We start from the raw sequence: 115,343 nt of genomic DNA on the forward strand, positions 1-115,343 counted from the left end.
CCAATGCTACGTAAAAATCAACAAGTTCAAATAATCCAAACTCAGATTCACTTAACCAACCGTGAGTGGCAGGAGCCCAGCCGTTTTCGGTTTTATTTACATCAAGGGCAATCACGAAATGTTCGGCCCCAAACTTTTCAATCCATGCTTGGACTTGCTCGCGCTTTTCAACGGCCATTGAACCAATCACAACTTGGTTAGCTCCGGCTTCTAGCCAGTCGGCCACATCGTGTTCAGAGCGAATACCGCCGCCAACCTGATAAGGGACGTTTAATGCTTTGGTCGCGGTTTGAATATGTTGCCATTGCTTTTTGCTCGGGTCGCGTGCGCCTTCTAAATCAACAAGGTGCAGCTTACCTGCACCGCTGTTTGCGTACGCTTGTAAGCGTGCGCCTAGTTCGTAAGGGTAAAATTGTGCTGTATCATACTTACCTTGGTATAAGCGCACAATTTGGTTTTGTAATACATCAAGTGCTGGAATAATCACGTTTTGGTCTCTTATTTTTGTGCTGCGCTTACAGCTGCCAATCTAAAAAGTTTTGTAATAATCGGGTGCCGACTTTGGCACTGCGCTCTGGGTGAAATTGCATGCCTGCATAGTTATCTTTTGCAACAATCGCAGAGAAAGTGTTTCCGTATTCACCACTGACAAGCGTGGCATCGTTGACGGTGTGAGCAAAGCTATGCACAAAGTAAACATGATCTTGCGCTGTTAAACCTTTAGTGAGCGCATGCTCTTTTAATACTGTTAGGTCGTTCCAGCCCATATGCGGTGATGTCAATGTACCTACATCAAGTTGCTTAACAATACCCGGGATTTTACCTAGGCAATCAACATTGCCTTCTTCGGTGCTTTCGCAAAGTAATTGCATGCCTAAACAAATGCCCATAAGCGGACGCTGATATTCATCAATGGCTTGTTGCCAGCCACCGTCTTTTAGGCGCTTCATTGCCACAGAAGCATGGCCTACACCGGGTAAAATAGCACGTTCAAAGCCTTTTAGTTGCTCAGGCGAAGTGATCACTTCTGGATTTTGACCGAGTCGCTCAAACGCAAAACGCACCGAGTTGATATTGGCACAACCCGTATTAATTATGGCAATCATAAACACCCCTTTGAGCTGGCAGTTTGTTGCGTGGCATCTTTTGCGATAGCAGCGCGCAGCGCTCTGGCAAAGGCTTTAAATAAGCCTTCTACTTGGTGATGACAGTTACCCTCGCTGACTGACAAAATCAGGCTCATTGCGGCGTTGTCACTTAAACTTTTAAAGAAATGCTCAACCATTTGCACATCTAAGTCGCCGACTTTTTCACGGCTAAAATCGGCATTTAACACAAACGATGCACGGCCCGATAAATCTATTTGCGCCTCGGCTTTACATTCATCCATCGGTAGCGCAAATCCATAACGGCCAATTTGCGTTTTTGTACCCAGCGCTTGTTTAAGTGCAAGCCCTAAGGCAATACCAATGTCTTCAACGAGGTGGTGTTCATCAATGTGTAAGTCGCCCGTGGCTTGAACATTAAGTCCGATATTGGCGTGGGTGCGAATTTGGTCAAGCATGTGATCAAAAAAGCCAAGGCCAGTACTAATGTCGCCATTTTTGGTCTGGTCTAAATTAACCTGCACATCGATTTGCGTTTCTTTGGTGTTGCGGGTTATGCGACCTTCACGGTTTTGTGTTGTTAGCTGAGTGACAATGGCATCCCAACTGCCGGTGTATAAAATGCCTTCGCAGCATAAGTTAGCAGCAAGACCTATATCTGTTTGGCGGTCACCGATGACAAATGAACGGGCTAAATCTACTTTGCCTGAGCGCATAAGTTCAGTCAGCAACCCTGTTTTAGGTTTACGGCAGTTGCAATTGTCTGCATCAAAGTGGGGGCAAATCAGTACTTCGTCAAATTGAATACCTTGGCTGTTGAGGATATTCATCATTTTGTCTTGCGCAATGTCAAAATCAGCCGTTGGGAAGCTATCTGTACCTAGTCCATCTTGGTTCGATACCATAACTAAGCGGTATCCCGCTGCTTGAAGTTGCAGTAGAGCAGGGATCACATTGGGTAAAAATACTAATTTCTCGAGGCTATCTACCTGTTTATCGGTGATTGGCTCTTCGATAATGGTGCCATCGCGGTCAATAAATAAATACGGGTTACTCATTATACTTCCTGTTCTACTGTGTTACTGGCAAGTGATAAACCATCTAGCCAAATTTTTACTTGTTCTAATTCTTGTTCATTACCGATTGAAATGCGCAGCCAATCATTTTCACCATAAAGAGTGAATGCGCGCATCACAAGACCTTGTGCCAATGCAATATTAAATGACTGTCTATCTTTTAGCTTTAAGGTTACAAAGTTACCTTCACCACTAAGTACCTTAACCACGGCCGATGATTGTTCAAGCCAGTCTTTTAGTTTGGCTTTTAAACTATTTAATATAGTAACTTGGCGACGCATTGAGGCGATGTTATCGCTACTGAGTGCATCAGCCGCAATACGTGCAACTACAGTTGATACTGGATAAGGCGCAATTACTTTACGGATCGGTGCCAGTAAATCACTGTTTGCAAGTGTGAAGCCTGTACGCAAACCTGCTAATGCAAACGCTTTAGATAAGGTTCTTAGCACCACAAGATTATTAAATTCATTAATTAAGCTTGCTGCAGTGTGTTCTGGACAAAACTCTATATAAGCTTCATCTACCACGACGATGGCTTTACCCGCAAGTTGTTGGGTAATCTTTCTGATCTTGTCTAGGCTCGTCATGCTGCCTGTTGGATTATTAGGATTACAAATGAAAACTAATTTCGAGTCAGCTATCGCAGCAACAATTTCATCCACCGTGCCTTTTAACAGTAACTCTTGGGTGAGACCGTTAATGCTTACGTTGTGAGTGTCGGCAGTGACTTTGTACATACCATAGGTTGGTAAAAATAGCGCGATACTGTCTTTTGCTGGGCGGCAAAATGTACGCACCAATAGCTCAATGCCTTCATCGGCACCGCGTGTCATCAGCACTTGTTCTGGCTCTAAGTTGGCATAACATGCGTAACGGTTAATAACCTGTGTTGGCTGTGGATCGGGGTAGCGATTTAAATCGGCCAAACTCACAGTAGGCGTGCGAGAGTAGGGACTTTCGTTGGCATTTAGCCACGTTGTTCCAGTCAGTTTCTCGCTCTTTGCTGAGCTATAAGCTGTTAGGGCTGCAATGTTGTCTGGCAACAGTGTGGTAAGTGTTGAGTTATCGCTCATTATTCAGTGCCTCAAGACGAATTGAAACAGCATTAGCGTGAGCATCAAGCCCTTCTGCTGCGGCCAAAGGTAAAATTGCTTTAGATAATTCACGTAACCCATTTTTGCTAATGGTTTGTACTGTGTAAGTTCTAAAAAAGTCCAGTAAGTTTAAGCTCGAATAGGTGGCACTGTAACCATACGTTGGTAGTACGTGGTTAGTACCTGACGCATAATCGCCTGCAGATTCCGGCGTATAGTCGCCCACAAAGACAGAGCCAGCATTTTTAACTAAGCCTAAATAAGGCTGAGCATCAGCAAGTTGTAAAATTAGGTGTTCAGGACCATATTGTGCTGATACTTCAAATGCCTGCTCAATAGAGTCGACTAAAATCAAGCTTGAATTTGCAAGGGCTTGTTCAGCGGTTTCTTTGCGGCTTAATTTTGCAAGCTGCGTTGTTAATGCTTGCTGCGTAAGTTCAATAATGCGCTCACTATTACACAGTAAGATTACTTGTGAATCAGCACCGTGTTCTGCCTGCGATAATAAATCGGCAGCAATAAATTCAGGATTTGCACGTTCATCAGCAATCACCAGTACCTCAGAAGGACCTGCAGGCATATCAATTGCCATGCCCGGAATCGTCTGGGCGACAAGCTGTTTTGCCATTGTCACAAAACTGTTGCCTGGGCCAAATACTTTATTGACCTTCGGTACAGACTCAGTGCCGTAAGCCATCGCTGCAATTGCCCCTGCGCCGCCACTTTCAACAATTGTTTTAATACCGCATAGCTTAGCTGCATAGAGAATTGCAGGGTTAATGCTTTCATCGCCCTTAACAGGTGTTGCAAGCACAACCGTTTTTGCACCGCTTAATTGTGCAAGGACACCTTGCATAATAACCGACGAAGGTAATGGCGCACTGCCACCGGGTACGTATATACCCACTGCTTCAATCGCTTGGTATTTAAGCTCACATAACACCCCTGGTTGAGTTGTTAGTTTAATGTCTTTTGGTAATTGTGCTTGGTGAAAGCGTTTTACATTAGCGTAAGCTGTTTCAATCGCGGCTTTTAATTCGCTCGATAAAAACTGTTCTGCTTGATCAATTTCTTCAACGGGCACTAATAAACGCGGTGTTTCTCGCTTATCAAATTGTTTTGCCATGTTTAAAAGCGCAGCGTCGCCTTGCTCTTTGACTGCCGCTAAGATATCGATGCATATTGATTCGATCTCTTTGCTTGCCGTGACAGCAGGGCGGGTAAGTACCGCTTGCTGTGCGAGTTGGTTTTCCTCATTCCAGCGAAACATGGATACTTACTCCATCATTTTTTCAATTGGCATAACGAGGATCGAGTTTGCACCGAGTGCTTTCAACTCTTCCATCGTTTCCCAGAATAAGGTTTCGCTGCTCACCATGTGCAGTGCCACATAATCATCACTACCGGCTAAAGCAAGTAATGTTGGTTGACCTGTGCCAGGCAGTAAATCACACACTTCATCGAGTTTTGCTTTTGGCGCGTGTAGCATGATGTACTTACTTTCTTTAGCTTGGCGTACACCCCGTAAACGCGGCATTAGGGTGTTGATTAAATCAAGTTTGCTTTGATCTGTCAGGTCTTTGTTTTGGATTAAACAGGCATTTGATTCGAGGATAGTATCGCCTTGCATTAAGCCGTTGGCTTCAAGTGTTGCACCGGTAGACACTAAATCACAGATAGCATCGGCAAGGCCTGCACGCGGAGCCACTTCTACAGAGCCTGTTAGCATAACTGTGCTTGCGTTGATGCCTTCACGTTTTAGATATTGACCTAGAATTTCAGGGTAGGTAGTGGCAATGCGCTTGCCTTCAAACCAGCTCTTCTTTTGCACACCAAGCTCTTGTGGCCAAGCCAGTGCTAAGCGGCAATAGCCGAAATCAAGTTTTGACAGTTTGTTTACTTCAAATGCAGCGCCTTGGCGCTCGCGCTCGGCTTGTACTTCAACAAGTACGTTTTCGCCAACGATACCTAAGTCACACACACCGTCCATAACTAGGCCTGGAATATCGTCATCACGTACACGAAGTACATCAATGGGCATGTTAGTAGAGTGTGCTATTAGGCGTTGTTCACGAAGATTCAATTTAACGCCTAGCTGTTTTAAAAGCTCTTGGCAGTCTTTTGATAGTCGGCCGCCTTTCTGGATGGCGATACGTAAACGGTTGTTATTACTCATTATTCATTTTCCTTTAATTCAAAAACTAAAAACCCCGAGGAAACCTCAGGGCGAAAATAAATAATGTGGTTGATTACTCGCCAGAGGTTCCTTTTAGGAATAACCTCTCAGCGAAAAACCTGACAGGCTATTCCGGTGAATGATGGTGATGGTGGATAGTTGTCAAGTTGAAGCGCATAATCTTTCCTGTGTTGCACTCGTTTGTCTAAACCAGTGCGTTAATCTGTTTAAATAATTTACGTATATAGATAAACATGTTTTTAATATTTTTGGCAAGCACTTTTTTTTGCAATTAAAGAATATGCTATAACGGTCGATAATAAGTGGATGGGTAGGAGGTACAAATGGATATCATGATCCCCTTTTTAGGACGCATCACGCGTTTACAACTTGAGAGTAAAGGTGCATTCCACATTGCGGGCGTAAAAGATGCGAACGTGCAGAGAATTGAACTCGAAAAGCGGCAAAAACGCGAAATTGAACGGCGTAAAAAAGCAGCCGAAAGTGCTAATAAAAGTGCTGATAAAAATGATAAAGATATTATCGAAGAAGGTGAAGACGGCAATAAGCACCTCGATACATGGGCTTAATGCTTAAGAAAATAAAATTATTTTTATCTCGTTTTCTAGCACTTTGTGCTAGGTTTGTAGAGTAAAATTAATTTTCAGATTCAAGGCGATATTATGGATAAGCCAGCAGAACCATTTAGTGAAAAAGCGCGCCTTGAAGAGCTTCGTGCACTCGAAATTTTAGATACCCCAAATGATCCAGCGCTGGATAGAATAACGCGCCTTGTTCAGCAGTTCTTTTCGGTCCCTATTTGTTTAATCAGTCTTGTTGATGAACACCGGCAGTGGTTCAAGTCATGCATTGGGGTCAGCGTAAAACAAACACCGCGTGATATCTCTTTTTGTGCCCATGCGATTTTAGATAATGGTCCATTGGTCGTCTGTGATGCATTGCTAGACCCTAGGTTTGCTGATAATCCCTTGGTGACAGGTGAGCCCAATATCCGTTTTTATGCCGGCAGCCCTATTACATTGCAGTCAGGCAATCGTATTGGCACTTTATGCATAATTGACCATCAGCCTCGGTCGTTCACCCAAGAACAAGCGAATGTGTTAAAAGACTTTACCGCCATTATTGAACGAGAGCTCGCAGTGATGCAATTGGCAACAACTGATGAGTTAACATTATTGTCTAATCGACGAAGTTTCAGCAGTACGGCTGAGCGTTATTTAGATTTATGTATCAGACAAAATTTAAAAGCGAAGTTGGTCTTTATTGATCTCGATAATTTTAAACCGATTAACGATACGTTTGGTCATGCTACTGGCGATGAGGTATTGAAAGGCTTCGCCAATGTTCTAGCATCGTGTTGCAGAAAAGCAGATTTGTTTGCCCGATTGAGTGGCGATGAATTTGTTATTTTGTTTACTGATTTGAGTACCCAAGAATGCGAAGTCATTATGCAGCGATTAGCTGAATCATTTAGTGAATTGTCAGGCCAATTTAATCATAAAATTAACCTTAGTTTTTCGCATGGGATTGCCAATTTTTCAGGGCAAAAACCATGCTCACTGTCACACCTATTGGCGCTAGCAGATAGCCGAATGTACAAAACAAAAGTGATAAAAAAGAACCTATTAATACCAACCGAGTCAAATGTTTAACTTTTATTAGGTTCAACAATTAACTCAATTGGTATAACGCACATGCAGCGATACTATTTCTCAGTTACGTGTTTGGCAGATTGAATACTGCTTTGAATAAGTGGTGAAATAGTTAAGCCTTGCACAATAATAGAAAAAATGACGACGACGTAAGTCACAATGACAATTAAATCATGAAGGTCTGAGCCCGCAATCATTACTTGGTCGCGAGGTATTGCCGCAGCCATTGCCAGTGCTAACCCGCCTCTTAGGCCACCCCATGTTAGAATCTTCACAGAATGTTTGTCGTATTGCCTATACTTCTTGAAGAACATAAATGGCGTCCCCACGCTGATAAAACGCGCAAGTAATACAACAGGTACCATGAGTAAGCCAAGACCAATTTCTTGAATGGTGATAGGCATAGTGACAATTAGCATACCGATAATCAAAAATAGTAACGCATTTAAGAAACTGTCGGTTGCATGCCAAAAGTCTTTTACATAGCGAGTATCTTCAGGACCGGTTCGTTCAGTCGCTTTTGAGCGGGTAATATTACCCAACAAAATACCACTTGTGACCATTGCCAGAGCACCTGATATTTCCCAAATGTTAGCAGCTGCAAAGCCCGCAGTAGGAATGGTGAGTGTTAGTAATAAGCGAATATTAACATCGCGGCTATTAATGATTAAAAAGTGCCCGACTAATGCGATTACTAAACCAAACACAATGCCGCCGATTGCATCGACTAAAAATAACTCTGCTACGTCAGTAAACGTTGCCTCTGTACCATAAAAAGCCACCGAGAAAATAGTGGTAAAGATCACCAAACCAATACCATCATTAAACAAAGACTCACCTTCCACTTGCACAGAAATACCTTCTGGGGCTCGCATTTGTTTAATAATGGCTAACACGGCAATAGGGTCAGTAGGGCTAATTAATGCTCCAAATAACAAACAGTAAATGAAAGGGACAGGCCAGCCCACAAAAGCAAATAAATAATAGCTCAAGTACCCTACAATCACGGTTGAAGTAATGGTTGAAAATAGCACTAATGCGGTTATTTCCCACCGCTGTTTACGCAGCGCTGCTAAATTAATTTCAAGCGCACCCGCAAACAGCAAAAACCCTAGCATGCCCTTTAACAATAACTGATTAAAGTTAATACTTGAAACCACCTGAGTCATTTCGAGGGCTGTGGAATCACCGAGCATTTTAACGGCGAGAATAAGGAGTAAAGAAATAACAACAGAGCCTGTTGTTATAGCAATTGTTGTTTGCATTTTGAGGATGAACTGGTTAGCAAAAGCAATAAAAATAGCTAATGCTGAAAGAAAACAAATGAGGTACCAAGCATTCATTGTTTGACCTTAAATATTTTATAAACAAGACACAGAAAGCAGTCACTTTCTGGGCGCATATGGTACGCCTGTATCATACGTATGTCACAGTGTTTATGCTATTTTCATTAAATTTTAGAGTAAAAATTCAAGGTACTGATTGCATTTGTATAATTGCTGTTAAAATTGTCTCAAAAGAGACAAACCCAACCTGTTGGAAAGTGCAATTATCATAAATTTAGCTAGGTCAATGTGAGTCTTTAAACGACGCAGACTCTTGTGTCGTGTTTATAGCACGAATAGGGTAAGGAATCACAATACCTTCTTGAGCGTAGCGTTTATGTAATGCTTTGATAAAAGCCGATTTCACCCAAAAACGATTAAAGTACTCTTTCACTCTTAGCATCACAGTAAAATTAATACTTGATTGATCAAAGGTGTGAAACACGACAAACGTGTCATAGTCATCAATTCCCCATTCATGGCTTTTTAGAACTTGCCTTGCTACATCAAGTGTTATTTGCTCGACCTTTTCAAGATCGGAACCATAATGTACCCCCACTTCCACTGGCACACTGAGCTCTTTTTCAGGGTAAAAATAATTGATGATTCGCGATTTAGACAACTGACTATTGGGGATCACTATCATGTTATTGGGCAACATTTTCACCCACGTTGATCGCCAGCCTATTTTTTCAACAAACCCTTGGTCACCACTCTCAAGCTCGATAAAGTCGCCGACTCTAATAGGTTTATCGATAACCAGTTGAACCCCAGAGAAAAAATTTTCTAATGTTGGCTGTAAGGCAAGAGCAACGGCGAGGGAAGTGATCCCTAGCGACGCGATAATAGGCGTGATTGAAATACCTAATGTGCCTAATAAAACCAGTAGTCCAACACTGACAATGACACAGCGGATCACTCCTTTAATAATGCTGCGGCTGTTAGACACCACTAACGAGCGCGAACTGTAATAGTCAACTGTACCGAATAAGAAGTGATCTAAAAATAGCACTAAAGCAAAAATTAATATTGATTTCGCAGTCGCTGCGATAGGAAGCGGGTAGTCAGTTAGAAAATCAGTCATGTTTAATAAATGACCAAAAATGATCACAAGCACCATCATTGTGCATAAAGTAAGTGGCGTGGAAATTGAGTCGACGAGCAAAGAGTCAAACACAAAGTCTGTGCGCTGGGTCCACGTTTTTAAACAGTAAATAATTATAAACTTTATTAAAAACAATATAATAGCAGCTGTAAATGTGCCACCAATTACGAGTAGCCATGGCTCGTTTACCCACACATTTAGTGCCAATTCAGAAAACATATTCAACTCTTATGACGTATATGCCATAACAGAAAGCAATTTGTATACCTTTATGGATAGATATTTTTAGTTGTGAGTGATGTCTAGCCCACATTGTATTTAGTCTTGCCCTTGGCAAGTCAGTTACGTAAAATCTGGCCATCACTTTTAATCTATTGGCGAAGTTTATCAAACAACTTTTCAGTGCCACTGGCCCTCTTGCGCTTTCTCTTGATGGATACACACCTCGACAGCCACAAATTGATATGGCTGTTGCGGTTGATGACGCCTTGCAAAAACGTCATCAATTAGTGGTTGAGGCAGGAACGGGGACGGGTAAAACTTATGCTTACTTGGCTCCTGCATTAAAATCAAAAGGTAAGACAATTATTTCTACTGGGTCAAAAGCCCTGCAAGAGCAGTTGTTTCATCGTGATTTGCCAAACTTAGTAAAAGCATTAAGCGCGACAAAAAAAGTGGCCTTATTAAAAGGCCGTGCAAACTATTTATGTACATATCGGTTAAGTCAGCATGTAGCGCACGTGCCAACAGATGACCCGGATGTCATGCATCAATTAGCAATGGTCGCAAAATTTGCCAGCGAAACACGTTCAGGTGATTTAGCCGATTGTATTGGTATTGAAGAAGATGCAAAAGTGCTGCCCTATGTCAGTTCAACGGCCGATAATTGCTTAGGGAAAGAGTGCCCTGACTTTCAAGATTGTTATATACGTAAAGCACGATTAAATGCGATGGAAGCGGATGTTGTGGTGATTAATCACCACTTATTCTTCGCTGATATGGCGGTAAAAGACACCGGTTTTGCTGAATTAATGCCAACAGCCGATGCCTATATTTTTGATGAAGCACACCAATTAAGTGAGATTGCCAGTGATTACTTTGGTGAAAGTGTCAGTACAAAAAAGCTGGTGGATTTAATTAATGATCTGCGGGCAATTTACCGTGCCGATATCCCCGATATGTTGCAGCTGGGTAAAACGCTCAATAAACTAGAAACCAGTGTGGCTGACTTACGCTTGCAGTTTGGTATTGATGGCAGTCGCGGAGATTGGCGAGAAAAGCTGGCCGATAAAGATATCTGCGCGGCACTGCATCGGGTGATAAGCGATCTCGACTTTTTATATCAAGTACTAAAACTATGCTTAGATCGCAGTGAAAAAATAGAGCACCCCTTTGAACGCACGTTGGCCTTTAAAGGGCAGCTTGAACGCGTATTCGATACAGCACAAACAGGTTATAGCTATTGGTACGAAACCACGCGTCGCTATTTAACGGTGAACATTACGCCGCTGAACGTGTCGGCAAAATTTGCACAGATGATGAAAGACACTGGGGCTGGATTTGTTTTTACCTCAGCCACGTTGTCGGTAGATAATGATCTTGGCCACTTTAACGCCAGCCTTGGTTTAAAACCCGCGCAAAGCATGATTGTTGAAAGCCCATTTGACTATGAACAACAGGCCTTGCTGTGTTTACCTCGCTATTTACCTGAGTCGCACGCTAACAACATGCCACATGCCATTATTAAGTTAACGCTTGAGCTTATTAAATCAGCCAAAGGGCGTTGCTTTGTACTGTTTACAAGTTACCGTATGATGCATTTGGTGGCGGAAGGGTTAACCACACAATTAGATTACCCGGTGTACATGCAAGGGCAAATGTCAAAACGGATTATTCTTGAAAAATTCACTCGCCACGGTAATGCTGTTTTACTTGGCACTGCCTCTTTTTGGGAAGGGGTGGATGTTAGAGGCAGTACATTAAGTTGTGTTATTATTGATAAATTACCGTTTGCTGCACCAGACGACCCCCTGCTTCAAGCGCGCATGCAAGATTGCCAACTGCAAGGTAAAGACCCTTTTGCGCATATTCAATTACCTCAAGCGGTAATTGCCCTAAAGCAAGGAGTAGGGCGCCTTATTCGTGATAACAAAGATAAAGGTGTATTGGTTATTTGTGATAATCGATTAGTGACACGCCAATACGGCCAAGTATTTTTAAAAAGTTTGCCACCCATGCGACGTACGCGTGATTTAGCAATGGCAAACGCCTTTTTAGAACAGATCAATTAGAGTAATGTAGATGATTAAACAAAATATTCTTGCCCTCGATGCATCAACAGAAGCCTTATCAATTGTGCTTCATTATCAAGGGCAAACATTTCATCATTTTGAAGAGTGCCCGCAACAGCACAGTCAAAAAATCTTGCCTTTAATTGATGAATTATTAACCAAAGCGCAATGTAAATTAACGCAGTTAGACGTGATTGGTTTTGGTCAAGGCCCCGGCAGTTTTACGGGGGTACGTATCAGCGTAGCCATCGCGCAAGGTTTGGCCTATGCGGCCAAATTACCGCTTGTGGGTGTATCAACGCTGCAAATGATGGCTCAGCAAGCACATGAACAACATCATGTTTCAGATGTGCTCTCAGCAATTGATGCACGTATGGGGGAAATATACTTTGCTCAATATCAAGCAAATGAGCACGGTTTAATGACACTTGTGAATGAAGAACAAGTGATTAAACCAGAACTACTTACCCTGCCAGATAACTCCGCAACGGCGGTAGGTACAGGCTGGAAAACGTACCCAGAACTTGCCAGTGATACGGCAAATATAAGCGTAAGTCCAGACATTTTATTGCCTGATGCTCAGTACATGTTGGCATCGGTTGCCAGTGCGTTTGAAAAAGGTGATACGGTAAGTGCTGCAAATGCTCAACCTAAATATGTGCGAGATACCGTAACGTGGAAAAAGCTTCCCGGGCGTGAATAACGAGAACATGTTGACCTTTCATAATTAAAATGTGTTCACGCTAGAAGGGATTTAATCGCGGTGCGAGGTTTGTAACCTAGTGAGCTAAGTAATAATTAAGCAAAACAGCCGCGTGCTGCTCAGCCTCTCACCTATATTATGTAGGCAACCAAGAGTTAATCGCCACTCGGAAGAACTCGAAGGGCAGCGCGTGTTTGGTATGTATGCTGCGTTATAACCTATTTATGGGGAATAACCACACCCTAAACTTGCAGCGTTGGCATTTATGACACATAATTTAAGCATCTTTAAATTGGGATTAAGACCTTGACGTTACCGATTGGCTCAGGCTTTTTCACTGGCGATATACCGGGTCAGTATAGCCGTAAAAATACCGTAACTGATGCGCCTAAGGCGATATCAGACCAATCGGCTGAGCAAAAATCGTCAACGGAATACGTTAAAACGAGCCCTCAAGGTGTTGCGCTCGCAGCCGAATTTAAAACAGAGTCACAAAACTATCAGCAAACCATTTACGATAAGCCAAATAACCCGAAAATTAGCCGTGCTATTTCGACGTATACCGAGTTTGCTAATTTAGAGCGACGTGCTGAGGTGCAAAGCCTGATAGGTGTAGATGTGTACGCTTAATGTGAAAACGATAAACATAAAAAAGCCTAAACACTTGTTTAGGCTTTTTTCGTTTAAAACGATTACTGTTTAATAAAATCAATCAACTTATCAGCAATGTCTGTGTTGTTTTGCGAACCGTAAAAGTCTTTTGCGCGCTGACCGTAAGCAAAAACTTGTACGTCAATAGCTGTATGACCACCCGTTGTCCAGCCAGTAAAACTAGCGTGGTTAATGATATCTTTTACAGCAAGGAGTAACGCTTTATCACCCATTTTTTTAGCTTGCTCAAGTTTGATACTATTTTCTTCGGTAAATTCAATATTAGTATAACGTTGCCATACTGACTTTAAGTCGTCAGTTTTTTGTAACTCATCAGTAATGGTACCCGCCGTCGCTTTAACACCTTTAACGACTTCTGTTTCCCATTTATATTGACCGTGAGCACCCAGAGTTAAACCACCTGTTGAGTGATCAGCTGTGATGACAAGTAACGTGTCTGGGTTTTTATCAACATACGCTTTTGCCTGTTCGATAGACTTTGCAAAGTCGTCCATTTCACCCATTGCACACGCGATATCGTTCGCATGACCACACCAATCAATTTGACTGCCTTCGATCATGACAAAGAACCCTTTATCATTTTGACCATCAAGTAAATCAAGCGCTTTAGACGTCATTTGTGTTAAACGTGTTGGGTTTTCGTCCAGCGCAAACGGTAAACCGACTTCGGCAAATAAACCCAGCGCAGGTATTTGCTTTATCTCATTAAGGGCTGCAAAGTCATCACTGTACTGATAACCAGCCGATTTAAACTCTTCTACAAGATTGCGATCATCACGTACATAGTATTTCGTACCGCCACCTAACATAAGATCGACGGGTAATTTACCGGCGATTTTATTATCAATATAGTCGTTAGCAATTTCGTCATAGTTACGACGAGATTCATTGTGCGCTGCAAAACTCGCAGGTGTTGCATGATTAATTTGTGACGTTGCCACAAGAGCCGTTGTCATGCCACGCTCTTTAGCTATTTCGAGCATTGTTTTGACTGGCTTTTTGTCAGTATCAACGGCGATAGCACCATTATAACTTTTTCGTCCACTGCTTAACGCTGTTGCGCCGGCTGCACTGTCTGTTACATAAGTATGGTCATCAGGGTAAGTGTGCGCCATACCACGTAAAATAGTATCGAATACAGTGGGGTCGACAACTTTGGTGTTTGGATCATCTTTAAAGTAACGATAAGCGGTGGTATATGCAGGGCCCATTCCATCACCAATCATATAAATGATATTTTTTGGTGCAGATTCAGCCATAACTGAACTTGCTGAGCATAATAATGCTAAAAGACTTAATTTAAATTTCATTGATGTAACCTTATTATTGTGCCCTTATTTATACTGCCGAGATTATTGTATACTAGCCAGACGATAAATAAACGCCTTTAAGTTGAAACGTTTAAAAAATAGGAGCAAGTGTGCAGCCTTTTTCTTATCAAACTGGCGATAAAACCTTGCATGGCCTAACCTTTGGTCATGGTAAAGAGGTTGTGATTGCTTTACACGGATGGCTAGATAACGCAAATAGTTACCTGCCTATGCTACATAATGCGACCTTAAACCACACATGGTATTGCGTTGATTTTCCGGGGCACGGCTTATCAGATTGGCGTAATAAAGATGCACATTACTACTTTATAGATTACATTGATGATATCTATATGTTACTTGCGACACTCAATGTGGATCGTGTTCACTTAGTTGGTCATTCGATGGGAGCGATGGTTGCAGGCGTTTTCGCAAGTTGCTTTCCAGAAAAAGTGGCCTCGGTCAATTTTATAGAAGGGATAGGCTGTGTGACTACACCCAGTTCAGATACAGCGAGTCAACTTCGAAAAGCAATTTTGAACCGGGCACGTGTAAACAGTAAACAGCCACGCGCATTTGAGTCAAAGGCGCACATTATTAGTGCAAGACTCGCCAGTGGTGATTTAGCGTACCCGCACGCTGCGCTCCTCATGGAGCGTAATTGTTATGAAAAGGGTGGTAAGTGGTACTTGAGAACCGATCCTAAGCTTAAAAATCATTCAGGGTTTCGTTTTAATGAGGCACAATGTGAAGCAACAATTAAACTCATTAAAGCCCCATGCCAGCTTATAATGGGCGATAAAGGATTTGAGTTCGTAAAACAAAACTTAGATGCTTATGGTAAATATTACAAGGAGTTAAAAATTCATCAGATACCAGGCGGTCACCATTGCCATATGCAAAGTCCTGCATTAACCTTAGAACACATTCATGCATTTATTAGGCACGATAAAGCAAGTTAATTGTATAATTGCACCAAATATGGGATTATCTGCACCATTAGAGTATTTACTCCATTGTGAAACGGCCTTAGTTAGATTAAGGTTATTAAAAAATATAATTATAAACAGGAGCTAAGAGTGGAAAAAATCTGGCTTAAGCGCTACCCAGAAGGTATGCCTGAAACAATCGACCCTGAGCATTATCACTCGTTACTCGACTTGTTTGAAAAAAGTTTTGCTGACTATAGTGACCTTCCAGCCTTTACTAACATGGGTAAAGTGTTGACCTACAGCGAAATCGACAGTGCAACAAAACGTGTTGCGTCGTACATTCAAAATGATCTTGGTCTAAAAAAAGGCGATAAAGTAGCGGTAATGATGCCTAACTTACTGCAAACGCCGGTAACAATTTTAGGTATTCTTCGCGCTGGTTGTGTAGTGGTTAATGTCAATCCACTTTACACGGTTCGTGAATTAGAGCATCAGTTAAATGACTCTGAGTCATCTGCAATATTTATTCTTGCTAATTTTGCTGACACCCTCGAAAAAGCATTACCAAAAACGAACGTCAAACACATTGTGGTCACACAAGTGGGCGACATGGTTGGCGGCCTCAAAAAGCATATCGTTAACTTTGTTGTTAAATATATCAAAAAAATGGTGCCAAGTTACTCACTCCCAAATGTAATCAAGTTTTCTGATGTGCTTGCGGGTGATGAAGCAACTTATAAAAAGCCAGATGTCGATCTTAACGACTTAGCATTCTTACAATACACAGGTGGAACAACCGGTGTGTCAAAAGGGGCTATGTTATCGCACGGTAATATGGTTGGTAACCTTGAACAAGTATCAGGTTGCTTAGATAATGTTTTAGAGCGCGGTAAAGAAGTGGTTATTACAGCACTGCCGCTTTATCACATCTTTGCACTGACAGCTAACTGTTTAACCTTCATGAAATATGGTGGCTTAAACGTGCTGATCACAAACCCACGTGATATGCCTGGTTTCGTCAAAGAGTTAGCGCAACATAAATTTACAGCCGTGACGGGTGTAAATACGTTGTTTAATGGTTTATTGAATACTCCAGGATTTGCTGAACTTGATTTCTCAAGTTTAAAAATGTCATTAGGCGGTGGTATGGCGGTGCAACGTCCTGTTGCCGAAAAATGGCAAGCTGTCACAAAAACCAAATTGATGGAAGGCTATGGCCTAACTGAGTGTGCGCCACTTGTTACAGTGAGTCCATACGATCTAGACAGCTACAATGGCTCAATTGGTTTACCTGCGCCAAGCACTGATATTAAGCTAATGCTTGAAAACGGTGAAGAAGCAGCAAAAGGTGAACCCGGCGAACTATGGGTTAAAGGCCCACAAGTTATGCTCGGTTATTATAATCGCCCAGATGCCACAGCTGAGTGCTTAAAAGATGGCTGGTTTGCAACAGGTGATATTGCGACATACGATGATGAAGGTTTCTTCTATATTGTGGATCGTAAGAAAGACATGATCATTGTGTCGGGCTTTAATGTATTCCCAAATGAGATTGAAGAAGTGGTTGCAATGCACGAAGGTGTGCTTGAAGTCGCAGCAATCGGTATCCCGCATGAAGTAAGTGGTGAACAAGTTAAAGTTTTTGTCGTGAAAAAAGATCAATCTTTAACTGAAAAAGATATAATAAAACACTGTCGTGATAATTTAACGAACTATAAGGTGCCTAAACTGGTTGAGTTTAGGGATGAATTACCAAAAACAAACGTTGGTAAGATTCTGAGAAGAGCCTTAAAGGACGAAAAATAATAAGAGCCGGCATTAGCCGGCTTTTTTTATGGTAATTGATATTTAAAGGGGTATAAGTGCAATACCAAGTGATCGAAACGCAAAACCAATTAAATGATTTTGTAGAACAAATTACAGGCAAGTCTGTGCTTGCTATTGATACCGAATTTATGCGCCGTCGCACCTTGTACCCAGAGGTCGCACTTATTCAAGTTTTTGATGGTGAGCACTTAGCGCTAATCGATCCATTGGCAGAGTTGTCACTTTATGATTTTTGGCAAGTGCTTAAAAACCCAGATGTTTTAAAGGTATTGCACTCTCCGTCAGAAGATATTGAGGTGTTTCAAAAGTACGCGGGTTTTGTTCCAACCCCCTTGTTTGATACCCAGTTTGCACTGCAAATTTTAGGGCATGGCAACTGCATGGGGTTCGCCCACATGGTCAAAGAATTACTTGATATCGAAATAGATAAAAGCGAATCAAGAACAAACTGGCTACAACGCCCATTAACCAAAAAACAGCTAGATTACGCAGCAGCCGATACTTTTCATTTATTACCTTGTTTCGAAATAATTAAAAAGCAAATTGATGAAGCTGGCTTTTTTGATATCGTCATTAGTGAAAGTGAGTTGGTTGCGCAAAAACGGGCTTATCAAACGCCTTATGATCAGCTTTATAAAGATATTAAAAATGCATGGCAATTACGTCCTCATGACTTAGCTGTATTACGAGAGCTTGCTGCATGGCGCCGTGAAAAAGCTGAGCGAAAAAACCTTGCGCTTAACTTTGTAGTGAAAGAGCACAATATGGTTGAAATTGCCAAACGTAAACCCGCAAGCTTAAACTCTTTACGCCGTGTACCGGGTATTGAGCCGATGGAAGTAAATCGTTCGGGGGTTGAAATATTACAGTGCATCGAGCGAGGAAAAGCGATTGACGTTAGTGAGCATCCGCAGCAATTAAAGCGTCTTATTGATTTTCCAGCTTATAAAAAGGCGGCGAAAGATATTAAGCAAAAGATCACTAAAGTAGCAAAAGAGCAGGGTATTCCAGAAGATGTCTTAGCGTCTAAAAAGCAAATTAACCAATTAATAAGTTGGAACTGGAAGCTCGATAACGAAGAACGAAAAACGTCATCTAAGCCTGACTTATTCAATTCTTGGCGCTATGAATATGTTAAAGATGCTCTTAAAGAATGGGATAACTAAGAGCCCACTTTTTAAACAGAGCCTGACTGTGGTTTGACTATATTTTTCACTAAATAGTCAAACCGCCTGGTGGCTGCTTCTATAAAGTGCATTAAAATTCAATGTCTTAAATAACACCCTCTAAATAGTATGATTTAATAAATATAAGCATGGTGCGTTTTCACAACATGTTTTTATTAAAGTATCTTTCTTTTGCTTAAGCGGTTAGAGCAGTTTTCTGTGTTTACTTTTTTCGTGTAACCAATTTAATAAATTGGAATTATAGCGTTTTAGTCCTTGTGTTTGCCGTGACGTTAACGTGTAGAAGGGGGCAAAAAGAAAGAACCTATCACCAAACATAATGACACAGTGAAAACCACATTTTGAATAGTGACGGAGCAATTTGACCCGACTGGCTTCAATGTGAAAGTTGCCGAACATAGAACTATAAAATACACCGTGATGGCATATTGTTAATTCACTTTTGGAGCTAATAACTAAGACGATAATTATTGCAGATATACAAACGGTTGTTAGCAACGTTAATTGATAAATGAGATACTTTTCAGGTAAATATTCTAAAAGAATCAACAGGGTAAATAGTATAAAAGCGAGTATTAATAACACGCTTTTCTCTGAATTTTTCTTCAGCGTTAGGACTTTCATGCTCTATCCTTGAGATGTTTTTCTTTATATTACGATCCTTGTAATATATGACAACCAGCCTAAAAGAGGGTATTTTGTCCCTTTTTTGATTGTATTGTATTATTTAATATGAAATTCCTTTTTTGAATCAGTATGTAATATAATGCGGTTTAAATTTATTGGGTGAAGAAATTAATGAAAATTTTACCGATTATATGCTGAATAACGCTCGTTATTTTTCTATATAACGCCATTAGCAGGGATTTACATCCCCACTAAAATTTTATCTAAGTTCTTTTTCGATTTTGCCACACTTTGCAGTGGCGTTAATCCCTCAGGGTATTCCTCTTGCTCAAGCACTAACCATTGGGTATTACCATCTGTTTCTAAGGTGTCGATGATTTCTGGCCAATCTATGCTGTTTTCACCAATAATAGGGCTGAGTATGCTGCCATTTTTAGTACGAACTTTTATGTGTGTTGAGAGCGTTCGCTTGGGGTATTTTTTTATGAAATAAAGAGGGTCTTTACCCGCGTAATTAACCCAGCCAATGTCTAGTTGTAATGGCATGCTATTTGGGGTGTTGCTAGCGATGTAATCCCAAAATGTTGCGTTATTAAATGCATTAAACTCTTTATTATGATTGTGAAAACCGATCTTCATATTATAGCGGCTTGCATAATTACTGACTTTAGTCAGCTCTTTAACCAATGATTTAACGCCTTCTGGGTGCCATGCTCGCTCATCCCAAGGGACATACAGTGTTGTTACCCCAAGTGTTTTGTAAAAAAGGAGTGTACTATCAATATTGCTTTCATTGAGTGCATCAAAGCCGACGTGAGCACTACTGGCAAGTAAGCCCAATTCAGTTAGTTTTGCTTTGAGGCCGGCAGGGTTATCACTGTAAGGGCCAAAGTCTGCGGCAAACTCAACGCCATCAAAGCCCATTTCAGAGAGTGATTTTAAAGTATTATGGAAATCTTTTTTAAGGGAGTCCTTAACCGACCATAATTGCACACTGACTGGAATAGTCGCCAATAACTGACTGCTAAATACAAAGCAAATTAAAAATAATAAATAACGAGAGTTAAACATATTTAAATCCTAAAAAAGCAGGGGAGTTAACCCCCTGCATTGCAGTGTGTTATAAAACAACACAAGGGGGGAAGCTAATCGGTATAGGCGTATTCGCTCAAGCCTAGGTCTACTAAAACCTGATCTAAATGCGCTTTTGCCTCGTCAGACGGTCCCGGATAATCGCCTGCAATAGGCACATTTCCTAAGTAGCCAATGTCTTTACAGCCCTCAGGCGTGCAGAAGAAAGCGGCTAACACTAACTCTTTAAAGCGTAAAAATGCTTTACCTATACGTTGAAATTGGGCAGGTGTTTGTTCATTAAAATAAGCAATATCATCTAAAATTGCACGATGCTGTTGCTCACTTAAGGCGGTAAATGGCTTCTTAAAGCGCAGCTTAGATTCGTCGTTTATCCACGCAAGTGAATTTAAAATTTTAATGCGGTCACGTTGTTGTCCTTCATAAGGTGCGCTAACCCATTCATTGATAACCGCCGGTACGTGCAACTCACTTGCCGATGGAATAGTGCCTTCGCGCGGCACAATGTAATCGGATAATAACGCCACTAAGGTTATTTCGTCCGCCGTTAATGTCAATGGCCATGGTGATTGTGGTGGGATTACTAAATTGGGATCTTGCCCATAACCTTTTGCGGTAATAGGTTTAATATCTAAGTCCGGCCAATGCCCCTCAGTTGAGGATGCTGCACCGATTTCAAGTGCTTTTGTACACCCTGCGGTTAGCCCGACCGCTGAGCCTGCGGCTAATAAGCCTAGCCACTTTAAAGAGTCTCGTCGACTCATTCCTGAAACATAGTTATAGGTTTCGTGTTCGTTACGATGATGCATAATTAAAGTACCCCATTATCAATTTGTTGAGCAAGCCAAGTTGAATTACGCATTGCCAGCGTCATGATGGTGAGCGTACAGTTTTTATGTGGGTTTGAGGCAAACACCCCTGCATCCATGACGAACAAGTTATTACAATCCCACGTTTGACCCCATTGATTAGTCACAGAGTCTTTCTTTGAGCTGCCCATGCGTGTGGTACCTACCTCATGGATAATCTCGCCACCTTTTGAAATAGCTTTTTCGGCAGGCGGGAGTTCACCAACCTCTGCGCCCATGTTTTCAAGGATTTGTTTGGCCGTTTTTAAGCCATGCTCAATTTGCTTTAATTCACGATCAGACCACTTAAAGTGGAATTTCGAAACCGGAATACCCCATTTATCTTTAACGTTTTCGTCAATTTCCATGTAAGTATCTTTATTTGGTAACATTTCACCGCGTAGCGCAAATCCTACATAAGAGCCATACGCATCGCGAATTTGTTGTTTTAAGGCGGGGCCGTAGCCTTGTTTATCGCCAGACACACCTGAACCGGGTTGTCTGAAGCCGCCACCAATTTCAAAGTGATAACCACGTGGGAAATCTAACTCATTGTTAGCTTGGGCTTGATGGCCCCACCAAGGAATGAATAAGTGGTTTGCGGTATGACCATCTTCGTTATAACGCGGGCGGCCTTTTAGTGCTGGAATCTGTGCTCCTAGCCATGCACCTGTTGAATCCATTAGGTTACGACCAACCTGACCACTCGAATTAGCAAGACCTTTAGGGTGTGTTTTGTGTTTAGAGTTTAATAAAATACGCGCTGATTCGCAGGCACTGGCCGCAAGAATCACCACATCAGCTTCAAGAGCGTGCTCTGTGACTGTTTTCTTATCAACATAGGTTACACCCGTTACTTTACCTTGATCATTAACAGCCACCGATTTTACCATTGCATCAGTAATCACTTTTAAATTACCCGTTGCTTTTGCCATAGGTAACAGCGATGTTGTTGTTTGGAATGCGGCACCAATTGAGCAACCAGAGCCACATGGTGTTGCATAGAAGCATGCTAAACGGTCGTCTTTTGGACGGGTTAAAACCGCACGATGCATTGGCACAGCTTGAATGCCCAATTTCTTTGCAGAAGCAGCAATTAATAACTCTGGTACGCGGGGTTTTGGTGGTGGCTGCAAAATACCCGGCGATGAATCTGGCATATCTTCATGGCCAGTGTTAGTGCCACACACCCCAACGAGCTCTTCTGTTTTGTCGTACCAAGGTGCTAAGTCGGCATACTCGAAAGGCCAGTCCGCACCGTGACCATCACGGCTTTTACCTTTAAAGTCGTGTTCACTAAAGCGCAGAGAGTAACGACCCCAGTGATTAGTCCTGCCGCCTAACATGCGAGCGCGCCACCAATAAAAGTCGCTGCCTTTTGCACTGGTGTATGGCTCATCGGGTACTTGCCAACCGCCATCGACCGTTGCATCGTAGAAACCAAAGTTTTTATCTTTGTTGCCTGCCCCCATTAATGGAGCCTCGCTATTGCGGCGAAACATTGGGCTTTCGGTTTTTGGGTCATAATGTCGACCTGCTTCTAACAGCAGTACTTTATGACCTAGTTTTGTAAGTGTGTAAGCAGCCATTGCACCACCTGCACCAGAGCCAACAACCAATACCTTATGTTTAAATTCAGACATCTTAAAGCTCCTTAATTTTTATATTTTTAAACCACACTTTATCGCCGTGATCTTGAAGCCCGATATGGCCTTGCTTAGCCGTTGCAAAGTTTTGCCAATTGGCAAACTTACTGCCTTTTACAAGCGTGTTCCATGTTGTACTACCAATAACGATGCTTGTCGTACTAATGCCGTTTTGCCAAACTTGTAGATGGTTGTCTTGCATTTTTATACGCACATGGTTCCAACTATTGGCGGGTTTATGTGCAGCAGCAGGGGCAGCGAATAAATCATAAATTGAGCCAGCTAAATGAGAGTCAATTTTGTTATCTGGGTGCTCTTTGTTATCAATAATTTGAATCTCTGGCGCGTGTGAATAAATCATTTGTCCTGTTTCATCGGCCAGCACAAAAATACCACTGTTGCCCTTGGTTGAAATTTTCCAATCAATGTGCAGTTCAAAGTTTTGATATTGTTTCTTGGTTAGTAGGTCGCCACCTCCTTTTGTTAAGGTCATGGCGCCATCTTCAATAACCCAAGCTGGATTTAAAGAGTCACTTTTAAAATTACGCCACTGTGACATGTCTTTGCCATCAAACAGTAACTGCCATCCGGCGTTTTTTTCTTGTTGTGTTAGCTGATTATCAGTCGCATTAGCGAGTGCACAGCTACTAACTGTGAGCACTAAAGTCAGTGCTTTGAGAGATTTAAACATGGTGTTCCTCGACGATTTACTTGCTTAAGATGCGCACTTTTCAGCGCGTTTGTTGTTATTAATAACTAAATGCAACCCTATGAATGCCACGATTAAAATAATCGGGAATATCAACAGGTTTTGTAATACAGCCTGTCCGGCTAAAATTTCGATTTGTTCCGCGCTGGCACCTGATGCTTTTGCAGACAAACGGGCACTGTCTATCCAACTTCCTATGACTGGATTCCAAATACTCATTGCGAACATGCCCGCGCCTCCCATTAACGACATACCTAGCGCGCCCGATTTCGGAATGTATTCGGCAACACAACCAAGCATGGTAGGCCAAAAGTAAGTTACACCAATGGCGAATAAAATAGCGGCTAGATAAATCATGGTGCCTTGTGCTTGGCTCATCATAAAGACACCTAAGCTTGCACAAAGCGCAGAGCTAAGTAATACACCAGTTGGGTTAAGCTTGTGGACAATAGGGCCTGCAAAAAAACGACCTACCGCCATGAGCCCTGTTATAAGTGCTAAAATGACCATGGGTGATGCCCCCGATGAACCTAAAATACGTTCAATCCATTGCTGAGTACCAAACTCCGTTGTGGCGGTCAGTGTCATGCACGCTATAAGAAATAAATACAGCGGGGTAAATAAATGACGAATGTTGCTGCTGGTCGAGTGGGTACGTGTATCAAAGGTCGGAAATTTTGCTTTAATTAGCATGGCACCATAAATAATGGTCGGGACTAATATTAAAGCGACTTGCCACTGCCAGTTAAGGCCGGCAGCCGACATGAAATTAGACGCTAATGCACCAATTACAATCCCGCCAGGGAACCAAACATGAAAGCGGTTAAGCATGGTGGTGGTGTTTTTAGGGTACATTTCAGCTATTAATGGGTTACAACCTGCTTCAACAGAGCCGTTTGCAAAGCCTATTAGAAAAGTCGATACCAGCAAGCCCCAAAAGCCATCTGCGGTGATGGTTAAGGCAAGGCCAAGTAAGTGACAAATAAATGCCAACGCGACCAGCTTTTTAGCACCAATAGCGTTGTAGATTATACCACCGAGCATGGTCGCAACGGGGAAACCTAAAAACGCCATTGCATTGACCCAACCGAGTTCGGTGTCAGTTAAACCAAAGTCACCACCAAGTTGACCCAAAATACCAGCGCGAATGGCAAAGGTCATCGAGGTCACAATCAGTGCTATACAGCAAAGCCGAAAGACAATGCGATTATAATTATTGTTGTCCATATTGTGTGTCCTGTGTGTTCAATTGTTGTCGGTTTTATAAACCTAAAATTCGATTATTACGCTCAGTGTTTGTTGCGCCACTGGCAAAATCGTCAAAGGCTTTGTCGGTGGGGTTTATTAAATGTGCGTTAATAAACTCAGCGCCTTCTCGTGCCCCATCTTCTGGGTGTTTTAAACAACACTCCCATTCAAGCACTGCCCAGCCATCGAAGCCATATTGGGTTAATTTGCTGAAAATTTGCTTAAAATCGACTTGCCCATCACCTAAAGATCGAAAACGGCCCGGTCGGTCTTGCCAGTTTTGAAAGCCGCCGTATACCCCAGAGCGGCCATTTGCAATAAACTCAGCGTCCTTGACATGAAACGCTTTTATGCGTGAATGATAAATATCGATAAATGCTAAGTAGTCTAATTGTTGCAATACGAAGTGACTCGGATCATATAGAATGTTCACACGAGGGTGATTATTTGTGGCGGCTAAAAAGCGCTCAAATGTTACCCCGTCGTGCAAGTCTTCGCCCGGATGTAATTCATAGCAAACATCAACACCGTGTTCATCAAAACAATCTAAAATTGGTAACCAACGTTTAGCGAGTTCGTTAAAACCTTGTTCAACAAGTCCCTGTGGACGTTGTGGCCACGGGTAAAAGGTATGCCATAAAAAAGACCCCGAGAAAGTCGCATGCGTTGTTAAACCAAGGCGTTTACTCGCTTTTGCGGCAAACATTAGCTGCTCCGTTGCCCATTGTGTGCGTGCCGCTGGGTTGCCTTTTACGTGGTCTGCAGCAAAATTATCAAACATTTCATCGTATGCAGGGTGTACCGCAATCAGCTGACCTTGCAAGTGGGTTGATAGCTCTGAAATTGTAAGGCCTGACTCGGCTGCAATACCAGTGACTTCATCGCAGTATTGCTGGCTTTCGGCGGCTTTTTCTAAATCGAAAATAGCGGGGTTAGAGGTAGGGACTTGAATGGCCTTGTAACCTAAACCACTGGCCCATTTACATAATCCACGAAAGCTATTAAAAGGGGCTTCATTGCCAATAAATTGCGCCAGAAAGATCGCTGGCCCTTTGATTTTTTTCATTATGTATTATCCAATCTGTAAACTGTGCCACTTAGTATCGCGCTCTGACGAGGCTACAACATGCTCAATAAATGCCATACCGCGTACAGCCTCTTTGATACCGGGTACATCAAACTCTTGATTTGTGGCGCTGTCGCCTTGTTTAAATGCGTGAATTTGCTTTGCAAAATTACTGTAAATGTTGGCAAAGGCTTCAAGGTATCCTTCAGGATGACCCGCCGGTGTGCGCAGTGCATTTTGCGTATCAGTGTGAAGTACGCCTACACCCGCTCTTAGCAAGATAGCTGCTTGGTTATGCGCACGCAGCCATAAGCTATTCGGCTCTAGTTGCGACCATTCAAGGCTGGCTTTATCACCATAAATACGCAGGCGTAGGTTGTTTTCGTCACCAATAGCGACTTGGCTTGCGAGTAATACGCCTTTGCTACCGTTGTTAAAACGCAGTAGCACCGTGCCATCATCATCGAGGCTGCGGCCATCAACTACATGGTTCAAATCGGCACACAGTTGGGTTATTTCGAGGCCCGATACATACTCAGCCAAATTTGCTGCATGCACACCAATGTCGCCCATGCAGCAACTTATTCCCGATTTACTCGTATCAAGACGCCAGCTTGCTTGCTTAGAGCTTTCATCTTCACTTTGTGCAAGCCAGCCTTGGGTGTATTCAACAATGACTTTACGAATACAGCCAAGCTCACCCGCTTTAATGCGCTGCTTAGCCTCTTTGACCATCGGGTAGCCGGTGTAGGTGTGTGTTAATCCATACAAAAGCCCCTGTTTGGTAATGATTTCTTGTAATTGCTGTGCTTCGACAAGTGAAAGAGTTGCAGGCTTGTCTGATAAAACATGAAAACCGTGCTCTAGAGCCATTTTTGCCACCGGGAAGTGCAAGTGGTTAGGCGTTACAATTGCCACAAAATCAACGCGCTCTTCAGCAGGTAATTTTGCTTCTTCTGCAAATAGGGTGAGGTAACTGTCGTAGCAACGGCTGCTATCGAGGCCAAGTAATTCGCCAGTTGCTTTACACTTGTTGGTATCCGAGCTGAATGCACCAGCCACAAGCTCTATCATGCCATCTAATCGCGCTGCAATGCGATGAATTGCGCCTATAAAGGCACCTTCGCCACCGCCGATCATAGCCATGCGGATTTTAGCTTTGCTCATCTTAAGCGCTCCTAATCAAAGTAGCGTTTGCTACTGTTAATGTCATGTTATTGATAATAGGTAAGCTTGGGCAATAAGCGATAATAAAAATTCGGTTGACAATGCAACAAAATCGGCGCTTAAAATATAATGGCAATGACATTTTTTAGGGGGGTTTTAGTTATGAATATTCAAGAAATAATAAAAAAAGCGGGAGTCAATCAGCTCATTGCTGCATTTGATCTATTGCCCGATATCCTCTTTTGGGTGAAAGATACGGATAGTAGAATATTACATTGTAATCAGCATTTTATTGAACATCAGGGTTATAAAACTCTAGAGCAAATTTTACTAAAAACAGATTTTGACTTTTCGCCTAAACACTTAGCGTTTCAATATGTGAATGACGATAAGCGAGTGATGGAAGGCTTTATCGTGACAGACCGTCTGGAGTTAAATCAAACCCTGCAAGGTGAGCTTGGCTGGTTTTCAACATCTAAGCACGCACTCAAAGATCACGATGGTAATGTGATTGGCACCTATGGTGTGACGCGCCATTTACAAAAAACATCTAAAGCCCTTTCACACGTGCGAGCAATTGAAGAACCTGTTAAGTATATTCGCGAACATTATCATCGCCAAATTAGTATTGATGAGCTGGCAGAACTCGCACACTTATCGATTAGCGCTCTAGAAAGGCGATTTAAAAAGCACTTAGCAAAGACTCCAAATCAGTTTATAAACGAAGTGCGTCTCGAAAACGCACGTAAATTATTAATTGAAACACGCATGCCAATATCACAAGTAGCGTATCAATGCGGTTTTTCTGAACCAAGCTATTTCAGCAAACAATTTCGGCGTTTGTTTGGTGAAATACCATCACAAATGCGTTCTCAATTAGGCGACTAATATGACTGTTTTGCCAATAAAATAGCGCCTTCTTCAGCACTAGCTTGCGCTAACGTTAACTGAGATTGACTTGACGGGCTTAACCAAGGAGTAATGGCTAAGGCAATACCGCCTACCAAGGTAACACGGTGTATATTTTGAGCTTTAAAGTTAGCGATATAGCGGTCTATAAAAGAGCCTGCCTCGGTGAGTAATTGTTGGCAGAAACTATCGTTAGGATGCGCGAAAACGAGCGGCGCAAACTTGGCGAGCTCCCCAGGGGAGGCCGTTATTAACTGTTGGCTTAAAGCTTGACTCGACTTGCAATCGAGCTCATCTAGCAGAGTATTTATAACACTTGAGCGCTGTGTAACGCCATCGAGTACTTCAAATGCTTTTCGGCATAGCTGTAAGCCTAGCCAGCCCCCACTTGCACCATCGCTTAGCAATAAGCCATATCCGCCTAACTCGGTGATGTGCTGATGACGTTGGAAACCGGCGCAAAAACCCGTCCCAAGAATAATGACCGCACCATCATGATGCTGATGAGCGCCTTTACACGCAATCACTAAATCGGTTGACACAGTAAACTGAGAAAAAGGGTGCTGCCACTGCGCCATTGCTTTGCTTGCTGACTCGATATTAGCCCCTGCAAGACCTGCATGCGCAGAGGTTTTTTTCAGCTCAGTGAGAGGTAAGCCAGCATATTCAAATGCACGTTTAGTGGCATCCAATAGAGATGCTTGGCTTTGCACAGCGCTGGTAGCGACATTGGCTGAGCCGCTAATTGCTTCACTCAATAGATGACCGTCTTGGTTTTCTAAGCGAACTTTACATTTACTGCCACCGCCGTCGATACCTAGATAATACAGGTGCTTTGTAGTCATATTTAATCCTTTTTGAGCAATGAACAAATTGCATCTATGTCGATATCACCAATCGAATTATGCACACATGAGTGAACATGCAGAGACGCCTTCGCTGAATGATGGTTTATTAATTGCCACAGTGTTGGCGCACTATCTAACGTTATACCGCCACCAATTACAATTTCTGGCTTAGCATGCACGAGTAAGGTGTTAAGTTGAGTTTGTCCATCAACTGCATTATGCCCACTTTGCCATGGTGTGCCTGACGTTAAAATGCGATCGACGTTTAATGCAGTGAGTGAGTCAAGGGCTTTTATTGGTGATTCAAGCGTGTCGAAGGCACGGTGAAAAGTAACCGTTAAATTAAAATACTTTGCAGTATTAACCAACGAATGGGTTATGTCTTCATCGACTTGCTGATGTTTAATTGCACCAAATACTACACCATGTGCACCGGATTCTGCTGCGTACTTGATCTGTTCACGCATTATTTTATGACACTGAGAATCGACTTCGAATTGATCATTGTACGGACGTATCATCACTAATAATTCTGCATTATTCTTTAAATTTTTCACTGCACATTCAATGGCTGACACACTCGGAGTTAAACCGCCAAGATGCAAATTACAGCACAGTTCAAAGCGTTTCACGCCTAATTGGCTCGCTGATGAGATATTGTTTGCGAGCTGCTTTAAATGACTTTCGTTTAAGCAGACTTCAAGAATTTTACCATTACTCATTGCTGTTTTTTTGTCTTATATATTTTGGGTCGTTAAATTTGCTAAACATAATGTCATGTAAGTACTAGCTTGTATTTATATTTTGTTATTTAAAATCAATTAGTTGATTTTGTTTTTTTTGTTGGTTTTGTTCATGGAATTACTATAGAAACTATGGGGTTACTATAAAGCAGAATATAAAAAAAAGAATATAAAATATTCCATACGCCGATTTTGTCATATCTGTCACCGAATTTTTATTATCACTTTTTAATCACTCACCCTATTCTGAGTTTGAGTTTTACAAGCTGTTAACTCCCAATAATCAGTTTCAAAACGACAACAATAAAGTGCTTTTGTAAGCAGTTTAGTCTTACAAGCATAAGCAGAACACACAACTGGAGAAAGGCATGGGCACGCAAAGAGCAATAAAAAGAAAAGGGCAAGGACGGCATTTTAAACGCAATGCAATTTTGCTTTCATTACTCGCGGCGGTTAATACAACTTACGCAGCAGAGCAAGCTGAAGAGGATGTTGAAGTAATTGAAGTGCGAGGTATACGATCTTCAACGGCAGAAAATTTAGCAATTAAACGTTTATCAGCTGCCACGGTTGATGCAATTACAGCCGAAGATATTGGTAAGTTTCCTGACAAAAACGTCGCGGACTCATTACAGCGTGTATCGGGCGTGCTGATTGACCGTGATGGCGGGGAAGGCAGTCGAGTGAGTATTCGTGGTACTTCACCTGATTGGACACTCACGCAATTAAACGGTAATTACATTGCATCATCTGGCTCGGGTACGCCCACGCGAAGTTTTAATTACACATTACTGCCTTCGAGTATGATCAAAAGCGTTGAAGTATATAAAAGTGCAGAGGCACGAATCGATGAAGGTGGCATAGGTGGTACTGTCATTTTACACACACGTAAGCCACTCGAAATGGAAGCAAACTCGGGCGCATTAAGCGCTGAATTAACTTATGATGATGTGTCCGAAGATACTAAGCCGCAAGTAAATGTGCTGTATTCATGGAAAAATGATGACGAAAACATAGGTGTATTAGCAGGCTTTACACGTCAAGACCGCACCGTGACAACAATTACTAATAATGCCTCACACTGGCGTTTTCACTCAGATACTGTTGAAGGTGCAGAACGCCCTGCGTTGGTCGACCAGGCAACTGGTGAAGTGTACAACAATGTCTGGGCACCTCGTGCTATGAGTGTGAATAACTCAAATCAAGACCGCACTCGGGATGGTTATCAAGTCGCAGTACAATGGGCTCCAAGTGACAGACTTGATCTAAACTTTAACTATTTTGGTGCCAAGTTAGGCTATGACCAAACAGGGCAAAGCATTACATTTGCGGAGTGGAATGATAACCATAATCCGTATTACGGTATTGTTCTTGATGGCGATACAGTTATCGCGTACGGCAATGGCGACAACGGCTTACTCAATGATAATAACTGGGGTGATGCTGATGTAAACGGGGGGGTGCCTGTTCGTCGTGGTTTGTTGTCGCCACAATTAACTGGGCGTGAGCGTTTTGGCGAGTCAAAATCAAACACCTACGATTTCGAAGGCACTTATTATGGTGATACTTACAGCGTTACAGTTAAGCTTGGACACACAGAAGCTGAAGGCGGAACGTCAAAAGAAACGTACGCAAATATTGATGCGCGCCAAGGCTCTGTAAATAGCTGGTTATGGTCAATTGAGAATGGTAAGCCGCATTATGAGGTATCCACTGATTTGGCAACCGATAAAGAAGCATACCAATACTATGATTGGTTTGATTCATATTCATCAGAAAATGAAGATTCAGAAGATTACCTTCAAAGCGATGTAAAATTTGATCTTGATGGCAGCTTTTTCACTCGTTTCTATGTGGGTGCGAAATACAGAGATCACGAGATTAAAGGGATTCGTAATGACTTTCGTTGGGATGACGGCATAGCTGATAATGGTGGTTACCGTGGCTATTTACCAGGAACAGAGTGGTTTCATAACCCAGATTTTCATCCAGATCCGGCGACGCTTGTAAGTGACCATGTTGTTGATAATAGTGCTGGTGATACAGGTGCATTCAACTTTTTAGCGTTTGATTTTAATGCGCTTGATGATTATCTAAAGCAAAATTTCAGTCAAACAGTGATGCCAAGTCTATCAGGCACCTATGCGCTTGAAGAAAAAATATGGTCTGTTTACTCTCAAGCTGATTTCGAGTGGCAAAACTTCCGAGGTAATGTAGGGGTCCGCTATGTAAACACTAAGCTTAGCACCCTTACATACGACGACGTCATTGGCCAAGATGATGATGATACAGATCCAAATGAGCGCAGTAGTGATGGCAGTGAAGTATTACCTAGCTTTAACTTAGCATGGGATGCAACCGAAGACCTCGTCGTTCGTTTTGCGGCCGCACGTACTATGGCAAGGGTAAGTTATTCTGACTTAAGTCAAGCGGAGTCATACGGACCACCCGTTAACATTAACTCACCAGATTCATGGACTGGTAGAGGTACAGGAACCTCTGTAAATACCGGCCTTGAGCCAATGCTTTCTGATCAATTCGACTTAGGAATTGAGTGGTATTACGGTGATGGTTCGGCGCTTGGTGCTACTTTGTTCTCTAAAGATATCTCTAACTTACCGATTTCGACTGTTGAAATTGTAGAACGTGAACACGATTGCTGTAATGGGCCGATCGAAGTAGAAATGAACACCAAAGTGGGTGGTGGGGATGCGAAATCTGAAGGTTTAGAGCTGTTCTTCCAACACTCGTTTGATAACGGCTTTGGTATTTTAACTAACTATACCTACACAGATACTAGCACTAGCGAAGTATCGACGGATGGGCAAAAAACAGAGGCTGAAATTCCGGGTACAGCTAAGCACCAATACAATGTTTCTGTGTACTTTGAAAATGACGACTTTAGCGTTCGAGCTTCGTATAACTGGAAAGATGATCGTGCAAACGGTATTCACCAGGGCTACAACTTATACACTAAAGACTATGGTCAGTTAGATGTGAATGCATCTTACAACCTGACTGATGCGTTGTCATTTACAGCGTCGGTGGTAAACCTAACAGAAGAAATTGAAGAAGGTTATTGGAAGCAAAGTAATCGATTTACCTATAACCAATATTCAGGTCGCCGTTTTTACCTGGGTGCAAACTATAACTTCTAGCAGAAAGTTGTTTGTTAAACGCCAAAAAGGTACCTTAGTTAAGGTACCTTTTTTGTTGTAAGGACATGCAGTGATAAAATTTATAAAAGCGACAGTTCTAGACAAGCCTTACTTGCTCACCTTACGCTTAAATACCATGGTTGAGCATTTAGAAAAGCAAGGTTTGTTCTTATCTATTGAGCAACATCAAGCACGCGTAGCAGAGCATTTTGAGCACAGTCATTTAGTCTTTGCAGAGGCACAATGTGTAGGTCTTGCTAAGTTTACTAGAGAACAAGATCACATAAACTTACTGCAGTTACAAATAGAGCCAACAGAGCAAGGGAAGGGGTTAGGAACAAAGGTGTTACATGCGCTAAAAAATGAAGCGAATGTAATTAACTTAACCGTTCTTAAAGCAAATCCCGCATATGGGCTTTATCAACGGGCAGGTTTTAAAACCATAGGCGAGGACGACTACGAGTTTCATATGCAGTGGCAGAAATAAAAAAGGGCGCTGTTATCTATAACATGGCGCCCAATTTTGACTATTTCTTTTCTTCGTCAGGTAAAGTGACGTTAAGCTCAAGGACCGCTAAATCATCTTCGTTTTGGTCAAATTGAACCTGAACTGCATCAGTGCTTACGTTCACGTATTTACGAATAACATCAAGGATGTCTTGTTTTAGCTGTGGTAGGTAATCAGGCGTACCACGCTGTGAACGTTCGTGTGCGACAATGATCTGCAATCGCTCTTTTGCAAGTGACGCACTGCTTTTCTTTTCTGAGCGGAAGTAGTCAAGTAAAGACACATTAACCTCCAAAAATCCGTTTGAACAAGCCTTTTTTCTCTACATCTAAAAAGCGAAAATCAACTGTTTCACCTAGCAGGCGATTAATTGCATCTGTGTACGCTTGGCCCGCATCAGATTCAGAATCTAAGATCACAGGTTGACCAGAGTTCGATGCACTTAATACCGCTTGTGATTCAGGAATAACACCTAATAGTTTAATTGCAAGAATTTCTTGTACATCTTCAACTGATAGCATCTCGCCTTTTTCAACACGCTCTGGGTTGTAACGCGTTAATAGTAAGTGTTCTTTTACGCTTTCAAGGCCTTCTTCAGCACGCTTAGACTTGCTGTGTAAGATACCTAAGATACGGTCTGAATCTCGAACCGACGATACCTCTGGGTTGGTAGTAACAATTGCTTCATCAGCAAAGTACATTGCCATCATGGCACCCGCTTCGATACCCGCAGGTGAATCACAGACAATGTAATCAAAATCTTTTTTCAGCTCGTTTAGAACGCGTTCAACACCTTCACGGGTTAGGGCGTCTTTATCACGGGTTTGTGAAGCAGGTAAGATAAAGAGTTTATCAACACGTTTATCTTTAATTAGAGCCTGATTTAGGTTTGACTCGCCATTAATAACGTTTACAAAGTCATAAACAACACGGCGTTCACAACCCATGATAAGGTCTAGATTACGCAAACCAATATCAAAGTCGATAATAACGGTTTTAAAGCCTTTAAGTGCTAAACCTGTGCCAATTGCAGCACTCGATGTGGTTTTACCAACACCACCTTTACCAGAAGTAACGACAATTACTTTTGCCATGAGATTTATCCTTTAACCAAAGCTGAAATTTCTAATGAATCATTTTTTTGTTGGATTTGTACGGCATTACCCCAGTGTTCACCTTGTAGGGAGTCGCTGATCCAATAACTGCCATTAATAGAAACAAGTTCTGCTTCTAATTTTTGGCAAAATATTTGTGCCTCGTTGTAACCTTTTGCCCCCGCAATTGCACGGCCGCGCAATGTGCCATAAATATGCACATTACCATCGCTTATGACTTCAGCGCCGTGGCTTACAGCCCCAATAACAATAAGGTCGCGGTCTTTTGCATACACTTGCTGCCCTGAGCGCACCGTGCCATGAATGACTTGTGCTGGTAGGTGAACGGTTTTTTCAACGATAGACGTATTTGTTTGTTGTTTAGCGGTTGCTCCCTTAACGTCCTGTGAATAGTTCAAGACCGATAAGCCCGCTGCTTTTGCGTTTTCGTTTTGTTCTTGCGTGCCATTACACACACCGACAGGATTAAACGATAAGCTTGTTAACATAGACTTTAAAAACGAGAAATCAAGCGCTTCATCTTGTACGTCGCTTAAGTTGATTACGATAGGCGCACCGGCAAAAAACTTAGGTGCTTGGGCGATTTTCTCATCTAACTGCTTACTTAAAAGAGAGGTATCTGCTGAAAATAAATGTAAAACAGATAATGTAAAGAGGTTCCCTTTTAATTCAAAAATTTGTTCCGACATACACGCTCAATTGAATTTTCTTGGTTAGTCGTATTTACAGATAAACGCAGGCTGAACAAGGCTTATACAGTAAAAATCTAACCTAATTTTTATAACTTATTATTTGACTCATGTTATAGTGTGCGCCTTCGTTAAGCAAGATATTATAGGGTCATAATGCTAACTGCGGTGTATAAAAGTAAGAAAAAAGCGGATACCTACCTTTTTGTAGAGAAAAGAGAGGATTTTAGTCGAGTCCCAGACGCTTTATTAGCGACATTTGGCCAGCCTCATTATGTAATGATGATCAATCTTGCTAGCCGTAAAAAGTTAGGTGTTGCAGATTTAGAGGCGGTTAAGCAAGCGTTAATTGAGCACGGTTTCTACTTACAACTACCTCCGCCGGAAGAAAACCTGCTGACCGAATTTAAAAAAGACAAGGGAGCTGATAGTGATTAAAAAACTTGCCGTTATTTTATTAAGTGCCTCGTTGAGCACACCTGTACTGGCAGAACAAAAAACACAAGCCGATTTTGATTTATATGTTGCCGCATTAAAAAAAGAAGCGCTTGAAAAAGGTTACGACCAAGCACTGCTTGACCAAGCCTTTGCAACGGCTAAATTCAAAGAAAAAGTAATCTCGGCAGATAAAAATCAGCCAGAAGTAAAAGAAACACTAGAAACCTATCTACCAAAACGTGTGCCGCAATGGAAAATTGATCGCGCGCGTAAATTGTATAAAGAAAACCAAGACGTTCTCGAAAAAGTAGCGAAAGAATATGGCGTTCAAGCACGCTTTATTGTTGCACTTTGGGGCCTTGAAAGTAATTTCGGTAAAATTCAAGGTGGACACAGCGTGATTGCATCACTCGTGACACTTGCATTTGATGGCCGCCGCGAAACCATGTACAAAAATCAACTTTGGGCTGCACTTGATATCTTAAAAGAGGGGCATATTACCCTTGATAAGTTCAAAGGCTCATGGGCAGGTGCAATGGGGCAAACGCAGTTTATGCCAACCTCATTTAATTCTTATGCGGTTGATTACAATGGTGATGGTCGCAAGGATATTTGGACAACCGAAGAAGATGCCTTCGCCTCTATTGCAAATTACCTTAAGCAAGCAGGGTGGAACGATGACTTAACGTGGGGTCGCCAAGTTAAATTACCGGAAGACTTTGATAACGCAAATATTCTTAAACGTGGCACTAAAACGCGCAGTCAATGGCTTGAATATTGGAAAGAGTCAGAGCGCAGTCTAGCTGACTGGCAAGCATTAGGTGTTCGTAAAATGGATGGTAGTGACTTACCAAACGTGGACATTACTGCCGCGATGGTGATGCCGGATGACGTGAACGGCCGTATGTATCTAGCCTACGATAACTACAAAGCACTCATGCATTGGAATCGCTCGTATTACTTTGCAACCAGTGTGGGTTACTTATCAGATCGTATCGGTTACCCAGCGATTAAGTAACTTATTGTTATTAACTGTTAGGCTTAGTTTTAACTGAGCCTGACGGTTTATTGCCTCCTTACTAGATTACTCCCTGTGCAATGAAAGAACATTAAGTGCAGTTTTGATTATTCGTTCAAAATCCACTAAAACATGACCTGAAAAGAACGCCCGAAGCAAGTATCACGCCTACAATATTAAACCCGTAGGAACGGCTTCAGCCGTGAATCTCAAATGTTCGGCGTTAAAATGCCTCCTACAAACTCGCTAACTTACTCACTCTTTCCCGGCTTTTTCAAAATCTTATCTTTAAAATCCAGTACTTTACCAATACCAGATCCAAGCTTCATGAGACTTTGTAGTTGCTCTGGACTTAAGCGTTGTAACTCTGCTGACCATTTAGTAACGGTTTCGAGTAGATCGTGGATTTCTTGCATTTGCTGTTGCGCAAAGCGTTCATCGTCGGTGTGGGCTTGTTCGAGTAGGTTATCGCGAAGCAAACTTAGAGTTGGATCAATTTCGCGCTTTTTGCGCTCTTCAAATACACGGTTTGCCATATCCCAAATACTGCCAGCTGGGCCATAGTATTCTTTACGGTCGCCCGGAATATGGTGCACTTTAATTAAGCGCCAAGACTGAAGCTCTTTTATGCCCATGCTTACGTTTCCGCGTGAGATACTTAACGTATCGGCAATTTCGTTGGCGGTCATCGGCTCTTTTGTAATGGTTAATAAACCACACATTTGGCCAATAGTGCGATTAAAGCCCCAACGGCTTCCCATTTCACCACAGTGCATTACAAAGGCTACGTTTTTTTCAGATAGGCTCATAATTTTCATTGTTCAAAAAATTCAGAAATTAAATGCTAGCACGCCATGGGTATAACTAAAAGAAATAGCCACTATTGATTGTATTGCGACTAAAGTTTGAGTTGTCACCAATGCAGGTATATCTAGCTGAATGTATTAATTTATTTTTATAACTCCAGTAAAAATGTATGGCTTGATGTGGATCAATAACAGTGACAATTAATCTGTTTATCGTATACGCTGAAACCCAATAATACCATGGAGGAACGTTATGAAAGCCGCAGTAAATAAAGAGTACAAAGGTAAATTAAGCATTGAAGACATCCCATGTCCAGACATTGGTGTCAACGATGTACTTGTCAAAATTGCCGCGTGTGGTGTGTGCCACACTGATTTACATGCATGTCATGGGGATTGGCCTGTAAAACCTAAAATGCCATTGGTGCCTGGTCACGAAGGGGTCGGGACTATCGAAAAAGTGGGTGACAATATTAAACATTTAGCCGTGGGTGACCGTGTTGGGGTGCCTTGGCTTTACAGTGCCTGTGGCCACTGTGAGTTTTGCTTAGAAGGCAAAGAAACCTTATGTCTTGAGCAGCACAACACAGGCTATTCGGTAGATGGTGGTTACGCCGAGTACTGTGTAGCTCATGGCGATTATGTGGTTAAAATTCCTGAAGGATTAGGTTTTTCAGAAGCAGCACCTTTGTTTTGTGCAGGGGTCACAACCTATAAAGCACTCAAAGTAACAGGTGCTAAAGCCGGTGACTGGGTGGCCATTGTTGGTGTGGGCGGTTTAGGTCATTTAGCCGTGCAATATGCAAAAGCAATGGGCTTTAATGTGATTGCAGTTGATACGGGTGAAAGCAAACTGAATCTTGCCAAAGAACTCGGTGCAGACATTACCATTGATTTTATGAAGCAAGTACCAAGCGAGACTATCTTTGAGCAAGTCGATGGTGCGCATGGAGTAGTGTGCACTGCGGTATCAAAACCAGGTTTTGAGCAAGCTTATAAAAGTGTGCGCCGTGGCGGTAAATGCGTGCTTGTAGGCTTACCCCCAGAAGACATGCCATTGCCTATTTTTGATACGGTACTGAACGGTGTATCGGTAGTTGGCTCAATAGTGGGCACGCGTAAAGATTTACAAGAGTGTCTCGACTTTGCCGCAAAAGGCAAAGTTAAAGCCATTATTGAAGAAAAACGCCTTGAAGATATCAATGAGATTTTTGACGACATGCTAAAAGGCGATATTACGGGTCGTATCGTGATGACGTTTTAATAATGAGTGAGCTGTTATTAAACAAGCGCGACTACGTTGGGTCGCGCTTGTTTAGTTTTACCGGTAACTACTTATAACGTATAGCTAAACGTTAATTTAGCATTGCGCTCTTCACCTGGCATACCGCCTAAGAACATTGCTTTTGAGTAATACGTTTTGTTAAACAAATTGTTTAAGTTTAACTGTAGTTTCCACTCATCTGTTTGGTATTGAATTGCGGCGTCGTAAACTGTGTAGCTAGGTACGTAACCATCTGGAATACCAAACGAGGTTGAATGTGTACTGCGGTCATCAACATATTGAATCCCTGCACTTATCGTTAGTGGCTGAGCTAAATTAAACCACTGAGCATCGTAGCTTAACCAACTACTTGCCGTGACATAAGGTACCCCTTTTTGACGCGAATCAAAGCTTGATGAATTTGGGTTCTGCTTATCACGGGCATCCTGATAGACACCATTGATGTTAAGTTGCCATTGCTCATTTAAATCCGCATTTAAATCAAGCTCAACACCTTTTGTTTGCTCTTCACCATCATAAAAGCTCTTTGGTATAGAAGCATCAGACACGCCGGCTTCATAATCTGGGTTTGCATACTCTAGGTTGGTACGGGCACTGTCAAAAATGACCAATGATGCCAATAGTTGATCATCAAAGGCCTTTACACGCATGCCAATATCGTTACTGATAGACTCGGCATCATCACGGTCAGCTTCGTTACCCGTTACACTACCTAACACGCTATACGCTGTGCGGCCTTTTGAGTGATTTATAAAGAACGAAATGTCGTCGTTTAGTTTATATGTCGCACCTAGGTTGTAGGTCATACCGCTGTCTGAAGTATCTGCTTCTGGTGTTGGCTCTGCGGCGCTTGCACGGTAACGAGGGTCAACGCCAAAATGCTGATAACTTTGTTTAATGCGATTAAACGCGACACCCACACGCGTGGTAAAGGTGTCATGAATATAGGCAACATGCTGAATACCAACTCCCCACGCTTGCACTTCTTTGTTGTAGTCGCTGGTCTTTAGAGGATCGTAATCAGCAAAACTTCCCGCGCCCCAATTTGGCGTTCGAATATCAAAAATATACGGGAGTTGGCCTTGGTAAATAACCTCGCCTTGTTTATTTTTAATGACCTGATCGGCATCATAAATAGAGTATTGTTTAAAACGAATATCACGATCTTCGTAGTTGGCGTTAACGAGTAATTCGTTATCGATACCCGCAAAACTAAAGTCATAACGAAGATCTGCAAAGTATTGCCATGATTTTTCGTCTGCTTGCACTTGGCGATACTCTTGGCGACGCGCAGCAAAGGGATAAAGCACGTCATCAACAACTAACGGGGCGCGAGGGTCGGCATTGATCACACCATTACGATTCCAATACACATAGTTATACGCTCCAGTTTGACGCGCAAAACTTGATTCATAATTTCGGTATTGTAATTGTTGATTTAAAAATAAATTATCAGTAATAAAGTAGTTATGCGTTAACTTAAAGCGCAGTTCTTCGCCTTCGTTATCATTGGCCATCGGCGAAATAATGCCATTATGACCGAAGGTATACGGTGTTAGGCCATCATTTGCTGCGAGTGAATCTGCTAATTGCTGGCGTTGCTGATCTGTTAGTTGCAGCCCTTTTGCCGTTGCATCGTTAACTAAATCAGCAGCGGTGACTTCGCCAGCCGTTTTACCATTTACAGAGTCACTGTTAAAAATACGAATAGGGTGGCCAATCGAGTCAACAGCAATGGCGTCTTTGATATAAGCACCTGAAAGCATTATGTCTTGTTTGTCGCTAAGCACATATTTCAACGCCGCGTAAATTTCGTCACGGTCATCTTTTAAATCGCGATAGCCGTCACTGCGCGCTGTTTTTGCATTCACTCGGTACGCTAAATTATCCGTTAAAGCAGCTGTGCTATCAAAGCCCAACGCATAGCTGTCCCATTGGCCAAGTTCGGCACTAACGGTGTGTTTTTCAGTGAATTGTGGTTTCTTTTCAATAAGGTTGATAACACCACCGGCACTGCCCATTCCATACAAACCTGTGGCAGGGCCTTTAAGTACTTCAACCGATTCTACGTTAGTCATTGAGCGGGTAGGGTTAAAGGTGTTACCAAGGCCAGCACCACCGTACATGCCATCGTAGGTGTAGTTTGCGCCTAAACCACGGATCACTAAGTTATCACCAATGCCATAATTATTACCCGCCTGCGTTACACCGCTGATGTTACGTACCAAATCTTGTAAATTTGTGGCGCCTTGTGAATTTATAAGCGCTTGATCAACCACCACCACGGGGGCTGGTGTTTCCATTAAGGTCATGTTTGATTTTGTCGCAAGACCAGACTCAAGTACCACGCGATTTTGTTTGTCGTAGACGGTAATCCGTTCAACATCGTTTAAATCATTAGCGTTAACTGAAAAAGCGCTGATACAAGCAAGGGTTAAAACAGAGTATTTGTAAGTTGTCATTATAGAAAAGAAGTTAAAAATTTTCGGTAATGATAATGCGAGTGGTTTTCATTTCAAGTGTTATTTATCTAAAATGGGTAAATAGTCAGTTTGGGTACAATCAAGTAACATCTTATAAATGGTTGGTTAACTTTTTGCTGGTAACAACAAGGAGAGGTGCTGGTTTCAATAAAATGAAACCAGCAAATTGGTGATTACTTATAAACAATGCCGTCTTTCATAACAAATTGCACGTTTTCAAGTACGGCAATGTTTTCAAGAGGATTTCCTTTTACGGCAATAATATCGGCTAAAAAGCCGTTTTTAATTTGGCCAAGTTTATCTTCAACTTTCAGTAGCTTAGCACTATTAATGGTTGCTGATTGCAGTGCTTGTAATGGTGTCATACCAAATTCAACCATACGTGAAAACTGCTTCGCGTTATCGCCATGTGGGTAAATTGCAGCGTCGGTGCCGAACACCATGTTCACACCCGCTTTAACGGCGCGACTAAAGCTCTCACGTTGTTTTTTAGATACTTGACGCTCTTTATTTAGGTTTTCTTCATCAACACCGTTTTGCTCGCCAAAGGTCAGCGTGTATTCGGTATTATAAATATCCATTGAGAACCACGTACCGTGTTTTTTTGCAAGCTTAATTGCTTCGTCATCCACAAAGCTTACGTGTTCTACACTATCAACACCCGCTACAATGGCAGCTTTAATACCACTGGTGCCGTGAGCATGGGCAGCTACGGTTAAACCGCGCAAATGAGCTTCATCAACAATTGCATTCATTTCATCTTGCGTATATTGCTGAATACCCACTTTAGTACCTTTAGAGAAAACACCACCTGTGGCACAAAATTTAATGGCATTCGCACCGTATTTAATGTTTTCACGTACCTTAGCACGGGCAGACCAAGGACCATCTGCAACACCTTCTGCGGTGTATTTCATTTCAGGTGGTAAACGGTTGTTATCACAATGGCCGCCAGTAACCCCGAGTGATGGGCCCGCAGCCCAAATACGTGGTCCGACAATATCACCTTCGTTAATACCGTCGCGCACCGCAATAACGCTATACCCTTCTGCGCCTAAATTACGTAATGAAGTAAAACCAGCATACAGTGTTTTTTCGGCAAAATGGGCGGCTTTAATCGCTTTGCGCGGCACAGATTGACCAATTCGTGCACTACGAGGCACTGTAGGGTCGCTGGTCAAATGTACATGCATGTCCATTAAACCAGGCACAAGTGTAAGATCTAATAATTGAATATGCTTATCGCCATCTTTTAAGCTAGGCTGTGTATTCGTCTGTACAGCCGTTATCTGACCGTTTTCTATACTGATTAGTGGTGATTTAATCAATTTTCCTGAATTTACATCGACCATGGCTTTTGCCGATACGTAGGTTGTGGCGTAGGTATTTACAGAGGCTAAGCAGGCAAGACCTAAGCTAATCGCGAGAACTGTTTTTTTCATTTTTATTCAATATTGGTAAGTCGAAGTTTCACTTTACCAATCACGTTAGTGTGTGTAAATAAAGTGCGATAAGTTGCAGCGATACTTGCTAAACAGGGCGCTAAACCCGCATAATTTACGGGTACTTAATTTAACGGCAGGGAAAGAATGAAAAACATAAAATTAGCACTACTTAGTTCAGCAGTGATGCTCGCATTAATGGGTTGTAATGAGTCAACGCCAAAAAGCGAAACAACACCTACAACAGCAGCACAACCATCTGTAAAAACAGAATCAGCCAGCGCACAACTGGATACATTACTGACCAATTATTTTGAAGACGGTTTACAATTCAACCCGATTGGTGGCACTTATATTGGCCGAAACGAGTTTAACGACGATTTTATTGCTCCGATCAATGAAGCCAATCGCAATGAGCAGCTTAACTTCATTAAAGAATATAAAAACAAACTGGCAAATATTGATAAGGCACAATTAACAGGCCAGTCTTTATTAAGCTATGAAATACTCGCTCGAGACTTGGATTTGGCTATTGAAGGGTCACAATTCCCAAGTCACTTAATGCCCATAAATCAAATGGGCGGCGCGCATAACACTTTTGCCGCGTTAGGGTCTGGGCAAAGCGCACAACCTTTTAATACCGTTGAAGACTATAAAGCATTTGAAAAACGTGCAGATGGCTTTATCGCTTGGTTAGAGAGCGTTGAGCAATCAATGCGCCAAGGCATGAAAGACAAGGTGGTACTTCCTAAACCGCTTGCTGAAAAACTATTACCACAATTTCAAACACATATCGTAGAAAAACCAGAAGAGTCATTATTCTGGGGGCCGATTGCTCAGTTACCGGAGTCATTCAGCGACGAACAAAAAGCAGAGCTGACAAGCGCATACACCGCGATGATCAGTGAGCGTTTAGTGCCTGCGTATCAAAAAATGGCTGACTTTTTAGCCAACGAATACATACCAAATGCCCGCGAAAGCATTGGTTACAGTGAGCTGCCAAATGGTAAAGCATGGTATGAGTATCAAATTAAGCAGCATACAACACTGAGCCTAAACGCTGATGAAATTCATGACATTGGTTTAAGTGAAGTATCACGCATTTTATCTGAAATGAAAAAAGTAAAAGAAGCCGTTGGTTTTAAAGGGGATTTAAAAGCGTTTTTTGAACACCTTCGAACCTCTGATGAGTTTTACTACGACACCCCAGAAGCGCTGATTGCGGCTTATGAAGAAGTGAAAGAAAAAATTGACGCAAAGCTGCCGCAAATGTTTGATATTGCGCCGAAAGCGCCTTACGTTGTAAAAGCTGTTGAAGATTTCCGCGCAGAATCTGCTGCGGGGGCATCGTATCAATCACCTGCGCCAGATGGCTCACGTCCGGGTATTTTTTACATCAATACGTTTAACTTAAAAGCACAGCCTAAGTTTTTACTTGAAACCTTATCAATTCATGAAGCGGCACCAGGACATCATTTCCAAATTGCGCTACAACAAGAAATTGAAGGCTTACCGCTGTTTCGTAAATTTGGTGGGTACACCGTATTTGCTGAGGGCTGGGCACTTTATGCAGAAAGCCTAGGTAAAGAGTTAGGTTTATTTACCGACCCTTACATGTGGTATGGCCGTTTATCTGACGAACAACTGCGAGCAATGCGCTTAGTACTCGACACGGGTTTCCACGCAAAAGGCTGGACTCGTCAGCAAGGTATTGATTACATGCTTGCGAATTCGTCGATGGCTGAAAGTGATATTATTGCTGAGGTTGAGCGCTATATCGCATGGCCAGGCCAAGCACTGTCTTACAAGTTAGGTCAGTTTAAAATTCAAGAACTACGCGATTATTGTAAGAAAGAACTGGGTGATAAGTTCGATATTAAAGCGTTCCACACGCAAATTCTGATCGATGGTGCATTACCGATGCCGATTCTTGAAGAGAAAATTAAGCGTTGGGTTAGCGAGCAAAAGTAAGAGCTCTAGCACTCTAAACTTTGCGCGCATGCTGGCTTTAAGCTAGAATGCGCGCTGTTAGGGGCTTTGAGTAATACCATGTTAGAAGATAAATTTTGGCTTAAGCGCTCGCTTGAGCAAATGTCACGAGAAGAATGGGAAGCCATTTGTGACGGCTGTGGTAAATGTTGTTTAAACACATTTATTGACAGCGAAGACGAAGATGAATTTGCCGCAACAGATCAACTTCGCGAAGGTGAAGAGCTTATTTTCACGAATATCGTATGCCAATACCTTGATAACGATAGCTGTGGCTGTAGTGAGTATGCTAATCGTCAAACTCTCGTGCCTTCATGTGTAAAGCTCACCAAAGAAAACCTAAAAGATATCTTCTTTATGCCACAAAGTTGCAGCTACCGTCGTTTGCATGAAGGCCGTGGTCTTGCGTCTTGGCACCCACTGCTCCATGGTGGTAGCAAAGAAATGATGCACCAATTAGGTATTTCGGTGCGTGATAAAACGATAAAAGACTGTCATGTTGACCTCGACGACTTTGATTTATATGTTGCTGAATGGCCAACCATGGACATCGATTAATGACTACGCTAAAAGCATCGATTGGCCTTATAAACCCCAAAAGCCCAACCAACGTTGGCGGTGTATTACGCGCCGCAGGATGTTACGACGCCCAGCAGGTTTTTTTTACCGGCAGCCGTTATCTGCGTGCGAATAAGTACCACACTGATACCAAAAATGTGCTTGAGCATATCCCACTGACGCAAGTTGAAAGCCTTGAGCAAGCGAAGCCAGAAGGCGCAACAACGGTAGTGATAGAGCTTGTAGAAGGCGCCACGCCATTACCCGAATTTAAGCACCCAGAAAATGCGTTTTATGTGTTTGGACCCGAAGATGGTTCGGTCAGTAAAGACGTGCTGACATGGTGTGATGAAGTGGTTTATGTGCCTACCATTGGCTGCATGAATTTAGCTGCTACGTGTAATGTTGTGCTGTATGACAGGTTAGCCAAACTGGGTGGCATTGAAAGCTCAGACACGACTATTTTTAGCAGCCGCGATACTAATAACTCTTTAAAATGGCAGCAACAAAAAGAGCGCTAATGCGCTCTTCTCATTTATCAGTTTAAGCGATTACTTTTTAGTAATTTGTACGTTACTTTCAAGTCCTATGCCGTTGTCAGTAATGTCTGTGGCAAAAAATACACCTACGGGTTGGTCACGCAGGGCTTCAAGCTCAGCCATTTCTTCATTGGTTAACTGACCTGTTGCAGCAATCGTATCAAGTAACGGTAAAAGGATTTTTTGGATATCAAACGCCATATTCACAAACCCATTTTTTGTGACACTTTGCGCGTCTAATTCGTTTGCAATACGGGCTGATTGATCACCCGTGAAAATCACGATGTGATTACCTTTCATCGCCATTTTAATGTCAAAATTAAGCGGGACAGGCGAAGGAATATATTCATTAATGACTACAGCATCACCATTGGCCGGCAGTTTTATATTTGCAAGTGGTGGAACAAACCCCTGCGCAATTGAATATAAACCGTGTGCATCAGTGGCTGATAAAGTCACTAGGGCATCGAGGCTTTCAACTTGTGGGCCTTGAGTGTCATCAAGCGTAAATTTGGCATCTTGTACGCTTAAACTCATTCCTTGAACGCCATTTGCAAAACCCGAGACCATAGCAAGCCCCGCAGTGCTGACATCACGCATTTCATTTTGTAGAGCGACAATCGGGCCACACTTAAATTCGGCTGACTTCAATGCGCCAGTCAATGTATTGGCGAGTGGCAGTACTTTTGCAACATCAATCCCGTAAGCAACACTGAGCATTTGACCATCAAGCTGTGTCGTGTGTTTTGGCACAAAGCCACGCACGGCCTGCAGAGTATTTAGTAAGTCTTGGTCGGTACTTTGTAATACGGCTTTAACATCGAAATCGGCATAATCAGCTGTAATACGTGATTTTGTGGTACCCGATACGGTTGCGGGCCATTTTTGAGCAATGTAAGCGATATCAGCTTGACACTCGGGTGTTGAAATTGCGTCTAATGCATTGGCTTGCTGGGCTTTGTTGAGAAGTTCTGTGAGCATTTGGTGCAAACGCGAGTCTTCTTTACCCGTAATTGCATTGGCAATATGTTGGTGATCAACATAGCCAACTGAGTTGCCATCAAGTGAAAAAGTGCTAATTAACTCAGGCAGCTTTTTAGTATCAGCGAGTGACTTAGCTGGTTTTTCTATTCCAAGGGCAATGCGTAAGTCTTGATTGTTCGAAAGAGGGGTTGCTAGAGTTAATGTCGCCCAGTTGTTATGCGTCGACGCAATCAGGTCGATATTATCTAAGCCTTCAAGGCTAATGTTAAACCGTGTGTAGTCTACACCATCAAGTGTTTCGCTTGTGTAAGCAATACCTGCTTCGTCGGCAGATTGCTTAATGCTATTAATAATACTGCTTTGGTCAGCGACTTCAAAACGAACAATTGGCATTAAACCTTGCGCATACATCATTCCTTTATAGTCATCGCCAAACCCCCACATTGATTTAAACGCATCATAAGAGCTTAAAGACTGTTGATACTTTTCCATTAACGAAGCAAGAAACACAGCGTTTGGATCGCTGGTTTGTTTTAGCTCAGCAATAATAGGGGTGAAGTCGTTGGTGCCTTTCATTGCATCAGGCATAAGTGCAAAGTATTTGCTATACGGGAATGGCTTTAATTGGCCGTAAAACACGGCAGTATCTGCTGGCACATAGGCAAGCTCAGGTAAATCTACATCAACACTGGCTTTATTTTGTGAATACAACACTGCACCTGCAACAATTGCAACAGCACCTACAGCAAGAAGCTTATTATTCATAGCTTGAATTCCTTTTTCTTTAATTAGTTAAAAAACATACCATGATTACAAACCCTTCACCATATTTGCTTGATCAACAATGATAAGATTTTTGTAACAGGGTAATTCAACGCAAATCGCTGTATTACCTGTAAAGCTATGCGATAAATGAAATAATAAAAATAATGAATGGAGAAGGTGTTTTGCAGGGTATTAATTTAATTAAATCAACAGCTGCTGCTGTTATAAGTGCAATTTTAGTGGGGTGCAGTACAAACCCATTACCCCTAGACCCTGTTATTGGTGACACAGGACAAGCGCTATCAGAGATTGCTATTAAGACTGATGTAACACATTACGATTTAGCACTTGAAGTCATACCAAATAAGAAACGATTAAAGGGGCTATCAAAAACCGACTTTACAATTTTAGCACCCACTCGGTTTGTCGAACTTAAACTGGATAGCCGATTTACAATTACCGCAATTACCTCACAAGATAAGCCACTTAACTTTAAACGAAATCAAGGTGTGATCACCATTGATTTAGGTGAACAAAAAGCGCCAGGGAGTGTCACTAGTGTGTCCGTTGCTTATGAAGGGCAGCCACACATTGCTAAAAATGCACCTTGGGATGGGGGTTTTGTTTTTTCACAAACCGAATCGGGTGAGCCATGGATTGCAACGGCAGTACAAGGGGAAGGGTGTGACTTGTTCTGGCCTTGCAAAGATCATTTTGCAGACAAAGCCGATAGTATGCGTATTCGTTTGACTGTGCCAAATGGTTTAAGTGCAGTGAGTAATGGTGTACTGCAAACTATCACGCAACTGAGTGATAATAAGCAACAATTCGATTGGTTATTATCGGTGCCAGCAAGTGATTACAATATTGCGATTAATATTGGGCCCTATACGCGTATTCAAACAGAGTATACCAGTGTGAATGGCGCGACGGTGCCTATTGAGTTTTGGTCTCTCACACAAAATGAGCAAAAAGCACGCGAGCTTATCGACAATGATTTACGCCAGCAGGTTACGTTTTTTGAGAAAATGCTCGGACCCTATCCTTGGGGCGGTGAAAAGTTAGGCTTTGTTGAAACGCCACACTTAGGCATGGAGCATCAAACAGTCAATGCGTATGGCAAAAAGTATGTGCGTGATCCCAATGGATATGATTGGTTATTACAGCATGAGCTTGCCCATGAATGGTTTGGCAATTTAATGACTCACGAAAAGCTCAATGATGCATGGCTTCATGAGGGGTTTGGTTTTTATATGCAACCCAGTTACAGCTTATATAAATTTGGTGACGCAGCCTACAATCACAGTATGTATAAAGCCTATTTAGGTCTTAAAAACTGTGCGCCAGTTGTGCTTGAAGGTCAAATTACATCTGACCAAGCGTTTAACTCCGATATATATGGTAAGGGTGGCTGGACACTGCATACTCTTCGCTGGCTTGTGGGTGAAGATGTATTTTGGCAAGCAACACGAGAGCTGCTTTACGGTGTGAATAACACCGCATCGTTAACCTACCCAATTGCGCCTCGTTATCGCAACACCGACGAGTTTATTAGTATTGTTAATCGTTTAACGGGTAAAGACTATCAATGGTTTTTTGATGTGTATCTAAAGCAGGCTGAATTACCTGAGCTTGAAGTAACACAAACACCACATAACATTACGTTAAGTTGGAATACAGCCTCGTTAAAAGGGAATAAATTTCCGATGCCGATCCCTGTGGAAATTAATGGAGAATCGAACACCTATTACCCTAAAGAGGGTCGTATAAATATTGCCATTCAGCAAGGAGACCATGTTGTTATTGATCCGCAAATGAAAGTGCTTAGATACTTACCGATTATAGACAAATGCTCGAATGAAGAGTCAAAGTTGTAACGAAGAAAATGAACACGGCATGTGTGATTGCCGTGTTCACTGTTAATTTAGGCTAAGTCTGCTGCGCTTGGCAATGACGCAAATGCGCCATAGCGACTCACTGCAAAAGCGCCCGCTTTGGCGGCGTAAGCAATGGTCTGTTCTATATTCGCTTGTGTTTGGCAAAACTCTTTAAAACGTTGCTTATTTTCACAGTGCTGGCCAATCTTTGACAGCATACCGCCAATAAAGGCATCGCCTGCGGCAGTGGTATCAACAACGTTGGTGGCTGGTGGGCTTACTTGGCCTTTAAAATCAGCGTGATAAACGTTAATTGCTTCACCGCCATTGGTAACGAGCAAACAGGTTACACCTGCCTTTAAAATGGTATCAATGGTATGTTCAAGTGGCATTGCCTGATGACTTTTTTGATTTAGAAACTCAAGTTCTTCAAATGAAAGTTTTACGATATCTGACAAAGAGATAACATGCCACATTCTATCTAGCGTATGGCGCATGCTTGGCCACAGGTTTTCGCGCAGATTCATGTCAAAACTACAAATTGCACCGGCTTTTTTCGCCTGAGTAAGGCCGTAAATTGTTGTTTGATAGATGTTGTGCTCAGTAAGGCTGTTACTACATACATGCATAATGGCATGTTCAGTAAACATCGAACTGTTAAAGTCATCTACCCGATAAAGTAAATCGGCCGCGGGTGGGCGATAAAAGCTAAATGAACGTTCGCCGCTTTCATCTAGTGAAACAAAGGCGAGTGCTGTTTTAGCGGCATCGGTAAATTGGCAATAATCGGTGTTAACGCCATGCTGTGCCAGCTCATCTTTTATAAAGTGTCCAAACATATCATCGCCAAGCATGCCACAAAAACTGGTTTTTAATCCTAGCTTTGCTGCTGCAACAGCCACGTTAGCAGGCGCACCACCTGCATATTTGGTAAATGATTCAGGCTGTTTGCCGTCAGACAAAAAGTCAATTAGCGCTTCGCCAAAACACACTAAGCTCATTATGTATTCCTCAATGTTATTACTTTTAATACTTCGTAGCAGGCACCCATTGTGTGGTAATCGGTTTTTCCCGCAGGTGATTTTTCGTCACTGTATGCCTGATTGTTTGCTGATAAAATTCTAAACCATGCCCCATACTGATGATCTACCATATGTTGCCAACTGTATTGCCAAATTTTCTCATACCAAAGCCAATATGTATCATCGTGTGTAGCATCAGCGAGTAGGGCGGCAGCGGCCAATGATTCGGCCTGAACCCAAAAGTATTTATCGCTGTCGCAAATCTGTTTATCTGGCGCAAAACCATAAAAAATACCGCCGTGCTCGTTATCCCATGCAATAGCCAATGTGTCATCAAATAACGTTTTAGCCCGCTCAACTAGCCAAGGTAATTCAACATGGCGATTTAAAATCAGTAACAGTTTAGCCCATTCAGTTTGGTGGCCTGGTTGAAAGCCCCACGGTCTAAATAAATGGCGAGGGTCATCTTTATTGTAATCAAGGTCGAGCTGCCAATCTTGATGGTAATGCTCCCATACAAACTGCTGGCTTTTTGCCGCCAACTTTAGTGTGAATGTCTGTGCTAACAGCAGCGCGCGGTCTAAATAGTGGTGCTGATTAGTGGCTTCAAAACACATCAAAAGTGCTTCGCATAGGTGCATATTGGCATTTTGACCGCGGTAAGTGTCGGCTTGACTAAAATCGGCAGTGTATTCGTCTAAATAGGCATTATTTTTGGCATCAAAATAATGGGTTTCAAGTAAATTCCATACTTGCGAAATGGTATTTTCACACTCGCTGATGCCAGCTTTTAATGCGACTGCATTTGCAAGCAATACAAACGCAAGGCCATAGCAATGATTCGTGTCATCTAAAATGGTGACCTTGCCTTCGTTGGTTTTTTTTAACAGCCACGCATACCCCCCAGATTTTTGCTTATGCACACGCTCAAGGTGGGCTAAGCCATGGTGTGTTAGTCTGAGGTATTCAGGCTCTTTAAAATGCAAATAGGCCATTGCATAATTAAAAACAAAGCGAGTACTGGACACCAAATGACGGGTTTCTTTGTCATAAATCTGACCGTCATCTTTAAAAAATTGATAGAAGCCACCGCAACCATTTGCTGAATTATCAACACAATGCGGATGATAAAAAGCGAGCGTGTCTTTTATGTGCTGCTTTAAGAAATCAGGGCTTTTAAAATCGACAGTATGCATGCTGCCTCCGGTGGTTTTCTTGATTAAAGCAACTATAGCAGGAAATAAATATTTTGGAACGTTCCTATTAAATCTTTGTGCTATTTTTACTTCAATGTGTAGAATCAAGCGTAACTTGTTAACGGAGTGAAAACCACGTGAGTGAAATTAATACAAACCAATCGTTTGTCGCTGAGGGGCCGCAGCAAAATAAAAACTACCTGCTTCCCTTAACGGCAATGACGACCCTGTTCTTTTTATGGGGTTTTATTACAGTTTTAAATGATGTGTTGATCCCGCGCTTAAAAGGCGTCTTTGATTTAACCTATACCGAAGCAATGCTGGTACAGTTTTGCTTCTTTGGCGCCTACTTTATAGTGTCGTTACCAGCCGGTATGTTGGTGAAAAAATTGGGTTATAAGAACGGGGTTCTAACCGGTTTAATCGTTGCGTCAATTGGCTGTATGTTGTTTTACCCTGCTGTTGTAGTGCATGAGTATTGGCTATTTTTAGGTGCGCTTTTTGTACTAGCTGCAGGCATTACAGTGTTACAAGTATCAGCAAATCCTTATGTTGTCGCATTGGGACCTGAGAAAACAGCATCATCTCGCTTAAACCTTGCGCAAGCGCTCAATTCATTAGGCACAACGGTTGGCCCTTATGTTGGCGGGATCTTATTTTTTGGTACCGCGGGCTCATTGGCGGCAAACGCTGCAACGGCTGAGTCTGTTAAGGTTCCATATTTAATGCTAGCAGCAGCGCTGTTAACGATTGCTGTGGTATTTGCGTTCTTTAAATTACCTGTCATTGCCGAGCACACAGAAGAGCAAGACTGCAAAGCAAAAAATCATAGCCTAAAAGAAGCCCCTCATTTAATTATGGGAGTCGTGGGAATTTTTTGTTACGTGGGTGCAGAGGTTTCAATTGGTAGTTTCTTAGTTAATTACTTTGGTGAAGCACATATTGCGGGGCTTGAAGAGCATGCAGCCGCAAGTTTAATTGCATACTACTGGGGTGGTGCGATGGTGGGCCGCTTTATCGGTTCTGCGGCATTGCAAAAAATAGCCCCTTCTAAAGCGCTGTTCTTTAACGCCATGATGGTTATTGTATTGTTACTTGTGACAATTTTCACAGAAGGTAATGTGGCACTGTACTCTGTGCTGGCGATTGGTTTATTTAACTCAATTATGTTCCCAACCATATTTTCAGTTGCCATTGAAAGCCTAGGTTCATTAACGAGTAAAGGCTCTGGTTGGTTATGTTTAGCCATTGTTGGTGGAGCGCTTGTGCCTTTAGTGCAAGGTGTTGTTGCTGATACCGTTAGTATTCAAGAAAGCTTCTTCGTTCCAGTGATTTGCTATGCGTTTATTGCTTGGTATGGCTTGAATGTTGTGCGTCTTGCCGACACGTGGAAAAAACGAATAGGTTAAAGCGGCCTCTTTTTAATGAAAACCCTGCGTTTAAGACGCGGGGTTTTTTTATGCCTGATTACCTTAGCCGTATGATTTTATGAATACGTATTCAGTGATACGTGAACTCTCACAGCGTAGGAACGTTCCAACAAAGGTGCTGAACTGTGCTGTTGCAATTTGATGTTTGGTTTTCATTATGAGTACACAGAAAGTAATCGATTTTCGTGAAGAAGTGGTTTTAAAAAGCGACGTTTTTATGGTTTTAAGCTAAATTTATAAGACAAAGTGATTTTATTTTGTTAAAAATAAACGGCTAACAACGAAAAATAACAACAAATAGGGTTGCCATGCAAAGCACGCTTAAATTTACCACCAAAGTCACCGTAGCTGCGTCATTAGTATTAGTGATAGTGCTGGGTTTATTCACAATTAATAATTTTATCTCAATGCGAAGCCAAACGCAGGAGCAGCTATCTTTAGTTCTGCAAGAGATCTCTCAATCGGTGTCACAAAATATTGCTAACTGGCTTAATGCCAAACTAGCCATCGTGTCTTCTGTGGCTGATACCTACCAATTAGGTGACAGCAAAGCGTTGACATTAACCCAGCTTAGTACGGCAGACAAAGCGGGCAATTTTAAAAATACGTACATTGGTATTTCAGATGGGACGTTTGTACTTAATGACCAATCTGTTGTATTACCGCCAGACTACGACGCAACAACACGCCCTTGGTATAAGCTTGTTGAAAACAAAACGAATACGGCTTTCACCGCGCCATATATTGATGTAACCACAAACGAATTAACTATTTCAGCTGTCGCGCCAATGCAATCAAATGGTGTATTTAGTGGGGTTGCTGGCGCTGATATCGATATGAAAACCATCACTAAAATCGTTAACGAAATTGACTTTTTAGGGTTTGGTTATGGCTTTTTACTGGATAGCGAAGGACGTATTTTAAGTCATCCCGACACGAAATATAATGATAAAAATATGCGTGACCTGTTTGGCAAAAATCTGTCTTTACAGTCAGAGTTTGTTGAAGTGCAAGTTGCGGGCTCAGATAAGCTAGTCTCGTTTACTAAAATAAAAGGCATTAAGAATGTTGATTGGTATTTAGGTGTGGTGATCAACGAAGAGATAGCGTATTCGTCAGTGGCGTCATTTAGAAACATGGCGGCTGTTTACATGCTTATTGGGATTGTTGCGATTGTACTGATGATGCAATTTTTATTGCGTTATTTAATGCGCCCGATGCAGCGCTTAAGCGATGCAATTAAAGACATTGCTCAAGGCGAGGGTGATTTAACACGTCGTCTTGAAATCGAGAATAACGATGAATTTGGCGAATTGAGTCATTACTTCAATGCCTTTATAGAAAAAATTCATAGTTCAATTGAACAAGTAAAAAGTACCACGGTTGAGCTGGAGCGATTAGTTGAAAGCTTAGTAAATCAAACTCAAGGCACACTCGCTATGTACGCTGATCAAACAAAGCGTACAGATAATGTGGCTACGGCAATTAATGAGTTAACTTCAAGTGCAGTCGAAATATCAAACAGTGCTAGTAATGCCTCTAAATTAGCGACAAGTGCAAATAGCCAGTCGCTGCAAAGTCAGTCTGCACTCGCAGACAACTTAAATGCAATTAATGCACTGTCACGTAATATGGAGCAAGCACAAAAAACCATTAACAGCTTAGATGCTCACACGGTCAGTATCGGCCAAGTACTCGAAGTGATTAAAGGGGTAAGCGAGCAAACAAATCTACTTGCTTTAAATGCCGCAATAGAGGCTGCCCGAGCGGGTGAAGCGGGTCGAGGGTTTGCCGTTGTTGCAGACGAAGTACGTCAGCTTGCTCATCGTACACAACAATCAACACAAGAGATCGAAGACACCATAACGCAGTTACAACAGGGCTCGGCGTCAGCAGTTGAAGTAATGACTGCCAGTATTAAAGACAGCGAGAAAAGCGTTGAACAAGCGCATATTGCGGGTGACAAAATGGCCGAGGTTACACAGGCAATCGAGTCAATAGATGAAGTAAATCACAGTGTTGCAAATGCAACAACCGAGCAAAATCATGTTATTCAAAGCTTAGATAGTGATATTCATTCAATTAGTGAGTTGTCTAACCAAGGGCAAAGTAACTTAAACAATACCCTCAATGAGTGCACTAAACTTAAAGCGCAGTTTTATGAACTTGAAAAGCTCGTTCTGAAGTTTAAAGTATAAAGGTATTCTCACTTTTGGATCAAAACTGGCTTAGTGCCATTACCTTAAAAAGTGTCGACACGGCGGACAAACAACGCCGTGCCTTCACGTTATTTACCATGGCCTTTTTTGCCATAGCATTAATTACCACATTACTCATTTTGAACTATCAGGTGTATGCCTTACCGCTTACAGTGATGCTGCTAATAAGCGATATAGCCATCGTCGGGTGTTTACTTTATTACTTTCGAACGGGAAATCTCACTGCAATCGCCTGCATTATCTTATTAATTATTATGCTGTTGTGTATCTCACTGGTGTATACCGGAGGTAAAGAAAATACAGCATTGTATTGGCTAATGTTTTATCCGGTTGTTGCCTATGTAACGCTAGGGCTTAAAGTGGGTAGTGTATTTGTGGCCATTATGTACTTAAGCACTACACTTTTGTTGTTTGGTGCTGATGTTGGTCAGGTAAGCTATGGTCATGTTGAAATGACACGATTTTTGGCCTCGTTCACATTGGTTATTTTGTTCTCTGGGATCAGTGAATTTTTCCGTCAAAAAAGCCATCAAAAAATTGCTGATATTACCCTTATTGAAAAGCGTGACGCTTTAACCGACCCACTCACCGGGCTTGCCAATCGTCGCTATATTTATGAGCATATTTGTCCACGCTTAGAATCGGATGCACAAAGTCATTTACCCATGTCGATATTGTTAATTGATCTAGATAACTTTAAATTAGTTAATGATACCTACGGCCATGATTTTGGCGATCAGGTTTTGATTGCCTTTACGTCTATGCTTTTCGATAAGCTACGCACGACCGATATAAAAGCACGCTATGGGGGAGAAGAATTTATAATTTTATTACCCAATACCGAGCTTAAAACAGCCCATCGCGTTGCTGAAAAATTATGTGCCCATGTTGCCGATAAGCGCATAGCTTATGATGTGGGAATGGCCGTGTCTATTACCTGTAGTATTGGTATCGCGAGCTTAAATCACGCCAGTCAGTTTAGTAAGGCTGTTAAGCGAGCCGATGATAATCTTTACAAGGCTAAAATGGCAGGGCGCAATACTGTTGTATCCAATAAACAAGAAGACGAGTAAATGGCCAGATTAATATATGTTTACGACCCAATGTGCAGTTGGTGCTGGGGGTACAGAGAAACGTGGTTAAAACTGCAGGCTGCGTTAACCGATAAACTCAGCATTGAGTATAAAGTAGGGGGGCTTGCACCTGATAGCGATGAGCCAATGCCTTTAGACATGCAGCAATTTTTACAGCAAACATGGCATCGAATTGAGCAGCAGCTTGGTACGAAATTTAATCATGATTTTTGGCATACAGCTCAACCACGCCGCTCTACCTATCCAGCATGTCGTGCGGTGCTTGTTGCAAGACAACACGAAAAAGAGCCCGAAATGCTCTTTGCCATTCAAAAAGCCTACTACTTAAACGCACAAAACCCATCTGACATAAGCACCCTTGCTAATCTAGCAGAGCAAATAGGCTTAGATAAAACAGTCTTTATTAAAGCTATTCAAAGTGATGCTATCAATGCGTTATTAATGGCTGAAATAAACGCAGCGCGTTCACTGCCAATCCAAGGCTTTCCTTCTTTAGTGCTCGAAAATAAAGGGGAGTACCATGTAATCCCAATTAATTACCTTGATTGGGAAGCCAGTTATCAGCAGATCCTTTCGCTTATATAGTCTCAAAGCCAGCTCTTTTGTTTTTTAAGAGGGGGGTCATTTAACGAGGGGGAGTAGGAAAATTTCATATCACTTTTTTGACTAATTATTTATTAGAGCAATCAATTAGTTGAGTAATATTGAAACATTCTTCTATTGTTATGGTTTGAGCGCTTGCATAGTTAAAATAACGACCCAATCACTCGTTTTGTGAGTATGGAAAAAGAAGAGCAACCAACTTTTTATATATAGTAATTGGTTAATAACTTTGTTAATAATAAGTCTTTAAGATAATTGAGCTTCAGCGTGGTATAAAAATGACCGACTAGCTCGATATATACCTGTTAGGTATTTAGGAGAATCACGGAATGATCGAAGCAAGTTGTCATTGTGGCAACATTAAAATAGCGGTTCCTGAAATCACAGATACGGTTACAAGTTGTAATTGTTCTGCTTGCAGTAAGTATGCATCTTTATGGGCTTACTTTTCACCCAAAGACGTTAAATTTACTACGATAGATAATTCTATTGCTTCATATTCTTGGGGTGATAAAACCATTGAATTCCATCACTGTAATAACTGCGGTTGTTTAACTCATTACACACCAACAGAACTTGGCAATAAAGATAAAATGGCTGTCAATTTTCGTTTAGTAAATGCAAATATTCTTAGCGCTCTTAAAATTAGATATTTTGACGGCGCAGACACATGGAAAGAAATAAAGCAGTAAATGCCTAACAAGGCATTCTAAGTTGGACAAATTGTCGTGAACTTTTTGTTCGTGTCTTGCCTATTTTAGCTAACAGCAATTTGCCGCTTAAATGGCGTTAACCTTATCAATAATATGTATTAGATTATGCGAAATTTTTATAAAATCCATCTGCTAACAACACTTTTATTTGGAGTGTTATCATTCAAAACACTTGGCCAAGACCAATCAGCTACCTACGAAATAATTAATCTTGCTGATGATTTTTATTCTGTATATCAGTCAAGCAAAACGTTATCCCCTGAAAAGAGAGCAGAGCAGTTTTCACAATATTTCACCTCTCAGTTTGAGCCTTTCTATAGTAATAAGAGCTTTGTTAAATCCATTGAAAGTTTCAGTGAGATAGAAGACGTATACTTATTAAAAAACAGAGAGTTATCTAAAAATTTAAAGGGTAGCATGGACTCGTTTATTGCTACTTTTGAAGATTTTAAATCTGAAACACCAATATATATACTCCATTCGCTCGGTGGCTTTAATGGGGCAACACGTGATTTGAATGGCAAATCTTACTTAATGTTTGGTGTAGATCTGATGGCTAAATACCATAACTGGAAGAATGACACCCCATTTTTTCATCATGAGCTATTTCATGTTTACCATGAAAACTTTTTTCAATGTAATGATGAACTCTGGTGCTCGCTATGGACTGAGGGCTTAGCAACGTACGTGTCACACCAGCTGAATTCGTCTGCGAGTAATGATGAATTGATGCTAAACATACCTGAAAATATGATTAAAAATGTCCGTTCTAGACTGCGTTATTCGCTGACTGATCTAAAAGGAAAATTTTACTCGAAAAATCCTGAAACATACTCTGCATTCTTTAGTTTCAGAAAAGATGAGACAAATTTGCCATACCGCAGAGGTTATTACCTAGGCTACATTTTAGCTAAAGAAATAGGCAAAGATTACAGTTTAGAAGAGTTGGCAAAAATGGAGAAAAAGACCGTAGAGTTATTATTACTAAAAGAACTTGATTCCTTAATTAAATTGCAAGGCTAACAAATAGTTAAACTGGGTCTTAAAACAGTTTATTTTGAATTTCTCACTATTCTAGCAAACTATTTTAAGCCCGTTTACGTTGGGTTATAGATCATAGACTCAACGCGTTCCTGACCTTTGACGAGATATATTACTCGTCTTTGCCTCATTATGGGTTAACGCAAATAATCTAAAGATCTGTTTTGAGCGAAGCAGTCAATCAAAAGTTTTGATGTCTGAAGTCAAGATTTGATCCTCGTTGGCTTTTTCAAAACGAATGGGCACGAGCTTTTGTAATAGTGGCAACACAAGCAAAGGCTCAGAGCGATTATCAATACAAACAACGGCATTTGCACTACTCAGCGCTCTCACCAATGCGTTAACAGGGGCTATATCGTCCAAAGACTCAATAAAACAATTGTCTTTCTCAAACTTACTAATATCGTCGAAATACGCATCAGGCGAAAAACAATATAACTCAAGCGGCTTAACTACCGCGTTATTGTTGTTTGATAGTTTTTTCCCTAACACGATGAGTGGATGAGCTTTTTATCCAATCCGAGCTTAAGCAAAAGCATATTTATTAAATCCATGTACTTCACTGAATACCAAATTAAAATAGCGTCATATTTTTATCGTGCATTATTAGGTACATTAAAACAATAGCTATTTTGATGAATTACCAGCGATTGCGCTATGCACTATGAGTAAGTAATTTAATCCATTCATCTGCGTTTGACACAATGAATTGATATTTATTACCATCTTTTAATATGATTTCAATTGCATCACGTGTATAAGGCAAAATACCTGCAACTTTACCAGTACACTTACTCACTTTGACAATTTCACGCTGTGCAAACATATAAGGTCCTAACCCAAATTGCGCATTAAACGGTGCAAAATGAATATCGGTGTTGGTTAGCCAAAATCTACCGTCGGCTTTGATTGTCCCTTGTTGAATCGTGGCGATTGACGATTTGATTGTTATTGCATGCATAATAGTATCTCTTGATGTAGCTCTTAATGTGTCAGTTTTGCTGCTTTTAAGTCATTACCAAGTGACGACATTTAGGCTGACTGTATTATCTTTCTCTTGGTTTGCCTACCGTTAAGTAGTGCGCCAAACCATGTATTTTTAACTAATAATAAATAACTTATTTGACCTATAAGTAATGTTACAACCACGCTAACTATAAACTTTACTAAAACAGGCAAATTAGTATTAATCAATGGCATCTGAATATAAATCAGCACTGGCACATGTATTAAATAAATCCAATATGATGCATTTGATATGCTGCGACTGAGCTTACTTTTGTGATTTAAAAAACGATGCCCAAGTAAAAACGTTATGGCGGTTAACAAAATAACACTCAGTCCTTGTGATAAAACATGCAATACATATAGCTCTCCCGCTGCGGAAAAAGACCCCGTAGTTGCGGCAGCAATCACTTCATCTAAGCTTGGCGCGGCTGGTAATAAAGAAAAATAGCCAGTCAGTGATATTGCAACACCCAAAATAAGAGGCCATAAGTACCTATGATATGACGAAATGAGCTGTTGTTTTCTATAAAGCCCTACTCCTAAACAATAAAAACTGCCGTAAAAACCATACGACCACAACTGTGGCGTGAGCTTATCGGGAGCTGGGAATGGAATAGATTGCCCCATTAATGAAAGCGTTAACACGATGGGAAGTACAACCCACATAAATAAAGGGTGAACGCTAAGCGCATCGAATTTATTACCTAATAAGTTAGTTGTTTTCAACAACCAATGAATTAAGCAAAACTGATATAAATTCCACAAAAACCATAAGTGCATAGTGCTAACAACAGGCTCTTTAATGACTTGAAACACAGCAAAAATTGGCGGTATTGGATTAGCTATATCGGCTCCAAAACTCAAGGCATGGTAGTAAATAGCAAAGCTTAGCGGTAAAAAAACAATAAAAGGCAGTAATATATGTTGACTGCGATGGCGTAAAAATCGCGCGTTGCTCGATTTATCTATTAAAAGTGCACTGCAAAACCCTGCAATAATAAAAAATAACGGCATCCGAAATAAGTGCAGCGTATGCGTAATATAATCAAATAGACCATGTGTGCTTGGGTCTGCCGTAAACCAAATATTGCTAAAGAACGGACTGTAGGCTAAAGCGGCATGAAATACTATGCCGAGCAATAGCGCGAGGCTGCGTAAATTATCAATGTAATGTAATCGACTGTCTTTATTCATTAATGTGCCCAACTAATTTTTATTAATAAAGCATAAATGATTGAGGCATAATGGCACTAGTCACAAAGCTCATAGCCCGAGCTATGACAGATGTCACTGTTTTTAAATCGCGAGTTCTGCAATAATTGCTAAAAAAATATGGTCATAGTAATGGAATCAACTATACGACATACAACCGATTGGCATTTCTCAACATTGGCATCGTGGCTTGGGGTGACATCGGCGTGTGCCTATTATGCAAACTCAGAATTAGCACTATATTTGCAAGTCATAGTAAGTGGTTCCATTTTAGCCATTTTGCTGTATGTGTTAAAACAACCCAATAAATTTGTTCACGGCGTAGCACTTGGCTATTTCCTGCTTATTTTGGTTATGATACAACTGAGTTCAACGTCCTTAGTTTTTATCCACCTAGTGATGTTTACCGCGGTTTTTAGTCCTCATTTTTCGCTTCCTAAAATACTGGCTTGCGTTGTGGCCGCCATGCTGGTGTATGGTTTAACGCATTATGCGCGCTGGGAAAATGGCATTCCTTGGATCACGTTTACAATTTGGTTTTTCTTTTGCTTGATGAATTGGTTTGTCAGTCGCCGGATTGTCGAAAGTTTAAATACACATTACCAATCCCGCCAAAACTACAAAGAGTTAAAAGCCACCCAACACATGATGGGGGTGATGCATGCAGCGCAAGAGCGACAAAAGATATCACGCGAGCTCCATGACTCACTCGGCCATAAGCTTACCGCGCTCAGCATTAATTTAGATTTTGCTAAAAGAGCAGCAAATGAAGCCACCGTTGAAACCCTCTCTCTTTGCCACCAACTTAGCCAAGAAGTATTGGCAGAAGTGCGCGAAATCGTTTCCACTCAACGCAATGACAAAACGATACTTAAACAAGCTCTTGAGGCGATTTGCGAACTAACACCTAATTTACACTGTGATCTCCAACTAAGTAAGGAGACAGAGCAGCTCCCTCAAGACTACGCCCTTTGTGTATTGCGGTTTACCCAAGAGATGATCAGCAACACCCTTAAACATACCCAAGCAAACCATTTTACTTTGCATGTAAATGTCACCCACGTTGGCGAACAGCTGCTGTTAGTTGCAAAAGCGTATCACAATCAACCAGAGACCCATTTACCAAAACAAGGGAACGGATTAGCAGGATTAAATGAGCGAATGGCACAATTTAGCGGTGAATTTTCACAACACCTTGAGCAAGAAACACTGATCAATACCATGACATTACCACTAAATTTAGAAGAAAAAAGCCATGATAAAGTGCCTACTAGTTGAAGATCAGACATTAGTTCGTTTAGGCCTCGCTAATTTACTTAACCTTGATAGCGCCATTAATATCGAAGCCCAAGCTGAAGATGGCTTGCAAGCGCTTACACTATTAGCTGAGCATAGTTTTGACATTGCTTTACTCGATATGAGAATGCCGAATTTAGATGGGCTCGGCGTGCTGCAAAAAATGCGTGAAAAGGGTGATAAAACCCCTGTGCTGATCATTACCACATTTGAAGATTGTGATGTATTAGTCAAAGCCCTTAACCTAGGTGCTCGTGGGTATGTGCTTAAAAACATTGAACTTGAAGAACTCATTAGCGCTATAAAGCAGGTCGTTGCAGGTGAGCGAGTATTGCAAAGTGCGGTGACTGATTTTTTACTCAAAAAGGAACTAAGCCCTCAGCTCTGCTTAACGGACAAAGAACAAACCGTATTGCAGTGTTTGTCTTTGGGTATGCCAAACAAAATGATTGCCAAAAAATTAGATAACTCTGAGGGGACTATTCGTAATCATGTGTCACAAATTCTTGCCAAATTAGATGTAAAAGACCGCACTCAGGCCGTTATAAAAGCCATTAATCAAAACCTAATTTAACACGCGAACAACACCAAATTACTATTTTTGATTATGCTTAAGTGGTGCAATCAACATAAATAAGAGTAAACAAAACCAACTAATAAACAAACAGGCGACTATCCATGCGAGCTTTTCTTGGCGTTCCACTTTTTGTGACCTAGCAATGAGTATGATTGGCATCACCCAAATTTTGATTTCAGACATTAAAGATCTTCAGTGTCTGCTCATGGCACCGAACCGCCCGTCGACTCTAACTCATAACTGCCCCAAGACGTGTTTAGGCGAATTACTCAAAAAAGCGAACTTCGGCCGTTCAAAATTGCTTTTCTATTTCGTCAAAGTATATTGCTTGCATAGTCAGTAAAACGACCCAATCGCTCGTTTTTGTCCTGAGACAAAAGCTAGAACTACTGCATTTTAGTAGTAATGGCAATTAGTTAAGAAGTTTGTTACAAATGAGTCATTCAGAAAAGCGAGCGACGCTGTGGTAGAAAAACGCGCGATTCGCTCGCTATAAACATGTTATGTGCTTTCAGTAGTTGGCAAGAATCGAGTAAAGGAATACAAGTGAACTTTTTAGAATTAGATGTAAAACTTCAAGCAGCCATCGTTTCAGCTATTACTTCTCTTTTTATATTTGGACTAGGTTGGTTGTTTAAAGTCTTCCATGAAAATTATTCATTAAATTACAAACTTCAAAAAGAATATAAATTCGAACAAAAGAAATTACTAAAAGAAGAGATTGTGAAAACAAAAGTACCTTTGTTAAATGCCGCAGAGGAGTTTAACTACAGGATTTTTAATTTTAATAAAAATATTTCTAAGGGTTACCATAACATTAGTGAGAAAGAGTGGTTCCAGACAAACCAATACTACCTCAACAGCTTCATATATAGGTTTCTTGTTTTAATTCACTTCTGCATAAAAACAGAAGAAGACTTATTATCTATGGACTCAACGGTTGCAGATGAAGAAGATATTACTTTTTTACTTTATGTAAAAACATTTAAAAATATTTTTTGTGAATCCAACTTATTAACTGAATTGGGGTATAAGCAAGATGATGATTCGAACCACTTTTACCGTAATGAACTTAAAGGATTTAGCGGATGGGTAGTAAGTAACAACAAAGTTATTGAATTTGATGAGTTTGTTCCTAAGTTAAAACACAGTTACGATCCGCTTAGACGAGTCATCGAGTATTTTTCTAAAATTGACAATGATGATAAAGATAAAACCTTAAATATACTTCGGTGTACACACCTTCTATCTATATGCTTTTTAAACGAATTTGGACATTCCTATCAACAGACTGATAAAGGTAAAATAAAAAAATTAAATCAAAGCTATAAAGATAAAATCAAAATAAAGGCGAGCTTTCTTAACTTTTTAGATGATAGCAAGTTAAAGAAGAAAGTTTTATCAAACTTTAAAGCAGGCTTAGCCAATTAGCACATAACAAGCGCATTAAGCACGGGACTGCTAAAGTTTGGCTCGGTTCCGCTCCGCTTCACATTTTAGCCAAACATTAATCAGCCCCTTATGCGGGCGTTATGTTACTAGATTAATTTAGGAGTCACATGAAAGAATATAGATTTAAAGTGCTTAAGGAAGGTGATTCTCTCTATTTATTTGACGGCAAAGAGATGATCATACAAGAAGAGAGTGGTAACTTCAGAGTTTATAAAGTATTCGGCTTTGATCTGGGGGAGCCAACTTTTTCTAAGCAGTTTGAAAAACTAACAGTCCACTCAGGTAGTCAGTTTAACGACCAAGCAATTGTTATTGAAAAAGCTGGTAAGCTTGTCATTTACAAGGTGGAGGATTTCAAAAATAAACTTCCATTATTAAACGATGACTTTGTGATTTTGCTTAGTAAAGGCATAGGCAAAATTGAAGTATACGATTCAAAATCCAGAATTAGTGTTCAACTCCCAGCCAAAGAGGGTTGCTAGCTATGTCTGATGATGAAAAGTGGGCAACTAACGTAGCCTTTGTGGGAAACGAAGAAACTGTAAAGAAAATCTTAAAAAAATTAAACCAGCTGGAAGAAAGTGGTGAAATTGAAGATTTAACTGGAATTGAAGGGCCATTTGAATCTCTTCAGCCAATGCTTAAACGTAGAGTTGAAAATTTAGCGCTTGGTGTTATTGATAACTCAACGCCAGCACAAATAGAAGTAACGTCGCAAGCATCTGACGAACCTGAAGAGGAATGGTTTGACGATGACGATATTCCTTTAGATGACGACTGGTTTGAGGATGACGATGAGTAGGCCTTATGACCACCGGAAGGCCCAAAAGCAGAGAAGACTTATTGATCTTGAAATTTGTCAATTATGTGCTTCGACAAATAGTGTTCAAGCCCACCATATCTTCGAATATGCAAAAGGCGGCCCGTCAACAGTTGAAGGCATGATTAGCCTTTGTCTAGATTGCCATCAAAGAATGGTTCATAAAGATAGTCGAATTCGGATTAGAAAAACAGAAAATAGGATTACTACTTTTGGGCGCGGCGGTAAGTAACATAACAAGTTGCTGCACTCGGAAAAATTACTCGCTGCGCTCGCAATTTTCCGGTGAGCAAGGCGTTACCGAATAAATATCTAACGTGTTTCTGTCCAGTGATGAGTTAACATCAAACTAGCAGCATTTAAGCTTTAAAGAATTATAAAAATAGGCCGATACAAAATCATATCACTGAAACAGGGACGTGTTGTGAAGGTTATTTCTGAAAATTTACCGCAACCACTAAATAATTACAATGTGACATTAGAATCACCCAAAGATGGGGAGGCTCTTTTAAATACTGAGCTGAAAAAGTTGGCGGATGACATATATCACAAAAGCGAGCCACCTGAACTAGAGCAAACATATAGCAAGCCACTGACAATGACCGCGAGCAAAATAGACATGACTAAAACGGTTGATGGCTTTATGTATGAACTTGCTGTTGCGACTGGCGAATTATATATGCCTGGTGGGAGTGTACCGAAGGCTGTGGAAAAAATGCTTTCTCCTTACGATGCATTACTCTCAGATATAAATAATCAAGCGACTTCATTGACCTATAAAAATTGGGGAATATCAATAAACCAATCTGGTACTTTAGAAGCGACTGGTTCGATTACAGACCTTGAAAAAGAGTACTTAGAAGAAAAACTAAATGGTTCGGAGGAATTAGTAAGTGCTATCAAGGATTTTAAATCTAATTATTTGAAATATATCGGGCCTGAATCCCGGGGCTATGGAAGGTATGATGTTACGAATGATAATTTTGCCGATGTCTTCGATTTTAGAGAAATGCTTGAAAGCTCAAGGAGCAATGACGACTTTAAAAGGACGTGGGAGTATGAAACAAATTGGTTAAAGTTGACTGATAACATCTTGTCACAGTTAAAACGCAGCGCTGCGAGATATTAGTTACTTAAAAGGTTTATTTGGCATTGTAATTGGGCCACACAGCGATCATTTAAAAATGTCATATTAGGCTCGCTTTAACTATCAAGTTTGGCACTGAGACATATCCAACGATTAAACCTTAATTGGTGAATAACTAACATTATTTATTTGGCGTAGTTATGTGTAATGCAAACTCATTTTTTATTGGCGAGTACCGATTAACGCATCTTTGTGCAAAAACGCGCTGCCGTGAGTTTTTCTAAAAGCTTAAATTTAATGTCATTTTTTTAACTGAAATTTCAAAATAATTGCCCCAGATGTTTATAAATGCCTAACTTATAAGGCACATCCTCGAGATTTCCCCCTTATTTTTGCCCAACATAAACGAATTGTTACAGCTGTCATATTTTTGTATTTTTTACGCAACACGCTTGTCATTTTTCATCGTTAGACTTTCGCTCATTAAAACAACCCCACTAGCAAATTAAGCTAATTTAACGAGTAAAGGTGTATGCGATGAAAGGCGTTAAACCACTGATTTTAGCAGGTATTGTAGCGGCATCTGCAGCAGTACATGCAAACGATCTAGATAAAGTAATTGATAAAAGTAGTGAGATAAACAAATCTGCTGCGCAATCACAAACTAAAATCGACAAGATTGCAGATTCAATGCAAGGTCGTTTACAACAGTTCAAAGCCCTAAACAAAGAAATTGACGGTTTAACTGTTTATAACGCACAACTTACTAAGCAATTAAATAACCAAATTGCTGAAATGGACGCGTTAAACGAGTCTATGGATCAGGTATCGGTTATCGAGCGTCAAATCACGCCGTTAATGATGCGCATGATCACAGGCCTTGACCAATTTGTTGCACTCGACGTGCCTTTCTTAACTGAAGAACGTAGCAAGCGTATTGCCTCATTAAAAGAAATGATGGACCGCGCAGACATCACATCAAGTGAAAAATTCCGCCGCTTACTGGAAGCCTACCAAGTAGAAGTTGATTACGGTCGTACTATCGAAGCGTACACCGCATTACTTGATGTTGATGGTCAAGAGCGCGAAGTTGACTTTTTACGTATCGGCCGTTTAGAGCTTATTTATTTAACACGCGACGGCAAAAAAGCAGGTAGCTGGGATAAAGAAACAAAATCGTTTGTTGAATTACCCGATTCTGCAATCAGTCAAATTAGTAAAGGTTTACGTATCGCGCGTAAGCAACTTGCCCCAGATATGTTAACACTGCCAGTCCACGCTGCTGAATAAGAGGTTTGAGATGAAATTATTAACGACAATGACAAAAATGGCCGTGTTTGCAGCTGGCCTTGGTTATGCGGGTAGTAGCTTTGCTGCTGAGCCAATGGATTTAGACTCATTACTAAAAACATTAGAGCAAGGTAAAGCACAACAAAGCGCTGAGAATAAACAACGTGAGCAAGCGTTCATGGCGCGCCAAAACGAACAAGTGCAAATGCTTAAAGATACACAAGCAAAGCGTAATGCCATGCTTAACGAGTCGGAGCGTTTAGAAACGCAGTTTGAAGAAAACGAAGTAAAACTTGCTAACTTAACCGAGACACTTTCAAACCGCATGGGTTCACTTAAAGAGCTATTCGGTGTGTTACAGCAAGTTGCGGGTGACTCAAGCAACAAATTCATGACCTCTGTTGTTTCTGCTGAGCTACCAGGTCGTAGTAACTTCATGGATGAGCTTGCTCAAAAAATGGGGTCAACGTCGAAGCTTGCTTCAATCGATGATATTGAAAAAGTATGGTTTGAATTACAACGCGAAATGACTGAGCAGGGTAAAGTGTCTCGCTTTACGACGGATGTTATTGTTGAAGGTGGCAGCAAAGCACAAAAAGAAGTGGTGCGTGTTGGTGCATTTAACTTAATCGCGGATGGTAAATACCTAGAGTACACGCCAGCGACCAACACAATCAGCCAGCTTACTCGCCAACCAAGCAGCCGATACACAGCGACGGCATCGGATCTTCAACAAGCTAACTCAGGTGTTGTGCCGTTTGCACTTGACCCAACAGGTGGTTCAATCTTAGGTCTTTTAGTTCAAGCTCCAGACACCGAAGAGCAAGTTCACCAAGGTGGTACTGTCGGTTACATCATTTTAGGTGTTGGTTTAATTGCCTTATTAATCGCACTTGAGCGTTTTGTATCACTGATGATTATGGGTGGCAAAATCCGTCGTCAGCTTAAAGACACGGTTGCACGTGATGACAACCCACTTGGTCGTGTAATGAAAGTGAAAGATCAATACCCAAATGTAGCGTACGACACTCTTGAGCTTAAATTAAGCGAAGCAATTATTCGTGAAATGCCAAAAATTACCCGTAACCTAACGCTCATTAAGATTATTTCTGTGGTAGCTCCGTTATTGGGTCTACTTGGTACGGTAACCGGTATGATTAATACCTTCCAGGCTATTACTTTGTTCGGTACAGGTGACCCTAAACTAATGGCTGGTGGTATTTCTCAGGCACTTGTAACAACAGTACTGGGTCTGGTTGTGGCTATTCCAACGGTATTTTTATACACACTTCTTAACACGCGCTCTAAAAACATGCTGTTAATTTTACAAGAGCAAAGCGCAGGTATCATTGCAGAGCGAAGCGAGAAAGGAGCGTAAATCATGGTGCTATTGATTGATGCAATCAATGCTCTACGTGATTTCCTCGACACGGGTGGCCAAGTTCTCTTGGTCATCGGGGTCCTCATCTTCGCGATGTGGTTATTGATACTTGAGCGTTTTATGTATTTCTTTGGTGGCTTTAAACGCTACAAGAAAGACGTAAAAAGCACTTGGAACAATCGAGCAGAGCGTAACAGCTGGAACGCAGAGCAAATTCGCCAAGCGATGATTTCACGCGCTGGCATGCAACTAAATAATAACCTTGCGCTAATCAACGTAATGGTTGCGTTATGTCCACTTTTAGGTCTGTTAGGTACTGTTACCGGCATGATCGAAGTATTTGATGTAATGGCAATCACAGGCACAGGCAGTGCGCGTTCGATGGCGTCAGGGGTGTCTAAAGCCACTATCCCAACAATGGCGGGCATGGTGGGTGCACTTTCAGGGGTGTTTGCATCAACGTATTTACAACGTCGTGCAAAACGCGAAGTGCAATTACTTGAAGACAATATGGTCTTAGACCACTAAATGAATTTTAGGGTGATGTAAAACACCACCCACTAGGAGACAAATAATGAGAGCGCCACTAGGTAACTTATTTCAAGAAGACGATGCAGAAGAAATCAACATGACACCAATGCTAGACGTTGTTTTTATCATGCTTATTTTCTTCATCGTAACAGCATCATTCGTAAAAGAAGCCGGTATTGATGTTAACCGCCCTGAAGCGGCAACCGCTGTGAAAAAAGAGCGTGCCAACATTTTAGTTGCTATTTCAGACAAGGGTGAAATTTGGATTAACAAACGCCAAGTAGATATCCGTGCGGTACAAGCAAATATTGAGCGCTTAAAAGCTGAAAACCCTCAAGGTAGCGTGGTTATTCAAGCTGATAAAAAAGCCACAACCGATGTACTGATTAAAGTTATGGATGCATCGCGAGCTGCAGGCGCATTTGATGTGTCGATTGCTGCGCAAGAAGCATCATAAGGAATGTGAGCGATGCGTTATATAGTTGCATTAATCATCGCTGGTATCGTGACTGTTATGCTGTTTTTAGGCATGCAGGCGCTGATCACCGGCGGTGAAGGGGCCATGTCTGAGCCAGTAAAAGGGAACGTACTTGATTTTGTTCGTCTGAAAAAAGAAGAGACGGTACAAAAGAAAGAGCGCAAACCACAAAAACCACCAACACCAAAAGAGCCACCACCGCCAATGGAATCACCGCAAATGCAAAACAGTGATCCCAATGCAAGCAATGCAAACTTTGACTTTGGTGCAAGCGTTGAAGCTGACGTTAACTTATCCGGTGGTTTAGCACTTGAATCAAGCGACGGTGAATACTTACCCATTGTAAAGGTAGCGCCTGTATATCCGCGCCGAGCACTATCGCGTGGTATCGAAGGTTATGTAATTGTTGAGTTTACAGTAACCAAGCAAGGCACCGTGCGTGACCCTAAAGTGATTAAAGCGGAACCTGAGTCACTGTTTGACCGCGCTGCAATGGATGCTGCACTTAAATTTAAATATAAACCGCGCGTTGTTAACGGTGAAGCCGTTGAAGTGGCGGGCGTACAGAACAAAATTTCTTTCCAGATTAACGGTTAGAGAAGAGGAATGCGATTATGAAACCTTTAAAAGTTGCCGTGATTTGCGCGGCTGCTTTCACAAGCAGCCTTGTAGTACCAAGCGTTGTTAGTATGTTACCTGGGGTAACATTGGCTACAGCTTATGCCGAAGAGCAAAAAACCAAACGCGTACCCGCACTGCGTGAAAAAGTGTATAGCCAATTGGCGCGTGCTCAAAAGCTGGCTGATGATGGTGATGCAAAAGCGGGTCTTGCTGCCTTAGATAGCATAAAAGAGCGTTCATCAAGTATGAACTCGTATGAAATTGCTATGATGCATAATTTCTACGGCTTTATTTACTACAACGAAAACGATCTTGGTAAAGCAATTGCGTCGTTCGAAAAAGTCGTGGCAGAAGAAGAAATCCCTGAAACATTGCGCGTAAGTACCACGTTTAGTTTAGCGCAATTAGCGATGGCAAATAGTGACTACGATAAAGTAATTACGTATTTGGAACAGTGGGATAAAATCAATGATAAGCCAAAAACAGATGCGTATTACGTATTAAAATCTCAAGCTTATTATCAGCTTAAAGATTATCAAAAAGGCATTGAAAACATAAACCTTGCTATTGCAGAAGCTGACAGCAAAGGTGAAATGCCAAAAGAAAACTGGCTAATTTTACAACGTGCAATGTACTACTCACTCAATCAATCTGACAAAGTGGTTGAAGTGCTAGAGCGATTAGTGAAGCTATACAATAAACCTGAGTACTGGGTTCAATTAGGTGGTATGTATGGTGAAACAGGCGCAGAGAAAAAGCAGTTAGCAGTGTTAGAAGCCGCGTATCAGCAAGGCTTTTTAAAGTCTAAATCTGATTTACGCCAATTATCACAAGTGTATTTATACAACGGTCTTGCTTATAAAGCGGCGAATGTGATGAGTAAAGCCATGAAAGACGGTGTCGTTGAACAATCTGATAAAAACTATGCTTTTGTTGCAGAAGCCATGGTGCAAGCAAAAGAAGACGAAAAATCACTGCCGTATTTTGCTAAAGCTGCTGACTTAGTGCCGCACGGTCAGTACGACCAGCGTATCGCAGAGGTGAGCATTAACCTTGAAAAATACGACGAAGCAGCAGATGCAGCCCGTAAAGCACTTGATAAAGGCGGCTTAGAGTTTGAATCGAATGTGTATGTAGCCTTAGGAATGGCACAGTACAATTTACAAAACTTTGATGCCTCTATTTTAGCGTTTGAGCAAGCGGAAAAGCACAAAAAGTCACAGCGTTTAGCTGAGCAATGGATCAAGTACGTGAAGCGTGAAAAAGTACACGCCGAAACGTTACGTACCGCATTGCTCTAATTTGTATTCAACAGGCAAGCGTACAAAATAACTTAATTATAATCGCAACACCAAAGCTGCCTTCGGGCGGCTTTTTTCCGTTGTTTAATTTAAGTTAACCCTCTAATTTTAAAGTCAATTACATTGTCATTTTATGTTTATTAAAATGTAACCACTTTGTCATACAGCTCCCGTAAGGTAGTCGCAGTTTAAAACTCAAGTGACCCAAAAGCATTACTTTACAGTGCTTTTTGGTGACTTGAGTTTATGCGCTAACACAATAATTAAATATCTATCTTAACGGAGTGAACAATGAAATTATCTGGCTTATTCAAGGTTAGTCTTGTAGCGACAGCAATCTCACTAGCAGGTTGTGGCGGTGGTGATATCAACATCAACGTAGAAGAAACGGTCGAACAACCAACTACACCTACTAACCCAACTACACCACCAACCACGGAAGAATTACCCGGTGTATACAGCCAAAGCCTTTCGAACGAAGTATCTGCTGCATTAGGTCGCGATATAACAGTACAAGTTCTTTCAGGTGTAATCACAGAAGATACAACATTATCGACAGACGCATTCTGGGCCCTTGATGGTGCTGTTTTCGTTGGTAACGATAAAGCAGACAGTGCAACATTAACTATCGAACCAGGTGCCGTTGTATTTGGTAACAATGGTTCTGATTATTTAGTAGTGAGCCGTGATTCAAAAATTGAAGCGACAGGGACGAAAAATGACCCAATTATCTTTACTTCTAAACAAGACGTAATTGGTGAAGAAACATCAGCTGGCCAATGGGGCGGTATGGTGCTTCTTGGTAACGGTATCTCTAATAAGTGTCCTGCTGAAGGCGATTGTGCTCTACAAGTTGAAGGTGTTGAATCAGGTGCTGTATTCGGCGGTACAGACAATACAGATAGTTCAGGTACTTTAAAGTACGTTGTTGTTAAAAATGCGGGTTATGAAATTGCACCAGATAATGAACTAAATGGTATTACATTTGGTGCTGTTGGTTCTGGTACAACGGTTGAGTACTTACAAGTTCACAACAACTCAGATGATGGTGTTGAATTCTTCGGTGGTGCGGTAAATCTGAAGCACGTTGTATTAACAAGCATCGACGATGATAGCATCGACTGGGATAATGGTTACCAAGGTAAAATGCAATTCGTTTATGTTGAACAAGATCCAGATTCAACAGATGCAAACCGTGGTATCGAAGCAGATAACGACGGTAGCACACCTTCTAAAGAACCAAAATCATTACCAATCATTTCTAACTTAACAATCATCGGTAACAACTTCGATGGTGAAGACGATGCAGAAGGTATCTACCTTCGTGAAGGTACAGGTTTACACCTTTACAACTCTGTGATCACTGGCTCTGACGAAATGGGTGAGTGTTTAGAAATTGAAGGTGCTGAAGACGGTGCAAGCGAAACAGTTAACAATGCTAACGATGGCACTATCTTAATGCAAAACACGTTTATGTCGTGTACCAATGGCGAAAACTTCAAAAACCCAGTTGATGGTAGCGGTAATTCATTACTAGAGCTTGAAACGTGGTTTACAGCACAATCTGGTAACGTAATCAATGATAAGCCAATGCTTGGTGCAAACGGTCAACCAATTGCGGGTTCTCCATTACTAGGCGCGGGCCAAGATGTAGCAAATACTGTTGATGCGTTCTTTGATACAGTTGACTTTGTTGGTGCATTAAATGACTCAGATGACTGGCGTGAAGGTTGGGCATTTGGTTACGGCGGCGGTGAAGTAACTGCACCAGCAGCTGTAGCAGGTTGTCCATCAGGTACAACGTCAATTTCTCCAGTTGATGGCAGCACAACAACATGTGAAGTGTCTGGTCGCATTACCGCTGATTTAACTCTTACTGCGGGTAACTACTACGCATTAAGTGGTGCAGTATTTGTAGGTGAAGATAATGCTGATTCAGCTACTTTAACAATCGAGCCAGGCGTAACAGTATATGGCCGTACAGGTGATGATTATTTAGTAATTAGCCGTGGTTCGAAAATTAATGCTAATGGTACTAAAGATGAGCCAATCTCGTTCACTTCAAGCCAAGATGTTATGGGTGGTACTACAGCCGCTGGTCAATGGGGTGGTTTAGTTCTTCTTGGTAACGCACCATCAAACAAGTGTCCAGCAGAAGGCGATTGTGCACTTCAAGTTGAAGGTGTTGAGTCAGGTGCGGTGTTCGGTGGTACTGATACAACAGATAACTCAGGTACGCTTCGCTATGTTCGTGTGATGAATGGTGGTTACGAAATCGCACCAGATAACGAATTAAACGGTATCACGTTCGGTGGTGTTGGTTCTGGTACTACTGTTGAGTATGTGCAAGTTCACCAAAATGCGGATGACGGTGTTGAGTTCTTCGGTGGTAACGTACAAGCGAAGTACTTAGTACTAACAAGCATTCAAGATGACAGCATCGACTGGGACAATGGTTTCCAAGGTAAAATGCAGCACATCCTTGTTAAGCAAGCAGCTGATAACTCAGATGCAAACCGCGGTATCGAAGCCGACAACGATGGTTCTTCACCTTCTAAAACACCTAAATCTAACCCAACAATCGCTAACTTAACAATTATCGGTAACACCTTTAAAGGTGAAGATGACGGTGAAGGTATGTACTTCCGTGAAGGAACTGGCGCGCAAATCTATAACGCAATCGTAACGGGTCCTGAGGGCATGGGCGAGTGTCTTGAGATTGAAGGCGCTGCTTCTGGTGAAAGTGAAACAGTTAAGAATGCACAAGATGGTACGTTAATGATTAAATCATCAGTGATTGCATGTTCTGAAAACTTCAAAGACCCAAGCGGTGTAGATTTCAGTGTTGAGAACTGGTGGACAAACACATTAGGTAACTTAGTTGCTACAGGTCAAACGCAAGTTGTAAATGGTATTTTTACTATCGATACAACCACAGCGACAGACGTTAAAGCAATCGACGGTTTCTTTGATACAACAACGCACATTGGTGCAGTATCTGCTGATAACAACTGGACTGAAGGTTGGACGGTAGGTCTGGAATAACACAGTAAGCGAGGTGCTAAACAGTGCGTTTAGCACCTTTAAATAACTTTCTGTAACGTATTTCAGATAGAGGTAAACATGAAACAATATTCAAAACAGTTCAGCTTAACAGCACTCAGTGCAGCCATTTTATGTGGCTTGACTGTCTCGGTACACGCAGCTGAAGCAGACGAAGAAGCTGTTCTCGAAGAAGTTGTTGTAAGTGCAAGTCGGTTGAAAGGCACTGCAACAGCTGTTCTAGAAGAGCGCAAACAGCAAGCTTTCGTTGCTGATATTATGGGTGCTGAGCAAATTTCTCGTAGTGGTGATAGTGACGCTGCAGCAGCGCTTCGCCGTGTAACAGGTTTAACACTTGTTGATGGTAAGTTCATTTATGTTCGTGGTCTTGGTGAGCGTTATTCAAGTACACAGCTCAACAACTCTGCTGTACCAAGCCCAGACCCAACACGTTCTGTATTACCACTGGATTTATTTCCATCAGGTATTATTGAAAGTTTATCAGTACAAAAATCATATTCACCATCGATGCCTGCATCTTTTGGTGGTGGTAACGTTGATATCCGCTTAAAAAGCATTCCAGATCAATTTGTTTTTGATGTATCAGGTCAGCTTGGCTATAACACCAACAATTTTGACGATGGTCTTGAGTACAACGGTGGCTCTGATGATTGGTATGGTGTTGACGATGGTACGCGTGAAATCCCTCGTCCTATACTAGATGTATATCAAAGCGGTCAATCGCTTGATGATTTAACACCTGAGCAAAGCCGCGCTTTAGCGATGTCGTTAAATCGCGATTATGATCCAAAATCAGCAAAGGTTGATCCCAATACTAAGTTCACTGCAACGTTAGGTAATAGCGTTGAATCAGATAAATGGCGCTACGGTTTCTTATCGTCGTTTAGCTACGATATTAAGCATGTTGTTGCAGACGAATATCAAGGTCAAGGTTTCTTAATTGGTGACAATTCAACAACCATGATCCGTGGTTATGACCAAGTGCTTAGTACCGAGCATACAGTTAAAACATCTGGCATGATCACTGTCGGTGTAGAGTATGATAAAGCGCACAAAATTGACTACACAGCCTTAATCTTACGGGATACTGAAGATCAAATATCAGACCGTTTAGGAATAGACCAAAATAACAACACGTCGGATAACAAACGTGTTCGTTCGTATGATGTGCGTTATGAAGAGCGTGAGTTAATTGTTAATCAATTAAAGGGTATGCATACCTTTGAATGGTTAAATTACGCGGGCTTTGATTGGAAGTACTCAATGGGTCGTTCAAACCGTTATGCACCAGGTAACATGGAAACTCGCTTCATTGTTACTGATGCAAATGAAGACGGCTTTTACGATACTGTCAATGAAAGTGCATTAACCAATGCGACAACCGCGGCGCGTTATACATTCCAAGATTTGGACGATGAAGTAGAAAACTACGGTTTTAACTTTACACTGCCTATTATGTTAGAGGGCATTGATATCGAGCTTAAATCGGGTGCAGACTTTATTTCTAAGGAGCGTTCTGCGACAAACCGCCGTTTTGATATTAATACACGTGCTTTTTCAGATGTTGATTTAACGGGTAGTAAGCTAAATACAATTTTATCTGATGATGTACTTACTAATGCAACACTGACACAGCCAATCTTAAACGATACAACGGTTTCTGGGGATGACTACAAGTCTGCGCAAAAAGTAGATGCTTATTACTTTGAAGCAGATTTATTCTTCAATAACACATGGCGGATCAGTGGCGGTTTAAGGTGGGAAGATTTCCGTCAAGTATCTGTTCCTCTTGACCCATTTACTGGTGGTCTTGCATCTTCAATTGATTACGATGAGTTAGATCAACTCGCATTTCGTGAAGACGACGTTTATAGCGCACTTGCTTTAACTTATGTGCAAAACGACGAAACGCAATGGCGCTTAAGTTACGGTGAAACTGTTGTTCGCCCAGATTTACGTGAGATTTCTGACGCGACTTATATCGATCCGCTTACTGAATACCCTGTAGGTGGTACGCCAGGTCTACGTACAACCCAAATCAAAAACTATGATTTCCGCTGGGAAAACTATTTTGATACGGGCGAGAACTTCTCTATTGGTGTGTTCTATAAAGACATGGTTGATCCAATTGAGTCTGTTCAATCACCAGCTCAAGATGGTCCACCACTGGTACGTATTGCGAATGCAGAAGATGGTTATGTTGCTGGTGTTGAATTTGAATACCTGAAAGATTTTGCTTTCTTAGGTGGATTCTGGCAAGACGTGTTCATGACAGGTAACGTGACTCTAAGTGACTCAGAAATCAACATCGACCGTCAGGCGATTGTTGAACAAACAGGGGTTTCTGCAGCGGTTACAAATACAACACGTCGCATGACGGGTCATTCAAAATATGTTGTGAATATGCAGTTAGGCTATGACGCACCAAGTGGTCAGCATGCCTCTACGCTAATCTATAACGTATTTGGTGAGCGAATCATTATTCCAGGTATTGAAGGTCAGGAAGATTGGATGGAGCAACCATTTCATTCTTTAGACTTTAACTACACCTATTTCCCTGATTTCAACTCAAGCTTGAAGTTCAAAGTGACGAATATCTTGGGCGCAAAATCTGAAATAGAGTCAGCCGGTACTTTAACGCGTTCGAAAGAGAAAGGCACTGAGTTCTCAATTGAGTACAAATATCAGTTCTAATACTCTGCCCAAGGAAGGATACAATAATAAATCCTAACGTTGATTTAGCCCTGCAATAGCGGGGCTTTTTTGTATCCGTATTGAGTAAACAGCATTGCATGTTATGGTAGAGCTTAGTTGTCATAACAGGGATTAAGAATGAGCCTACGATTAATTTTAAATGGTAAAAAAGCAGGCAATGAGCAATTACGCGAAGCCGTCTCTAAATTTCGACAAACAACCCCGTTAGAGGTTCGAGTAACCTATGAAGGAGGCGATGTTGAGCGACTGATTTACGAGGCAAATAAAGAGGGCGTAAAACGGGTTATTGTTGCTGGTGGTGACGGCACGGTCAACGAAGCTGTGAACGCCTTAATGAAAATTGAGCATTCTCAAAGACCAGCACTTGCCATACTCCCAATGGGGACGGCAAATGACTTTGCTTGCTCTGCAAACATTCCGACTGAATACTTGTCGGCGCTCACGTTGGCTTTTGAAGGACATACTCAAGAAGTGGATGTTGTTGAAGTCGATAAACGATTTTTTATTAATGTTGCCAGTGCAGGCTTTGGGGCAAAAATTACCGCCACCACACCGCCAGCACTTAAAAATTTGCTTGGCGGCGGTGCATATACACTCGCTGGGCTTGTTCAAGCGCTGAGCTTTGTTCCTTACAGTGGTCAACTTTCTTTGCCCGATGGTCAGCACAGTTCCGGTGAGATCATTGCCGCTGCCGTGTGTAATGGCCGACAAGCCGGTGGCGGACAGTTACTCGCACCCGATGCGTATATTAATGATGGCATGGTTGATCTTGTTGCTTTCACCTCATTTGCAATTTCAGATGTGCCTGCGGTTATCGAAGAGTTAAGCAACTACCCCAATTCTTCACAAAAGTGGGTGAAACGCTATCAAGTGCCTTGGCTTGAATGGCAAACGCAAACTGAAATGCCAATTAACCTCGATGGCGAGCCAATTACCTCAAAACAACAAACATTTAAAGTCTGTGCTAATGCAGTAAACCTTGTATTGCCAACTGACTGTCCATTAATTAAATAAAATAATATGAAATAATTTTAAGTTCCATTATCTGCGCTGGTTTTGTGCCATTCACAATGCTAGATTAGCTCTGTAAAAATTAAACTCTTACGCAATGGATTTTAATTTTTAACAGCTTAGGTACTTGGAATGAATCAAACAGTGGAACAAACAATGAAAAAAGTAGGATTAGTCGGTTGGCGGGGCATGGTTGGCTCTGTGTTATTGGATCGTATGCAGCAAGAAAATGATTTTTCTCAAATCGACACGACTTTTTTCACCACCTCACAAACCGGTCAATTAGGCCCTGATATTGCGGGCCCAGCAAAACCACTTCTTGATGCAAACGACATTACTGCGCTTTCGCAAATGGATATTATTGTTACCTGCCAAGGCGGCGATTACACAAAAGCCGTTTACCCGCAGTTGCGCGAGTCTGGTTGGCAAGGTTACTGGATTGATGCTGCGTCGGCACTGCGTATGAGTGACGACAGTATTATCGTGCTTGACCCTGTAAACAAAGATGTGATTGAACAAGGGTTAGAGCAGGGGGTTAAAACCTTTGTTGGCGGCAATTGTACTGTATCACTTATGTTACTTGCGCTTGGTGGATTATTTGAACAAGACTTGATTGAATGGGTCAGCCCAATGACATATCAAGCAGCTTCAGGCGCCGGTGCTCGCAACATGAAAGAGTTAATTGCACAAATGGGCGCAATTCACGAAACGGTTGCTGACAAACTGGCTGATCCTAATGCCGCTATTCTTGAAATTGACAAATTAGTCACCGAAAAAATTGCATCAAGCGATTTACCACAAGACCAATTTGGCGTGCCTTTGGCGGGTAGCCTTATCCCTTGGATTGATGTGCCAATGCCAAGCGGTCAAAGTAAAGAAGAGTGGAAAGCGCAAGTCGAAGCTAATAAAATTTTGGGCACCAGCAAGCAGCCTGTCCCGGTTGATGGCTTGTGTGTTCGTATTGGCGCAATGCGATGCCACTCGCAAGCAATGACCATTAAATTGCGTAAAGATATCAGCGTAGAAAAAATCGAAGAAATTCTTGCGTCTCACAATGAATGGGTCAAAGTTATTCCAAACGACCGCGATATTACAGCAACAGACCTAACACCTGTTAAAGTGACTGGCACGTTGTCTATTCCGGTAGGCCGTATTCGTAAATTAGCTATGGGCCCAGAATATATCAGTGCATTTACGGTTGGTGACCAACTGTTATGGGGTGCTGCTGAACCACTTCGTCGTATGCTACGCATAATTGTTGATGGCTAAAATTAAGTTGTAATAGTTAAATCAGGCTGGCACTTTGCTGGCCTTTTTAAGCAATAAAGGAAAGTAATGCACACACCCAGCAAGTGGAAAATGACACCGGAGCGAGTCTCACAATTTATAAAAACCTATAGCTTTGCGTTGATGGTAGACAGTGAATTTGAAGCCACACATTTGCCTTTAGTATACAAAGCTGATGAGGGGGAATTGGGGACCTTGTATGGTCATGTATCACGTGCAAATCGTCATGGTAAGGGCTTAGATAAAACCTGCGTATTAGTGGTTTTTAGTGGTCCGCATAGCTATATATCTCCAACCTGGTATGCAGAAAAACCTGCTGTGTCGACGTGGAACTACGCTGCGGTCCATGTTCAAGGTGAGGTTGAATATCTTGATAATGAGAATACCTTAGCCTGCTTAGATGAGTTAATTAGCCAGTATGAGCCGAGTATTTTACACGATACCGACTTGCTACCTGCTGATTACCAAGCAAAACTACTGCGCGGTATTGTCGGAATTAAAATTAATGTTCAGTCAGTACAAGCAAAAGAAAAACTTGGCCAACACAAGTCAGCAGCGGATCAACAAGGTGTTGTTGCAGGGTTACAAGCTGATACACACTCAGATGCACAGGCTTTATTGCGCTATATGCTTAAACACGAAATTGGAATAGGCAGCTAATTTGCATCCTGCAAAAGCTGCCAATTGGTTGGAAGGTCATTAGCGCTTGGTTTGTTAAATATTTGTTTCATTACTAGAGGTAAAGCTAGTCTACAATGTATATCTGTCAACCTATTGTCATATCATAAATAAATTAAAGACTTGAACCACTTGCCTACCCAACTTTGTGCCTAATAAATTTCCAACTATTTATTTGCTCAATTGAAACCACCTCACTATATTTTCGTAAGTACTTAGTTGGAAGTCTACAATGAACATCTCACAAGCCTCACAACTATCTGATTCTACAACACAGCAACAACAAGCTCTTGAAATGGCAGCGACTGCAATTAATGAAATGGCTGCGACAGCGAATGAGGTCTCCGCAAGTTGTGCGAATGCAGCAGAGCTTGCAACGCAAACACAGCATGCTTCTGAGCTTGGACAAAATGTCATTTCAGAAACTGTAGAGAGTGTTGTGTCGCTTTCTACTGTGATAACAAAAGCGACTCAAGATATCACTCAGCTTGATGCTGAAAGTGAAAATATCATGTCGATTCTCAGTGTCATAAGAGGCATTGCTGAGCAAACAAACTTATTAGCACTGAATGCTGCAATAGAGGCTGCTCGAGCGGGCGATCACGGTCGTGGATTTGCTGTGGTTGCTGATGAGGTTCGTGCGCTGTCGCAAAGAACGTCTGAGTCAACGGAGGAAATAGCAACCCAACTTAGTACGCTTCGCAAAATGTCTGACCAAGTATCCAAAGAAATGGCCGCAAGTTGAAACCGCACTCATAAAACCGTTGAGCTTGCACATTCTGCGCAACAGCAGTTTAGCGAGATCACATCGTCTATTGTCAATATTAGTGACCTTAACACACAAATAGCGACTGCAGCCGAGGAGCAGCAGCATGTAGCAGAAGACATAAACCGCAATGTTGTCGAAATTAAAAATGCGGCAGACGATGTAAGTGACATTGCACAGAGTGCGCGTCAAAATGGTGAAAGACTTAATCAGCTGTCTCATTTACTGACAGACTTAGTGGGTAAATTTAAGGTATGAGGTGCAACAGCCTAATGTTTTCTTTTCTAATTCATCTCGGGGTTTAGTAGGTAGTTACACTTACTCTGTTTCCATTTTATTACTTTTTATTGATTTGGTAATACATAAAGGCTAATTTGAGGTTTAGACTGTAAAGCGTATAAGTTAAATATGACGAGAAAAATACTAAAATCAGCTCAAAATAATCAAGCACTCTATATTATTTGTTTAATGCTTTTTCTCGTTGTTGCTTTTCACCTTCTGGTTAGTTATCTGCAAGTCAGCTATCAAAAGGAATTTTCGCAATCTTTGTTATCAAAAGCTGAAGACATATCAAGCGATTTAGGCTCTTCTATTCAGGAGGCTTCAGCATTATCTCCTCTTGAGTGTGATGCTCAGACAATCAATAAGTTGCGCATTATTCTTTCTAAACATGAATTTACGCATGACTTAGGTTTGATTTTTAATAATAAAGTTAATTGCTCAGCAAATTGGGGACTTCTTGCTGATTCAACGCCACTTGACAGTGTTTTGTATCATTCTCCATCGGGCTACTATTTTGCTTCTCAAGTTGCGAATATTTTTCCTGTTGCAGCGAAATATGACATTACAAATAAAGGGAGTGTAATTGCCTTTACAATTAATGCCCCTTTTAAAAACTTTGATCAATTAAATAAAAATTTTTCATATAAAATTATTTCAAAGAATAGAAAATACACCTTTCATAACTATGCGGCACACTACCAGTTTAAAACAGATACACTGCTTAAACCGCAAGTGGTAGAAACTTGTAGCACTCAATTCCAATACTGCATTGAGACATACAATAACCGGCCTGGTTTACTGTATTTCCCTTTTTACATTTCTGCTCTTTTAATCGGTTTAATTGGGTTTATTAGCTTTTTAATTGCTTACTCAATTTGTTCATATTTAGATAAAAGCCACTCAATGGAATTTAGGTTTCGTAAAGCCATTGAAAACGAAGAATTATATTTGGAGTATCAGCCAATACTCGAGCTGAAAAGTAACAAAATTATTGGTGTAGAAAGTTTGATAAGGTGGAAAGATTCTGTTTACGGTAATGTTTCGCCAGAGCTTTTTTTAGGTATTGCAGAGCAGCTAAGTTTGTATCCAACTCTTGCGTATAACTCGGTCAAAAAAGCGCTTAATGAACTTTCGCCTGTTTTACGTGCTGATTCTGATTTCAGCGTGGCAATCAACATTAACGCTTATGAAATTCAAACAAAAGAGTATTTAGATTATTTATATGATTTATGCACTGAAAATAAAATAAAACCACAGCAAATCAAAATTGAAATCACCGAGCGAATAGAGCTTCCATTGGACGAATTGTCATGTTTTGCTTCAAAAGCTAAAACATACGGCTTCTCTATTTCTCTTGATGATTTTGGAACAGGAGTTTCAAACCTAGTGTGGTTAACCGAAATCAATTTTGATGTGATCAAAATAGACAAGGTTTTCACTCAATCAATATCTGATGAGTTGAAGCAAGAAATGTTGTTAGCCATTATGTCATTAATAACAAACCTAAACCGCACTGTTATTTTTGAGGGGGTTGAGACAGTTGAAGAATATAACTTTATTAAAAATTACAATGACGACTATCAGGTTCAAGGCCAAGGTTGGTACTTTTACAAGTCGTTGCCTTTAACTGAGTTATTGCATGTATTAGGCCAGCAAGGTGGCGATTAAAATACGTATAAAAATACATATAATCATCATTGCCCTTGTTGGTTATCACTTATGGCGGGTGCACGGCCCTTTTTGTATAAACAGAAATAGAACGTTTATTCAGTTTTAAATGGCAAGGGGAAACCCTTTGAGCAGTGCATGATGCCTTACAGTATGACTCACAGCTGCCCACTCGAATATGAAAGCTGTGAGCTTATCAGTTATTTAATACGTTATTCACGCTTATCTTTTGCTTATTTAGTTATTCGGGATATGCTGGCACAACGAAATCTAATTAATCAGAAGTAGCAAATGAAGCTTAATCAAGTCACGTTACCAGTAAAAAACATGAATGAGGCGGTGGCTTTTTATTTAACTCTTGGTTTTATTCAAATTGTAGATACACCTCACTACGCGCGTTTTAAATGTACCAATGGAGACGCGACATTTTCGCTGTCGTTAGAAAGCGGGGACTTTAAGAGTCATGCTGTTATCTATTTTGAAGAAGAACATCTTGATGCTCTTTACTCGAGCCTTGTTAAAAAGGGAATTACTTTTGAACAACCGCCAACAGCGCAGCGCTACTTATGGACAGAAGCTATTTTGAAAGACCCTTCAGGTAACAAAATTAAACTGTATTGGGCAGGTGAAAACCGCTTGAATCCACCATGGAAAGTGGAAAAACGTGGATAAAATAAAGGCGCTAGGTTTTGCACTCTAGCGCCTCATAACTAAAAACTGTTAAATAAAAAAGTTATTTTCTTTCTTTAAGTAATTGTTTTAGCTCTGCCATTTCAGCTTGTAATTGAACAATTTGGCCTTTTGTGGCGGGCATGTCATCGTCGCTCGTTTGTTCTTCACGCGCATTACGATGCTCTTCAGACATGACTTCTAATATGGCACCGACCATCATATTTAAGAACACGAATGCAGTTAAGAATATAAACGTTAAGTAGAAAATCCAGCTTAGTTTATACACCGCCATGGTTTCATACATTACGTCGGTCCAGTCTTCAAAGGTGGCAATACGAAATAGAGTTAGCATTGAAATTGACACATCGCCCCACAAAACAGGGTTAATATCGGCAAATAACATGCTACCCATTGCGGCATATATGTAGAAGATAACGAACATTAACAGGGCGATATAGCCCATTTGCGGTATGGCTTTTAATAGCGAATTAACCAACAATCGCAGCTCTGGGATCATCGACACTAATCGCAAAACGCGGAAAATACGTAACAGCCTTGCGATGAAAATAGTTGACCCCGCAGCAGGATAAAGGCTTCCGACGACGATGATAAAATCGAAAATATTCCAGCCTTTTGTAAAAAAGTCTTTTATGCCACGGCTGGCAATAAAGCGGATCACAAGCTCAATCAGAAAGAAGACAGTGATCCCCATGTCCATCCAGTGCAAGGCAATTTCTGCGGTTGGATGTAACGAGTACGTGTGCGCGCCAACAGTTAACGCCGAAATAACAATGACCGCGATAACAAATGATTGAAAAATTTTACTTTTATCGATACGCTGAAACAGCTCTTGTAACTGCGACAACATCATAGATGACCCTTTGGTAATAAGATTTTAAACCCACGCAATATACAGTAAAACACAGTGCCAATGTATAACTTAAGAAAGGAAATTTAATGTTTTTTAACGCTTTAAAGTTTGTGGCTTTAGCAGCCTTATTCGTTATGCTGAGTGCATGTAGCTCTGATGCACGGTATCACGAAATTCAATCGGCCCGTTTAAATGAATGCAATTACTTAGCAGATAAAGAGTATCACGAGTGTGTAAAACGCCAAGAAGACAGTTACGAAGAATTTAAAAAACAACAAGTTGAAAATGACTAAAACCGAAAAACGCCTTGATAAAGCCATTCGTGTTGCGTTAACTCACGCGTGTGAGCAAGCTAAAGAGACAGTCAGTGAGTTTTTATGGCTAACTCATACCGCTGACTTAAAAAAACTGCCTCAATCACTTAAAATAAAGTGTTTTTTCAATACGTTGCCAATTAACGAAAATCAAAAGCAACTGATAGTAAACTTAATTATTGATGAACTTAATACGATAGATATAACTATAAACGCGAAGGCAATTTCATTTTTAAAGGAATAAATATGTTTTTGAATTTAACGGCGAAGCACATGTTATCTTTGAATTCAGCACTGTCTGTGTTGTTTTTAGGCGTGGGTGTTTATGGCATACTGTCTGACGACGCGTTGCCGTTTCCATCATTTAGCGCTTTTGTTGCTGCCGTTTTTTTTGCTCTGCAAGCCGTTCGCTCAACAGATAAATTTGCTGCAAAAACCGCACTGAGTAACACGCTAATTGCAACAAATACTCACCTTAAAGTAACGCAGTTTTATTACAGCTCGAAAGAGCAGTTGCTTGAATTAAATCGAATTACTGAGTTTAAAGTCGCCGATAATTACTTAGCGGTCATTCTGGATAGAAATGGTCAAGGCTATGATTTTCAAATTAAAGGAAAATCAGACGCTATAATCGAAAGACTTAACGATATCATTCCCCATCAAGCGCTTAAAAACACGTCAATCACACGGGTTTAGTTTGGTAACTGCGCCACAAATAGCTATAATCGGCAAAAATTAATGAAAGAGACTTTGCTATGGCAGTGCCTACGCGTTCACAAATTTCTATTGGTTGTGAAGTGAATATTGTATTAAAGCAAGATCAACGAACAGGTCAGTTAACCCAAGGTGTGGTGTCACGTATTTTGACAAAATCACCTAACCATCCACACGGCATAAAAGTGCAGTTAGACGATGGTCAAGTAGGTCGTGTAAAAGAGATTTTATCATGAGTGTGTTAACCGAAGCTGAGTTTTGGCAGTTAGTTACCGCAGAAGATAAAACCGCGGAGCCTGAGTCTGTATGTAATGCATTAAAAGCAAAGCTAACTGACTTATCTGATGAACAGTTGATGGAATTTGATAAGCAGTTTAGTCTTCGCATGCGTAAAGCCTACACATGGGACTTATTCGGTGCTGCCTTTGTAATGGCAGGTTGTAACGACGATTACGGATTTTCAGAGTTTTTATGTTGGCTGATTTCACGTGGCGAGCAGGTATTTATAAATGCCCTTGAAAACCCGGATTCAATCGCTGACTGTACACCGGTTTATCATTTAAATGAGCAACCTTACCCTTATTTAGATGAGTATGATCTTATCGCAGGTATGCTGTACGAAGAGCGAAATGATGATGAACTGCCGTTTATTCCGTCGGGGCTTGAACAGCCAAAAGGCAAGCGCTTTAAAGATAAAGCTAAGTTTTTAAAACAAACCTACCCAAATCTATACGCAAAATACTGGCAACAACCAAATTAATATAAAGCACCGTTCAGGTGCTTTTTAATGGCCTAATACATACCTTTCTAAAGCTCATCAACAATTTATTAGTACCCAAATCAAATCATTTTGTGTTATATTATTCATGTTTAATTCAGCACAATTAACAACATAAATCAGCAGACTAGATTAATTCGGTTTGCTACAACACATATCAAAGGAAATGACAGTGTCAGAAAATGTTTATCAAGCCCCAGAAGCAAACCTCGCTTCGGCATCAACAGAAACTACCACTTTAACGATGAAAGAAATTTTGTTTTCTTTTAATGGTCGTATACCTAGAAAAACCTATTGGTATTCTTTCTTAGGTATTATCGTAGCTTCATTTGTTTTTATGTTCTTAGTCGCATTATTAACAGCGGGTAATGAAACAGCAATTTCTGTGATCACACTAATCTTTTATATCCCACTTATGTGGGTTTCGCTTGCGGTTCAAGTAAAGCGCTGGCATGACCGTAATAAATCAGGTTGGTGGGTACTGATTGGCTTAGTTCCTGTTATTGGTGGTATTTGGGCGTTAATTGAAAATGGTTTTTTAGCGGGTGATGAAGCTGAGAACCGTTTCGGTAAGCCAACTGTTTTATAAGTCTTTGCAGTGTGCTCTAATGGCTAGAGCACACATAATTCAGCCTTTACGATGAGCCATTTAACGACACTTCAAATTGCCCGCTTTATTATCAGCTTTAGTTGGCTTTATCATGGGTTGATGCCAAAACTTATCCATATTGCCCCCTTAGAACAACAAATGACGGCAAGTTTTGGTTTTAATGCTGAAATTTCAATGCTCATCACTCGGGCAGCTGGCATAGGTGAAATTATATTTGCCGTGCTGTTTTTTATCTTCTACCGTTCAATCTTAATCAATATTCTCAATATAGCCGCTTTAGTTGGACTAATGCTGTCTGTTGCCGTTTTACAACCTGCACTTTTAATCGAAGCGTTTAATCCTGTGACTACAAACCTCGCAATTATCGCGTTTAGTGTTGTATTAATAAATGAGCTTAAAGGTACTCAACGTCAGTAATATTGTTATTAAGCTGTATAACAGTGTTTTATTTCTTCAATCATGGCGTTTGCAATTGGCGAATTAGCGTTTGTTTTTGAGGTGATCAACACCACCGGAATATCATAATGGTACTTGGCTGGTTGAATAGCCTTAAACATACCTTTATCTACCCAGAACTGCGCATAGTGATCGGGTAAATAACCAATAAACTCACCCGATAGAATCAAGTGGGCAATGCCTTCATCGTGATAAGCCACCGCACTGTTTTGATAATTCAAACCGTCGTTACGGCTTTCTTTATCGCGCATATAGTTACTGGTGATTACTTCAGCTTCTTTTATTAGTTTATTAATGTGCCCGTCTTCGCAATCAAATAATGGGTGGCCTTTCGCACAATATAAAAAGTTGGTTTCGTTATGCAGGGGAGTGTAGTGTAAACCGCGAATATGATGGCGGCTCACGCCAATGCCAACGAGTGAGCGGCCATTAGCTACCGATGTTTCGACTTCTCGGGCTTCACATACATTAATATCAAACTGAATATTGTTACTCTTTCTTTTTAGTGTGGCTATGACGCGGGGGATCACACAGCGTGGGTCACTCACCATGGTATCTATCATGGCGATGCTTAAGCGCCCCGATAACTCATTTTTAGAGCTGGCGACTGTATTGGCGAATGCTTCACATTGTTGTAAAAGCTCAATTGAAGCTTGATAAGTAATGGCGCCAGCATCGGTAATTTCAAACCCACTGCGGCCACGCTTACATAATTTAATGCCAAGCCTAACTTCTAAATCTGATAAATGAGCACTGATAGTTGAGCGGCCAATATTTAATCGCGACTCAGCCGCCGACAGCCCCCCACACTCTACAATTGCTACAAAAACGCGCAATAAGCGCAGGTCTACATCATGAACTTGCATGGCGATTCTTATAGTTCGATAAATCTGGAATGAATAACGATAATTATGCATTTGTAAAACATCTAGAGCAAGTTAGCATTGCATTAAATAAAACTAATCCTGTTCTTTAGGAGTTATAAATGACATTTAAGTACGGTATTGACCAGTTAACGTTAGACAGCGTTAATGCTATTGCAGCGGGTACGTTACAGGCAGAGCTTTGCCAAGAAGCGATTGATAAAATTAATAAAAGCCGCCAAAACGTAGATAAAATGGCTGCCTCTGATAAAGCCATTTATGGCATTAACACAGGTTTTGGCCCGTTATGTGATACGCAAATATCTCCAGAAGAAACTAACCTGTTACAAAAGAACTTATTAATTACTCATGCTGTCGGCGTGGGTGAGCCCATTGCTAAACCAATTTCAAAGCTAATGCTTATTACTAAAGTGCACGCACTAAGCCAAGGTTATTCAGGTATTCGTTTAGCGGTTGTAGAGCGCATGCTTAAGTTTATTGAGCTTGATATTATCCCGGTTGTGCCAGAACAAGGCTCAGTGGGCGCATCAGGCGACTTAGCTCCTTTATCACACTTATTTTTACCCTTATTAGGTGAAGGTGAGTTTTGGATTGATGGTGATATTAAGCCAGCTGCAGAAGTACTCAAAGAGCATGGTTTAGAGCCAATGGAGTTACATGCTAAAGAAGGCTTAGCGCTTATCAATGGCACACAATTTATTTTATCGCATGCGATCACTGCACTCACAAAAATGGGTTACTTACTAGACCTTGCCGATATAGCAGGGGCGATGAGTATTGAAGGTATGCAGGGTAGCCAATCACCGTTTCGTGAAGAGCTACATGCAATTCGTGCCTTTAAAGGTAATGTTGAAGTGGCAGCGCGTATGCGTCGCTTTTTCGAAGGCTCTGAAAACATGGCGTCGCACACAGATTGTGACCGTGTTCAAGACCCATATTCACTGCGTTGTATTCCACAAGTGCATGGTGCATCACGCAACGCATATAACCACTTAAAAGAACTTGCTGAAACAGAAATGAACTCAGTAACTGATAACCCAATAGTTATCAGCGAAGAAGAAGCTATTTCGGGTGGCGGTTTCCACGGTCAACCCCTTGCTATGGTATTAGATTACGCATCAATTGCGGCGGCTGAGCTTGGTAATATTGCTGACCGTCGTTGCTATTTATTACTTGAGGGTTTACACGGTTTACCGCGCTTATTAACCTCATCTGGCGGTTTGAACTCAGGCATGATGATCCCACAATACGTGACAGCGGCATTGGTAACAGAAAACAAATCACTGTGCTTCCCACCATCGGCAGACAGTGTACCAACATCAATGGGCCAAGAAGACCACGTATCAATGGGTAGTATCTCGGGTCGTAAACTAAACCAGATTTTAGGAAACCTTGATAAAATTTTTGCAATTGAGCTGATGTATGCAGCGCAAGCTATCGAATTTAGACGCCCTAATAAGTGCTCAGATATCATTGAAGAAAACTTTGCAATTATTCGTAACAAAGTGGCTAAGTTAGAAGAAGATCGTTTACTTAAACCTGACATTGATGCCATGGTTACACTCGTTAAATCGCAAGCGTTTAAAGTAAACTAAGGGAGCAAATAATGACTTTCCAAGAACAAATTAAACAAGGGATCCCAAGCGTTTTACCAGAGCCTAAAGCTTATCCAAGCGATGCTAACCGCGCTCCAAAACGTAAAGACATTTTATCAGCAGACGAAAAGCAATTGGCTATTCGTAATGCGTTGCGTTATTTCCCGAAAGAGTGGCACCAAGAGCTAGCCACTGAATTTGCACAAGAGCTAAAGCAATTTGGTCGCATTTACATGTATCGCTTTAAGCCTAACTATGACCTTAAAGCACGTTCAATTAGCGATTACCCAGCAAAATGTGAACAAGCTGCCGCAATTATGCTTATGATCGACAATAACCTCGATCCTGCGGTTGCACAGCATCCAGAAGAGCTGATCACTTATGGTGGTAACGGTGCAGTATTCCAAAACTGGGCTCAGTACTTATTAACCATGAAGTACTTAAGTGAGATGGAAGAAGACCAAACGTTACACATGTATTCAGGTCATCCGATGGGGTTATTCCCGTCTTCGGTTGAAGCACCGCGTGTTGTTGTTACCAACGGTATGATGATCCCGAACTATTCAAAACCTGATGATTGGGAAAAATTCAATGCACTGGGTGTAACGCAATATGGTCAAATGACCGCAGGTTCATTCATGTACATTGGCCCGCAAGGTATCGTTCACGGTACAACTATTACGGTAATGAATGCGTTCCGTAAAGTACTTGAAAAAGGCGAATCACCAAAAGGTAAGATTTTCTTAACTGCTGGTTTAGGCGGCATGAGTGGCGCACAACCAAAAGCGGGTAATATTGCAAACTGTATTACAGTGTGTGCAGAGGTAAACCCGAAAGCGGCTACAAAACGTCACCAACAAGGTTGGGTTGATGAGCTAATTGATAACATGCCTGAACTTGTTGAACGCGTACGCAGCGCGCAACAAAACGAAGAAGTGGTTTCAATTGCGTTCATTGGTAATATCGTTGATGTATGGGAAAGCTTCTTAGCTGAAGATATTTTTGTTCACTTAGGGTCAGACCAAACATCACTGCATAACCCGTGGTCAGGCGGTTATTACCCAGTAGATATCAGCTACGAAGAATCAAACCGTTTAATTCGCGAAGAGCCAGAAGTATTCAAAGAAAAAGTACAAGCGACGCTTAAACGCCATGCTGATGCTATAAACAAACACACAGCAAAAGGCACATATTTCTTCGATTACGGTAATGCATTCTTGCTTGAAGCATCTCGTGCTGGTGGCGATGTGATGGCTGAAAACGGTATTGATTTTAAATACCCGTCGTATGTACAAGATATCCTTGGTCCAATGTGTTTTGACTATGGTTTTGGTCCATTCCGTTGGGTATGTACCTCAGGTAAGCCAGAAGATTTAGATAAAACCGATGCCATTGCTGCACAAGTTCTTGAAAAAATTATGGCTGAGTCTCCAGAAGAAATTCAGCAGCAAATGCAAGACAACATCACCTGGATTAAAGACGCGAAGCAAAACAAACTGGTTGTCGGCTCGCAAGCGCGTATCTTGTATGCGGATGCACAAGGCCGCGCAGATATTGCCAAAGCTTTTAACGATGCAATAAATCGTGGAGAAATTGGTCCTGTAGTTCTTGGCCGCGACCACCATGACGTAAGTGGTACTGATTCACCATTCCGTGAAACATCAAACATTTATGATGGTAGCCGCTTCACAGCCGACATGGCCATTCATAACGTGATTGGTGATGGTTTCCGTGGTGCAACATGGGTATCAATCCATAATGGTGGCGGTGTAGGTTGGGGTGAAGTGATCAACGGTGGCTTTGGTATGCTACTTGATGGCTCTGAAGCCGCTGAACGTCGTTTAAAATCAATGTTACTGTTTGATGTAAATAACGGTATTGCACGTCGTAGTTGGGCGCGTAACGAAGAAGCCAACTTTGCGATTAAGCGTGAAATGGCACGTACACCAAAACTGAAGGTGACGTTATCGAATAACGTTGATGACGAGATTTTATCGAACTTAGATTTTTAAGTTGTGTCAATTCAAAAAGGCCATGTTGCACACGTAGCATGGCCTTTTTTATTTTTTTTAAACTGAACGTGTTGTATCTTTCTTGTATGGAAACAGAAGCGTAATTATTGATGGAAAAATAAAGCCTTTTAAATATGAAAATACAGAAACGTCAGTGGGCGAGTTTGAAAAGTATGTAATGTATTGGGTAATAACTAAAATGAGTATACTAACCCACATACTGAACAAGGCGCATTTCTTCTTTAAAATAACTAAAAACAAAGAGATAATAATAACTACGCGCACCAAAGATTGAAAGTGAGTAAGTAATGAATAATCTATCGGAGGATTTAAAAAATATAAGCTTGAAATTTTTGTTAAGTGGTAAGCTATTAACACTATTCCAAGAGCGAAAATAATGCCCATTCTAATTTTGATAGGTATGTTATTGATTGAGTTTACTCTTTTTTTACTCATAATTTATTATTTCATTAGATTTTATATTAGTAATATAGGGTGGGTGATTAAAGGTTGCTAAATTAATAAGCTTGTTAAACCTGATAATGCAACCAAGAAAAAAAGTGATGTTGAGGGAAACCGAAAAGGATTAATTTTTGCTTTGAGAGCAACAAGAAAGCTCAATATAGAAAAAGAGAAATTTAAGATACAAAGAAATACGATTAGCTCAATTTTGTCTGGGAAAAGTGCTACATATGCATAAGCTCCACCCATAATAAGTGTATACAGTGTCGTAATATGCCAACAGTAATAATTTAGCCATTTTGATGCTACAGGTAGGGTTTTATCAGCTAATAATGGAGCGGCAACTCTTGGTCCACCAATAAATGTATGAACATAAAACGTGATTACGCTCAAAATAGTTGCTTGCCATAAAAAATAAGCTTGCATAGATTTCTCCATTTTTATAGTTATGCAGTTTTTAATAGTTCCACTTTATAAAATCTTTTAGGCAAACCAAGGTAAAATACCAATTATGGTAAGGACTATCCAGCCGGGATGTTTTCCTTTAGTACCAATTAGCACTAATACAGCGCCACACAGCATGGTAATAGAAACAATATTAATTAAAACCTCTGTGATAGATGAATTTGAGGTTGACAATGAAAGCCATATTAAAATACTTGCCATCCCAAACCCAAAAATAGAAACGAGATGCCATGAGGCCCATAAAATTCTAACCTGTCGCGCTTTTAGTAAGTCACCACCATGACTTGGGATTAGTTCGTTATCTCTTAGTTTTTGGAAAATAAGAATCTCACCTAAAAAAGAATGTATTAGGCCGAGAAAAATAGCCAGATAACCTGCTGCTAATATCATCGCATTTTCCTCGTGTCTTATAGTTTGATGGCGATTTTTTATAAATTGCTTTATAACGTGTGGCTTTTTTATTTTTTTGTCAATTGTTTTAATTGATAAACGGGTACATATGAATTTTTATGTTTTATCTAAAATTAATTAAGTTCCCCTTTATTATTCAGGCTTATAAATTTTAACTTATTCATAAGTTATTAATTAAAATGAATTTTATGGTAGGGCTTAGTGAAATTAAGGTGGGTTCCTATTACTAAATATAACATGAAGAGTGTTGAATCTATCAGCCTAGTACATTCAGGCATAATTCGTTTTACTTGTTATTACCATTTAGGCGCATTGTTGAACTCTTTATCTCGGGTTATGCTGAATCAAAAAGGAGGTGACTATGAGTAAAATATTAACGGGTGGCTGTTGCTGCGGTGAAGTGAGTTTTCAGGTAACTGACAATTTTAAGCGTTTTTTCTTTTGCCATTGCGAGCAATGCCGTAAATTATCAGGTACCGCGCATGCTGCAAATTTATTTACCTCACCCGATGCCATCGAATGGCTGAAAGGTGAGCATAATATTACACGTTTTAACTACCCAAATCGTGCATTGTCACGTGCATTTTGTAAAACCTGTGGCTCTGCACTGCCATTTGAATCACAAGATAGCAGCTATCTTTTGGTGCCAGCTGGTAGCTTAAACGAAGAGCCAAGCAAAGAGCTCGACGCACAAATATTCTGCGAAGAGCAAACCGAATGGCATAAAAATGGGTTAAATGGTAAAAAGCTGATTGGCTTTGGTCGAGATTAAGCTCATTTGATAAATACATAAAAGCATACTTACAGGTAAATAGTAAAGTTAGCGAGCTTAAAGGAAATAGCTTGCAGGAGGCGTTTTAACGCCGAGTTTTTAAGGTTCACGGCTGAAGCCGTTCCTACGCAGTTGAGTGTGTAGGCCGGACTTTATCGTGGTTTATGAGAATAGAGTGCGACACTATGTAGGCTGCTATAAGTATGTAGGCCGCTATAAGTGCTGACCTACAAAGCAGAACACTTTCGATGTAGGCGGCGTTTTAACGCCGAATTTTTAAGGTTCACGGCTGAAGCCGTTCCTACGCAGTTGGCGTATAGGCCGGGCTTTATCGTGGTTTATGAGAATAGAGTGCGACACTATGCAGGCCGCTATAAGTATCTAGGCCGCTATAAGTGGTGACCTACACAGTAGAACACTTTCGATGTAGGTGGCGTTTTAACGCCGAATTTTTAAGGTTCACGGCTGAAGCCGTTCCTACGTAGCTGAGGGTGTAGCTCGGGCTTTAGCGCGATTTATGAGAATAGAGTGCGACACTATGTAGGCCGCTATAAGTATGTAGGCTGCTATAAGTGGCGGCGACCTACAAAGCAGAACACTTTCGATGTAGGAGGCGGTTTAACGCCGAATTTTTAAAGTTCACGGCTGAAGCCGTTCCTACGGAGTTGGTGTGTAGGCCGGGCTTTAACGCGATTTATGAGAATAGAGTGCGACACTATGTAGGCTGCTATAAGTATTCAGGCCGCTATAAGTGGTGACCTACAAAGCAGAACACTTTCGATGTAGGTGGCGTTTTAACGCCGAATTTTTAAGGTTCACGGCTGAAGCCGTTCCTACGCAGTTGAGTGTGTAGGCCGGGCTTTATCGTGGTTTATGAGAATAGAGTGCGACACTATGCAGGCTGCTATAAGTATGTAGGCCGCTATAAGTGGTGAACTACACAGCAGAACACTTTCGATGTAGGAGGCGTTTTAACGCCGAATTTTTAAAGTTCACGGCTGAAGCCGTTCCTACATGAAAGCTTACATGTACTCGTTCGAACATGGTTGTCTCGCAAGTTGCACTAATCTTCTTTATTTGCCTTTTTCGCTAGAATTTCAACTTGTGCTTTATCTGTTACACCCGCCATGCTTAGTGCGGCACTGCCAACTGATTCGTAATTAAGCTCTATTTTATCAAGCTTAGCGTCGTTTTTATCAGGCAGACTTAAGCTTCGTGACGACATGCCTTTACTGAGAACACCTAAATTGTCGAACACTTTTTCTTCGCCGTCATTCATGATCACCTTAATACTTTTAAGGTTAACGGTGCCATGCGTGCATTTGACTTTTATATGACTATATCGGCTTTTAGTTAAAGGATTAACAGTGTCGGTTTCACTTTTAAAGCTGACCTTTTTTTCAGCAATTGATTTCCAATCATCGTCGCCAGCAACGCTCTGCAAGCTAAATAAACCGAAGAATAACGCAATAGAAAGTAACTTGATTAGTTTCATTAGAATCCCTCCAAAAATTATTATCACTCAAAGATATAGCACATATTTATTTAAAGTGCCTCTGGTTCATCTATAAAGTAGAGCTATTTTTGATTTTAATTCGTATGAAGCAATACAGTTATATTTTCACCAACCTTACACAGCATGCTATGCTTGTTTAGTGTGCATAAGCTTATGGATTTTCAATGAGATATTACTATTGTTTAGTGTTGTTCCTGTTCTCAAATTCACTTTTAGCAAGTGCGTTACTCGATGTTAAACCCAGTAATAAAACACAGTTTTTGTCATTGATAAAAGCGAAGCAGGGGGACTATGCTCTTGTATCTGGCAGTGATGAAGTATGCAAAAGTGCACCGTTTACTTTGGTTAAACAGCCCACACAAGGCTTCACTTTAGGAAGCCTAATAGACTTTAGTGATTTACATAACGGTACACAAACGAAGAAAATTCCTGATTTTTGCATCGTCACATCGAAACTCAAGTATTTCGTTAATGGCATAGTAAGAACTAATCGCTACAGTCGCTGTAATGATGAAAGTGACGAAGGGACGACCGTTGAAGATTTGCGCTTCGAGGATAACGATAAAATAACCTATACACTCAGCCAGCCTTCGGTTAGTTGTGTATTTGAAAAGCAATAATATGTTTTCTGGTAGGTTATTTAAGCCTATTATAGGCTTTTTGGCTGGAGCTAATTTACTCAATGACTAATCAATTCATTCAGGCATTTTTTGTGTTGGCTGTTTGTTTTATCGCTAGTTTGATTATTGACCGTGCGATAAAGCAGTTTCAACGTCGTTTTGACTCAACAGCACTTGAAACCTTCCGACTGATTTCGAACTCGCAGCGCGCTATTTTACTTTTTGTTGGCATCGTACTGGCTCTTTCTAAGTTAGGCTTCGATGTGGCTGCATTGGTTGCTGGGCTTGGTTTAACAGGTTTTGCACTTGGTTTTGCGCTAAAAGACGCAATTTCTAATTTGGTTGCTGGTGTGATGATTGTCCTTTATAAGCCGGTAAAACTTGGCAATTATATCGAAGTGAGTAATTCAAAAGGCATCGTAGTCGATTTAAATCTTCGTTATATAACTATTAAAGGTGAAGGGGCGATTCATTTAATTCCTAACTCATTAATTTTAAGCAATAAAGTATCTATCATTGAGCAAAAAGACGCTTCATAAATAAACGCACCCGTTACTTGGTGCGTAATATATCCTAAGTTTCTAAGCGGCGCTGTTAAGTCGCTTTTCTTTTGAACAATCACATCCTTGTTTAACCCGCTGTTTGTATCTATCAACTCTGTATACCGAGGGGGCTAAGCCAAACTGGCGTTTAAAGGCATTACAGAATGTCGCAGAATTACTAAATCCGCAGGATAGCGCAACCGCTTTAATAGACACTTTTTCCTCACAAAGCATGTTGCAAGCCAGAGTCAGTCTTTTCTTGGCAATGTAATCGCTATAAGTGGTGTTGAGATATCGTTTGAAATCCCGTTCTAACTTTTTCCTGTTAGGGTAATTAAGCGCCTTAGACAGCCAATTCATACTCATTTTATTACCTGCTTTAATACCTGTGTCGATTGTTTGATCTATACATTCTTTAAAATATTCACAAGAAGAAATGACTGCTCGCTTAGTTAAATCATTCATTATTAAACCTAGCTAATTATTCGAAGGGTGAATGTATCCTTTAAAGTGGTGTGCAATACCAATGTGCCGACATACTTGCTCATCTTGAGGGAGTAAATCTGATGATCACCGTGTTAAATATGCCTTATCCACGATTAAATAAATACAAGAAGTAGAGCAAGTTAATCGCAATCGCTGTGAACGCTAAACAACATAATCATTGCGTTTATAAGCAATATGTTATGTTACAAACTCGCTCGCTTAATTAAGTAAATTGATATTTTACGTCTAAAGCTCAGTGTCTTTATTGGATACAAGTTAATGTTAATAAAAATCATTATCAAGTTCACTGTTAAGCCGCTTTAAATTGCGACAAACCCAGCGATATCAGAATTTTCTGATAGGATTGCTTTAAATATATGCAACGATTTAGTTAGGTTAGGGGGGACTTAAGCAGAAAAAAGCAGCCGAGGCTGCTTTTTGATAGTTGCAAATTACATTTGAGATTGCAGGTAATTCTCAAGCCCTGCGGTTTTGATTAACTGTTGCTGTGTTTCAAGCCAGTCAATTTGCTCTTCTTGCTCATTTAAGATGTGATCAAGCGCTTCACGGCTGATGTAATCTTTTTTCTCTTCAGCAAGTTTAATTGCAGCTTTAAGATCAGGGAGTGAATCAAGCTCGAAGCTCATGTTTGCTTCAATCATTTCTTCAGAGTTTTCACCAATACGCAGACGACCAAGGTCTTGTAGATTTGGTAATCCTTCTAAAAACAAAATACGCTCAATTAAACGGTCGGCGTTTTTCATTTTTTGAATAGACACTTTATAGTCAGCTTTGTCTAATTTTGAAAAGCCAAAATCTTTAAACATACGCGCATGTAAAAAATATTGATTAATACCCACTAACTCATTTGCTAGTACTTTGTTTAGTGCAGCAATAACGCTTTTATCGCCTTTCATACGTGTAAACCTCTATTCGCCCATTTGAGATTGATGGTAGTTCTGGCTACCAATTTTGTCGATTAAACCAAGCTGCTGCTCTAACCAATAAACATGATCTTCTTCAGTATCGAATAATAGTTTTTCAAGTACTTCACGCGATTGATAGTCTTTTTCTTGCTCACAAATAGCAATGGCTTCTTTAACACAATCAACCACTTCAAGTTCAAGAGTGAGATCGTTTTGCATCATGCTTTTAACGTCGGTACCAATTAATAAATCACGACGCTTGGTCATGTTTGGTACGCCTTCTAAAAATAGAATACGTTTGATTAACCAGTCAGCGTGATCTTTCTCTTCTTCCATTTCGTGGTTAAGGCGTTCGTACAGCTTGTTAAGGCCCCAATCATCGTACATACGTGAATGGATAAAGTATTGATCTATAGCGGCTAATTCGTTTGCGAGTAGTTTATTAAAACTATCAATGACTTTCTGGTTACCTTTCATCGTGCTGTCCTCAAAATTCAAGTTGCGATAATTGTAGTATATAAAAATAAGATTGCAAACTTTTTCCTTGTAAATCAGTTGTTTACTATTGATTGTGATTCTCGTTTAAGTTTGCGTTAATGGTTGATAAATGAACAATTTATCGTTTTTATTTAAAAATAAAAAAGCCCTTACGAAGAAGGGCTTAGTGTTTTATTAAGCGGCTGTTAAAAGCGATATGTCGCCCCTAATGTCACTGTTGTACCTAGGCCTTTTATGTTGTAACCACCGTACGTGTATGATTGCGCACGAGCAGGGTAGTAATCGTTATTAAATAGATTTTCAACACCCATGAAGGCTTGCCAGTTATGTGTAAACTTATAGCGGCCGCTCAAGTTGACAATATTGTAGCTGCTAATTGGACCTTGATCGCCCACATAATCACCATCTGCATTAGGTTCAAAGCGCTTACGTGAGCCAACATACAAGTAACTTGCGCTTAATGACAGTTCGTCGTTAGGCGTCCAGTTTAAATTCGCAGTTCCTTTTGGTGGGCTAATTTGACGAGAACCTAAGTAAATATCGTCTTCAGTGTTTTTGCCTTCTACATAGCTGTAGGTTGCAACTAGCTTTAAGGTTGGGCTAATCATGTAGTCAACAAGTGTTTCGTAACCCCAAATTTCTTGTGGTGCTCGTACGGGCTCATACACTCCGGTTGTCTCATTAAAACTGTTGGTCGTCCCAAACTCCGATGTACTTCGGTAGGCTGCAAATTCAAAACGAACATCATCAAACTGTGAGGTAAAACCAATTTCATAGTTGTCGATGATAGACGCTTCGGTTTGAATTAAACCAATATCATTCACAGTTGCTGCTCGTAACAAGCGGCCAATATCTGAAATGTCAGAGCCTTGTGAGTAATTTGCAAAGGGGCTAAAGGCCGCTAGCAAATTATATTTAATACCCACGTTATAGGTTGTTGCGTCGTAGTCAATGGTATCGCCTTTTACATTCAGTGGCACTGAACATTGTGTTGCAGAGCGACAAAGTTTTAATGTTTCGTAGTCATCGACGCTTAAGTCAATGCTTTCTTGACGCACACCGGCTTTAACAACTAAGTCGTTATTGATAACCCATTTAGTCTGTAAAAAGCCTGCAACACTGTTCATGTCCATTTCGGGGACCCAAATGCGGCCATCAACAAGGGGTTGTGATGTCACATCGTTTAAAGCATCTAAACCATAGATAAAGGTTGCTTCAATATTGTCAAAATCGACCAGGGTATTAAATGTCGCACGTGCGCCTTTTTTCTCTGAGCTGATTATTGACTGACCACCATCGTAGCCCTCATCTGGGTTTGCAAGGTTTGGCGAATAGAAGAATATGTTTTCGATATCCTGCATGTAGAGGTCTAGGGTCATTTGGGTATTATCAAACAAGGCGTAATCAGTGTATTTCAAGGTAATATTTTCGTTGCCTTCAGGGCCTTGTGGTTTACCTCGTTTTTGCAACTCTTTTGGCACATGTATCGCATAGGTTTTTTCGCCATCGTTAATATTACCAACGACATCACCGAGATCTGTTTTTTGCTGAGAACTGAAAAAGTTATAGCTAAATTGCAGTTGTTTCTGATCGTCAAAATCATACCCCAGTTTAGTGAAGTAGTTTTCGGTTACGGCATCAGACAAACCATATTGCAAGCCCAAAATGTCGCCTTCGGCGTCACGTTGTACCCCGTTTTCTTCATAACTGGCAGTAAATAAGTAGCTTAATTTATCTGCGCGGCCATTAATAGCTGCTGAGAGGCGTGCACCAGCACTTTCTTCTAGTTTTACGGCACTAAAACGTGATGATAGGCTAATTTCACCTTCGGTTTTACCCTCACTTTGCGCTTGCTTGGTAATATAGTTAATTATACCGCCAGAAGCCCCATTGCCATAAATAGAGGTGGCGCCTTTAATAACTTCTATACGGGCTATTGCACTTGGATCAAGCGTTTTTATTCCTAAAGAACCATTACGCAGAGGTGTTGATTGTGGAACGCCGTCAATCATAACAAGCGGGGCGCGGCCACGTAAACTTTGGCCTGTGTTGCTTGAACTGCCTGTGTCAGGTGCAAGTCCGGGTACCATTTGTGACAGCAAACTTTGTAATTCTGGATTTACCTTTAAGTGCTCTTCAATTTCTTGTTGATTAATTATAGTTACAGAAGCAGGTACTTCATCAATGCTCTCAAAAACACGGCTACCAGAAACGACAACGTGCTCCATCTCTTCTGCTGTGAGTTTTTTATTGAGTGCATCATCAGCAAATGATTGGCTACTTATCACCAGTGCAATAAGGCTAAGCGATGTTTTTAACATGTTTGTCCTTGTTAAAAAAAGATAAATGAAATGAGTTATGGGGCGGCAGTGTAAATGTAAAGAACTGTAAAGGCAAGCTTAATGATAATTATTTGCAATAGTGTTGGCAGTTTAATCTCTACGATGTATGTAGCATATTAGCGATAGAGCTTGTCGAATTAACGCGTATGTTGTCAATTGCTGCAATGAATTAAAGGGTCGTTTTAAGTCATTAGAGAGTAGTATTGGCTTGAATAGATTTACCTTGAATTAACTTACTTGGTGCCGCTGTATTTCTAAGCGGCACCCAAATAAGTAATAAAACAATAGAGGTAGTCATAACTACAATTTGGCCCACTCTTTCTTTTGTATTGTTGGTATTAAAACCTATTTTACACATCAATCAATAATACTGGGTATGCTGAACTATCATGCTTTGCCCGAGAATATGAGCCATTCAAGGTGGCTAAATACAGTAGTATAATTAGCCAATGTAAACACTTCTTTTTGCTAAAAGTAGTGATATGCTCTGGGGTTCATGTTTTATCAGTTTAAGTTTAATTACGCGTTATTATCTAAAGTGGCGTTTGTACCAAAAGTAAAAACCCGACACAGTAAAAAATAAAGGTGACAGGGCAAACACAAGCCACAGTAACTGCACAATAGGTCCCGCAAAATCGCCAATATGGAATTTGTATTTAAAGTGCCATGTTTGTGTTGTCCACGAGCTTTTGCTGGCGTCGTAACTCGCGACGATATTGGCTGTATACGGGTTGGCCCATACCCAGCTATAGGCATGGCTTTCACCTGGGTTTTCGATGCGAAAACCAATGTTGTCAGTCGGTTTTTTAGGTAAATAAATTCTAAACAGTTTACCTTCAGGAAAAACAGTGAGTGCATTGTTATAGGCTTTTTGTACTTGATAAGGTGTTGTTTCTGAAGGGGGCAGCACGTCAGGTGGTTTAGGTCTGTCTTCAACCGTGCCTTGCATTACAAACTCTAATACCGCTTTAGTTTCTGTCTTCCAGTTAAACGCCATGCCTGTGTATGCTATTAAAATAAGTGGCAGCAATAAATAGACGCCCAGCACGGTATGAAGTTGGTACATTAATACTCTAAATTTGGCTTTTGGTTTTATAGCTAGTCGCTTTAAACGGTTTTTAGGTTTAATCCAAATGTAAAACCCTAGTAATATTTCTAAAATAAGAATAAGCGCGCATAGTGAAACCCAGTTCCTTAAAGGGTGGTTTTTGTCGCCATCTTTGTAAAGCAACCAACGATGTAGCGCCATGGTAAATCCATACAGCGTGCTGTAATAATCGTATTCGTATAAAATATCACCGGTGTAAGGGTTAACGCTCACATAACGATTATTGGCAAGTTGTAGTTGCCAAGCAAGATCATCACGCGCCTCAGGCATTAATAAAGTAACAGGTTGTTTAGTTGTGTTTGATACGCGTGCTATTAGTGGGTCAAAAGCGAGCGGTGAAGCTTGTGGAGTCACCGTCCATTTATCACCTTGTGTAAGGTACTGAATATCTTTTGCGTAAATAAGTAATGCGCCTGTTAAACTCAAGCAAATCAAAAAAAGGCCGCTTACTAAGGCAAGGAGTAAATGCGTACGGCGTAACCACAACTTCAAGAGGTGTTCCTTTACTTTGTTTTAAATACAAAGGTAAATTGTAAATGATAACAAGTAACATTTACACTAAAACTTGCTCAATAGTACACGCCTTAATAGCAAACTTATCCTGTAAAAATTGACGAATTTCATTGTTGTCGATTGTTTGGTGGGCATAAAACTTTAGTTCGCAATGCACGGTGTGTTCATCAAGCTGCCATGCTTTTATGTATTCAATATTTGAAATAGGAAATGCGCTTATCAGTTGTTCAGATACATGTGTTGATTCGCAGTGACTTGGTGCAACTTGCATTAAAATTTTACTGCTGGCAATTAAGAGCAATACGCCGTGGTATATCACATACACAGAGATAAGAATGGTCGCAATAAGATCGACAATATACCATTGATATAAAATGATCAGAGAGCCGGCAATAATAACGACGACAGAAGCCATAGCATCTGAAAGATTATGAATAAACGCAGCACGAATATTCATACTTTGATTAGCGCCAGCACGGTAGGTAAGGAATGCCGTTACTAGGTCAATAATCAGGGCTAACCCTGCAACCCAAATAACGATCCAGCCATCGATGGGTTCTGGATTTAGGTAACTTTTTATTGCTTCAATGACTAAGTAGCCACCAATTACAATTAAACTCAGGCTATTAAAAAGCGTGGCTAAGATTTCGGCGCGTTTATAGCCATATTGATATCGATTATTTGCTGGTTTAGCCCCAATTTTGCGTGCTATTAACGCAATAAATAACGATGATGCGTCACTTAAATTGTGCAGTGCATCAGCAATGAGCGATAGGCTTCCAGAAATGAGCCCCCCCACAATTTGTGCAAATGTAAGTAACACATTAATTAATACAGCAAGTAATAATTGCTGTGTGCTTTTGCTTTCTGCATCGTGATGGTGGTGATGTCCGTGTCCCATAAGCATACCTAGTTGCTGATTTCTTTATTTTTATATCATGTGAGCATCGCTTTTAAAACACTCGTTAGCAGTATGCATGTATGGGGTGTTTCGTGTTTAGGTTTTACTGTTCAAATAAGTACTAATTTGGTAAGTTAACGCCGTTGTACCAATTATTAGGTGTTACGTGAAAGCAGCATTTGTTATTTTGATTAGTGTGTTATTGCTCCAGCCGTTGCTGGATAGCTTTGACGTGGCTGATCATAATGTTGCATTTAATCACACCTCAGCCCTGCTTTTAGAAGAGCTGGATCTTGAAGCCCACTGCGCAGCTAATGGCGATCATCAACAGCATCAATCTGAGCATGCCGAGCTTGCAAAACAGTTATCTGACTCCGCCGAAAAAGGCCATTGTCATGTGTGTCACAGTCCTGCATTTGTTGATTCATTTACCCTTTCTGAACCCGTTTCAGTTTATTTTGCAAAAATTGAATTGTTAGAGCTTAATTTTAAGTCGGCAGATCTAACACCACTTCATCGCCCCCCAATCGCCTCTCTTACTTAACACTTTATTCCCTTGTCTTTGGGATTATTTTTTAAGGCAAGCTTGGGCTTAGCCTATTTTAAGTAAGAGAAAATTATGTATTTAAGAAATTTTATGCGCTACGCATTGTCGTGCGTATGCTTTATATATGTCACAAACAGTTTTGCGTCAGAGCAACTGCATGACCATCAAGAAAATGCACAAACACCACACATTAACGAAGTAACCTTAACGCCACAGCAACAGCAATTAGCGAATATTAAGGTTGAACGCCTTGAACTCAAAACACACAGCCAAACCGTGTATGCACCGGGTGAAGTTAAAGCCAATGGCTATGCCAGTTATGTGGTTGCCCCTCGTGTTGATTCTATTGTTGTAAAACGCCACGCTTTACTGGGACAGCATGTTAATAAAGGTGATCCCTTGGTAACCTTGTTTAGTGGAGAGGTGGCAAGCCGACAAACCGAATTTAGGTTAGCCGAAGCTGAGTGGCAGCGGGTGAGTAAAATGACCCGTGGTACGGTGAGCGAAAAGCAGCTGCTTACTGCAAAAGCAGAGTGCGAAGTGGCATACAGTCGCCTTGTCGCGTTTGGATTGTCTAAACACGCAATAGAACAAACACTGACTATCTCGCCTGAAAAACTCGGTGAATATACCTTATTTGCACTTACTTCGGGTGCTGTACTCACCGATAATTTTTCACAAGGTCAACGTGTCGATTCAGGTATTGAATTAATGCTAATTGCAGATGAATCTGCGCTGTGGGTAGAAGCGCAACTTTCCTCAAATCAAGACCGCACGATTGCCAATGGTTCTGTTGCAACGATGCAGGTAAATGGAAACCGTTACCACGCTAAAGTTATTCAAGAGGCGCACACTATTGATGAGCAAACACGCTCACGGACAGTGCGGCTTGAAGTGAAAAATACCCAGCACAGCTTACACCCGGGCATGTTTGCAGATGTGTATTTTCACTTTGCAACAGAGCAAGCCGTGCTTGCGGTTCCCGAAAACGCGTTAACACGCAGTGCCGATGGTGATTGGCAAGTTTTTGTGGTTGATGATGATGGTGGGTTTATTGCCAAAGAGGTGAGCGTAGGTCGAAATTTAGCACAATACCGTGAAATATCAGGTATTGAGCAGGGGGTTAACGTTGTTACTCAAGGCGCATTCTTTGTTGCTTCACAGCTCGCAAAAGGCGGGTTTGATCCGCATAACCATTAGAGGTGCCGCATGTTTAATTTATTAATCGAGTCGGTGATAAAAAACCGTTTCATCGTGCTATTAGCTTTACTTGCGGCCATTGCTCTGGGTGCATTAATGGTTCCAAAACTGAACTTAGATGCGTTTCCTGATGTGACAAATGTGCAGGTAGCTGTTAACACCGAAGCTCCTGGTCTTGGAGCGGAAGAAGTCGAGCAACTTATCACATACCCAATAGAAGCGGTAATGTACGCACTACCTGACGTTGAACAAGTGCGATCGATTTCAAAAACAGGTTTGTCGGGCGTGACGGTGGTGTTTAAAGAAGGCGTTGATATCTATTTTGCGCGGCAGTTAGTGTTTGAGCGCTTACAATCTGCTAAAGAGCTAATCCCTAACGGACTTGGCATGCCTACCATGGGGCCTAATACCTCTGGTCTTGGGCAAGTTTATCAATACTTACTTGAAGCAAAGCCCGATGCTGACATTGATAGCATGGCGCTGCGAAGCCTAAATGACTGGGTGGTTAAATTATTACTATTACCCATAGATGGTGTTACTGATATTTTATCGTTTGGTGGCGAAGTAAAACAGTATCACGTTAACCTCAACCCTAACAAATTACTTGCCTATGACCTAAGCCAACAAGATGTAAGCAATGCATTGCAAGCAAACAACAGGAATGTTGGCGGTTGGTATATGAACCGCGGTCAAGAGCAATTAGTTATTCGTGGCACTGGCTGGTTTTCGACCGGTGATAAAGGTCTGAGTGAAATTGCGCAAACCCCCATCAAAGCGATTGATGGCACCGTAATTAAAGTCACTGATGTTGCAGACGTACAGCTTGGGAGTGAAATACGCCAAGGGGCAGTAACCTTATCGACTCGTGATGAAAATGGTGATGTTGTTAACCGAGGCGAAGTTGTAACTGGCGTGGTATTAAAAAGGATTGGTGCAAATACGAAGCAGACCATCGATGGTATTAACGAGCGTATTACAATGATCAACCGCGTGCTGCCTGAGGGCGTCAAATTCACGCCTATTTATAACCAAGCGGCACTTATTAGCCACGCGGTACAAACCGTTATAGATGCATTGTTACTTGCATTTGTATTTATAATCATAGTGTTAGCGCTATTCTTGTTAGACTTAAGAGCAACATTCTTGGTTTTGCTGTCCATTCCAATTTCAATCGGCTTAGCGCTCAGTATTATGGCTTGGTTAGGGCTGTCGGCCAATTTAATGTCATTGGGTGGCATTGCTGTGGCTATTGGCATGCTGGTAGATGGCTCTGTTGTTATGGTTGAAAACATTTTTCGTCATCTAGGGCTAAAACATAATCAGGGTAAATCAAGCCGTGAGCTGGTTGCTGTTGCAGCAAAAGAAGTTGCTCGGCCAGTTTTCTTTGCGTCATTGATTATTTTAACGGTATTTTTGCCTTTATTCAGCTTTGAAGGCGTCGAGGCAAAGCTGTTCCAGCCTATGGCCGTCAGTATCATGTTAGCGATAGTAAGTGCCATGATTGTTGCCTTAGTCGTTGTGCCTGCGCTAAGCGTGTACTTATTTGCTAAAGGTGTGACAGTTAAACACAGCAAGCTGCTACAACCCATTGAAAAGTTGTATCAACGAGCGTTACGACAGGCGTTACAAGCAAAACGGCTGGTGCTTGCTATTGCAGCTTTGTTATTGGTTACAGCCGCAATTTTACTTCCAAGGTTGGGGACTGAGTTTGTGCCCGAACTTGAAGAAGGTACGATTAATTTGCGGGTAACGCTTGCACCATCAGCCAGTCTTGAAACGGCAATCTCAGTGGCACCTAAACTGGAAGCCATGTTACTTGAATTTGCAGAAGTCGATTATGCACTTAGTCGGATTGGTCGAGCAGAAGTCGGTGGCGATCCTGAACCTGTTAACAACATAGAGATATACATTGGTCTTAAATCTCGCGAGCAATGGATAAATGCTAAAACACGTGTTGAACTCCAGCAGTTAATGGAAGAAAAACTTGAGCAGTTTCCTGGGCTCTTATTTAACTTTTCGCAACCCATCGCCACCCGTGTTGATGAACTTTTATCGGGTGTAAAAGCACAGTTAGCAATCAAGTTGTTTGGTAGTGATTTAGCGGTGTTAAGTGAAAAAGGTCAGCAAATTGAGCAGCTAGTTAAACAAATACCCGGTGCTAAAGATGTGGCCATGGAGCAAATGGGCGGTGAGGCACAGTTAATTGTAAAACCTAATCGCTTAGCGTTATCGCGTTTTGGATTATCGGTTGCTGATTTAATGGAGGTTGTACAGCACGGAATTGGTGGACAAAGTGCAGGGCAAATTATCAATGCTAACGAGCGTTACGATATCTATGTTCGCATAGCAGAAAATTACCGGCAGAACCCGCGTGTAATTGCAGACCTTCGTTTACAAACCCCTTCGGGGGCGATTGTGAGAGTAGGTGATGTGGCTAAGGTAGCGATTGAATCGGGAGCATCCCAAGTACGCCGTGATGATGTACAAAGGCGCGTAGTTGTACAAGCGAATGTGCAAGGACGTGATATGGGATCTGTTGTTGCTGACATTCGCGCGATAATAGAGGATAAATTACAGCTACCGAGTGGTTACAGTGTTGCTATAGGTGGTCAGTTTGAAAACCAACAACGAGCACAGCAACGTTTAATGATTGTTGTGCCAGCGGCATTGTTACTGATTGCGCTATTACTTTATTTTGCATTTGGCAATGTATCGCAAGTATTGCTTATTTTAGTGAATGTCCCTTTAGCGGTAATAGGGGGGATTGTGGCTCTGTTTGTATCTGGGCAATATTTGTCGGTACCAAGCTCTGTTGGCTTTATTACTTTGTTTGGTGTTGCGGTATTGAATGGTGTGGTTATGGTAGAAAGTATTAATCATCGTCTTAAGAGCAGAGACGAAGTAGATGACGCGGTGTTTGATGGGGCAACCTCAAGGTTACGACCAGTGTTAATGACCGCATTAACTTCAATGTTAGGGCTTATACCCATGCTATTGAGCACGGGAATAGGGGCTGAAATACAAAAGCCACTGGCAACAGTGATTGTTGGCGGTTTGGTCAGCGCAACATTTTTGACCTTATTTGTCCTACCTGTTCTTTATAAGTCGATGAGTAATAAATAACTGCCTAAGTGGCTTATTTACAGAGGGGCGTAATCGCCCCTTTTTTAGTACTGAGTAATTCTGTAAAGGGCGTTTACACAACACGTAAGCCCTTATAAACTGGGCGCTATAATAATGAAGTAACATATGGAACAGACCGTGAGCAATAAAATTTCAATTCGTCCTGCAGTACCGAGCGACGCAGCAACTATCCTACATTTCATCAATGAACTAGCTATCTACGAAAAAGAACCAGATGCAGTAAAGACTGATGAGAATGCTATTTTAAAAACTTTATTTAGTGAAGGTGCAACCGCTCACAGTGTTATTTGTTTAGAAGGTGACACAGCCATTGGTTTTGCCGTTTATTTTTATAATTATTCTACGTGGCTTGGTAAAAACGGTTTGTATTTAGAAGACTTATATGTCAGTGCTGATAGCCGTGGTAAAGGTGCAGGTAAAAAAATTATGCAATACCTTGCGAAACAAGCGCTAGAAAAAGACTGCGGTCGATTTGAGTGGGTAGTACTTGATTGGAATAAACCCGCGATTGATTTTTATGACAGCATTGGCGCTAAACCACAAAATGAATGGATTATTTATCGACTAACAGGGCAAGAGTTGATCGATTTTGCGAATCAGTAATATCACCAAATCACACAAATAATAAATATAAATAAAAATCATTTGCATTTAGCGTTTTGTCTGTGTAGTTTTAATACACAGGTTTTAAGTGCAGGTGATTTTTATGACACACACAACACATCTCTCAGCCTTAGGTGCTCCAGTTATTGATGATGCATTAGCACCTTGGCAAAACGCTATTTATAACGGGAATCTGGCTTTTGAGTCTGGCGAATTAATCATTGCTCGCGATCACTACACGCAGGCAAGTGGTTGTGCAGAAACATTACTCACGCAATTTGCGAACTTACCACTAACCCCCACGGTTATTGACACATTAGAGCATTGTATTGCGGCCTTTGTAGTGGCGACTTTAAACCTTGCAGATACCTTTAAAGTTATGCAAAAACCTGAGCAAGCCTGTAGTTGGCTTTGCTATGCTCATCAACGGCTTAGTCATCTTTTAATGCACCCAGAGCAGCAAGTTCGCATACACGTATTACATCATCATCACAAAACGTATTTTGAGTTGGTGAAGTTTGCGAAAATGTCATCGGCATTTCCAACCCTCATCAATCGTATAAATCAGCTGTTAGCTGAGCATCCCCACAAAACGCAGTTATTACATTAACGATAAGGAATCAGTATGCCTTTTACATTACCCGATTTAGCTTATGACTATGATGCACTCGAGCCTAATATTGATGCAAAAACTATGGAAATCCATCATACATTGCACCACCAAACTTATATTAATAAGGCGAATGCTGCCTTAGAAGGGAGTCATTATAGCGAGCAAGATGCCGAAACACTGTTGCGAACGATTGCTACAATGCCCGAGTTATTACAAGAGGCGGTGCAAGAGCATGTTGGCGGGCACCATAATCACTCATTATTTTGGCAAGTAATGACACCGAATGGGGTAGGCAAACCAAGCGGTGAATTACATACAGCGATCGTTGAAGCATTTGGCAGTTTTGATGAGTTTAAAGAGCAGTTTACTGATGCCGCTGTCAGCCGCTTTGGAAGTGGCTGGGCATGGCTATGTGTTGACGAAAATAATCAACTCGTTGTTGAAAGTAGTTTAAATCAAGACAGCCCGCTGATGCATAACCATACGCCGATTTTGGCTCTCGATGTGTGGGAGCATGCCTATTACTTAAAATATCAAAACCGCCGACCAGAATACATCGCTGCATTTTATAAAGTGATTAATTGGCCCGAAGTTGAGCGACGTTATTTAGCAGCGATTAAATAGTTAAGGTCCGAAACTGGCTAGTCAAAAAAATATATTCGGTTAAGCTATCGGTATTAGCTGATTACGAGAATCATTATGACTAGCCAACAATGGCGTACAGCAAGGCAAAGCCGTGATGCCCGATTTGATGGGGTATTTTTTGTCGCGGTAAAAAGTACCGGTATATATTGTCGGCCAATTTGTCCAGCACCGACAGCGCAAGAGAAAAATGTTGAATACTATCAGTACGCGCATTTAGCGGCACAGGATGGGTTTCGCCCTTGTATTCGGTGTCGACCTGATAGTGCACCGAATAGTCCCGCGTGGTTAGGAACTAAAACCACGGCGCTCAGAGCAAAGCAACTTATTGACAAAGGCGAGGCATATGATTGTGAAGTGCTGGCCGATAGATTAGGTGTGTCGAGTCGTTATTTGCGTCGTTTGTTTAATCAGCACTTTGGTCTTTCAATCACACAATATCGCTTATTCAATCAGTGCAATTTTGCTAAGCAGCTGTTACAAGAAACTGATTTATCGGTTGCTGACATCGCTTTTGCATCTGGTTTTAATAGTATTCGCCGTTTTAACGACGCATTTTTAAAGCAGCTTAATATTGCACCATCAAAATTGCGAAAAACCGATAAAAAACCAAGTGCAACGTTAAATTTAACTTTGGCGTTTCGTCCACCTTATAACTGGCAGGCTTTACATGGGTTTTTACAGCGCCGCTTAATTAAAGGTCTCGAATGGCTTAGCGAAACAAGCTATGGGCGCACATTTAAAGACTCGCATTGCCAAGGGCAATTTACTGCTCAATTTGTTGAACAAAAAAATCATTTTAAAGTCACGATAGATATTGATAACACCCGCTATTTACAACAAGTGATCCATAACATTCGTCGTGTACTTGATTTAGATGCTGATACGCACACGATTGAAGCCCATTTAAATGCCGAACTTAATAATGCCATGCCATTGACACAAGGCTTACGCTTGCCGGGTATTTGGTCAGATTTTGAAGCGGGTATTCGCGCAGTCTTGGGTCAACAAGTGAGTGTGACTGCTGCGCACAACTTGGTAACTAAGCTGGTCGCTGAGTTTAATCAAGCGTGTGATACCGTGTTTTTTCCATCTCCAGAATGGCTTGCCAATTCAGAATTGAGCTTTTTTAAAATGCCTCAATCACGCAAAGACGCTTTAAACCGGTTAAGTGAGTATTGTCATCAACATCCTGATAATCAAGAGCTTGATAATTGGCTGTCACTAAAAGGGATTGGCCCATGGACAGTTAATTACGCTAAGCTGCGAGGTCAAAGTAACCCTGATATTTTACTTGCCGGTGACTTAGGCATTAAAAAGGCTTTAGCAGAGGTCGGTGAATTTGATAGTGAGCGCTGTGCACCTTTCCGTTCTTATTTAACATTTCAACTATGGCAACAATTATGAAAACGCAACAAGTTATTATGCCAAGCCCACTTGGCGATATTACCATTCAAAGCACCTCAAAGGGCGTCAGTTATGTAGGTTTTTATCCTGTTGTTGCCATGCAAACTGAAGCCGTAAACGAGCATACATTAACCCCGATTTTAATATGCATGAGCGAGCTTAACGAATACTTCAAGGGCGAACGTACACATTTTAGTGTGCCGCTTGACACGCAAGGGACGGCGTTTCAGCAATCAGTGTGGCGTGCGCTAATGGGGGTTGAATTTGGTAAAACCAAGAGTTACCTAGATATAGCACAGGCTATTAATAACCCAAAAGCGGTGCGTGCAGTGGGCGCAGCCAATGGTAAGAACCCAATTAGTATCATAGTGCCATGTCATCGGGTAATTGGTGCAAGCGGAAAGCTAACGGGGTATGCCGGTGGACTAGACCGTAAAGAATGGCTACTTAAACACGAAGGAATTTTGTAAAAATCCTGTTTTTACTTCTACACTGTTATCAGTTGACTAAATTCGTAGTTTATTATGACAGTGACGTTGTTTTTTATTAGATTTTTACTTGTTCTTTTTATCGTACTTTCTCTGCATTGTCAGGCGAAAAGTAGTGCGCCATTGCCTCTGACCTTATGTTATGCAGACCACACACAAGCACCTCTGTTTGTTGGTGCTAAACATGAAATACCCCTTGTTGAACCTACGGCACAATTAGCGGCGCTTGCTAAACTTGATAATGCACTTGAATCCGTGACTTTTAAGTTTGTAAAAATGCCATGGTCGCAGTGCATTACAGCGATAAAGCAGGGTCGAGTCGATGCATTTATAGCGGGATTTAGTCCACAAAAATCCCGTTATGCTGTATTTCCGGTTACTGATAAAGGTGTACCGATTGCTAAATTTGCCTTTGCAAGAATGAGCCAATGCTTAATTGGAAGTCGTCGCTTTCATACCAAATGGCAATCTCGTGAAGTGTTACAATCAAAGGCATTTTCTTTGGCCGTTGCAAATGGGCTTTTTGTGGGAGAAGCGGCCAGCGAAGAGGCGTTTTTTATTGAACACACGTTTACTCAGCAACAGGCTATAGAGCGTGTATCAGAGGGGCGAGCCGATGCGGCTTTAGTGCTCTGCCAAATCGAAAATAATAAACTTGATTTATCGGTATACCATCGACAGAAGCTGGCACCTGTCTATCCGCCTTTAAATACGGTGACAGCGTACTTGGCTTTTTCGAATGAGTTTTATGTTAAGCATCAGAATGAGGCGGTTGTTATTTGGCAGCAACTTTTAAAGCAGAATATCCCATTGACCTTTGCAAAACAGATGCAAAACTCCCCTCATTTAGAGATGAGCAGCTACGGCGCAAAAGAGTAAGGTAATAGATGATGTTATTGCACGATTAGGGTAGCATATTGCGACTTTAAATTTTGGGCAACATCATGGCACAGCTGTACTTTTATTATTCTGCAATGAATGCGGGTAAATCAACCACACTTTTACAATCGGCTTTTAACTACCGCGAACGTGGAATGGAACCAGTGATTTTAACCGCTGCGATTGATGACAGAGCGGGCGTTGGCAAAGTATCGTCACGGATAGGTTTACAAGCTGATGCACATATTTTTGATGCCGACAAAGATGTATTTCAGCTAATCAAATCGTTGAACGATCAGAAAAAGCGTCATTGTATTTTAGTTGATGAGTGTCAGTTTTTATCTAAATTGCAAGTGATGCAATTAACCGATGTGGTCGATGAACTGGGCATTCCTGTTCTTTGTTATGGTCTTCGTAATGATTTTAGAGGTGAGTTATTTAGTGGCTCGCAGTATCTTTTAGCGTGGGCGGATAAACTTATTGAGCTAAAAACCGTGTGTCATTGCGGTCGTAAAGCAAACCACGTTTTACGCACCGATGAGCAGGGCAATGCGATTGCTGATGGTAATCAAGTCGAAATTGGCGGCAACGACCGATATGTATCGGTGTGCCGCAAACATTATAAAGCTGCGTTAAATCTCTGCCGCTAAAGCATCAATAAAGCAGTTAATATCGTGCTTAGTGACCCCTAAATGCGTCACTAAGCGAAGTGGTTTGCCTGCTGAAAAAAGTATATTTTTCTCTTTTAGCTTATTAGCAACAGCTTTTAAATCAATAGCTTCATCGACATTTGCGTACACAATGTTGGTATCGATTTGAAAAGGTGTGGTATCAAAGCCTGATAATGAATTTAATTTTTCAGCGAGATAAGCCGCATTATCGTGATCGTCACTTAGTCGGGTGACGTGATTCTCAAGCGCATATTGCCCCGCTGCAGCAAGCATACCCGCTTGGCGCATACCACCACCAAGCACTTTACGCCAGCGGCGAGCTTTATCAATAAGTGCTTTGTTACCCAATAATAATGAACCCACAGGGGCGCCTAACCCTTTTGATAGACAAATAGACACTGAATCAAAGTATTGGGTGATTTCAGTAATATCGACACCTAACTTAACTGCTGCGTTATACACACGCGCCCCATCAAGGTGAAGTGCAAGGTTGTGTTTATTAACACATTCTCTTGCTTGTTCAAGGTAACTTAATGGCAGTACTTTGCCTCCAATGGTGTTTTCAAGGCTGAGTAGTTTCGTTTTTGCAAAGTGAAAGTCATCCGCTTTAATAGCTGCAACCACCTTGTTTAAATCAATGGTGCCATCGGCGTTATTTTCAATCGGTTGTGGTTGAATCGACCCAAGTACGGCGGCACCGCCACCTTCAAACTTATAGTTATGTGCTTGTTGGCCACAAATGTACTCATCACCACGTTCGCAATGTGCCATTAAAGCAAGTAAATTTGCTTGCGTACCAGAGCTGCAAAAAAGCGCACTTTCGAACCCATGTCGCTCAGCAGCAACGTGTTCTAATTGGTTAACACTTGGGTCATCACCGTAAACATCATCACCAACGGCAGCATTATTCATAACTGCACGCATATCGGCTGTAGGTTGAGTGACTGTGTCTGAACGAAAGTCGATCATGTTATTACCCTTATACAAGTTGGTTAAGAATGGCTTCGCGGTCTGCTTGGTCAAAGTAACTCCAAGCGATAAAGCGGCTTATTTTTTGGCCTTGTGCCATTTTTATTGTTTTAACGTCTTTGACATCAAGCGATGCGAGTTGTTTTTTGAGTTGTGGGAGTGTTTCTGACTTTGATACTAAAGACGTAAACCAAATACACTGCTCACTGAACTCTTGGCTTTCGGTGATCATTTTACTGATGAACTCGCGTTCGCCACCTTCACACCAAAGTTCGTTTTCTCTGCCCCCAAAGTTGAGTTCTTTTTTAGGGGTTTTATTTAAATTTTTCCACTTACGCTGTGAACCTGTTTGTGCCTGCTGTTCATTGGCATGAAATGGCGGGTTACATAAGGTTAAGTGGAACACATCTTTATCAGTGATAACGCCTGTAAACATTTTATTGCTGTTATCTTGTTGCTTTACTGATATTTTTAAACGATTAAATTGCGCAATTTGCTTGGCAATTTTAACGGATAAGGTATCGATATCAGACCCTGTAAAATGCCAGCCATACTCATGTTGACCAATTAACGGGTAGATCAAATTTGCACCCGTGCCAATATCCAGCACTTTAACTTGCTTACCTGTAGGGATTCTACCTTGGTTATCACTGGCTAATAAGTCTGCTAGGTGATGAATGTAATCAACTCGACCGGGTACAGGAGGACACAGATAATTGTCGGGCAAATCCCAAAAATCAATTTTGTAGTGGCTTTTTAATAATGCTTGATTAAGGGTTTTCACTGCCATTGCATCTGAAAAATCGAGAGTCTCACTGCCGGTTGGGCTTTGT

110 protein-coding genes and 1 pseudogene (1 of these 111 running past the window's edge) are annotated in these 115,343 nt (G+C 41.2%); 67 read left to right on the top strand and 44 right to left on the bottom strand.

What is annotated here, in order from left to right; all coding sequences use genetic code 11:
• The 6 genes from BM378_RS09590 to hisG all read right to left on the bottom strand — a co-directional run.
• Positions 1–487: HisA/HisF-related TIM barrel protein (locus tag BM378_RS09590; protein WP_074989069.1), on the bottom strand; the 487-nt coding region annotated here is incomplete at its 3' end.
• A 28-nt stretch (positions 488–515) separates the two neighbouring features.
• The gene (gene hisH / locus BM378_RS09595) at positions 516–1,106 is read right to left on the bottom strand and encodes an imidazole glycerol phosphate synthase subunit HisH (RefSeq protein WP_036971972.1); all 591 of its coding nucleotides are present in this window, start codon (positions 1,104–1,106) and stop codon (positions 516–518) included.
• On the bottom strand, positions 1,103–2,164 hold the full coding sequence (hisB, locus tag BM378_RS09600; RefSeq protein WP_036971969.1) for a bifunctional histidinol-phosphatase/imidazoleglycerol-phosphate dehydratase HisB: 1,062 nt from the start codon (positions 2,162–2,164) through the stop codon (positions 1,103–1,105). Before hisB ends, hisH begins: the two co-directional genes overlap by 4 nt.
• Complete coding sequence (hisC, locus tag BM378_RS09605; protein ID WP_065979046.1) at positions 2,164–3,258, bottom strand: histidinol-phosphate transaminase; 1,095 nt, start codon at positions 3,256–3,258, stop codon at positions 2,164–2,166. Before hisC ends, hisB begins: the two co-directional genes overlap by 1 nt.
• Positions 3,248–4,549 carry a histidinol dehydrogenase gene (gene hisD, locus BM378_RS09610; protein WP_065979047.1) on the bottom strand — a complete coding sequence of 434 codons (1,302 nt, stop codon included), beginning with the start codon at positions 4,547–4,549 and terminating at the stop codon, positions 3,248–3,250. The genes hisC and hisD overlap by 11 nt, the downstream gene beginning before the upstream one ends.
• A 6-nt stretch (positions 4,550–4,555) precedes the next feature.
• On the bottom strand, positions 4,556–5,455 hold the full coding sequence (hisG, locus tag BM378_RS09615) for an ATP phosphoribosyltransferase (protein WP_036971963.1): 900 nt from the start codon (positions 5,453–5,455) through the stop codon (positions 4,556–4,558).
• A gap of 344 nt (positions 5,456–5,799) precedes the next feature.
• Here hisG and BM378_RS09620 point away from each other — a divergent pair, with 344 nt between their 5' ends.
• On the top strand, positions 5,800–6,045 hold the full coding sequence (locus BM378_RS09620; protein ID WP_036971961.1) for a hypothetical protein: 246 nt from the start codon (positions 5,800–5,802) through the stop codon (positions 6,043–6,045).
• Between the two features lie 93 nt (positions 6,046–6,138).
• Positions 6,139–7,128, top strand: coding sequence for a sensor domain-containing diguanylate cyclase (locus BM378_RS09625; RefSeq protein WP_074989070.1), 990 nt, complete (start codon positions 6,139–6,141; stop codon positions 7,126–7,128).
• Positions 7,129–7,181: 53 nt separating this feature from the next.
• Here BM378_RS09625 and BM378_RS09630 read toward each other — a convergent pair whose 3' ends face one another.
• Entirely contained in the window at positions 7,182–8,471 is a 1,290-nt protein-coding gene (locus BM378_RS09630; RefSeq protein WP_065979048.1) for a cation:proton antiporter, read from the bottom strand.
• Positions 8,472–8,697: 226 nt separating this feature from the next.
• A complete protein-coding gene (locus BM378_RS09635; RefSeq protein WP_083422899.1) occupies positions 8,698–9,777 on the bottom strand; it encodes a mechanosensitive ion channel family protein in 1,080 nt (359 codons plus the stop codon).
• A gap of 155 nt (positions 9,778–9,932) precedes the next feature.
• Here BM378_RS09635 and yoaA point away from each other — a divergent pair, with 155 nt between their 5' ends.
• The 3 genes from yoaA to BM378_RS09650 all read left to right on the top strand — a co-directional run bounded on the left by yoaA (position 9,933) and on the right by BM378_RS09650 (position 13,182).
• Positions 9,933–11,849, top strand: coding sequence for a DNA repair helicase YoaA (gene yoaA / locus BM378_RS09640; RefSeq protein WP_036971947.1), 1,917 nt, complete (start codon positions 9,933–9,935; stop codon positions 11,847–11,849).
• 10 nt (positions 11,850–11,859) lie between these two features.
• Positions 11,860–12,552: a tRNA (adenosine(37)-N6)-threonylcarbamoyltransferase complex dimerization subunit type 1 TsaB gene (gene tsaB / locus BM378_RS09645; RefSeq protein WP_074989071.1), complete on the top strand. Its 693-nt coding sequence runs from the start codon at positions 11,860–11,862 to the stop codon at positions 12,550–12,552.
• 306 nt (positions 12,553–12,858) lie between these two features.
• Positions 12,859–13,182 carry a hypothetical protein gene (locus BM378_RS09650; RefSeq protein ID WP_065979051.1) on the top strand — a complete coding sequence of 108 codons (324 nt, stop codon included), beginning with the start codon at positions 12,859–12,861 and terminating at the stop codon, positions 13,180–13,182.
• 62 nt (positions 13,183–13,244) lie between these two features.
• Here BM378_RS09650 and BM378_RS09655 read toward each other — a convergent pair whose 3' ends face one another.
• Positions 13,245–14,534 (bottom strand): alkaline phosphatase, encoded by a 1,290-nt coding sequence (locus BM378_RS09655; protein WP_036971942.1) that lies wholly within the window; start codon positions 14,532–14,534, stop codon positions 13,245–13,247.
• A 110-nt stretch (positions 14,535–14,644) separates the two neighbouring features.
• Between BM378_RS09655 and BM378_RS09660 the strand changes: the two genes are divergently transcribed.
• The 3 genes from BM378_RS09660 (at position 14,645) to rnd (ending at position 18,459) form a co-directional block, all read left to right on the top strand.
• Positions 14,645–15,496, top strand: a complete 852-nt coding sequence (locus BM378_RS09660; protein ID WP_074989072.1) for an alpha/beta fold hydrolase — start codon at positions 14,645–14,647, stop codon at positions 15,494–15,496.
• 117 nt (positions 15,497–15,613) lie between these two features.
• On the top strand, positions 15,614–17,272 hold the full coding sequence (fadD, locus tag BM378_RS09665; RefSeq protein WP_074989073.1) for a long-chain-fatty-acid--CoA ligase FadD: 1,659 nt from the start codon (positions 15,614–15,616) through the stop codon (positions 17,270–17,272).
• Between the two features lie 56 nt (positions 17,273–17,328).
• Positions 17,329–18,459 (top strand): ribonuclease D, encoded by a 1,131-nt coding sequence (gene rnd, locus BM378_RS09670; protein WP_036971939.1) that lies wholly within the window; start codon positions 17,329–17,331, stop codon positions 18,457–18,459.
• Between the two features lie 888 nt (positions 18,460–19,347).
• On the opposite strand, the gene BM378_RS09680 is transcribed toward rnd, so the two are convergent.
• The 7 genes from BM378_RS09680 to BM378_RS09710 all read right to left on the bottom strand — a co-directional run bounded on the left by BM378_RS09680 (position 19,348) and on the right by BM378_RS09710 (position 26,883).
• Entirely contained in the window at positions 19,348–20,178 is an 831-nt protein-coding gene (locus BM378_RS09680; protein ID WP_074989075.1) for a sugar phosphate isomerase/epimerase family protein, read from the bottom strand.
• Between the two features lie 74 nt (positions 20,179–20,252).
• Positions 20,253–21,008: a gluconate 2-dehydrogenase subunit 3 family protein gene (locus BM378_RS09685; protein WP_074989076.1), complete on the bottom strand. Its 756-nt coding sequence runs from the start codon at positions 21,006–21,008 to the stop codon at positions 20,253–20,255.
• A gap of 2 nt (positions 21,009–21,010) precedes the next feature.
• On the bottom strand, positions 21,011–22,690 hold the full coding sequence (locus BM378_RS09690; RefSeq protein WP_036971935.1) for a GMC family oxidoreductase: 1,680 nt from the start codon (positions 22,688–22,690) through the stop codon (positions 21,011–21,013).
• A gap of 1 nt (position 22,691) precedes the next feature.
• A complete protein-coding gene (locus tag BM378_RS09695) occupies positions 22,692–23,384 on the bottom strand; it encodes a 3-keto-disaccharide hydrolase (RefSeq protein ID WP_065979059.1) in 693 nt (230 codons plus the stop codon).
• Between the two features lie 24 nt (positions 23,385–23,408).
• Positions 23,409–24,629 (bottom strand): MFS transporter, encoded by a 1,221-nt coding sequence (locus tag BM378_RS09700; RefSeq protein ID WP_036971933.1) that lies wholly within the window; start codon positions 24,627–24,629, stop codon positions 23,409–23,411.
• Between the two features lie 34 nt (positions 24,630–24,663).
• A complete protein-coding gene (locus BM378_RS09705) occupies positions 24,664–25,716 on the bottom strand; it encodes a sugar phosphate isomerase/epimerase family protein (RefSeq protein ID WP_065979061.1) in 1,053 nt (350 codons plus the stop codon).
• Between the two features lie 6 nt (positions 25,717–25,722).
• The gene (locus BM378_RS09710; protein WP_074989077.1) at positions 25,723–26,883 is read right to left on the bottom strand and encodes a Gfo/Idh/MocA family protein; all 1,161 of its coding nucleotides are present in this window, start codon (positions 26,881–26,883) and stop codon (positions 25,723–25,725) included.
• 162 nt (positions 26,884–27,045) lie between these two features.
• Here BM378_RS09710 and BM378_RS09715 point away from each other — a divergent pair, with 162 nt between their 5' ends.
• Positions 27,046–27,771 carry an AraC family transcriptional regulator gene (locus tag BM378_RS09715; RefSeq protein WP_036971930.1) on the top strand — a complete coding sequence of 242 codons (726 nt, stop codon included), beginning with the start codon at positions 27,046–27,048 and terminating at the stop codon, positions 27,769–27,771.
• Here the strand turns inward: BM378_RS09715 and BM378_RS09720 are convergent.
• Entirely contained in the window at positions 27,768–28,637 is an 870-nt protein-coding gene (locus tag BM378_RS09720; protein WP_074989078.1) for a glucosamine kinase nucleotide-binding domain-containing protein, read from the bottom strand. The genes BM378_RS09715 and BM378_RS09720 overlap by 4 nt on opposite strands.
• A gap of 2 nt (positions 28,638–28,639) precedes the next feature.
• Positions 28,640–29,362, bottom strand: coding sequence for a copper homeostasis protein CutC (locus BM378_RS09725; RefSeq protein ID WP_074989079.1), 723 nt, complete (start codon positions 29,360–29,362; stop codon positions 28,640–28,642).
• Between the two features lie 389 nt (positions 29,363–29,751).
• On the opposite strand from BM378_RS09725, the gene BM378_RS09730 reads away from it, so the two are divergent.
• Together BM378_RS09730 and BM378_RS09735 are read left to right on the top strand one after the other, a co-directional pair.
• Positions 29,752–32,541, top strand: coding sequence for a TonB-dependent receptor (locus BM378_RS09730; protein WP_051501852.1), 2,790 nt, complete (start codon positions 29,752–29,754; stop codon positions 32,539–32,541).
• 70 nt (positions 32,542–32,611) lie between these two features.
• Positions 32,612–33,028: a GNAT family N-acetyltransferase gene (locus tag BM378_RS09735; protein WP_036971928.1), complete on the top strand. Its 417-nt coding sequence runs from the start codon at positions 32,612–32,614 to the stop codon at positions 33,026–33,028.
• 40 nt (positions 33,029–33,068) lie between these two features.
• Here BM378_RS09735 and minE read toward each other — a convergent pair whose 3' ends face one another.
• The 3 genes from minE to minC are packed head-to-tail and all read right to left on the bottom strand — an operon-like array spanning position 33,069 to position 34,853.
• Positions 33,069–33,332, bottom strand: a complete 264-nt coding sequence (gene minE / locus BM378_RS09740) for a cell division topological specificity factor MinE (protein WP_036971927.1) — start codon at positions 33,330–33,332, stop codon at positions 33,069–33,071.
• A gap of 1 nt (position 33,333) precedes the next feature.
• Positions 33,334–34,143, bottom strand: a complete 810-nt coding sequence (gene minD, locus BM378_RS09745; protein WP_036971926.1) for a septum site-determining protein MinD — start codon at positions 34,141–34,143, stop codon at positions 33,334–33,336.
• A gap of 5 nt (positions 34,144–34,148) precedes the next feature.
• Positions 34,149–34,853: a septum site-determining protein MinC gene (minC, locus tag BM378_RS09750; RefSeq protein WP_036971924.1), complete on the bottom strand. Its 705-nt coding sequence runs from the start codon at positions 34,851–34,853 to the stop codon at positions 34,149–34,151.
• Positions 34,854–35,009: 156 nt separating this feature from the next.
• Here minC and BM378_RS09755 point away from each other — a divergent pair, with 156 nt between their 5' ends.
• Together BM378_RS09755 and BM378_RS09760 are read left to right on the top strand one after the other, a co-directional pair.
• Positions 35,010–35,291 (top strand): YcgL domain-containing protein, encoded by a 282-nt coding sequence (locus tag BM378_RS09755; RefSeq protein ID WP_036971922.1) that lies wholly within the window; start codon positions 35,010–35,012, stop codon positions 35,289–35,291.
• The gene (locus tag BM378_RS09760) at positions 35,284–36,309 is read left to right on the top strand and encodes a lytic murein transglycosylase (RefSeq protein WP_065979064.1); all 1,026 of its coding nucleotides are present in this window, start codon (positions 35,284–35,286) and stop codon (positions 36,307–36,309) included. Before BM378_RS09755 ends, BM378_RS09760 begins: the two co-directional genes overlap by 8 nt.
• Positions 36,310–36,560: 251 nt before the next feature.
• Here the strand turns inward: BM378_RS09760 and BM378_RS09765 are convergent, their stop codons facing one another.
• Complete coding sequence (locus BM378_RS09765) at positions 36,561–37,118, bottom strand: GbsR/MarR family transcriptional regulator (RefSeq protein WP_036972862.1); 558 nt, start codon at positions 37,116–37,118, stop codon at positions 36,561–36,563.
• A 250-nt stretch (positions 37,119–37,368) separates the two neighbouring features.
• Here BM378_RS09765 and adhP point away from each other — a divergent pair, with 250 nt between their 5' ends.
• Positions 37,369–38,379: an alcohol dehydrogenase AdhP gene (gene adhP / locus BM378_RS09770; RefSeq protein ID WP_074989080.1), complete on the top strand. Its 1,011-nt coding sequence runs from the start codon at positions 37,369–37,371 to the stop codon at positions 38,377–38,379.
• 71 nt (positions 38,380–38,450) lie between these two features.
• Here the strand turns inward: adhP and BM378_RS09775 are convergent, their stop codons facing one another.
• Together BM378_RS09775 and BM378_RS09780 are read right to left on the bottom strand one after the other, a co-directional pair.
• Complete coding sequence (locus tag BM378_RS09775) at positions 38,451–40,862, bottom strand: TonB-dependent receptor (RefSeq protein ID WP_074989081.1); 2,412 nt, start codon at positions 40,860–40,862, stop codon at positions 38,451–38,453.
• 194 nt (positions 40,863–41,056) lie between these two features.
• Positions 41,057–42,325, bottom strand: coding sequence for a Xaa-Pro dipeptidase (locus tag BM378_RS09780; protein WP_074989082.1), 1,269 nt, complete (start codon positions 42,323–42,325; stop codon positions 41,057–41,059).
• 147 nt (positions 42,326–42,472) lie between these two features.
• Here BM378_RS09780 and BM378_RS09785 point away from each other — a divergent pair, with 147 nt between their 5' ends.
• The 3 genes from BM378_RS09785 to BM378_RS09795 all read left to right on the top strand — a co-directional run bounded on the left by BM378_RS09785 (position 42,473) and on the right by BM378_RS09795 (position 45,393).
• Positions 42,473–44,296 carry a DUF885 domain-containing protein gene (locus BM378_RS09785; RefSeq protein ID WP_074989083.1) on the top strand — a complete coding sequence of 608 codons (1,824 nt, stop codon included), beginning with the start codon at positions 42,473–42,475 and terminating at the stop codon, positions 44,294–44,296.
• Positions 44,297–44,374: 78 nt separating this feature from the next.
• Complete coding sequence (locus BM378_RS09790) at positions 44,375–44,872, top strand: YcgN family cysteine cluster protein (protein WP_065979069.1); 498 nt, start codon at positions 44,375–44,377, stop codon at positions 44,870–44,872.
• The gene (locus tag BM378_RS09795) at positions 44,872–45,393 is read left to right on the top strand and encodes an RNA methyltransferase (protein ID WP_036971908.1); all 522 of its coding nucleotides are present in this window, start codon (positions 44,872–44,874) and stop codon (positions 45,391–45,393) included. Before BM378_RS09790 ends, BM378_RS09795 begins: the two co-directional genes overlap by 1 nt.
• A gap of 30 nt (positions 45,394–45,423) precedes the next feature.
• Here the strand turns inward: BM378_RS09795 and BM378_RS09800 are convergent, their stop codons facing one another.
• Positions 45,424–47,160: a hypothetical protein gene (locus BM378_RS09800; RefSeq protein WP_065979071.1), complete on the bottom strand. Its 1,737-nt coding sequence runs from the start codon at positions 47,158–47,160 to the stop codon at positions 45,424–45,426.
• A gap of 182 nt (positions 47,161–47,342) precedes the next feature.
• Between BM378_RS09800 and BM378_RS09805 the strand changes: the two genes are divergently transcribed.
• Positions 47,343–49,037 (top strand): M1 family metallopeptidase, encoded by a 1,695-nt coding sequence (locus BM378_RS09805; protein ID WP_227006862.1) that lies wholly within the window; start codon positions 47,343–47,345, stop codon positions 49,035–49,037.
• Positions 49,038–49,084: 47 nt separating this feature from the next.
• On the opposite strand, the gene BM378_RS09810 is transcribed toward BM378_RS09805, so the two are convergent.
• Positions 49,085–50,038, bottom strand: coding sequence for a carbohydrate kinase family protein (locus BM378_RS09810; RefSeq protein ID WP_074989084.1), 954 nt, complete (start codon positions 50,036–50,038; stop codon positions 49,085–49,087).
• Complete coding sequence (locus BM378_RS09815) at positions 50,038–51,255, bottom strand: AGE family epimerase/isomerase (RefSeq protein ID WP_074989085.1); 1,218 nt, start codon at positions 51,253–51,255, stop codon at positions 50,038–50,040. The genes BM378_RS09810 and BM378_RS09815 overlap by 1 nt, the downstream gene beginning before the upstream one ends.
• Before the next feature lie 137 nt (positions 51,256–51,392).
• On the opposite strand from BM378_RS09815, the gene BM378_RS09820 reads away from it, so the two are divergent.
• The 6 genes from BM378_RS09820 (at position 51,393) to BM378_RS09845 (ending at position 58,337) form a co-directional block, all read left to right on the top strand.
• Positions 51,393–52,664, top strand: coding sequence for a sugar MFS transporter (locus BM378_RS09820; RefSeq protein WP_036971900.1), 1,272 nt, complete (start codon positions 51,393–51,395; stop codon positions 52,662–52,664).
• A gap of 329 nt (positions 52,665–52,993) precedes the next feature.
• The gene (locus BM378_RS09825; RefSeq protein WP_065979075.1) at positions 52,994–54,883 is read left to right on the top strand and encodes a methyl-accepting chemotaxis protein; all 1,890 of its coding nucleotides are present in this window, start codon (positions 52,994–52,996) and stop codon (positions 54,881–54,883) included.
• A gap of 14 nt (positions 54,884–54,897) precedes the next feature.
• A complete protein-coding gene (locus BM378_RS09830) occupies positions 54,898–55,977 on the top strand; it encodes a GGDEF domain-containing protein (RefSeq protein WP_227006863.1) in 1,080 nt (359 codons plus the stop codon).
• The gene (locus BM378_RS09835) at positions 55,978–56,583 is read left to right on the top strand and encodes a DsbA family protein (protein ID WP_074989087.1); all 606 of its coding nucleotides are present in this window, start codon (positions 55,978–55,980) and stop codon (positions 56,581–56,583) included.
• A gap of 347 nt (positions 56,584–56,930) precedes the next feature.
• The gene (locus BM378_RS09840) at positions 56,931–57,293 is read left to right on the top strand and encodes a GFA family protein (protein ID WP_083422900.1); all 363 of its coding nucleotides are present in this window, start codon (positions 56,931–56,933) and stop codon (positions 57,291–57,293) included.
• A gap of 126 nt (positions 57,294–57,419) precedes the next feature.
• Entirely contained in the window at positions 57,420–58,337 is a 918-nt protein-coding gene (locus BM378_RS09845) for a DUF5700 domain-containing putative Zn-dependent protease (RefSeq protein WP_074989088.1), read from the top strand.
• A 195-nt stretch (positions 58,338–58,532) separates the two neighbouring features.
• Here BM378_RS09845 and BM378_RS09850 read toward each other — a convergent pair whose 3' ends face one another.
• The 3 genes from BM378_RS09850 to BM378_RS09860 all read right to left on the bottom strand — a co-directional run bounded on the left by BM378_RS09850 (position 58,533) and on the right by BM378_RS09860 (position 60,557).
• Positions 58,533–58,847: a hypothetical protein gene (locus BM378_RS09850; protein WP_036971883.1), complete on the bottom strand. Its 315-nt coding sequence runs from the start codon at positions 58,845–58,847 to the stop codon at positions 58,533–58,535.
• A gap of 163 nt (positions 58,848–59,010) precedes the next feature.
• Positions 59,011–59,316: a hypothetical protein gene (locus BM378_RS09855; protein ID WP_036971881.1), complete on the bottom strand. Its 306-nt coding sequence runs from the start codon at positions 59,314–59,316 to the stop codon at positions 59,011–59,013.
• A 71-nt stretch (positions 59,317–59,387) separates the two neighbouring features.
• Positions 59,388–60,557, bottom strand: coding sequence for an acyltransferase family protein (locus tag BM378_RS09860; protein ID WP_036971879.1), 1,170 nt, complete (start codon positions 60,555–60,557; stop codon positions 59,388–59,390).
• A 150-nt stretch (positions 60,558–60,707) separates the two neighbouring features.
• Between BM378_RS09860 and BM378_RS09865 the strand changes: the two genes are divergently transcribed.
• Positions 60,708–61,853, top strand: coding sequence for a sensor histidine kinase (locus tag BM378_RS09865; RefSeq protein WP_036971877.1), 1,146 nt, complete (start codon positions 60,708–60,710; stop codon positions 61,851–61,853).
• Positions 61,831–62,445, top strand: a complete 615-nt coding sequence (locus tag BM378_RS09870; protein ID WP_036971875.1) for a response regulator — start codon at positions 61,831–61,833, stop codon at positions 62,443–62,445. The genes BM378_RS09865 and BM378_RS09870 overlap by 23 nt, the downstream gene beginning before the upstream one ends.
• Before the next feature lie 21 nt (positions 62,446–62,466).
• Here BM378_RS09870 and BM378_RS20405 read toward each other — a convergent pair whose 3' ends face one another.
• The gene (locus BM378_RS20405; protein ID WP_177222583.1) at positions 62,467–62,631 is read right to left on the bottom strand and encodes a hypothetical protein; all 165 of its coding nucleotides are present in this window, start codon (positions 62,629–62,631) and stop codon (positions 62,467–62,469) included.
• A gap of 363 nt (positions 62,632–62,994) precedes the next feature.
• Between BM378_RS20405 and BM378_RS09875 the strand changes: the two genes are divergently transcribed.
• From BM378_RS09875 to BM378_RS09965, 19 genes and pseudogenes are all read left to right on the top strand, one after another.
• The gene (locus tag BM378_RS09875; protein WP_074989089.1) at positions 62,995–63,879 is read left to right on the top strand and encodes a hypothetical protein; all 885 of its coding nucleotides are present in this window, start codon (positions 62,995–62,997) and stop codon (positions 63,877–63,879) included.
• Between the two features lie 128 nt (positions 63,880–64,007).
• Positions 64,008–64,382, top strand: coding sequence for a hypothetical protein (locus BM378_RS09880; protein ID WP_074989090.1), 375 nt, complete (start codon positions 64,008–64,010; stop codon positions 64,380–64,382).
• 2 nt (positions 64,383–64,384) lie between these two features.
• Positions 64,385–64,702: a hypothetical protein gene (locus tag BM378_RS09885; RefSeq protein ID WP_074989091.1), complete on the top strand. Its 318-nt coding sequence runs from the start codon at positions 64,385–64,387 to the stop codon at positions 64,700–64,702.
• Positions 64,695–64,952, top strand: a complete 258-nt coding sequence (locus tag BM378_RS20735; protein WP_074989092.1) for an HNH endonuclease — start codon at positions 64,695–64,697, stop codon at positions 64,950–64,952. The genes BM378_RS09885 and BM378_RS20735 overlap by 8 nt, the downstream gene beginning before the upstream one ends.
• Before the next feature lie 192 nt (positions 64,953–65,144).
• Positions 65,145–65,849 (top strand): hypothetical protein, encoded by a 705-nt coding sequence (locus BM378_RS09895; protein WP_051501846.1) that lies wholly within the window; start codon positions 65,145–65,147, stop codon positions 65,847–65,849.
• A gap of 495 nt (positions 65,850–66,344) precedes the next feature.
• The gene (locus BM378_RS09900; protein ID WP_074989093.1) at positions 66,345–67,097 is read left to right on the top strand and encodes a DUF3450 domain-containing protein; all 753 of its coding nucleotides are present in this window, start codon (positions 66,345–66,347) and stop codon (positions 67,095–67,097) included.
• A gap of 10 nt (positions 67,098–67,107) precedes the next feature.
• Positions 67,108–68,475 carry a MotA/TolQ/ExbB proton channel family protein gene (locus BM378_RS09905; protein WP_074989094.1) on the top strand — a complete coding sequence of 456 codons (1,368 nt, stop codon included), beginning with the start codon at positions 67,108–67,110 and terminating at the stop codon, positions 68,473–68,475.
• Between the two features lie 3 nt (positions 68,476–68,478).
• Entirely contained in the window at positions 68,479–69,006 is a 528-nt protein-coding gene (locus BM378_RS09910; RefSeq protein ID WP_065979084.1) for a MotA/TolQ/ExbB proton channel family protein, read from the top strand.
• Between the two features lie 46 nt (positions 69,007–69,052).
• The gene (locus tag BM378_RS09915) at positions 69,053–69,466 is read left to right on the top strand and encodes an ExbD/TolR family protein (RefSeq protein WP_063707380.1); all 414 of its coding nucleotides are present in this window, start codon (positions 69,053–69,055) and stop codon (positions 69,464–69,466) included.
• Between the two features lie 12 nt (positions 69,467–69,478).
• Positions 69,479–70,084: an energy transducer TonB gene (locus BM378_RS09920; protein WP_065979085.1), complete on the top strand. Its 606-nt coding sequence runs from the start codon at positions 69,479–69,481 to the stop codon at positions 70,082–70,084.
• Positions 70,085–70,101: 17 nt separating this feature from the next.
• Positions 70,102–71,409 carry a tetratricopeptide repeat protein gene (locus BM378_RS09925; RefSeq protein WP_074989095.1) on the top strand — a complete coding sequence of 436 codons (1,308 nt, stop codon included), beginning with the start codon at positions 70,102–70,104 and terminating at the stop codon, positions 71,407–71,409.
• A gap of 291 nt (positions 71,410–71,700) precedes the next feature.
• Positions 71,701–74,454 (top strand): beta-helix domain-containing protein, encoded by a 2,754-nt coding sequence (locus BM378_RS09930; protein ID WP_074989096.1) that lies wholly within the window; start codon positions 71,701–71,703, stop codon positions 74,452–74,454.
• A 78-nt stretch (positions 74,455–74,532) separates the two neighbouring features.
• Positions 74,533–77,166: a TonB-dependent receptor domain-containing protein gene (locus BM378_RS09935; protein WP_074989097.1), complete on the top strand. Its 2,634-nt coding sequence runs from the start codon at positions 74,533–74,535 to the stop codon at positions 77,164–77,166.
• A 138-nt stretch (positions 77,167–77,304) separates the two neighbouring features.
• Complete coding sequence (yegS, locus tag BM378_RS09940) at positions 77,305–78,201, top strand: lipid kinase YegS (protein ID WP_074989098.1); 897 nt, start codon at positions 77,305–77,307, stop codon at positions 78,199–78,201.
• Positions 78,202–78,330: 129 nt separating this feature from the next.
• Complete coding sequence (gene asd, locus BM378_RS09945; protein ID WP_074989099.1) at positions 78,331–79,467, top strand: aspartate-semialdehyde dehydrogenase; 1,137 nt, start codon at positions 78,331–78,333, stop codon at positions 79,465–79,467.
• Between the two features lie 66 nt (positions 79,468–79,533).
• Positions 79,534–80,145 (top strand): FMN-binding negative transcriptional regulator, encoded by a 612-nt coding sequence (locus BM378_RS09950; RefSeq protein ID WP_074989100.1) that lies wholly within the window; start codon positions 79,534–79,536, stop codon positions 80,143–80,145.
• A gap of 244 nt (positions 80,146–80,389) precedes the next feature.
• A pseudogene (locus BM378_RS20775) lies at positions 80,390–81,187 on the top strand (methyl-accepting chemotaxis protein); the annotation flags it as partial.
• 150 nt (positions 81,188–81,337) lie between these two features.
• Entirely contained in the window at positions 81,338–82,879 is a 1,542-nt protein-coding gene (locus BM378_RS09960; RefSeq protein WP_083422902.1) for an EAL domain-containing protein, read from the top strand.
• Between the two features lie 291 nt (positions 82,880–83,170).
• Positions 83,171–83,551 carry a VOC family protein gene (locus BM378_RS09965; RefSeq protein WP_065979092.1) on the top strand — a complete coding sequence of 127 codons (381 nt, stop codon included), beginning with the start codon at positions 83,171–83,173 and terminating at the stop codon, positions 83,549–83,551.
• A 61-nt stretch (positions 83,552–83,612) separates the two neighbouring features.
• Here the strand turns inward: BM378_RS09965 and BM378_RS09970 are convergent, their stop codons facing one another.
• Positions 83,613–84,419 (bottom strand): ion transporter, encoded by an 807-nt coding sequence (locus tag BM378_RS09970; RefSeq protein WP_174403887.1) that lies wholly within the window; start codon positions 84,417–84,419, stop codon positions 83,613–83,615.
• An 89-nt stretch (positions 84,420–84,508) separates the two neighbouring features.
• Between BM378_RS09970 and BM378_RS09975 the strand changes: the two genes are divergently transcribed.
• The 7 genes from BM378_RS09975 to BM378_RS10005 all read left to right on the top strand — a co-directional run bounded on the left by BM378_RS09975 (position 84,509) and on the right by BM378_RS10005 (position 87,255).
• Positions 84,509–84,715, top strand: a complete 207-nt coding sequence (locus tag BM378_RS09975; RefSeq protein ID WP_036971843.1) for a hypothetical protein — start codon at positions 84,509–84,511, stop codon at positions 84,713–84,715.
• The gene (locus BM378_RS09980) at positions 84,708–84,980 is read left to right on the top strand and encodes a hypothetical protein (protein ID WP_036971841.1); all 273 of its coding nucleotides are present in this window, start codon (positions 84,708–84,710) and stop codon (positions 84,978–84,980) included. Before BM378_RS09975 ends, BM378_RS09980 begins: the two co-directional genes overlap by 8 nt.
• A 2-nt stretch (positions 84,981–84,982) precedes the next feature.
• Positions 84,983–85,432: a hypothetical protein gene (locus tag BM378_RS09985; RefSeq protein WP_065979093.1), complete on the top strand. Its 450-nt coding sequence runs from the start codon at positions 84,983–84,985 to the stop codon at positions 85,430–85,432.
• 59 nt (positions 85,433–85,491) lie between these two features.
• On the top strand, positions 85,492–85,686 hold the full coding sequence (locus tag BM378_RS09990) for a YwbE family protein (protein ID WP_036971837.1): 195 nt from the start codon (positions 85,492–85,494) through the stop codon (positions 85,684–85,686).
• The gene (locus BM378_RS09995) at positions 85,683–86,210 is read left to right on the top strand and encodes a DUF4240 domain-containing protein (protein WP_065979094.1); all 528 of its coding nucleotides are present in this window, start codon (positions 85,683–85,685) and stop codon (positions 86,208–86,210) included. The genes BM378_RS09990 and BM378_RS09995 overlap by 4 nt, the downstream gene beginning before the upstream one ends.
• A 190-nt stretch (positions 86,211–86,400) precedes the next feature.
• Positions 86,401–86,817 (top strand): DUF805 domain-containing protein, encoded by a 417-nt coding sequence (locus BM378_RS10000; RefSeq protein WP_199524627.1) that lies wholly within the window; start codon positions 86,401–86,403, stop codon positions 86,815–86,817.
• Between the two features lie 51 nt (positions 86,818–86,868).
• Positions 86,869–87,255, top strand: coding sequence for a DoxX-like family protein (locus BM378_RS10005; protein ID WP_065979095.1), 387 nt, complete (start codon positions 86,869–86,871; stop codon positions 87,253–87,255).
• A gap of 8 nt (positions 87,256–87,263) precedes the next feature.
• Here BM378_RS10005 and BM378_RS10010 read toward each other — a convergent pair whose 3' ends face one another.
• Complete coding sequence (locus tag BM378_RS10010) at positions 87,264–88,160, bottom strand: LysR family transcriptional regulator (protein WP_074989101.1); 897 nt, start codon at positions 88,158–88,160, stop codon at positions 87,264–87,266.
• A gap of 119 nt (positions 88,161–88,279) precedes the next feature.
• Here BM378_RS10010 and hutH point away from each other — a divergent pair, with 119 nt between their 5' ends.
• Entirely contained in the window at positions 88,280–89,773 is a 1,494-nt protein-coding gene (gene hutH / locus BM378_RS10015) for a histidine ammonia-lyase (protein WP_074989102.1), read from the top strand.
• A gap of 11 nt (positions 89,774–89,784) precedes the next feature.
• Entirely contained in the window at positions 89,785–91,785 is a 2,001-nt protein-coding gene (gene hutU, locus BM378_RS10020) for a urocanate hydratase (RefSeq protein WP_074989103.1), read from the top strand.
• A gap of 513 nt (positions 91,786–92,298) precedes the next feature.
• On the opposite strand, the gene BM378_RS10030 is transcribed toward hutU, so the two are convergent.
• Positions 92,299–92,673 (bottom strand): hypothetical protein, encoded by a 375-nt coding sequence (locus BM378_RS10030; RefSeq protein ID WP_074989105.1) that lies wholly within the window; start codon positions 92,671–92,673, stop codon positions 92,299–92,301.
• Positions 92,674–92,730: 57 nt separating this feature from the next.
• A complete protein-coding gene (locus BM378_RS10035; RefSeq protein WP_074989106.1) occupies positions 92,731–93,102 on the bottom strand; it encodes a hypothetical protein in 372 nt (123 codons plus the stop codon).
• Positions 93,103–93,484: 382 nt separating this feature from the next.
• Between BM378_RS10035 and BM378_RS10040 the strand changes: the two genes are divergently transcribed.
• Positions 93,485–93,895: a GFA family protein gene (locus BM378_RS10040; RefSeq protein ID WP_074989107.1), complete on the top strand. Its 411-nt coding sequence runs from the start codon at positions 93,485–93,487 to the stop codon at positions 93,893–93,895.
• 1,063 nt (positions 93,896–94,958) lie between these two features.
• On the opposite strand, the gene BM378_RS10045 is transcribed toward BM378_RS10040, so the two are convergent.
• Entirely contained in the window at positions 94,959–95,390 is a 432-nt protein-coding gene (locus BM378_RS10045) for a DUF2541 family protein (RefSeq protein WP_036972851.1), read from the bottom strand.
• Positions 95,391–95,575: 185 nt separating this feature from the next.
• Here BM378_RS10045 and BM378_RS10050 point away from each other — a divergent pair, with 185 nt between their 5' ends.
• Together BM378_RS10050 and BM378_RS10055 are read left to right on the top strand one after the other, a co-directional pair.
• Positions 95,576–96,031: a hypothetical protein gene (locus BM378_RS10050; protein ID WP_036972849.1), complete on the top strand. Its 456-nt coding sequence runs from the start codon at positions 95,576–95,578 to the stop codon at positions 96,029–96,031.
• A gap of 62 nt (positions 96,032–96,093) precedes the next feature.
• Positions 96,094–96,570 carry a mechanosensitive ion channel family protein gene (locus BM378_RS10055; protein WP_036972846.1) on the top strand — a complete coding sequence of 159 codons (477 nt, stop codon included), beginning with the start codon at positions 96,094–96,096 and terminating at the stop codon, positions 96,568–96,570.
• A 42-nt stretch (positions 96,571–96,612) separates the two neighbouring features.
• Here the strand turns inward: BM378_RS10055 and BM378_RS10060 are convergent, their stop codons facing one another.
• The 6 genes from BM378_RS10060 to BM378_RS10085 all read right to left on the bottom strand — a co-directional run bounded on the left by BM378_RS10060 (position 96,613) and on the right by BM378_RS10085 (position 103,347).
• On the bottom strand, positions 96,613–97,038 hold the full coding sequence (locus BM378_RS10060) for a helix-turn-helix domain-containing protein (protein WP_074989108.1): 426 nt from the start codon (positions 97,036–97,038) through the stop codon (positions 96,613–96,615).
• A 473-nt stretch (positions 97,039–97,511) separates the two neighbouring features.
• Positions 97,512–97,976, bottom strand: a complete 465-nt coding sequence (bfr, locus tag BM378_RS10065) for a bacterioferritin (protein WP_036972843.1) — start codon at positions 97,974–97,976, stop codon at positions 97,512–97,514.
• A gap of 12 nt (positions 97,977–97,988) precedes the next feature.
• Entirely contained in the window at positions 97,989–98,462 is a 474-nt protein-coding gene (gene bfr, locus BM378_RS10070) for a bacterioferritin (RefSeq protein ID WP_036972840.1), read from the bottom strand.
• 206 nt (positions 98,463–98,668) lie between these two features.
• A complete protein-coding gene (locus tag BM378_RS10075) occupies positions 98,669–100,804 on the bottom strand; it encodes a TonB-dependent receptor (protein WP_036972839.1) in 2,136 nt (711 codons plus the stop codon).
• Between the two features lie 550 nt (positions 100,805–101,354).
• Positions 101,355–102,425, bottom strand: coding sequence for a PepSY-associated TM helix domain-containing protein (locus BM378_RS10080; RefSeq protein ID WP_036972837.1), 1,071 nt, complete (start codon positions 102,423–102,425; stop codon positions 101,355–101,357).
• A 61-nt stretch (positions 102,426–102,486) separates the two neighbouring features.
• The gene (locus tag BM378_RS10085) at positions 102,487–103,347 is read right to left on the bottom strand and encodes a cation diffusion facilitator family transporter (RefSeq protein WP_036972835.1); all 861 of its coding nucleotides are present in this window, start codon (positions 103,345–103,347) and stop codon (positions 102,487–102,489) included.
• A 166-nt stretch (positions 103,348–103,513) separates the two neighbouring features.
• Between BM378_RS10085 and BM378_RS10090 the strand changes: the two genes are divergently transcribed.
• The 10 genes from BM378_RS10090 (at position 103,514) to BM378_RS10135 (ending at position 113,520) form a co-directional block, all read left to right on the top strand.
• Positions 103,514–103,891 carry a hypothetical protein gene (locus BM378_RS10090; RefSeq protein ID WP_036972834.1) on the top strand — a complete coding sequence of 126 codons (378 nt, stop codon included), beginning with the start codon at positions 103,514–103,516 and terminating at the stop codon, positions 103,889–103,891.
• A 75-nt stretch (positions 103,892–103,966) separates the two neighbouring features.
• Positions 103,967–105,094, top strand: coding sequence for an efflux RND transporter periplasmic adaptor subunit (locus BM378_RS10095; RefSeq protein ID WP_036972833.1), 1,128 nt, complete (start codon positions 103,967–103,969; stop codon positions 105,092–105,094).
• 9 nt (positions 105,095–105,103) lie between these two features.
• Positions 105,104–108,217, top strand: coding sequence for an efflux RND transporter permease subunit (locus BM378_RS10100; protein WP_074989109.1), 3,114 nt, complete (start codon positions 105,104–105,106; stop codon positions 108,215–108,217).
• A gap of 126 nt (positions 108,218–108,343) precedes the next feature.
• A complete protein-coding gene (locus tag BM378_RS10105; protein WP_405127525.1) occupies positions 108,344–108,841 on the top strand; it encodes a GNAT family N-acetyltransferase in 498 nt (165 codons plus the stop codon).
• A gap of 103 nt (positions 108,842–108,944) precedes the next feature.
• Positions 108,945–109,451 carry a DUF2753 family protein gene (locus BM378_RS10110; RefSeq protein ID WP_074989110.1) on the top strand — a complete coding sequence of 169 codons (507 nt, stop codon included), beginning with the start codon at positions 108,945–108,947 and terminating at the stop codon, positions 109,449–109,451.
• 15 nt (positions 109,452–109,466) lie between these two features.
• Positions 109,467–110,078, top strand: coding sequence for a superoxide dismutase (locus BM378_RS10115; protein ID WP_074989111.1), 612 nt, complete (start codon positions 109,467–109,469; stop codon positions 110,076–110,078).
• Between the two features lie 75 nt (positions 110,079–110,153).
• Positions 110,154–111,503 carry a DNA-3-methyladenine glycosylase 2 family protein gene (locus BM378_RS10120; RefSeq protein WP_074989112.1) on the top strand — a complete coding sequence of 450 codons (1,350 nt, stop codon included), beginning with the start codon at positions 110,154–110,156 and terminating at the stop codon, positions 111,501–111,503.
• The gene (locus BM378_RS10125; protein ID WP_074989113.1) at positions 111,500–111,973 is read left to right on the top strand and encodes a methylated-DNA--[protein]-cysteine S-methyltransferase; all 474 of its coding nucleotides are present in this window, start codon (positions 111,500–111,502) and stop codon (positions 111,971–111,973) included. The genes BM378_RS10120 and BM378_RS10125 overlap by 4 nt, the downstream gene beginning before the upstream one ends.
• 54 nt (positions 111,974–112,027) lie before the next feature.
• The gene (locus BM378_RS10130; protein ID WP_083202770.1) at positions 112,028–112,870 is read left to right on the top strand and encodes a transporter substrate-binding domain-containing protein; all 843 of its coding nucleotides are present in this window, start codon (positions 112,028–112,030) and stop codon (positions 112,868–112,870) included.
• A gap of 65 nt (positions 112,871–112,935) precedes the next feature.
• On the top strand, positions 112,936–113,520 hold the full coding sequence (locus tag BM378_RS10135; RefSeq protein ID WP_074989114.1) for a thymidine kinase: 585 nt from the start codon (positions 112,936–112,938) through the stop codon (positions 113,518–113,520).
• Here BM378_RS10135 and ltaE read toward each other — a convergent pair.
• Complete coding sequence (ltaE, locus tag BM378_RS10140) at positions 113,503–114,510, bottom strand: low-specificity L-threonine aldolase (protein WP_074989115.1); 1,008 nt, start codon at positions 114,508–114,510, stop codon at positions 113,503–113,505. The two genes, BM378_RS10135 and ltaE, sit on opposite strands and share 18 nt — an antisense overlap.
• Before the next feature lie 10 nt (positions 114,511–114,520).
• Positions 114,521–115,343, bottom strand: the 3' portion of a protein-coding gene (gene rlmF, locus BM378_RS10145) for a 23S rRNA (adenine(1618)-N(6))-methyltransferase RlmF (protein ID WP_074989116.1). 83 nt of this gene lie beyond the right edge of the window; 823 of the gene's 906 nt are visible here — the last part of the coding sequence; the start codon falls outside the window, past its right edge; it ends in the stop codon at positions 114,521–114,523.

This window comes from Pseudoalteromonas lipolytica (assembly GCF_900116435.1).
GTDB lineage: Bacteria > Pseudomonadota > Gammaproteobacteria > Enterobacterales > Alteromonadaceae > Pseudoalteromonas > Pseudoalteromonas lipolytica.

What these genes read in the sequence shown, in the direction of transcription:
- BM378_RS09780 (WP_074989082.1), bottom strand. Translation starts at nt 42,325, where the DNA reads ATGAAAAAAACAGTTCTCGCGATTAGCTTAGGTCTTGCCTGCTTAGCC.
- hisD (WP_065979047.1), bottom strand. Translation starts at nt 4,549, where the DNA reads ATGTTTCGCTGGAATGAGGAAAACCAACTCGCACAGCAAGCGGTACTT.
- BM378_RS09690 (WP_036971935.1), bottom strand. Translation starts at nt 22,690, where the DNA reads ATGTCTGAATTTAAACATAAGGTATTGGTTGTTGGCTCTGGTGCAGGT.
- BM378_RS09915 (WP_063707380.1), top strand. Translation starts at nt 69,053, where the DNA reads ATGAGAGCGCCACTAGGTAACTTATTTCAAGAAGACGATGCAGAAGAA.
- BM378_RS10045 (WP_036972851.1), bottom strand. Translation starts at nt 95,390, where the DNA reads ATGAAACTAATCAAGTTACTTTCTATTGCGTTATTCTTCGGTTTATTT.
- BM378_RS10085 (WP_036972835.1), bottom strand. Translation starts at nt 103,347, where the DNA reads ATGGGACACGGACATCACCACCATCACGATGCAGAAAGCAAAAGCACA.
- BM378_RS09720 (WP_074989078.1), bottom strand. Translation starts at nt 28,637, where the DNA reads ATGACTACAAAGCACCTGTATTATCTAGGTATCGACGGCGGTGGCAGT.
- BM378_RS09960 (WP_083422902.1), top strand. Translation starts at nt 81,338, where the DNA reads ATGACGAGAAAAATACTAAAATCAGCTCAAAATAATCAAGCACTCTAT.
- BM378_RS09990 (WP_036971837.1), top strand. Translation starts at nt 85,492, where the DNA reads ATGGCAGTGCCTACGCGTTCACAAATTTCTATTGGTTGTGAAGTGAAT.
- BM378_RS09785 (WP_074989083.1), top strand. Translation starts at nt 42,473, where the DNA reads ATGAAAAACATAAAATTAGCACTACTTAGTTCAGCAGTGATGCTCGCA.
- BM378_RS09775 (WP_074989081.1), bottom strand. Translation starts at nt 40,862, where the DNA reads ATGACAACTTACAAATACTCTGTTTTAACCCTTGCTTGTATCAGCGCT.
- BM378_RS09765 (WP_036972862.1), bottom strand. Translation starts at nt 37,118, where the DNA reads ATGAGCCTATCTGAAAAAAACGTAGCCTTTGTAATGCACTGTGGTGAA.
- BM378_RS09900 (WP_074989093.1), top strand. Translation starts at nt 66,345, where the DNA reads ATGAAAGGCGTTAAACCACTGATTTTAGCAGGTATTGTAGCGGCATCT.
- BM378_RS09980 (WP_036971841.1), top strand. Translation starts at nt 84,708, where the DNA reads ATGACTAAAACCGAAAAACGCCTTGATAAAGCCATTCGTGTTGCGTTA.
- BM378_RS10115 (WP_074989111.1), top strand. Translation starts at nt 109,467, where the DNA reads ATGCCTTTTACATTACCCGATTTAGCTTATGACTATGATGCACTCGAG.
- BM378_RS09835 (WP_074989087.1), top strand. Translation starts at nt 55,978, where the DNA reads ATGGCCAGATTAATATATGTTTACGACCCAATGTGCAGTTGGTGCTGG.
- BM378_RS10055 (WP_036972846.1), top strand. Translation starts at nt 96,094, where the DNA reads ATGACTAATCAATTCATTCAGGCATTTTTTGTGTTGGCTGTTTGTTTT.
- BM378_RS09725 (WP_074989079.1), bottom strand. Translation starts at nt 29,362, where the DNA reads ATGAGTAATGGTAAAATTCTTGAAGTCTGCTTAAACGAAAGTCATTTA.
- BM378_RS09860 (WP_036971879.1), bottom strand. Translation starts at nt 60,557, where the DNA reads ATGAATAAAGACAGTCGATTACATTACATTGATAATTTACGCAGCCTC.
- BM378_RS10130 (WP_083202770.1), top strand. Translation starts at nt 112,028, where the DNA reads ATGACAGTGACGTTGTTTTTTATTAGATTTTTACTTGTTCTTTTTATC.
- ltaE (WP_074989115.1), bottom strand. Translation starts at nt 114,510, where the DNA reads ATGATCGACTTTCGTTCAGACACAGTCACTCAACCTACAGCCGATATG.
- BM378_RS09905 (WP_074989094.1), top strand. Translation starts at nt 67,108, where the DNA reads ATGAAATTATTAACGACAATGACAAAAATGGCCGTGTTTGCAGCTGGC.
- BM378_RS10050 (WP_036972849.1), top strand. Translation starts at nt 95,576, where the DNA reads ATGAGATATTACTATTGTTTAGTGTTGTTCCTGTTCTCAAATTCACTT.
- BM378_RS09995 (WP_065979094.1), top strand. Translation starts at nt 85,683, where the DNA reads ATGAGTGTGTTAACCGAAGCTGAGTTTTGGCAGTTAGTTACCGCAGAA.
- hutH (WP_074989102.1), top strand. Translation starts at nt 88,280, where the DNA reads ATGACATTTAAGTACGGTATTGACCAGTTAACGTTAGACAGCGTTAAT.
- BM378_RS09970 (WP_174403887.1), bottom strand. Translation starts at nt 84,419, where the DNA reads ATGTTGTCGCAGTTACAAGAGCTGTTTCAGCGTATCGATAAAAGTAAA.
- BM378_RS10040 (WP_074989107.1), top strand. Translation starts at nt 93,485, where the DNA reads ATGAGTAAAATATTAACGGGTGGCTGTTGCTGCGGTGAAGTGAGTTTT.
- BM378_RS09710 (WP_074989077.1), bottom strand. Translation starts at nt 26,883, where the DNA reads ATGAGCAAAGCTAAAATCCGCATGGCTATGATCGGCGGTGGCGAAGGT.
- BM378_RS09855 (WP_036971881.1), bottom strand. Translation starts at nt 59,316, where the DNA reads ATGCATGCAATAACAATCAAATCGTCAATCGCCACGATTCAACAAGGG.
- BM378_RS10010 (WP_074989101.1), bottom strand. Translation starts at nt 88,160, where the DNA reads ATGCAAGTTCATGATGTAGACCTGCGCTTATTGCGCGTTTTTGTAGCA.
- BM378_RS09845 (WP_074989088.1), top strand. Translation starts at nt 57,420, where the DNA reads ATGCGAAATTTTTATAAAATCCATCTGCTAACAACACTTTTATTTGGA.
- BM378_RS09885 (WP_074989091.1), top strand. Translation starts at nt 64,385, where the DNA reads ATGTCTGATGATGAAAAGTGGGCAACTAACGTAGCCTTTGTGGGAAAC.
- adhP (WP_074989080.1), top strand. Translation starts at nt 37,369, where the DNA reads ATGAAAGCCGCAGTAAATAAAGAGTACAAAGGTAAATTAAGCATTGAA.
- BM378_RS09880 (WP_074989090.1), top strand. Translation starts at nt 64,008, where the DNA reads ATGAAAGAATATAGATTTAAAGTGCTTAAGGAAGGTGATTCTCTCTAT.
- BM378_RS09755 (WP_036971922.1), top strand. Translation starts at nt 35,010, where the DNA reads ATGCTAACTGCGGTGTATAAAAGTAAGAAAAAAGCGGATACCTACCTT.
- BM378_RS10035 (WP_074989106.1), bottom strand. Translation starts at nt 93,102, where the DNA reads ATGATATTAGCAGCAGGTTATCTGGCTATTTTTCTCGGCCTAATACAT.
- hisB (WP_036971969.1), bottom strand. Translation starts at nt 2,164, where the DNA reads ATGAGTAACCCGTATTTATTTATTGACCGCGATGGCACCATTATCGAA.
- BM378_RS10030 (WP_074989105.1), bottom strand. Translation starts at nt 92,673, where the DNA reads ATGCAAGCTTATTTTTTATGGCAAGCAACTATTTTGAGCGTAATCACG.
- BM378_RS09695 (WP_065979059.1), bottom strand. Translation starts at nt 23,384, where the DNA reads ATGTTTAAATCTCTCAAAGCACTGACTTTAGTGCTCACAGTTAGTAGC.
- BM378_RS10100 (WP_074989109.1), top strand. Translation starts at nt 105,104, where the DNA reads ATGTTTAATTTATTAATCGAGTCGGTGATAAAAAACCGTTTCATCGTG.
- BM378_RS09825 (WP_065979075.1), top strand. Translation starts at nt 52,994, where the DNA reads ATGCAAAGCACGCTTAAATTTACCACCAAAGTCACCGTAGCTGCGTCA.
- BM378_RS10105 (WP_405127525.1), top strand. Translation starts at nt 108,344, where the DNA reads ATGGAACAGACCGTGAGCAATAAAATTTCAATTCGTCCTGCAGTACCG.
- BM378_RS09935 (WP_074989097.1), top strand. Translation starts at nt 74,533, where the DNA reads ATGAAACAATATTCAAAACAGTTCAGCTTAACAGCACTCAGTGCAGCC.
- BM378_RS20405 (WP_177222583.1), bottom strand. Translation starts at nt 62,631, where the DNA reads ATGTCTGAAATCAAAATTTGGGTGATGCCAATCATACTCATTGCTAGG.
- BM378_RS09985 (WP_065979093.1), top strand. Translation starts at nt 84,983, where the DNA reads ATGTTTTTGAATTTAACGGCGAAGCACATGTTATCTTTGAATTCAGCA.
- BM378_RS09680 (WP_074989075.1), bottom strand. Translation starts at nt 20,178, where the DNA reads ATGTTTAACTCTCGTTATTTATTATTTTTAATTTGCTTTGTATTTAGC.
- bfr (WP_036972843.1), bottom strand. Translation starts at nt 97,976, where the DNA reads ATGAAAGGCGATAAAAGCGTTATTGCTGCACTAAACAAAGTACTAGCA.
- minD (WP_036971926.1), bottom strand. Translation starts at nt 34,143, where the DNA reads ATGGCAAAAGTAATTGTCGTTACTTCTGGTAAAGGTGGTGTTGGTAAA.
- hisC (WP_065979046.1), bottom strand. Translation starts at nt 3,258, where the DNA reads ATGAGCGATAACTCAACACTTACCACACTGTTGCCAGACAACATTGCA.
- BM378_RS09815 (WP_074989085.1), bottom strand. Translation starts at nt 51,255, where the DNA reads ATGCATACTGTCGATTTTAAAAGCCCTGATTTCTTAAAGCAGCACATA.
- tsaB (WP_074989071.1), top strand. Translation starts at nt 11,860, where the DNA reads ATGATTAAACAAAATATTCTTGCCCTCGATGCATCAACAGAAGCCTTA.
- BM378_RS09730 (WP_051501852.1), top strand. Translation starts at nt 29,752, where the DNA reads ATGGGCACGCAAAGAGCAATAAAAAGAAAAGGGCAAGGACGGCATTTT.
- hisG (WP_036971963.1), bottom strand. Translation starts at nt 5,455, where the DNA reads ATGAGTAATAACAACCGTTTACGTATCGCCATCCAGAAAGGCGGCCGA.
- BM378_RS09625 (WP_074989070.1), top strand. Translation starts at nt 6,139, where the DNA reads ATGGATAAGCCAGCAGAACCATTTAGTGAAAAAGCGCGCCTTGAAGAG.
- BM378_RS09840 (WP_083422900.1), top strand. Translation starts at nt 56,931, where the DNA reads ATGATCGAAGCAAGTTGTCATTGTGGCAACATTAAAATAGCGGTTCCT.
- asd (WP_074989099.1), top strand. Translation starts at nt 78,331, where the DNA reads ATGAATCAAACAGTGGAACAAACAATGAAAAAAGTAGGATTAGTCGGT.
- BM378_RS09810 (WP_074989084.1), bottom strand. Translation starts at nt 50,038, where the DNA reads ATGAGCTTAGTGTGTTTTGGCGAAGCGCTAATTGACTTTTTGTCTGAC.
- BM378_RS09705 (WP_065979061.1), bottom strand. Translation starts at nt 25,716, where the DNA reads ATGAAAAAAATCAAAGGGCCAGCGATCTTTCTGGCGCAATTTATTGGC.
- BM378_RS10095 (WP_036972833.1), top strand. Translation starts at nt 103,967, where the DNA reads ATGTATTTAAGAAATTTTATGCGCTACGCATTGTCGTGCGTATGCTTT.
- BM378_RS10135 (WP_074989114.1), top strand. Translation starts at nt 112,936, where the DNA reads ATGGCACAGCTGTACTTTTATTATTCTGCAATGAATGCGGGTAAATCA.
- BM378_RS10075 (WP_036972839.1), bottom strand. Translation starts at nt 100,804, where the DNA reads ATGTTAAAAACATCGCTTAGCCTTATTGCACTGGTGATAAGTAGCCAA.
- BM378_RS09795 (WP_036971908.1), top strand. Translation starts at nt 44,872, where the DNA reads ATGACTACGCTAAAAGCATCGATTGGCCTTATAAACCCCAAAAGCCCA.
- BM378_RS10060 (WP_074989108.1), bottom strand. Translation starts at nt 97,038, where the DNA reads ATGAATGATTTAACTAAGCGAGCAGTCATTTCTTCTTGTGAATATTTT.
- BM378_RS10120 (WP_074989112.1), top strand. Translation starts at nt 110,154, where the DNA reads ATGACTAGCCAACAATGGCGTACAGCAAGGCAAAGCCGTGATGCCCGA.
- BM378_RS09635 (WP_083422899.1), bottom strand. Translation starts at nt 9,777, where the DNA reads ATGTTTTCTGAATTGGCACTAAATGTGTGGGTAAACGAGCCATGGCTA.
- BM378_RS09800 (WP_065979071.1), bottom strand. Translation starts at nt 47,160, where the DNA reads ATGAATAATAAGCTTCTTGCTGTAGGTGCTGTTGCAATTGTTGCAGGT.
- BM378_RS09965 (WP_065979092.1), top strand. Translation starts at nt 83,171, where the DNA reads ATGAAGCTTAATCAAGTCACGTTACCAGTAAAAAACATGAATGAGGCG.
- BM378_RS09975 (WP_036971843.1), top strand. Translation starts at nt 84,509, where the DNA reads ATGTTTTTTAACGCTTTAAAGTTTGTGGCTTTAGCAGCCTTATTCGTT.
- BM378_RS09920 (WP_065979085.1), top strand. Translation starts at nt 69,479, where the DNA reads ATGCGTTATATAGTTGCATTAATCATCGCTGGTATCGTGACTGTTATG.
- BM378_RS09865 (WP_036971877.1), top strand. Translation starts at nt 60,708, where the DNA reads ATGGAATCAACTATACGACATACAACCGATTGGCATTTCTCAACATTG.
- BM378_RS09685 (WP_074989076.1), bottom strand. Translation starts at nt 21,008, where the DNA reads ATGCATCATCGTAACGAACACGAAACCTATAACTATGTTTCAGGAATG.
- yegS (WP_074989098.1), top strand. Translation starts at nt 77,305, where the DNA reads ATGAGCCTACGATTAATTTTAAATGGTAAAAAAGCAGGCAATGAGCAA.
- BM378_RS09715 (WP_036971930.1), top strand. Translation starts at nt 27,046, where the DNA reads ATGAATATTCAAGAAATAATAAAAAAAGCGGGAGTCAATCAGCTCATT.
- BM378_RS09870 (WP_036971875.1), top strand. Translation starts at nt 61,831, where the DNA reads ATGATAAAGTGCCTACTAGTTGAAGATCAGACATTAGTTCGTTTAGGC.
- hisH (WP_036971972.1), bottom strand. Translation starts at nt 1,106, where the DNA reads ATGATTGCCATAATTAATACGGGTTGTGCCAATATCAACTCGGTGCGT.
- BM378_RS10005 (WP_065979095.1), top strand. Translation starts at nt 86,869, where the DNA reads ATGAGCCATTTAACGACACTTCAAATTGCCCGCTTTATTATCAGCTTT.
- BM378_RS09790 (WP_065979069.1), top strand. Translation starts at nt 44,375, where the DNA reads ATGTTAGAAGATAAATTTTGGCTTAAGCGCTCGCTTGAGCAAATGTCA.
- BM378_RS09910 (WP_065979084.1), top strand. Translation starts at nt 68,479, where the DNA reads ATGGTGCTATTGATTGATGCAATCAATGCTCTACGTGATTTCCTCGAC.
- BM378_RS09925 (WP_074989095.1), top strand. Translation starts at nt 70,102, where the DNA reads ATGAAACCTTTAAAAGTTGCCGTGATTTGCGCGGCTGCTTTCACAAGC.
- BM378_RS09630 (WP_065979048.1), bottom strand. Translation starts at nt 8,471, where the DNA reads ATGAATGCTTGGTACCTCATTTGTTTTCTTTCAGCATTAGCTATTTTT.
- BM378_RS09950 (WP_074989100.1), top strand. Translation starts at nt 79,534, where the DNA reads ATGCACACACCCAGCAAGTGGAAAATGACACCGGAGCGAGTCTCACAA.
- BM378_RS09930 (WP_074989096.1), top strand. Translation starts at nt 71,701, where the DNA reads ATGAAATTATCTGGCTTATTCAAGGTTAGTCTTGTAGCGACAGCAATC.
- BM378_RS20735 (WP_074989092.1), top strand. Translation starts at nt 64,695, where the DNA reads ATGAGTAGGCCTTATGACCACCGGAAGGCCCAAAAGCAGAGAAGACTT.
- BM378_RS09620 (WP_036971961.1), top strand. Translation starts at nt 5,800, where the DNA reads ATGGATATCATGATCCCCTTTTTAGGACGCATCACGCGTTTACAACTT.
- BM378_RS09700 (WP_036971933.1), bottom strand. Translation starts at nt 24,629, where the DNA reads ATGGACAACAATAATTATAATCGCATTGTCTTTCGGCTTTGCTGTATA.
- BM378_RS10125 (WP_074989113.1), top strand. Translation starts at nt 111,500, where the DNA reads ATGAAAACGCAACAAGTTATTATGCCAAGCCCACTTGGCGATATTACC.
- BM378_RS10110 (WP_074989110.1), top strand. Translation starts at nt 108,945, where the DNA reads ATGACACACACAACACATCTCTCAGCCTTAGGTGCTCCAGTTATTGAT.
- hutU (WP_074989103.1), top strand. Translation starts at nt 89,785, where the DNA reads ATGACTTTCCAAGAACAAATTAAACAAGGGATCCCAAGCGTTTTACCA.
- bfr (WP_036972840.1), bottom strand. Translation starts at nt 98,462, where the DNA reads ATGAAAGGTAACCAGAAAGTCATTGATAGTTTTAATAAACTACTCGCA.
- minC (WP_036971924.1), bottom strand. Translation starts at nt 34,853, where the DNA reads ATGTCGGAACAAATTTTTGAATTAAAAGGGAACCTCTTTACATTATCT.
- BM378_RS09655 (WP_036971942.1), bottom strand. Translation starts at nt 14,534, where the DNA reads ATGAAATTTAAATTAAGTCTTTTAGCATTATTATGCTCAGCAAGTTCA.